Raw genomic sequence first — 115,343 nt, 5'->3', positions numbered from 1 at the left:
GCTCCGGCGGCAGATAGCCCTGCGACTGGTAGGCCACGGCCTGCTGGATCCGCATCATGATCGCGTCGCTGCCGCCGCGCAGCAGCATGATCGAAGCCAGCAGGATGTACATGACGCCGATCCGCTTGTGGTCGACGCTGGTGATCCACTCGTGCCAGAGATACGGCAGATGCCCCTTCACCACGACCCAGACCAGCACCGCGAGGATCGCGACCAGCACCACCGCGCCCGCGATCAGCGGAATGGGTTGATCAAATGGAATGGCCGACCAATCGAGCTTACCGAGCATCGTGGCCTCCACTGTGCGGCCGGCCCGCATCGGATAGCAGTTCCGGACCAGGCCCCGGCGGAATGTGCTGGGTCGCGATCAGGTCGAACAGGCGGGGATCTTCCAGGCGATAGGTCGGCCTGCCCCTCTCGATGCCCTGCTGCATCAGCTTCTTGTAGCTCTCCTCGTTCAGCACGGCATCGGACTTCGCCGTGCTCGCGACCCAATCCGGAAAGGCGAGCGGCGAGATCACGTTGACGTCGAACATCATGTCGGGAAAGCCGTCGCCGGAGAAATGCGCCGACAGTCCCTGAAGCTTGCCCTCGTTGTCGGCGCGCAGGTTCAGCTTCGTCACCATGCCGTTCATGGTGTAGATCATGCTGCCGAGCTGCGGGATGAAGAACACGTTCATCACACTCGACGAGGTGAGCTGAAAATTCAGCTCGGCGCCGGCCGGCACCGTCAGCGTGTTGACGGTGGCGATGCGCTGGTCGGGATAGATGAACAGCCATTTCCAGTCGAGCGAGACGGCCTGAATGCGCACCGGACTGCCGGTGCCCGGCACGGGCGCCGCGGGATCGAGTCGATGCGAGCCGATCCAGGCCACGCCGCCGAGCAGGATCACGGTGAGCGCCGGGATCGCCCACACCACCATCTCGACGCGCCCGGAATAGACGAAGTCCGGCTGGAAGCGCGCTTTGGTATTGGACGCGCGAAACCAGAACGCAAACGCCAGGATCACGATGATGGTCGGCACCACGATCGTAAGCATGATGAACACGGAATCGACCAGGATGGTGCTGTTGGCGGCAGCCACCGGCCCTTGTGGATCGAGCAGATTCATCGGCAAGCCACTGGCGATTGGGAAGCCCCGGGGGCAAGCCTAACGTGAAAAACGCCCCCGCCGCAAACGCAGTTGTGTGAAGATGGTTCCGCGCCGCGCCTGCTCAACCGCGGAGCGTCTCGCGCGGCGGCATGCAATTCCATGCGATGTCAATGACATCTACGCGGGACGGCCGGCCTTCTCACCTCCGCACTCCATTGCTAGTTTGCACGAAAATATCGGGATGAAACGGGATGCAGGGCCCTGAGGACGATGCCGGCCTCGCCGGCAAGGTGGCGCTCATCAGCGGCAGCGGCGCCGCGGGCGACGGCATCGGCAACGGCCGCGCTGCAGCAATTGTGCTGGCCCACGCCGGCGCCAAGGTGCAGGTGATCGATGGCGGCGTGACGCTGCAGGCCCCCGAACGCGAGTCGCAAGAACACTGACAGAAGGAATTCTGAGGATGGCCCGCTTGCCCTATCTCGAGGCCGACCAGGTCGCGCCTGAATATCGCGACATGCTCAAGCGCAACACCAATCTGCACAAGCTGCTGGTCAACTCGCCGGAGATGGCGCGCGCCTTCAACGGCATCGGCGGCTACATCCGCTTCAAGAGCAAGCTCGACCCGCGCCTGCGGGAGCTTGCGATCCTCCAGGTCGGCTGGATGGAGAAATCGGAATACGAGTTCACCCATCACGTGAAGATCGGCAAGGAGTTCGGCGTCACCGACGAGGACATCGCAGGCCTGATGGCGGAGACCGAGGGCAAGCCCTCGAAGCTCGAGCCGCTGGCCAGGGCGGTCCTGAAAGGCGCCCGCGAGATGGTACGCGAGCTCGCGATGTCGGACACGACCTTTGCCGAGATCAAGCAGCATGTTTCCGACGAGCACATGGTCGATCTCGTCCTCACCATTGCCTTCTATTGCGGCGTCGTGCGCGTGCTCGCGACCATGAAGATCGACAACGAGCCCACTTACAAAGAGGTACTCCAGCAGTACCCGATCCCCGGAGTGAACTGACATGCGCTTGAAGGACAAGGTTGCAATCGTCGTCGGCGCCGGCCAGAGCCCCGGCGAAGGCATGGGCAACGGCCGCGCCACCGCGCTGACCTTCGCGCGCGAGGGCGCCAAGGTATTGTGCGTCGATCATCATCTGGAATCGGCGCAGGAAACCGTCGCGATGATCGCCGTGACGAACGGCATCGCCGCAGCCTTCAAGGCCGACGTGACCAAAACCGCCGACATCAAGGCGATGGTCAAGGAGGCGCAGTCGCGCTGGGGCCGGATCGACGTGCTGCACAACAATGTCGGCGTCAGCCTGTCCGGCGGCGATGCCGAATTGCTAGAGATCACCGAAGAGGCGTTCGACCGCGTCGTCGCCATCAATCTGAAGAGCTGCATTCTCGCTGCGAAAGAAGTGATCCCGATTATGCGCGCGCAGAACAGCGGCGCGATCATCAACATCTCCTCGATGGCGGCGATCACCACCTACCCTTACGTCGCCTACAAGGCGACGAAGTCGGCGATGATCGCCTTTACCGAACAGCTCGCCTACCAGAACGCCGAATACGGCATCCGCGCCAACGTCATCCTGCCCGGCCTGATGAACACGCCGATGGCCGTCGATACCCGCGCCCGCGAATGGCACAAGACCCGCGCCGAAGTCGAAGCCGAGCGCGACAGCAAGGTGCCGCTGCGCAGGAAGATGGGCACGGGGTGGGACGTCGCGAACGCCGCGCTGTTCCTGGCGTCGGACGAAGCGAACTTCATCACCGGCGTGACGCTGCCGGTGGATGGCGGAGCGAGTGTGAGACGGGGGTAGGTCTTTCTTCCCCCTTTCCGTTCTTACCGGGAGAGAGTCGGGGTGAGGGGCCACCTCCGCGAAAACGGTGAGAGTTGGACTCGCGGAGAGCCTCACCCGCCGCGCTGCGCGCGTCGGCCTCTCCCCGCACGCGGGGAGAGGCGAAGAGAGCTCGCTCCGCGTCAATGCGTCACCCGCCAGATCGTGCCGTTGCCATCCTCCGACACCAGCAGCGATCCATCCTTCGCCACTGCTACTCCCACCGGCCTTCCCCACACCTCCATGTCGCTCACGACAAAGCCCGTGACGAAATCCTCGTACTCGCCGGTCGGCTTGCCGTCCTTGATCCGGATGCGGATCACCTTGTAGCCGGTGCGCTTCGAGCGGTTCCAGGAGCCGTGCTCGGCGGCGAAGGCATCGCCCTGGTAGTCGGACGGAAACTGCGTGCCCTCATAGAAGGTCATGCCGAGCGATGCCGAATGCGGCTGTATCAGCACGTCGGGGATCGTCACCCTGTCCTTGAGGTCCGGTCGCGCACCGGCATGACGCGGGTCTTCGTTGCCGCCGATATAGAACCACGGCCAGCCGTAGAAGGCGCCCTCCTTCACGCTGGTTACGTAGTCGGGCACGAGGTCGTCACCGAGGCCGTCGCGTTCGTTAGTCGAGCACCACGGCAGGCCAGTCTGCGACTGGATCGCGAGGCCGACGCAATTGCGGATGCCGGTGGCGTAGATCTTCCGCTCCTTGCCGTCGGGAGTGAACGCCAGCACGGTGGCGCGTTCGGTCTCGCTGGCCCAGGCCGCGCCGAGCGGCTGCGTTTTCGACCACGCATCCATCCCGCCCGGCGGCGTGCCCATGCCCTCCGCGACATTGCTGAGCGAGCCGACCGAGACCAGCATGCGCTTGTTGTCGGGCGTGAAGACGATGTCGCGGGTCGAATGGCCGCCGTCATGCGGCAGGCTCGCAACGATCTTCTCCGCCTTGCTGCGCGCCTTGAGGTCGCCGGCCCGATAGGGAAAGCGGACGACGCTGTCGGTATTGGCGATGTAGACCCATTGCGGATTGTCGCCGTTCGGAAAGAAGGCAATGCCGAATGGCTGCCGCAGACCGCTGGCAAAGACTTCGTTGGCCGCGACCTTGCCGCCCTCTCCTGCACGAAGCACGCGGATGGTGCCCGCCCGCGTCTCCGCGACGAAGACATCGCCGTTCGGCGCGACGCGTACGATGCGCGGCGCGCGCAAGCCTTCGGCGAACAGCTCGATCTTGAAACCCGGAGGCACCTGCGGCGAGGCATCCGACGGCCGCGACACCACGCGCGCGAAGCTCGCAACCGACCGCGTGGCACCAGGCTTGACCAGATCCTGCGGCCGGATCAACCTGACCGTGCCGGGCCTGTCGGACTGCCAGTCGCCATAGGCGTCCCTGCCCTGCATCACCGGCTCGGCCTGCGCAGATGTCGCGGCCGCGACCAGCAATCCCGCGGCCATCGCTGCGGACCATATCCTGTTTTTCACGTCGTCTTCCTCCCGGCGCGCATGTCTCAAGCGTCAACGCCGATCGATCCGGCGGGAAAAACGCCTGCCGCATCCCACATCAGCTCATGCCCGCACGATGTGCATCAGCCGCGGCCCATCGTACTGGAAAACATCACGGATAGGTGCAACACATTGCAAGGGAGCGGCCGCCGGTTGCGGCCATGAAAGCTGCGGCGTCCATGTCGCACCTGATGGGGTGATCATGTGGGGATCCATCATATCGGAATGGGCGAGCCTGCTGCTCCGCTGGCTGCACGTGGTGGCGGCGATCGCCTGGATCGGCAGTTCCTTCTATTTCATCGCCCTCGACCTCAGCCTCAAGCCCAAGAGCGATCTGCCCGGCGATCTGCCTGATGGCGTGCAGGGCGAAGCCTGGCAGGTCCATGGCGGCGGCTTCTACCGGATCATGAAATACCTGGTCGCGCCCACCCAGATGCCGGACGATCTGACCTGGTTCAAATGGGAGGCCTACACCACGTGGCTGTCCGGCTTCGCGCTGATGGTGGTGGTGTATTATCTCGAGGCCGACCTGTTCCTGGTCGACAAGTCGATCCTCGACCTCACGCCATTCCAGGCCGGGCTGTTCAGCTTCTTCAGCCTGGCTCTGGCATGGGCGCTCTACGAGGCTGCCTGCCGCAGCGGACTGGCGCAGCGCGAGCTGCCGTTCGCCATCGGCGGCTATCTGTTCCTGGTCGCGCTGACCTACGCCTTCACCCATGTGCTGAGCGGTCGCGGCGCGTTCAACCAGATCGCGGCGATCATCGGCACCATCATGGTCGCCAACGTCTTCACGCTGATCATCCCGAACCAGAAGAAGATCGTCGCAGCGCTGATCGCGGGACAGGCGCCGGATCCGAAGCTCGGCAAGACCAGCAAGGAGCGCTCGGTCCACAACAACTATCTGACCCTGCCGGTGGTCGTGCTGATGATCAGCAACCACTATCCCCTGCTCTACGCCACGCGCTTCAACTGGATCATCGTCGCGATCATCCTGGCGCTCGGCCCCGTGATCCGCCACTTCTTCAACGAGCGCCATGCCGGGCGCCAATCGCCGTGGTGGGTGTGGGGCGTGGCCGCCGTGGGCGTGATCGCGATCCTCTTCCTGTCCGCCGCCGGCCCGCGCGAGGTGAAGACCGGCGCGCTATCGGCACCGGTCACGGTCGCCAATGTCGAGGAGATCGTGATGTCCCGCTGCAGCATGTGCCACGCGGCCGAACCGGTCTGGGCCGGGATCGTCACCGCGCCGAAGGGCATCCTGCTCGACGCGCCCGAGCACATCCAGCGCAACATTCGCCTGATCGGCCGCGTCGCGGCCTGGTCCACCGCGATGCCGCCCGGCAACATCACCGAAATGACCGGCGAGGAGCGTGCCATCCTCGCCGCCTATATCGAGCAGGCGCGCTGACGCCATCGCGCGTCGATATCACGTTTCGCGGAATGAAATTTCCGCATGTCCCACTGAATTGAAAATGACTTGATCGTCTATCCGGCGTAGATAGGGACAGCGGCCGCTCGTGCCGTCCAAATTCAATCTGCATCTGCCGCGGGGAAATCACAGTGGCCCTCAAGAACGTCATCGGTATCGACCACGCCGTGGTCATGGTGAAGGACCTCGACAAGGCCGCCGAGAACTACCGGCAGCTCGGCTTCACGGTGTCGCCGCGCGGCACCCACAGCGCGCATATGGGCACCGGCAACTACACCATCATGTTCGACCCGGACTATATGGAGCTGCTCGGCGTGCTGGCCGCGACCGAGCAAAATGCGCCGGCCCGCGCCTTCCTCGACACACGCGGCGAAGGCATCGAGCGTATCGCCTTCACGGCGGTCGATAGCGCCGCCGGCGCAGAGGAAATCCGCGCGCGTGGCCTGACGCCGATCGGCCCGACCGATTTCGAGCGGCCGGTGACGCTGCCTGACGGCACGGTCTCGGCGGCGAAATTCCGCACCTTCATGTGGCCGACCGCGGAAGCACCGGGCGGCGTGCGCATCTTCGCCTGCCAGCACAAGACCCGCGAGACGGTGTGGATCCCCGAACTGATGAAGCATGCCAATGCGGCCAAGCGCATCAAACAGACGCTGATCGCAACGCCCGATCCCGCGAAGGACGCTGCGCACCTCGCGCGCCTGATCGACCGCGAACCGAAGACCGAGGCCGACGGCGCGGTCACCGTGCCCTCCGGCGGCGATCGTGCCGACTTCGTCTATTTGACGCTGGACCAGCTCGGAAAGCGCTATCCCGGCGTGCCGCTCGCGGGCCTCTCCGAGCGCGGCGGCGCGGCACTGGTGCTGGTCAGCGGCGATCTCGCGGCGACCGAGAAGGCGCTGGGCACGGCAGCGCTGCGCAGCGGGCCCGCGATCGTGGTGCCGCCGGCCAAGGCCAACGGCACCCTGCTCGCCTTCGTTGCCGGCTGATTTGAACTAATTCTTTAACAAGCGTTTACCGGGCGGCTCTAGGCTTCTGGCCTATATACGCCGCCCGGAACCAGACGCATGTTTAAAGAGGGATCGCCGATCGTCTATGACGCGCCGGCCGAACTGAAGAAGTGGCCATCACTGAAGGGCGAGAGGCAGAGGGACCGGGGTCCGCCCTATCTCGTCTACAACGGTACGCTCGCCGACTGCGTCCGCGTGCTGATGGGCAAGCCCATCAAGGGCATCTCGCTCTACGACATCATGACGAGGCCGCAGCCGGCCTTCGACCAGACCGTGCTGTCGCCCGGCGATGCCGCCGAGATCGCGATGCGCAAGGACTTTCCGAAGGACTAGCCTCCGTGCCACCACTCGCACGTCGCATTTGCTCGCGGTCCCCGTAGATCCGCGGGGCCGGCGGCGCATGTTCTGCGGCAGGCCCCCGTACTAACACCTGCCCTCGCGCGGAATCGCAGCTTCGCCGCAATTACGGTTAATGAAGTCCTCCTCACCGGCGCACGCGCTGGTCGTTCCCCCACAGTTCGAGGACTCTTACCGAGATGCGATTTGTCGTCGCGGCTTGCGCTGCGTTCCTGATTCTGATGTGCGACGTCGGCTCGTCGTCCTCCTGGCAGCCGTCAAGCATCGACCACGCTGCTCTCAAGACTAATCGCGGTCCTTCTCTGGTTCCCCTCGCCGAACTCTTCCTCGCAAGCGTGCAGGCCATTGAGCTGGCAAATGCGCGCGCGGCCTACGTCGAGACGATCGAGCCGGTCCCCACAGTCGAACCCGTCGCGCAGGCCCCGTTTTCACCGACCGAACAATTCTGCCACGCGCTTCGCGAAGCCGCCGAGGCCAGCGGCATTCCCGTGCCGTTCTTCGCGCGCCTGCTCTGGCAGGAGAGCCGCTTTCGTTCCAACGAGGTCAGCCCGGCCGGTGCGCAGGGCGTCGCGCAGTTCATGCCGGAGACGGCGGCCGAGGTCGGATTGGATGATCCCTTCGATCCCGTGAAGGCGCTGCCCGCATCGGCAAAATTCCTGCGCAAGCTGCGTGACGATTTCGGCAATCTCGGCCTCGCCGCGGCCGCCTATAACGCAGGTCCCGGCCGCATCCAGAAGTGGCTCGCCAGAGAGAGCGAGCTGCCGCGCGAGACGCGCGACTATGTCCGCATCATCACGGGCACCAGGGCCGAGGACTGGACCGAGCGCGCGGAGGCTCTCGCAATCCGGATCGACCTGCCGCGCGAAGCGCCTTGCGAAGGCGTTGGCAGCCTGTCCAAGATGAAGGACGTCGCCTGGGTTCCGGTGAACCTGACACCGTCGGTCGTCACCATCATGCGCAAGGCCGAGCAGCTGGCGGCGCGGCTCTCGGCGAGCCGCGCACGCAAGCGGTTCGCAACCTTGCTGCGCAGGAATGCCGGGGCCCACGGCAAGGCGCGGAGCATGATCGCAGCCCGCGCGTCCGGAAAGAGTGCAAGAGCTCGTGCGATCCGCTTTGCGGCGCGCGAACGCTCCTCGAGCTAGCTCACACCGGCTTGTCGCTGCTGAACGATTTGGGCTGCCGCAAGCAGATCCTGTGGCCGTGATGGCTACCGCGAAGGAGGTGCGCTCCCTCTCCCGCTTGCGGGAGAGGGTTGGGGAGCGGGTCTCTCCGCGGCGGGACAATCCCCCAGAGGAAAAAGCCCTCACCCAGCGCTGCGCGCCGACCTCTCCCGCAAGCGGGAGAGGTGCAGCGGAGCGAGCCGTACGATCATGCCTAAATCCAAGCGGCCACCTCACTCCGCCTTGATGTTTGCCGCCGCCACGACCTCGGCGAGTTCCTTGGTCTCCTTCGCGATCTTCGCGGCGTACTCGGCCGGGCTCAGCACGCTGACCACGCCCTGCGAGCCGAGCTTCTCCGCGACCGCCGGATCCTTGGCGGCGGCGACGATCTCCCGGTGCAGCGCCTCCAGGATCGGCGCGGGGGTCGCCTTCGGCATGAAGAAGCCGACCCAGAACGACAGGTCGAAGCCGGGATAGCCTGCCTCCGCAACCGTCGGCACATCGGGCAGCGACGGCAGCCGCTCGGCGGAGGACACCGCGAGCGCGCGCAGCTTGCCGGCCTTCACCAGCGGCACGGCCGACAGGGGATCGAACACCGCCAATACCTCCTGCGCGAGGATGCCGACCTCGGACGCGGCGCCGCCCCGATAGGGCACGTGGATCATCTTGATGCCGGCCTTCTGGCCGAGCAGCTCCATGGCGAGATGGGCGAGGTTGCCGTTGCCGCCCGAACCGTAGGCAAGCTCGCCGGGCCTCGCCTTCGCCGCGGCAACGAGATCGGCCACGGTCTTGATGTCGGCCGTCTTGGGATTCTCCGGATTGACCACCAGCACCAGCGGCGCCGACACCACTGTGGTCAACGGCGCGAAGTCCTTTTCCGGGTCGTAGCGGATGTCCTTGAACAGCGTCTTGTTAAGCGTGATGGTGGACGAGTTGCAGGCGAGCATGGTGTAGCCGTCCGCATCCGCACGGGCCACGCCTTCGGCGGCGATCATGCCGTTGGCGCCGGCGCGGTTCTCGACCACGAAGGGCTGCCCGAGCTTGTTGCCCAGCCGGTCGCCGATGATGCGCGCGACGACATCGACCGGCCCGCCCGCGCTGAAGCCGACCATGATCTTGACCGGCCGCGTTGGATATTTCTGCGCGAGGGCCTCTGTCGCCGGCGCACAGGCGCACAATCCGGCGATGACTGCCAGCAGGCGAGCCGTTCGTTGCATTCGTTCTCTCCCCAGACTTCGGCGCCGCTTGTGCATGCTTATTGGTGCGGCGCGCTCGGGGATCATGATGGGCGGGCGCACGGGATTGCGCAATCGCGTTTCCACACACGACGCGCCTCGCAATTCCGTCGCACGGCACGTAAGCGCCGCCTCAAAACAAAAAGCGCGAAAACAACCCCAAGCACAGTAGCCGGTGCTTGGAAGAACAAGGACTTGCGCGCTTCGCAACGCCGTTTGACTCGTCGGGCAAAACACCGGCAGAATGCCATCATCGCAGCCATCGTGAGCGTGACGGCCGGCCTGACCGGCGCCGCCCCGACGTGGTTGCGCATAAGCCCTTCATCGACATCCCGAAATTCGCATCCGCGCGCAGCAGCGAACGGTCGCTCGTGCGCGCCTGCGCAGGCAAAGGACACAGCACGTGACGACAGCACCGAACCGCCGCATCACCTCGCCGCTTGCAGCAAGCGATCGCGGCGGCCCCGCCGCGAGCCCGCGGATAAGACTGTACAAGCGGTGCATTGCGATCACCCATCCGGACCCGCAAGCCGGCGAGCGGCTGCTGGCCGAGGCACTCGGTGCCGTTGACCGCGACGCGCTGCACGGCATTCTCAGGCAATTGGTGAAAGCGAGCGCGGTCGGACAGAAGCCCGATGAGGCCAATCTCGCCTTCATGGTCTCGATGATCAGGAGCATCGCGCCGAAGGATTCCATCGAAGCCATGCTGGTGTCGCAGATGGTCTCCGTGCACATGGCGACGATGCGCTGCGCCTGTCGCCTCGCCTGCACCGACAACCTCCCGCAGCAGGAAAGCGTCACGCGCGCATTGACCCGGCTGACCCGCACCTTCGCCGCTCAGGTCGAGGCCCTGAGCCGCCACCGCAACAGCGACGAGCGCGCGATCACGGTGAAAAACCTGTCCGTTCAGGACGGAGGACACGCGATCGTGGGCAACGTCACGCAGCATGCGAACGTGCTTGTTGCGGAGGCGAGGCGGAGCGAGGCAATGCAAGGCGCCACCCCATGACCGGCGGCCACACCCGCAACACCATCCCGATGCGCACCAGCCCCCGCTGCGGCGCCCGAACCCGCGACGGCAGCCCGTGCCGCGCGCCAGCGGCGCACGGCAAGACACGCTGCCGCATGCACGGCGGCGCGCTAGGGTCCGGCGCGCCGAAGGGAAATCAGAATGCGCGCACGCACGGGCTATTCACGAGGGATGCGATCAGCGAGCGGCAGCAGCTGCAGGCATTGCTGGATGACGCACAAACTCTACTGCGGAAATTGACGCAGCCTAAGCAGGATGCCTTTTGACACCAGCACTGCTCATCTCCTCGGCGTTTGGAGATAGGCCGGCCAATCATCGCCCAAGTGCGGCCTACGCAACGGCGCAAACCGCATCAGATCGGCTGTCCGTCAATTTGCGCGCACCGGCCTTGCGGACCAGCCGAGCTGATCTCCCCATTCACCCGAAAGCCTGGCGGCATTGGATCCTCGCGACACTCGGGCGAGGTCGGATCCCAAGGCAGAGGAAGCACCACCGTTGCTGGAAACAAGACCTGCCTTTCAGCCGTCAATCAGATTACGGCTCCGGACTGCGCGAACAATGCCGACGCGACGCCCACCAAACAAATGGTACTCCACTTCACCAGCCACTCCTGTTCGTGACCAAGGCCGAAAGAATGATGCAGTCATCCGGATGAGCCAAACCGGCTTATTCCGCTTGAAGCGCCTCGGGAGAGCCGGATCATGAGGCTGCTCCGCTGAGAACGCGCGAAAGGAAACCGTTGCGCGACCTCAGTTCATCGTGTTTTCCGCTGTCCTCGACCCGCCCGTCTTGCACAACGATCAACGTGTCTCCCAACACCATCGCGCTCGGACGATGCGTGACGATCACAATCGTCTTCCCGTCAAAAGTTGTCAGACACTCTTCGAGCACCCGTTGCTCGGTGACGATATCCAGAGCCGCGGTGCCTTCGTCAATCACGACAACGTCAGGCTTCCGTAGAAACAGCCTGGCGAGGGCCAGTCTCTGCCTCTGCCCTCCCGAAAGGGTTGCACCACGATTACCGAGTATCGTGTCAAGACCGGCCGGCAAGCTGGGAACGAGATCGCCTAGCCCGGCCTTCTCGAGCGAGTGGAGTATTTCTTCATCCGATGCCTCTGCTCGCGCAATCTTCAGATTGAAGCGGAGCGTGTCCTTGAGAATGAACACCTCCTGTGAAACATATCCAACCCGGTCGCTCAGGGTCCGCACGTCTATCGTCGCGATATCCTGTCCAAATAGGCGGATTGATCCTGTGCCCGGCGAATACTGTCGGGTCAACGCCTTGATGATAGAAGTCTTGCCCGCGCCACTCGGACCCGTGATGACCACCTGCTGTCCCGGTGCGATGGAGAAGCTGATACCCCTGAGGGCCGGCACGGTTGCGCCTGGATAGATCAGCGATACATCGTCAAATTCGATCGCCGGCTGGAAAGATGACATCGGCACCACTTCGGCATGGCGCCTGGACGACGGGCGCACGGATTCCAGCTTGTCCATGAACACGCCGAACGTCCTTAGCGACTGAGTGATCTCGGTAAGCATGTTGCCGAGGCCTTCGATCGGGGCCAACAGCGTCAACGTGTACGCACCGACGAGCACCATACTCCCAACGGAGCGCTCTCCGTGAACCACCCCGTACAAAGCCACCCCGAATGACACTCCAAAAAAGCCGACAAACAGCAGCGCGTTGATGATCTGCATCTGAAGACTAACAGCCCAGTATCGACCTTGCGCGTGGCGATCTTCGTCCAGCACCGCGCGATACCGGGAAAGCAGAAAGTCGTACCCGTTGTACTGGCGCGCAACTGCGATATTGGAGATGGAATCGGAAAGTGTTGCATAAGACTTTCGCCCGGCCTCCATGAGGCCGTCCCTGAGCTGCATCAGCCTTCTGCCTTGTATGGCGTTATTGGTGAGAAACAGGACCGCATAAATCAAGATCGCTGCGGCAACTATGAGGTCTCGATTCAGGGCTAGAATAACGATTGCAATGCTGATCTGGACGATTGGGGAAATGATGGAGGATGAAAAGTTGCGAATGATGACGTACAGATCGTTCGACGCCTGTGTAACCTCCTGACTTAGCTCACCGGAATTCCTGCTCGTAAAGAAACTTTCCGGCTGTTCACACAGATAGTTGAAATAGCTCGACAGCAGCGAGCGATTGGCGTGAACACGAAGGCTGCTTTGTCGATGGAGGGCGACGGTCTGAAGTATCCTTGGCATCGCCACCGTCGCCAGATAAGCCCCGGCCAGTAGCACCAGCACATCATGCGACGCGCGGCCCTCCAGCAATCTGTCCGTTAGGACGCCGAGAATGTATGGAGTTATTGCCATGCATCCCGCGGCGATCAACATGCAGCCGACGACCACAACGAAGAGACCACGCTCCTTGGCTTGCAAGTGCCGCGACGCGGTCTCGAAGAGTTTGAACCAGCGTTTCATGATGACAACGTCTCTTTCGACTGCAGCTCGATCGAGCGTAGATGTGCATCGACGCATGCAGTTCCGCATATCGATAAGCCAGGGCTGGCGTCGACAAATTGGCGGCCTGCGCGTGCTCGGCCGACTCCGTGAGTGGCGAACCATGATCGTCGCGCCAGCGCGCCATAATCGGCACTGAATACACTTGAGTAGGCGCAAGGCAGCCGGGCAAATGCATCCGCTGCGTGTGCAAGATTCGGAGCCTGTCAAGATAGGCGAGACAATGCGACAGACCGGATCTGGAAGCACCGAGCAACTTGGCAAGTCGCGAGTGTGTGACAAGATTGTGTTGCTGCGCTTCCGTGATAACTGCAAGCAAGCCGATGGCCTTCAGCGCCCAGAACACAGAGTAAGATTCGTGCGCTCCGTCGAGCAAGACGTCGATCAGATAATGTGTCGACACATCGTGAGGTCGGAGTTCGGACGAATTGGTACGCATCGAGGTCGCGGATCGACTTCCGAAGAGCATGGCCTTCGCGATAGATAACGATGCAGGTAGTTGTTGTACAGAGATTCCCGCCGCAATTGTATCGCTTCTAAAACGCACAGACATCGATCTGGCTCACCATGCCAAGCAGCGACACTCCGATATGCAGATCAAGCTGACGACCGAGAACTGGATCATCATTGTCTAGTCGACCTGCACGTTCGGGAAAGGCGCGATGGCGGCCATCGTCGTCAGCCAGTGGCCGCGCGCCGGCGCCGCAACCCTCGACGAAATCGGAGATCCCGCGTACGGCGGCGCCGGCGCGGCGGAATCCGCAACGGCCGGTTCAAATGGCCGCCCTTATCCTCGCAGCGTGGAGCCTGCTGTCGCGCCTCGAACGGTTTCGAAGCTAGTTCGTTGCAACGCGGCTCGCCTCTCGGCAATGGCATTGCTCAAGAGGTCGAGCACCAGCCCAAAGGCGGCGAGTTCCTCTTCCTCGACAGCGCCGTCATCGTAGCACTCGAGGGTTTCAGCGATGATGGCGTCCGCCTCACGCTGCAGGGTCAGCAGTTCCTGGTTGGATTCCGCGGTACGCGCGCTCGCGACCATGGCCAGGATTCTCTTGCGATGGCTGGTGTTGTCCTCCCTTTCCTCGCGGTTCAAATAGCGGCGCAACCAGGCGCCGGCCGAGCCGATCCCGGAGAGAAGCAGGAGCCCGAACCAGAAGTAATCGCCGTACCGGTCGAGAAAAGTGCGTTCGTTGCCGTCGATGACGGCCGCCGCTCCCCGATGGACGGGCAGCTCGGTGTCCTTCTCGAGGTCCGGCTTGCTGATGTGAGCAGCGCCAGGTACCTGCCGCGCAATCGCCTGACGGACGGCAAAGAGCTGCCGGAAAAACGCGGCTACCGTGGTTTCGGACACGCTCTTTCTTGCCACGATGAGGTGGCTGACGCTGACCGTCTCGACCTTGTCACCCGGCCAAGCCGGATCCGCATTGAAGACGCTGGGCGGAATTTCCTCCGATTCATACCGGGGATGCCTCAAGGCGATCGCTTCCGATGTCTCGATGGCGAGAAACTTCGGTTCGCCGCGGGCCCGCGCCGTAGCAGCAACGGCGTCGGATGTGATCTTGCTGTCGAGTGGCCCGACTGCCATGAATGCATCGAGGGCGGGATCGCGCGCCAGCTCCCCGATCTGTTCAGTGCCAAAGTGCGTCACCGCGACTTTCTCAGCGTCCACGCCGGAGGCGCTCAGGATGACCCGCAGCAACGCGGCATTCACGGGGGTCCGCCCAATCACGCCGACACGGTGCCCCGCGAGATCGGCGACCTCCTTGATTTTCGGCGACCGCTTTCTCTTCGAGCCCTTGCCAGCAGGCTCGGAGGGCGCCCACAGCACGACGAAGTTTTTGCGCACGACGGCGACGGTCTGCGCCTCGGCGGGCATTTCCAGATCACCGCGGCCGACGGCAAGGTCCGCCTTGCCAGCCCCAAGCAGGGCGAGTGACTCCACCGCCCCGTCAGTCTTGACCGGGGACAGCCTGACGGTTCGACTTTCCCTCCTGAAGGCATCGGCCATTGCCTCGACGACTTTGTAATCGTCGCTGCCGGGCGGTCCAACGGCGATCCGCAGAACCTCCGGCCGCAATGCGTAATAGAGTGCACCCGCGGCTGCACCAAAGACCAGAAATCCAACGGCGAGAGCGAACAGTAAGGAATTGCTCCTCCTCCGCTCCCGGCGGGCCGCGTCACTGGTCGTCTTGGTTGCACTCTCGGTGGAAGACATTGCCGCCGCCAGCTGCAGATCCAGGTCCCCATGATACCACATCTTGCCGGGAACAACGTCCTGACGGCCGGCCTGGTTCATCGCCTCAGGCAGCGGCGTCAGACTCGTTCTGATGGACAACGTGCCTAGCGTCACGACCGCTTCCACGCAGTGGCCATGACAATTTATACGTGTTTGTGAATTGCCTCACACGCTTGATGTCGCCGGTGCCGCTAGCTTGCTCCGGTCAAGCCTACGCTCGGCCCGCCGACCAGAACTGACCCAGCGGAGACACTGAACAGGCCGCTTGGGCCGATCTCAGTGAAACAGGGGGAGAGGCGTCATGGGGGCATTGAACCTTTCACAGGTCCTTTGGGAGGAGCGGCGGGCGCTCGCGGGCGTCCCGCTGGAATTCGCACCAAAAGATCCCGACATCTCGCCGACACCAGCGCAGCCGGCATCCGGCGCTTCGCAGACACCAACCCAACCGCCGTCCGTGACATCGCCGCAACCTGCGCAGCAGCCCTCCCAAACACTGCCCAGACCATCGCCGACGGACCCGGTCCCGGGAAAACTCCTCGACGTCTACCAGGCGTTGAACGCGGACGACCGATGGGCCCTCTGCCTTTCCGGCGGAGGAATCCGCAGCGCGGCGTTTGCGCTCGGCATCCTGCAACGGCTTGCGGCCCTGGAGGTCACGTCGAAGCGCCAGAGCGGGAAGACCGGCTCGGCTCTGACGGAGTTCGAGTATTTGTCGACCGTGTCGGGCGGCGGTTATATCGGCAGTTGGCTATCAGCCTGGCTCCATCAGGAGCGCGAGCGGCGCTCCAGTCCAGGCACGGTGGTTTCGGCGCTCAATCGGCGAGACAGCGTCGGTCAACTCGGTGATCATGAAGAAGCCGAGCCGGTTTCCAACCTCCGGCGCAACTCGCACTTTCTCGCCCCCAGCTTTTCGCCGATTTCTCCCGACCTGTGGAGCGACGTTGCCGGTGTCCTGCGCAACCTGTTCCTGAACTGGGTCCTGCTCGTTCCTCCGATGATCCTTGCGGTGCTCATCACCAACGCACTCTACTTTGCGGTCATCGATGCCGACAGCATCAGACGCGAGAATACGTCGGCTTGGTTCCTGGTTGTCATGTTCATACCAACCCTCTGCTTTCTGGCGTCCTTGTCGTTCTCCGTCGCGAACCGTCCCGGCCGCGGATGCATCAATGTCTCGCAACCCCGGTTTCTCGTTTGCGATCTCATGCCCTTCCTTGTCGGTGCTGCATTGCTGGTTTTCGTGTTGCGAAGCCAATACGGTCTGTCGATGCTCACGGACGTGACCACGGCCGTCGGGTTCAAAGTCGACAAGCAGGTCGAAAAAGCTCAATTTTACCCCGTCGTGGTGCTTCGCGGCGCCATCCTTGGCGTTCTATTCTTTCTTGCCTCCTGGGTGCTGGCGCGCCTGTGGACCCTGGTCTTTGGAAAGTCGGCCCGCCCACCGCTCGCGGCTCGTCCCAAGCATCCATGGATCGATCTCTTCGCCTGGTGCGTCGCCGGCGCCGCTTTTGGCGTGCTGGGTGCCGCGGGACTGGTCTTGCTTTGGCATTACGGCCCATCGGGTTCCGTTGCCACGACGGCGGGTTTTGCCTGCGTCCTCGGCCTGCCCTGGATCGTCATGGCGCGGATCGTCGCCGACGTGATCTACATCTCGTTTGCCGAATTCCTGTCCGAGGTGGACGTCGGGCTCGAATTCCAGGCGCGGTCGAGCGGACTCTTCACGCTGGCCTATCTCGGCTGGCTGCTGTGGTTCGGGCTCGTGCTTGGCACGCCACCGGCCGCAAGATGGATCGAGAGTCAGCTTGGCAGCGCGTTCGTCCCCTCGCTTGCGACCGGGGGAGGTCTTTCAGGCCTGCTTTCCGTCATCCTGGGAGCGAGCTCGAAGACCAGGGCCGCCGCCGAGCAGGCGTCGGGCGTTCGCCAATATCTCGGGCTCAACACGATTGCGGCGATCGCGGCGGGAATTTTCGCGTCGGTCCTGGTCGCTCTACTGTCCATCGCCTGGGACAGGGCGTTCGCACTCGCGGCTGGCGCCGATCATCTGCCCTGGAAAGTCGTGCTCATAGCCGGCGTCGCGCTTGGAGCACTGATCTATGCAGCCTCGCATGTCCTCAGCATCAACCGCTACTCGCTCCACAGCCTCTACCGGAACCGACTGGTTCGTGCCTTTCTCGGTGCGTCGCGCAAAGAGAAGGACCGCGACAAGACCAAGAACGCCTTTACGGATTTCGACGGCCGCGACAGCCCGTATCTGCATGAGCTCTGGGAGCATGGCGTTGCACCGACGGGGGCCAATTGGAAGCCGTTCCACGTCATCGGCGCGGCACTCAACCTCGTGTCGTCGAGAAATCTGGCATGGCAAGAACGGATGGCGGCGCCCTTCACGTTCTCGCCGCTCCATTGCGGCAGCGGCAGCGCCGTATTTTCGGACGGTGCATACCGGACGACCTACGCGACGACCAAGCAGCCCCGGCCCTACGGCGGAATGCTCACCCTTGGGACCGCCATGGCGATTTCAGGCGCGGCCGTCAGTCCGAGCATGGGCTACAACTCGTCGCCGGGCGTCGCTTTCCTGATGGCGCTGTTCAACGTGCGCCTTGGCTGGTGGCTGGCCAACCCGCGCGGCGACAATGCCTACTACGCGGAGGTCAAGCCGACAGATGCGCTCCGGCCGTTCTTCATGGAGATGTTCGGCCTGACCAGCGAGACCGAGCGCTGGGTCTACCTGACTGACGGCGGGCACTTCGAGAATCTCGGCCTCTACGAGATGGTCCGCCGGCGCTGCCGCGTGATCGTTGTCAGCGACGCCGGCTGCGACCCCGATTATTCGTTCGAGGATCTCGGCAACGCGCTGCGCAAGATCTGGATCGATCTCGGCGTACGCATCGACCTGCGTGGCCTCGACCTGCTCAAGAAGCGCTTCACGGAACGTCCAAGCCCTGCAACGAAAGCGCCTTATTGGGCGGTCGGCGATATTCTCTATGGCGAGGCCGACGGCGGCACGTCGCAAAATGGGCTGCTGCTGTACTTCAAGTCGGGCCTGCACGGCACGGAGCCCATGGGCGTCCTGAGCTACGCGATATCCCACCCGACCTTTCCGCACGAGACGACGCTGAATCAATTCTTCACGGAGTCGCAATTCGAGAGCTACCGCATGCTCGGCTACGAGATCGCGGAAAGCGCATTCGAAGCCGGAGGCGGTCTTTCGACCGGCGCGTCCACCAAGGCGCCGCCGACTTTCGTCTCGATCATCAAGAACCTCTAGGACCGGATCGCAAGGTCACAATCCGGAATAAGGGGCCTGCCCTTCCCCAACCGCTGCTGCGGATGACTGAGTTCATATTCACTGACTATCGCTTGAGCACCCACGGAGCGTGTGATACATAGATCGCTCGGGACATTGACAACCGCCCGATGAGCTCCCGCAGCCAAGTGTTGTTTCGCTCCAATATGGAGGTGAAACATGTCTTGCGGCAGCACTACTTCCAATTCCGCTTACATCATCAACCCGCCCTCACTGCCTCTTCCCGACCTGCGATGGTGGAAGCTTCCACTTGTGTGGCTGGCTGGAATGGCGTGCGCGTGGGAACGACGGCGCCAGTACGGGGAACTTCTCGAACTCGATGATCGGCTGCTCGCCGACATGGGCCTATCGAGGAACACTGTTGAAGAGGTGCGCAGGTCTCCGTTGTATCTCGAAGCGTGGCACCACAGCCTATAAGGGGCCAAGGTCCCGAGGTGGCGTCACAAGCGCCTGACAGCGACGACTAAGCTCGTTGGATGGGCCGAGCTCTTCGCGAGACTCATCTTCGTTGCAAACGGGTTGAGGGGTTTCGTGTTGCTCGACCCACCCGACGAGCTGAAAGTTCGGACGCCACAATCGCGAATAGCCGGGCCTGCCCTTCCCCCATTGGCACCGTCCCCTCGATCATGTACCCCAGCCAAAACCTTCACGGGACGGGACACTCATGGGGACCGCAGCCACTGACGAGGCGGGAAGCGCCACCCGCGCGCTGATCTTCGCGCTGGTCGCGCTCGCCTGCGGTCATATGCTTTCGACCTTGCTGCGCACCATTCCGGCCATCAGCCTCGACCTGATGGCGGCGGACTTCAATATCGAGCCGCAGGCGCTGGCGAGCCTGACCTCGGTCTATCATTTTGCCTTTGCCGCCGCGCAGATTCCGGTCGGCGCGGCGATGGATCGCTTCGGCGTGCGGCCGGTGTCGCTCGCCCTGCTCGCGGGAACCGTGTTCGGCGCGGTCGCGTCGGGCTTTGCGACAGGCCCCGAGAGCTTTGCGGTCGGCCAGCTCATGCTCGGCGTCGCCACCTCGGGCATGCTGATGTGCCCGATGACGCTCGCGGCCAAGCAATTGTCGGCGGCGCGATTTGGACTGTGGTCGGGCGCGATCCTCTCGATCGGCAATATCGGCATGCTGCTGTCGTCGAGCCCGCTCGCCTTCGTGGTCGACACCTGGGGCTGGCGTGCCGGGTTCTGGGTCTCCGCAGCTGGCGGCGTCGTGGTGGCGCTCGCAGTGTTCGCGCTGGTGCCGAACCAGCCGGCCGAGCACAAGGACCATTCATCGCCGATGGCGCAGATGATCGAGGTGCTCAGGCTAGGCCTGTCGCGGCCGCTGCGCGGCCTGATCGCGCTGGCGCTGGTGTCGCTGGCGAGTTCGCTGGTGCTGCGCGGCCTGTGGGGCGGACCATGGCTGATGGAGATCAAGGGACTGACGCGGGTCGAGGCCGGCAACCAGCTCGGTGCTTTCACGCTCGCGATGATCGTGGGGCCGCTTCTCATCGGCATGATCGACCGCAGGATCGGCCGCCGCCGCGAGCTGGTGGCCGGCACTCACGCGTGCGCGGCGCTGCTGCTTGCGCTGATGGCGTTGGGAGCCCCGCACTTTGCCGTTGCATGGCTGTTCGGCGTGACCGTCATGCCGCCGCACTACGATCTGGCACTGTTCGTGCTCATCGGGCTCTTCACCTCCGCCCAGCCGCTGCTGTTCGGCATGTCCAGGCAACTCGTCGACGCGCAGGTCGCGGGAAAGGCACTCGCTGCCGTCAATCTCGCCTTCTTTCTCGGCACCGCGCTGATGCAGTCCGTCACCGGCGCGGTGGCGGCGCTCGCGGGGCTGCCGGCCGTACTGCTGTTCATGGCGGCGGCGCTGGCGTTCGGCGTGCTGATCTTTTTGACTTATACGTCGCCGCGTTCGTAGGATGGGTAGAGCGCTTCGCGAAACCCATCATCTTCGCACACGGGTCGATGGGTTTCGCTTCGCTCTACCCATCCTACGAGCCTGCGCCGCTACCTGCATCAAGGGAATTCCAGTCCATGCCTGTCGACACCAAAGCCGCCACCGATCGCCTCATGCGCTTCCTCTCCGTCGAGGGCGTCACCGGACAGGAGGCGGCGATCGGGCGGGAGCTCACCGCCGCGCTGAAGCAGAGCGGCGTGCCGGCGAAGGCGATCCGGCTCGACGACGCCAACACCCGCATTCCGGTGCCGACCGAGACCGGCAACCTCATCGTCGACCTGCCCGGCCGCGGCGCGCTGCACAACCAGCCGCGCATCATGTTCATGACCCACATGGACACCGTGCCGCTGTGCGCCGGCGCCAAGCCGAAGAAATCGGGGCGCAAGATCGTCAACGAGGCGAAGACCGCGCTCGGCGGCGACAATCGCTGCGGATGCGGCGTGCTGGTGACGCTGGCCGCCGAACTCGAAAAGCAGAAGCTCGATCATCCGCCGATCACGCTGCTGTTCTGCGTGCGCGAGGAGAGCGGGCTCTATGGCGCGCGCCACGTCAAGCTCGACGAGCTCGGCTCGCCGGTGATGGCGTTCAACTACGACGGCGGCTCGGCCTCCAACGTGATCATCGGCGCGGTCGGGGCCGACCGCTGGACCGTCGAGATCTTCGGCCGCGCCTCGCATGCCGGCGTCGCGCCCGAGCGCGGCATCTCCTCGACCATGATCATGGCGCTCGCCCTTGCGGACGTGAAGGCCGGCGGCTGGTTCGGCAAGGTGGTGAAGGGCAAGCAGCAAGGGACGAGCAATATCGGCCCCGTCACCGGCGGCGAAGGGCGCCCCGCGGGCGATGCCACCAACGTCGTCACCGACTACGTGCATGTGCGCGGCGAAAGCCGCAGCCACGACGGAAAATTCTTCAAGGAGATCACGAAGGCCTACAAGGCCGCGTTCGAGAAGGCGGCCAATAAGGTGACGAATGCGCAAGGCAAGTCCGGCAAGGTCAAGTTCAAGGCCGAGACCGACTATTACCCGTTCCGCATGAAGGACAACCTCCCCGTCGTCAAACGCGCGGTCGAGGCGGTGTCCGCGGTCGGCGGCACCCCGAATGTCCGCGCCGCCAATGGCGGCCTCGATGCCAACTGGATGGTCCGCCACGGCATTCCGACCGTGACCTTCGGCGCCGGCCAGAACGAGGCGCACACGGTCGACGAATGGATCAATCTCGACGAATACGACCGCGCCTGCGCGCTGGCCGTGCAGCTTGCGACGATGCGGTGAGCATGTGAGCCTGCAGGATGGGTCGAGCGCAGCGAAATCCATCCTACGAACCTCCGCCAACCGACACGAGAGATCCGTATCTTGACACCCGAACTGCACCAGAAACTGACCGCGTGGCGCCGCCATTTGCATGCCCATCCCGAACTGTCGCTCCAGGAGAAGGCGACCGCGGCCTTCGTGCAGGACAGGCTCGCCGAGCTCGGCATTCCCTTCGAGGCCGGCATCGGCGGCCACGGCGTCGTCGCGACCTTGACGCGCGGTCACGCGCAGGGCCGCGTCGGCCTGCGCGCCGACATGGACGCGCTGCCGATCACCGAGGATACCGGCCTGCCCTACGCCTCGAAGACATCAGGCGTGATGCATGCCTGCGGCCATGACGGGCACACCGCCTCGCTGCTCGGCGCCGCGGCGCTGCTCGCCGCCGACACCAGCTGGAGCGGCACGGTCGATTTCATCTTCCAGCCGGCCGAGGAGGGCTATGGCGGCTCGCGCGCGATGGTCGGTGCCGGGCTGTTCGAGCGCTTCCCGATGGACCGGGTGTTCGGCTTCCACAACTGGCCGGGCCTTGCCGCCGGCACCATCGCGGTCCATGACGGCGTCGTCATGGCCTCCGGGGGACGCGTCACCATCACCATCGAGGGCCATGCCGGGCATGCCGGCATGCCGCATCTGACGCGCGATCCGGTCATGGCGGCCGGCCATCTCATCGTGGCGCTGCAGTCGATCGTGGCGCGCAGTGTCGATCCGCTCGACACCGCCGTGCTCTCGCTGTGCACGATCGAAGGCGGCACCGCGCCGAACCAGATCGCGGGCAAGGTCGCGATCCGCGGCACGCTGCGGTTTCATCGCGAGGCGGTGAAGGACGTCCTCCTCGCGCGGATCGGCGAGATCTGCGCCGGCGTCGCCACGAGCTTCGGCGTCAAGGTCACGCCCGAGATCGTCATGGGCGTCGGCGTCGTGGTCAACACGCCTGATGAGGCGGGCCTTGCGCGCGCCGCCGCGGAGAAGGTGCGGGCCGAGGTCAGGCGCGACCTTGCGCCCAGCATGGCCGGCGAGGATTTCGCCTTCTACCTCAAGCAGCGGCCCGGCGCGTTCGTCTGGATCGGCAACGGCGACTTGCGCGACGGCGCCGAGCTGCACGGCCCGCGCTACGATTTCAACGACGCGATCCTCCCGGTCGCATCGGGCTGGATGGCCGAGGTGGCCAAGACGGCGCTGGCGTCGAACTAGCACGCGGAGGCGGCGGGCCCTGTGCACGCCGCCATCCGGCATGATCAGCAGCCGCGGCAGATGATCAGCTTGCGGTCGATTTCGGCATCGAGCCGTCGCAGCTCGACGTCGACGGGCGTCGCCTGCACCGGCTCGGACAAATCACCGGGCCGCGGCTGCCGGTGCCCGATGGGGGCTTGCCGGAAAAGGTCTGCGAATTTTGTCGGTGGAGGATTGCCGGGCGAGGCGATCCGCGTGGGGGCGCTCCCTCCTGCCCTGAGACTCGAAACCGGCCAGAACAACAACGCAGCTGCGACGGTGGTCACGCCAAGTCTGATTGACATCATCTGTCTCCTATCGCGGTGACGCCTGCGCATTCGCAACTTGCGAACACGCGCCTGCGAAGAATAGGAGATCCCGGCTACCCGTCCATTTCGCCGGCGGTGATATCGCGTTACCACTGCAACCGCAGGCCCTGTCGTCGCGAGCCGGCGGGCTAGGCAGCCCCGGCGGCTCGCCGCAATCTTCCGCTCGTGGCCGACGAGACGAGGCTCCGCGCCAGCGCGCTGGCGAGCTCCGCCGACGCCAGCGGGTGATGGACGAGCTCGGTGATGCCGGATGTCTTGAGCGACGGCATCGCCAGGTCGCGCGTCGAGGGCGCAGCGAGGATGATCGGCAGGGCCGGCGCCGCATCATGCAACGCTGCCGCGAGATCGAGCGAGGAGCCGCCCGGCAGATGACACACCAACGCCGCGTCGAACCGGGCGTGCGCGGCCCGGCAGGCGGCGATCGCCTCCGCGAGCCCAGTGAAGCCGACGGGTTCATAACCCAGCGCTGCGAGGATTTCCTCATAGCGCAACAGGCGGCGGCGGTCGGTGTCGATGACGAGCACGGTTTCGCCGGCCCCAAGGAACGCCGGATCCGAGCCGTGTTGAGCGGGCTGCGGCTCGACTGGCTCGCCCGATGGCAGCCAGATGTCGAAGCGCGTGCCGGCATCCGGCCTGCTCTGCACGGCGACGGCGCCGCCATGCTGCTCGACAATCTCGCGAACCGTCGCGAGCCCGAGGCCGTTACCGTCCGGGCGGGTGGTGAAGAACGGCTCGAAGATCCGCTCCAGCGTCGCCTCGTCCATGCCCGGCCCGGGATCGGCGACCGAAATGACGGTGAAGCGGCCGGGACCGACCTCGCTCCGCCCGATCGACAGCGGCTTGGCGAGATCGTGCACCTTGATGCGGAGCTCGATACGGCCGGGCTCCTTCATCGCCTGCGCCGCGTTGTTGCACAGGTTCAGGATGACCTGCTGCAATTGGGCCGGCTCGCCCGTCACGATGGCAATGTCGGCCGTCTCGTCCACTTCGAATGTGACGTGCGAAGGCAGCGATGCGGCCAGCAGCGATCTGGTTTCGTCGACCAGGGTCCTGAGGCAAACGCGCTCCCGCCTGCCCTCGCCGCGGCGCCCGAAGCCGAGAATCTGTTCGACCAGCTCACGCGCCCGCTCGCCGGCCCGGCGGATTTCGGCGAGACTTGCGGCCGGCCGGCTTCCCGGCGCGACCCGCGCATCGGCCATTTCGGCATGGCCGAGAATGGCGCCGACGATGTTGTTGAAGTTATGGGCGATGCCGCTGGCAAAGGTCCCGATGGTCTCCATGCGACGCGCCTGTTGCAGGCTCGCCTGGAGGCGCTCCTTCTCCCCTTCGAGGCGGGCGCGCCGGATCGCGTTGCCGATGGCGTCAAAGGCCATGCGAAACAGCGAGACTTCGGACCAATATGTGAGCGCACCTCCGCGCACCGCATCGAAGCCGAGAATTCCATCGCGGCTTCCGTGGGCCGCCATGATGCACAGCCAGCCGCTCACACCCGCCTCGGTGAGCATCGCGTCATGGGGATGCGAGGCGTTCATCCTGGGGATATAGACGATGCCGTCTTCGCCGCCGTCCAATCGCGGTGCGAGGCTCAGCACCCGCTCCGGCCAGCCGGGCTCGAATGCGATGCCGTCGCGCGACCACCGATAGGTGTGCATCGTGGTGCCGACCACGCGGGCAAAATAGGCCCTGTCAGCGCCGATGCATCCGGCTAGCTGGCGAAGCGCCATCTCGACATCCGCATCGATTCCGTCGTTGCTCGAATTGATGAACAGCATCGAGATATTGGCGATCACGTGTTCGAATGCGGCGCGGCGGCGCAGCGCCATGGCCCGTTTGCGCAACAGCATTCCGAAATAGATGATGCCGGAGAGCAGCAGCAGCGAGGTTATATATTGGAGCAACCGCGTCTTGCGCGCCGAGGCGCGCGCGGCAAGCTGACGCTTCAGGATCACAGCCAGCATCGCATCCTGCTCGCGGTTGTTGGATTCGGCGACGAGCGTCTTCAGGATCGTGTCGATGTCAGGCAGAAGGTCGTGCAGCATCTGTCCGTGGAGCAGCAGCGCGTGGACCGAATCCGTCTCCGCCGGCGGCGCTTGAAGTTGCGCCAGCTCTTCCAGTCGGTCCTCGACCTGACGCGCTGCGGCATCCGACGTATCGAGCGTCAGGCGGAGCATGGCTGCCGCCAGCGCGGAGGCGGCCGTCACCACCGGCCGGGACTCCGATGCGGCCAATCTGTCGCTGAACAGGCCGAAATAGGCAAAGGAGTTCTGCAGCAACGCGTTCCTGCTCTTGAACCGTTCGATCAGGCTCTCCTGCCGGTCGGCACGCGCCGACAGAACATCGATCACCCTGGTTTGCTCGGCGTCGAGGCCTGCCGTGTCGCGCAGCCGCGTCAGGGCATCGTCATAGGCATTTACCATATGCACCAGCGCATCATAGTTGCGCGACAGGCCGGCACGCGCGGTGAGGACCTCCCTGGTCATCCCGCGTTCGAACCGGGTGAAATCCCCGAGCGCCCGAAGCTGGCTGTCATAACGCGCCGAGTTGATGTTCAGCCCGTGCAACAGCAACCAGGTGAGAAGCCCGAGCACGAACGCGACGCTGATCACGGCGGGCGCGGATTTCACGGCGAGCCTCCGACGGGCGCACCGCGATAGGTCCCGGTCAAGCTGTTGAGAAAGGCGACGAGCGCCTTGACCTGCTGGTCTGTCAGCGTCGCGTTCAACTGGGCCAGCGCCATCTTGCGAACCGCGTCATCGAGCGTCGGCGCGCTGCCGTCATGAAAATACGGCGCGGTCGTCGCGACGTTGCGCAGGCTCGGCACGCGCAGGATCCTGGGCTCGGGCGACGCGAGGGGATGGAATATGCCGTGCCGCTCGAACAGATTGCCGCCGACGTTGACGCCCTGATGGCAGGCGGAGCAACCCAGCGATTTGAACAGGCGGTATCCGTCCAGCTCGCCGGCCAAAAGGGCTGCGTCGTCGCCCTTCAGCCAGCGATCGAACCTGCTGCCCGGCGTGACCAGCGTGCGTTGAAAGCTCGCCAGCGCGTCGACGACATCGGCGCCTTCCGGACGGCGGCCATAGGCCGCGACGAAACGATCGCGCATGTCGGGATCGGCATCGAGCTTTGCGGCAACCTCCGCCGCGCTGCTGCCCATGGTGTGCTGGCTTTGCAGCGATGCCTCGATATCGGCCTCGAGGGTACGGAATTTTCCTTCCCAGCCGAAACGAAAGCTGAGCGTCGAATTGAAGACGGTGAGCGTGTTGAGCGCAAGCTCCGCCCCGTTGAGGCCGACATCGTGCCGCTTCTGGCTCGCGCCGTTCGTCGCGATATCGTGACAAGATTGGCAGGCGCGGGAATTGTCATGCGAGACCCGGCGATCGCCAAACAGCTTCTCGCCAAGGGCGACCTTGAGCGGGTCGGCGGCAGGGGCCGCGGGAATTGGCGTGATCGGCTCCCCGCGGTCAAGTGCGTGCGCCGACGGCGGCTGCGACGGCGCGGGCGTGACTTCTACGCAGCACAGCAGCACCGCGCAAATGGCGATCAAGCCACCCCGATAGCCGGCGCCTGGTCCGGCTCCGCGAAATCCAGTCAATCGTCGCACCGTCAGTGATATGGGGGCGGAAGCGAAAGCAACCGCGTCTATTCAAGGGCTTTTGATCGAGGCTCGATGATTTCGTGAATGCGGCGATCGCCGGATCCGGAAACGGAGGCCGCACCAGATCATCGAACGAGGCACGGCGCGAAACAGGCCCAGTCCGGCGAAGGCAAGGTAGAGCGCCTCAGCAATCATGACAGTACCTCACCATCCCCTCGATCTCCGACCGGCCGTGGATTCCGAGATCGCGCAATGTCCGGTCGTCGAGCTCCTTGAGAGCGGCAACAGCTCGTCTGATCTCGCGTTCCCGGCGCGCGTGCGACAGCAAGACCGTCAACGTCTCACCGGCCGAACGCAGCGGACTCCAGCGACGCTCCGGTTGCACCTCGAATCGCCGGGAGCGACCGAGCTCGACGACATTGCCGCTGCTCCCGGCCCCGTCGCTGCCGCGGCTCTGCACAGGTTCCGCCGGCTCGCTGGCCTTGGGCTGCGACTCCCAATCCCTCCGTGCCGCCAGTATTGCGTGAACCGGCATGGCCGCGGTCGGATGCAACGCGGCACCATAAAGGGCAAACCCTTCCATGAAGAAGGTCAGGACCGCCCACCAGAATGTGCTGAGCTCCTGGCCCGGCTGCGCAGCCGGCGGCGCCGAATCCGAACCGATGTCGGCGAGGCCCTGCCGCGCGGTGCCGCCAGAACCGAGACGGGCCATCCCGCGGCCATCGGACCAGCCTTGCCCATCGGGCTCCGTGTCATCCGGCCGGACAATACGGATGACACCGTGAGAATGCGTCTTCATCGTAAATCTCCCACACGCTGTTCGTGGGAGACTATGTGCCGGCCGGCTGTTACGCCGAGATCACCGCCACAGACAAAGGGGTTACAATTGCAATCCGGCGGCCGCCACATTGTTCGAACATGATCTCCGCGCAGACGCGTTCCGCGTTTGTCGCGAGGGGAAGACCGCCGCACACTTCGCGCTAACGTGACCCTTCGGGTCCGGATCTTGCCCTAGAACGGATCTACGGGAACCGCGAAGACATAGCCGACGCCGCGCTCGGTCTGAATGACGCGCGGCGCGCTCGGATCGACCTCCAGCTTGCGCCGCAGCCGCAACACTTGAACATCGATGCTGCGATCGAAAATGTCTTCGTGGATGCGGGTGGCCTGAAGCAGATGCTCGCGGGTCAGGGGTCGCTGCGGCGCCTCGAGGAAGGCCAGCAACAAGGCATACTCTCCCTTGCTGAGCGGTACCGGCGCTTCGCTGGGATCGATGAGCTTTCGGCCGCGGCGTTCCAGCTTCCAGCCGTTGAAGCGATAGCCGCCGCGCTCGGGATCCCGGGCGCGCGCGGCACGGCCCATCTCCTGCCGCCGCAACACCGCCCGGACGCGCGCCAGCAGCTCTCTCAAGGAGAACGGCTTGATGATGTAGTCGTCAGCGCCGAGCTCGAGCCCGACGATGCGATCGATCTCGTCGGGGCGGTGGCCGGTCGTGATGATGACAGGCACGTCGGAATGCGACCGGATTTCCCGCAGCAGGTCCAGGCCGTCTTCCTGACCGAGGCGAAGGTCGAGGATGATCAGACTGGGCTGACCGGCCTCGAGATAGTGGTACAGTTCAGACCGGTTGGACGCCGCCCTGGTGGGGACATTGTGCTCCTCCAGATATCTGATCACCATCTGCCGCAAGGTGGGATCGTCATCGACAACAACGATGTGGCCAACATCTGCAAGCATACTTCACTCTCAAAATCCGTCGTCACCAACCGGGTCACGTTCAAGATTCGCAATCACTCGGAATAATATGGGGGACAGCAAAAGCGTCGCCATGCGACGACAACGTTCATGACCACTTGATGATGCCGTAACCCGGTATTTCTGCGGCCAACTCCGCCGGATGTCGCAGACGTGAATAATTGTGATCCTAGCAAATGCTACTTTTGAGCGATTCCAATGCGCCGGCGTGCGAGATCGTTCGTCGGCGACGAGGTGACTGTTCGGCAGTGACGACGACTGCAGTGACGACGACTGCGCGAGCGATGGCGAGAAGACTGCCAACATTTTCCTGCGCGCGCGACGTCGACTTCACCTGCGCGTGAGCTTTTGCCGTTGCGCGCATCCGGCGTGCTAACGACAGTGGTGCAGCCGGGAAAGGCCAGCCGCAACAGATCGTTTGTCAGGATATGTCAGGAGCGCGGGAGACCCGCCAGGTACAGGTAGATCGCAGCGAGCTCGTCGTCGTCCATCCGCCCGATCGGCCGCCACGGCATTTGGTCGTCGAGCCGATGTCCGTTCGGATCGACACCCGTGCGCATGGTCGTGATGAACTGCGCCTGGCTCCAGTCTTTGACGATACCGAGGTCGGGTCCGAGCGGAGGCAATTGGCCGGGCACGCCACCGGAGAGATCCTTGCCATGACACTCACGGCAATCCTGATAGGACAGCAAGTACCTGCCGTAGCGCGCCGTCGGCCCCTTCGGCGGCGCGATGATCACACCGGTGAAGACCGGCTTTGCATCCGGCAACAGTCCGGCGCCCAGCATCGCAAGGCCCAGCACGCTGAAGCGATCCGGTGGATCCGGGGTCTCCTCACCACTCGCGGGCAAGGCGCGGATGTAGGCGATCACGGCCTTGGTGTCGTCGTCGCTCAGCCGGCCGGCATTGGTAAAGGACATGATCGCGAGCCATCGCCCCCGCGCATCGACGCCATTGCGAATGGCGCGAAAGATCTCGCCGTCGGACCAATGCTTCAGGACCCCGGCGGGAGTCAAATTGGCGGGCACGAACGAGCCGATCGGAAGCGGAAGATCCTCGCCGACGTCGCCGCCACCCGACAGCACGCCGCTTTTCGAGTGACACCCGGCGCAAAAGCCGTCGGCGACCGCCCTGCCGCGGGCAATGCGTTCCGGTGTCGCCTCGACCTTGAGATCGGGGGCCGGCGCGGAGCGCGCGTGCTGCTTGACGATGCCCGCTGCGGTCAACGCGCTCACGCCGGATAGCGGGACGATAAGCGCCGCCGCCAGCACCACGCCACCCCACTTCACCAGCGGATTCTGTGCCCGCAGGGCGCAAGCACCCGACCAGACCAGGAGCACGATGAAAGCAACCATCGCAATCAGGGCGACAATATTCTGCATGACGTTTTCCTCAACGAATTCTGCGTGGTCAAGACCGCGCGCTATCTCGGTCGTCAATAATCGGCTTCGGCCAAAATCGCCGCCGAATGTCGCGGCGCGCCAAACGGCGCTCTGCCGGGTTACGAGCGCGGCATTACCGCTCCGTTTCACGGCCGGCCGCTCGCGTTACAACCGTAGTCCTCGCGCGACGGTACCATCTTCGCCGGCACGTCGGCCTTGGCCGCGCCACGGTGCGTTGCCGACGTAACCATTTGGTGGCCATCGGAAGCCTTGGTGTAACCGCGATCCCTTCAATTCCCTCTTGCTCACGAGAGCGGCCGCCCGGTGGCGACCGTACATCGATCATCAAGAGGTCATCTCCCATGAAGATTCTTATCGCTTCGACGCCTGCGACGGGTCATCTCAATCCGATGCTGGCAATCACGCAGATCCTGGTCGCCGAGGGTCATGAGATTGCTCTCATGACCGGCTCCGCCTTTCGCGCCCGCGTCGAGGCCAGCGGCGTCAAGTTCTTTCCCCTTCCCGAGGGCGCGGACTTCGATCCGAACGACGTCTTCTCGCGGGTCCCCGAACTCAAGACCATCCCGCCGGGGCTGGAGTGGTTCCGCGTGGCCTGCGAGCGCATCTTCGTCGACGCCATTCCGGCCCAGCACCAGGGGCTGCTGCAGGCGTTGCAGCAATTCCCGGCCGATATCATCGTCGGCGACGACATGCTGTTCGGCGTGCTCCCGATGCTGCTCGGACCGCGCTCGCAGCGGCCCCCCATCGCGCTCTGCGGCACCTCGTTCCTGCATTGGGCGCGTGAGGACGGTGCGCCGAACTTCCTCGGCTTGCCGCCGGCACGGACCGACGACGAACGCGATCATTATGCGGCCATGGCGCGGGACTTCGATGCGGCGGTCGATCAGCCGGTGTCACTGCGCCTGAACCGGACCCTGAAGGGCCTCGGCGTCGGACCGATAGCAATGCCGCTTTTCCATTCCGTGGTCGCTCTCGGCGACGCCTATCTGCAATTGTCGGTGCCGAGTTTCGAATTTCCGCGCGAGATCCCGTCCTCCGTGCATTTCGTCGGTACGCCTCCGATCATTGCCAACCAGGTCCCACCGCCGTCATGGGCCGAGGAGCTCGATGGTACACGCAAGATCGTTCTGGTGACGCAGGGAACGGTGGCCAACCACAATTTCAACCTGCTGGTCGCCCCGACACTGGCGGCGCTGGCCGACGAGCCCGACATCATGGTGATCGCGACCGCAGGCGGCCGCCCGGTGGACGCCATTCCCGGCAAGGTCCCGTCGAACGCACGCATCGCGAGCTACCTGCCATTCGAATGGCTGCTGCCGAACGTCGACGTGCTCGTCACCAATGGCGGCTATGGCAGCGTCAATCAGGCCCTGAGCTTCGGCATCCCGCTGGTCACCGCGGGACTGACCGAGGACAAGGCCGACGTCAACGCGCGGGTCGCATGGTCCGGCGTCGGCATCAACCTTGCGACCAACGAGCCGACTCCGCAGGCCTTGCGCGAGGCGGTGCGGACGGTGCTCGACCAACCGCGCTATCAATTCCGCGCAACGCAGATCGCGGACGAGTTCGCCGAGATCGACACGCGGACGGAAATTCTCCGGGTCATCGGCGAGCTCGTGACCGACGAGACGGAAGTGTCACGCCTGCGCGCAATCGCAGCGAGCCAGGGACGGCGCTCCGGCCGGCGCGCCTGATCGCACGTCTGAACGAAGCGATGGAGGGCGGAGCGACCGCGCTCTGTCGCTCCGTAGAAGTTCGTCACATATCACCGGATGCTCGCCCATGCGAATCGAACCAGACACCTTTGCTTTCACGCTGCTGCTCGGCCTTCTTGCGGCCGTGCCGTATTCCGGCATCGACATCAACCTGCCGGCACTGGCCGCCACCGGCGCCACCCTGGGCGTGAGCGCGTCGGATGTCGGGTTGACGATGAGCGCCTTCATGCTCAGCCTCGCCACCGCGCCGCTGATCTACGGACCCGTCTCGGACCGCCTTGGCCGCAAGCCTGTTCTGGGCTTCGGCCTCGCGCTGTTCGTCGCCGCCAGCATCAGTTGTGCGTTTGCCTCCTCGCTGCCGGTTCTGCTGCTGGGCCGTTTCGTTCAAGGCATCGGCGCCGCCGCGACCGCCACGACCTTTGCCATCATCCGCGATCTCTTCGACGGCGACGCCGCGCGAAGCAAGATCGGCAACATCATGGTCGCGGTCAACGTCGCGACCGTGATCGCGCCGACGGCGGGCGCGGCGCTGCTGGCGGTTGCCGGCTGGCGGTCGATCTATGCGGTCCAGGCCGCGATAGGTTTCATGCTGCTGGTGGTGGTGATGTTTCGCTTCGCCGAAACGGCGGCGATCGCGCCGTCCGGGCGCCTGGTGCCGTCCGCCGTGATCGACAGCTATCGCCGGGTGCTGACGCATCCGGTTTCGTTCGCCTACATCCTGGTCGGCGCCGCGGGCGGCGCGACGGTGTTTGCCTACGTCACCGGCGCCTCGCTGTTCTTCGTCGGCGCCGTCGGGCTCTCGCCCGAGCAATACGGCCTGATCTTCAGCGCCTGCTCGGCATCCGTGATGGGCGGTGCCTTGCTCGACGGGCAGCTCGGCCGGCGCGGGATATCCTCAAGCCACATGCTCGCAATCGGGCTGGCGCTGTCGGCGGCGGCGAGCGTCGTGCTGCTCGGGATGACACTGACCGGCTGGATGCCCACGGCGCTTGTCGTCGCGCTGCTGATGGCGGTGGCACTCGGCTTCGGGCTCAGCGTGCCGAACGTGATGAGCGCGACGATGCAGCACCTCCCCGAGATCGCCGGCGCCGTCAGCGCGGCTGCCGGGAGCATTCAACTGATCGCCGGCGCCATATCGAGCGGGCTGGTGGCGGTTCGCTTCGACGGACGGACTGCGCTCTCGATGACGGCGGTCATGGCAGCGTCGTCGCTCCTCGCCCTGGTCCTGTATTGTCTGGTCGCGCGTTCCGCCGACCGTCGTTTGCGATCGCAGGCGATCGATGCCGGCGAAGCGATCCGCAGCTCCACAAGCTCTTAAGGTTCGCGCGACGCCCCGCAGGGCGGCTTCATCGCCCAACAAATCTAGCGCGGATGGCTGAACAGGTCCGTCGTGGCGTCGTCGACGGCGATGTCGACCAGCGCGGGGCCGCTCGAGGCCAATGCTTCGGTGAGACAGCGGTCGAGATCGGCGACGCCGGTTATGCGCCCGCCCGGGCAACCGAGCCCCTTGGCGAGCGCAACGAAGTCAAGCCCGGGCAGGTCGATTCCAGGCGGGCGATGCGCCTGCATCAGCTGGCTGAAGGCCCGCATCGCCCCATAGCCGGAATTGTTCATGATCACGAAAGTGATCGGCAGGCGGCGCTGCGCCGCAGTCCAGATCGCCTGGATGCAGTACATCGCGGACCCATCGCCGATCAGGGCGACGATGCGACGGCCCGGCCGCGCCAGCGCCACGCCGATGGAGGCCGGCAGGCTGTAGCCGAGCCCGCCGCTCGCCATGGTGTAGAAGCTGTCCGCGCCCGGCCGCGGCAGGAACTGCTGGATGGCGGGACGATGCGACGGCGCCTCCTCGACCACGATCGCATCGCGCGGCATCAGCGCCGACAGCCGGCTCAGCGCATAGGCCGGAGGAATCGGATTTTGCGCGGCGGGAGCGGCAGGCCGGGTCCGCGCGGCCGGCCCCTCGCGCTTGGCGATGTCGGGCAGCGCCGAACGAAGCGCGACGAGCGCCTTCGGGAGCGTGCTGATGATGGTGTCACCGACCGCCGCGGCCGCGGCCTCGGCCGGATCGTCGGTGATCTGCCAGACCGGCGTTCCGTCGTCGAGCAATTCGCATTGTCCTTCGACGTGGAAGGTGAACACCGGCGCTCCGACCACGACGATCAGATCGACGCCGCGCAAGGCGCGCGCGAGCCCTCCGGGCGCTGCCGGAAGGAAGCCTGCGAATTGCGGATGCAATTCCGGAAAGCTCGAACGGCTCGACATCGGGCTTGCCCAAACCGCCGCCCTCGCCTGTTCGGCGACCGCGACCATGGCATCGACGCAGCCGTTGCGATCGATCTCGGGTCCGACGACAAAGGCAGGCTTGCTGGCCGCTGCGATGGCTGCGCCGAGCCGGACGATCGCCGCCGGATCGGGCGCAAACTCCGTTGCGATGTGGCGCACCGGCGGCGCGACGGCCGCCCGCGCCCAATCATCCGACGGCACCGACACGAATGTCGGGCCACGCGGATGCTGCATGGCGGTGAGGAAGGCCTGTGCAATGGCCGCGGGCACATCTTCCGCCCGCGCAGGTTCCGAACTCCACTTCACATAGGGCCTCGGAAACTGCTCGGCATCCTCCGCGAAGAGATAAGGCCGCATCCGCAGCAGGCTGCGCGCCTGCTGGCCCGCCGTGACGACCATCGGCGTCTTGTTGCGGAACGCGGTGAAGAGATTGCCGAGGGCGTGGCCGAGCCCGGCCGCCGAGTGCAGGTTGACGAAGGCCGGACGCCCGGTCGCCTGCGCATAGCCGTCGGCCATGCCGACGACGCAGCCTTCCTGCAGGCCGAGCACGTAATCGATGTCGTCGGGCCAGTCGCCGAGAAAGGCGAGCTCGGTCGAGCCCGGATTGCCGAACACACGATCGACACCGAAGGAACGAAGCACGCCGAGGGTTGCTTCCCGGACCGTCAGGACTTTTGAGTTCATGGGTTGATTTCCCGGCATGCTTCGCCGTGTGGTGACGCGATCAGAAGGGATAGTGCTGAGGCTGGGTCTCGATCGTGATCCAGCGCAGATCGGTGAATTCGGCGATCCCGGCCTGACCGCCGAAACGGCCGTAGCCCGATCCCTTCACACCGCCAAACGGCATCTGCGCCTCGTCGTGCACGGTCGGTCCGTTGACGTGGCAAATGCCGCTTTCGATGCGCTGGGCCACCGTCAGCGCCCGCGCGACGTCGCGGCCGAACACGGCGGCCGAAAGACCGTACTCGGTATCGTTGGCGAGGCGGACCGCATCATCCACGCCGCGCGCGCGGATCACCGACACGACGGGACCAAAACTCTCCTCGCTGTAGATGCGCATGCCCGGGACGACGCGGTCGAGCACGGTCGCGGGCACGACCGTTCCGGCCCGCTCTCCACCCGCAAGCTTGACGGCGCCCCTGCCGATCGCGTCATCGATCAGCGCAACGACATGCCTGGCCGGCGCCTCGTCGATCATCGAACCGATCACCACCGGCCCGGAGCGCGGGTCGCCGGCCGGAAGCGCGCCGGCCTTCTTGGCAAGCTTAGCGACGAACTGATCGGCCACGCTCTCATCCACGATCACGCGCTCGGTCGACATGCAGACCTGGCCCTGGTTGATGAAGGCCCCGAACGCCACGGCGGCGACCGCGGCATCGAGGTCGGCATCGTCGAGCATGACCAGTGGCGCCTTGCCGCCGAGCTCGAGCAGCACCGGCTTGAGGTGGCGGCCGGCGAGCTCGGCGATGACGCGGCCGACGCGAGTCGAGCCGGTGAAATTGATCCGCCGCACCGCCGGATTGGCAATGAGACGTTCCACCACCGCCGGCGCATCGGCCGGCGCATTGGTCAATACGTTCACGACGCCGGGCGGAAATCCCGCGTCCCTGAACACCTCCCCGATCAGCCGGTGCGTTCCCGGACAGATCTCGGAGGCCTTGAGCACCACCGTGTTGCCGCAGGCGAGCGGCGTCGCCACGGCGCGAACGCCGAGAATGATCGGAGCGTTCCAGGGCGCGATGCCGAGGCACACGCCGGCCGGCTGGCGGACGGCCATCGCCAGACATCCCGGCTTGTCGGACGGGATCACCTCGCCCGCGACCTGCGTGGTCAGCGACGCCGCCTCGCGCAGCATGCCGGTTGCGAGCTTGACGTTGAAGGCCGACCAGACTTCGGTGGTGCCGATCTCGGCCATCATGATCCGGATGAAGGCATCGCGCTTGGCCTCGAGCGCATCGGCGGCCTTCAAGAGCAGGGCGCGCCGCGCGTTCGGGCCGAGTGCCGACCACGCGGCGAGCGCGGCGGACGCCGCCGCCACCGCCGCGTCGGCGTCGGAAACCGTCGCGGCGGCCGCGCGGCTCGCGACCTCCTGCGAGAGCGGATTGCGCCGCTCGAATACCTTGCCGGTCGAAGCGGCCTGATCCCGCCCGCTGATGAGAAGATTGACGTCCATGAGAACCTCCCTGATGTTTGTGGCTGGGCTCAGCCGAGCAGCCGCGATTTGCTGGTTTCGTGCGCGAAGCCGAGCGCGATCATCGCTGCCAGCGCGAGCGCGACGTAGTATCCTGTGATCGCGTAGGTGGAGCTCGTCTGCGCGAACAGGCTGGTGGCGACGAGCGGCGCGATGCCGCCGCCGAGCACCGTGCCGAGCTGCTTTCCGATCGACACGCCGGTGAAGCGGATGCGGGTCGGAAACAGCTCCGGGAAATAGCTCCCTTCGGTGCCGAACATCAGGGGATGGATTACGCCTGCAGCCAATATCACCGCACAGGTCACCAGCAGCGTGTCACGGCTCGCGATCGCACCGTAGAATGCAAACATCGAGATGGTTGCGAGCGCGACGCCGGCAAGGAACAGGCGTTTGCGTCCGATCCGGTCGGACCAGGCCCCGATCAGGGGCATGGCCACGAGCCCGACGAGATTGGCGAACAGCACGGCCCGCGTGATCACGTCCTTCGGAACGCCGAGCTGGCGCGTCGCAAACGAGATGGTGAAGATGGCCGTCAGGTAGAAGTAGGACGTCTGCGCCATCTCGGCGAAGAACACGATGAGGATCGGCCGCCAATGTCCCTTCACCGCCTCGACGACGGGCACGGTTTCAGCCGGCCTCGCCTCGCGGAAGGTCGCGCTCTCCTCGATGCGCAGGCGCATGTAGACGCCGAGCGCGACCAGCACCGCGCTGATCAGGAACGGAACGCGCCAGCCCCAGGACAGCAGATCCGCCTCCGGCAGCCGCGAGATCGCCAGCGCCGCGAACGAGGCCAGCACGACGCCGACGGGTCCCGCGGCCTGGATCACCGCGGCAGAGAAGCCGCGCCGGTTGCCGGGCGCCGTCTCGATTGCCATGAGGATCGCCGCGGTCGATTCCCCGCCGAGCGCAAAGCCCTGGAGGAAGCGCAGCACGACGAGCGCGATCGTCGCGGCCACGCCCGCGCTGGCGTAGGTCGGCAACAGTCCGATCGACATGGTCGCAAGTCCCATCATCAGCAGCGTGCACAGCAGGACGGATTTGCGGCCCAGGCGATCGCCGAAATGTCCGAACACGATGCCGCCGAGCGGACGCGCCAGAAATCCGACGGCGAACGTCGCGAAGACAGCGATGGTCGCCGTGAGCTGATCGAATTTCGGGAAGAACAACTGATCGAACACCAGCGGCGCGATCAGTCCGTAGATGAAGAAGTCGTACCATTCGATCGCCGTGCCGATGGTGCCGGCGATCAGAATGCGCCTGCGGCCGCTCGCCGTCTGCGCGGTAGCGGCAGCGGTGGCGGCATGTTCGTCGTAGTCCTCGAATGCTCCTGTGGTCACGTTTTCCTCCTCCGTTGTCGTTGCTTGTTGTTATTGCGTTTGTTGTTATTGCCGTGCGGCCACGGGTTGGATGTGGCCGCGGGAACAGATCAGCTTGCCAGCCGCGCGCCATCGCCCGCGCCGTGCCCGAGCGCGCGGGCAAGAACGCGTCCGATCGTCCCGGCCTGCGATGCGCTGCCGCGCCAGGCCACGATCTGGTCCGGACGGATCAGAGCGAGGTCCGCCTCGTAGAGATCACGCAGCGACTTCGGCAGCGTGACGAGCTTGACGTCGACGCCGAGCGCGCGGGCGGTCTCGCCGAGCGGAGCATGGCCGAACGTGACGTCGCCGAACTGGAGCAGCGTCCACTCGAAGCCGAACAGGTCGTACAAGGACACGCCGTCCTCCAGCCACGCATGCGGTGCGCGGCCGCCGGGACAGGCGCTCGGAACGTAGACATTCGCGGCATCCGGCGGCGGCTGGCTGCCGTCGGAGACGATGATCGGCGAACCGTCGTAACGTCCGCCGAAGGTGATGCCGGGGATGTTGAACTCGGCGCGGGCGTGCTGCTCGAGATAGACGCCCGCGATCCGCCGCGCCTCGCCGCCGGCGTCAGTGGCGTCCTCGATCTCCGGCGCGGGCGCGAACAGGCCGAGGGAGTCGGCGAAGCGGCGCGCATAGTCGGTGTTGCGAAGCGCCACCGGACGCCGCTCGACCTCGTAGCTGTCGAGCAGCGCGGCCGGGCTCACGCCCTTGACGACGCTTGCGAGCTTCCAGCCGAGATTGACCGCATCCTCGATCGCGGTGTTGTAGCCGAGGCCTCCAGTCGGCGTGAACAGATGCGCCGCATCGCCGCCAAGGAACACCCTGCCCCGCTGCATCGCATTCGCGACGAGCGCGTGGCCGGCGGTCCAGGTCAGGAACGACAACACCTCGCATGCGATCGGCGCGCCGCAGGCGCGCTGGAACGCCGCCTTGGCCTCGTTGGCCGTGATCGAGCTCTCGTCTTCGCCCGGCCGGAGCTGGGTGTGGAACGCGAATTCGTCGCGCCCGTTCACGGAGGCCATGAAGGCGCGGCGATCGCCGTTGAAGCAATTGTACATCCACGCCCTGGCATAGGGGATGCCGGCGTAGAACTCGGGTGAACGGAGATAGACCGCCAGCATGCGGCCGCCCATGAAGTCGCGCTGCGTCCCGGTTTCACCGCCATAGACGATGCCGAGCGATTGCCGGACCTGCGAGCGCGGCCCGTCGGCCCCGACCAGGAAGTCGGCCCGAACCTGAAAGCGGCTGTTATCATCGAGACATTCAATCTCGCCGACGACGCCGTCGTCGCTCTCGGCGTAGCCGATGAGGCGATGACCGTAGTTGAGCTGGATTCCGGGAAGCCGTTCGGCGTGCCGGCGCAGCACCGCCTCGACATATTTCTGCGAGACGCGATGCGGCAGCTCCGCGGCGCTCCAGGAGCCGGACAGGCCCTTGACGAGTTCGCTCGCGCGCGAGGACGACGGCAATGCAAACCGCGCCAGTTCATAGCCGGTGTAGCGGGTGAAATACGCGACGTCGGTCGGATAATCGGCCGGCAGGCCTTCGCGCCTGATCTCGTCGGCAAAACCCAGCCGCCGATAATGCTCCATCGAGCGCGCCTGCGTCGCATTGGCTTGCGGATTGAACGCCGTACCCGGCTTTTCATCGACCAGGATCGCGGACACGCCGCGGCGGCCGAGTTCGTTGGCCAGCATCAGCCCGCATGGGCCCCCGCCTACGATGAGCACGGCGGCCGTCAGACGTGTTTCCAAGGCGCTTCTCCCTACCAGCATTATCTTGCATGGTAAGGTTGCCTGACGATATCGTCAAGTAGCCTGACTATTCGGCGTCGTCGAGCGTGTCGAACTGCGCGCCATAGACCGCCAGTCCCTTCAAGATCGCCTCCATCGTGGCCTTGCCGAGCTCGGCGCGCATCTCCTGCTCGGCGATGTCGACGGCATCGCGGAACGCATCGAGCCATTTGCGTCCGGCCGGCGTGAACATGACGATGCGCGCGCGCCGGTCGGTCGGATCGGCGATGCGGTCCACCAATCCGAGCTCGGCGCATTGATCGACCAGCTCGCCCATCGCCTGCTTGCTCATCGACGCGCGGCGGGCGAGCTCCGTGAGCCGCGTCCCCTCCACGTCGAGATTGCGGGTGAGACTGACATGGGCGATGCGCGTCTCGTCATGCCCCCGCTCGCTCATCAATTCGAGCACGCGGCCTTCGAAACGTCGCACCGCGTTGTTGAGCAGGCGGCCGATATTGGCATGCCGCCACGCCGTCCCGGATGTCCTGGATTTCAATGGATATGCCTTCTCGGAAACAGTCGGGATTTCAATGTCTGTCACTTACTTCGCCGCGTCCATCCATATCCCCGGCTCCGAATGCTCGCGGATGTGGGTGACGAGGAAGTCGGAAAAGGCCCTGATCTTGGCCGGCAGCCCGGCACGGTTCTGGTAGGCGATGTTCATGGTGAGCAGAGGCAGCTCCCAATCCAGCAGGACCGGGACGAGACGGCCCGCCGCGATATCGCTCTGGACGATGTAGAGCGGCTGGATGAGGATGCCGAGACCCGCCAGCGCCGCGCCGCGGATGACCTGGCCGTCATTGCTGTCGAGCGTCGGCGTGATGCGCACCGTCTGCGCGCCATTGCCTTTGCGCAGGCGCAGCGAATAGGGATCGTTCGCAAGGTTGTAGACGAGCATGTTGTGGCGCGCGAGATCGGCGGGCTGTTCCAGCTCGCCTGCGCTTGCGAGATAGGAGGGCGCGGCTGCCAGCACGCGACGCATCTGGCCGATGCGGCGGACGATGATGTTCGAATCCGGCTCCTGCTCGCGCGTCCGGATCGCCACGTCGATGCCCGCCTCGATGAAGTCAGGATAGCGGTTGGCGGTGGTGATCTGCATGTTGAGCTTCGGATAGCGCGCGCGGAAGGCCGGCAGCATCGGCGCCAGATAGATCACCGCAAAGGACAGCGAGCTCGTCACCCGCAGCATGCCCTGCGGCGACAGCGCGCGATCGCTGACGATGTCCTCGGCTTCCGCCAGTTCGCTCAGCACCCGGCTGGACCGCTCCAGCAGCTCCTGCCCCGCCTCCGTCAGCCACAGGCGGCGCGTGTTGCGCTCGATCAGGCGAACGGCGAGGCGCTCCTCGAGCGCGCTGAGATGGCGGCTCGCGGCCGCGTTCGACATGCGCAAGGCCTCGGCGGCTTTGGACAGGCTGCCGAGCTCGGCCGTCTTGGCGAACACCTCAAGTTGGAGCAGGCGATCCATTTTTCCACTTTTAGGAAAAGAGACTTACAAATATTGGCCTTTATTTCCGTATCCCGCAAGCCAAAATGGGTCCAACACAAGCAAGATGACAGGCGAGGAAACTGGGAAATGTCGGGCCGGATCAGGCACATCGTGATGTGGCGGCTGCGTGGGGAGACCCCCGAGGAGCGGTCCGCCGCCCGGGCCAAGGTCAAGACCCTGTTCGAGGGCCTGCGCGGCCGGATCGACGGCCTCACCCATATCGAAGTCGGCCTCGACGTCAGCGCTGTCGATTACGCCTGCGACGTCGTGCTGTTCTCCGAATTCACCGACCAGGCCGCGCTTGCGGCCTACGCCACCCACCCGGAGCACCTGCGCGTGCGCGAGGCGCTTGGCGACTTGCGGATCGGCCGCTTTCAGGTCGATTATCCCATCAAAGAGACCGGCGCATGATCGGTTCGTTCACCTTTGAAAACCTGCCCTGCCGCGTCGTGTTCGGCAGCGGAACGTTGGCTAGTGCCAAGGCCGAGGTGGAGCGACTCGGCGGCAAGCGCGCCCTGGTGCTGACGACGCCGCAGCAGGAGGCGCAGGGCAAGAGCTTAGGGACCGCGCTCGGCCCGCTTTATGCCGGCATCTTTCCGGGTGCGACCATGCATACGCCGGTTGACGTTACCGAACGGGCGCTCGCGGCGATGAAGGCGTGCGATGCGGATTGCGTGGTCTCGCTCGGCGGCGGATCCACGACGGGCCTCGGCAAGGCGCTCGCCTTGCGCACCGGCGTCAACCAGCTCTGCATCCCCACCACCTATGCCGGCTCGGAGATGACGCCGATCGTCGGCCAGACCGAGAACGGCCTGAAGACCACGGTACGCGATGCGGCCGTGCTGCCGGAGACCGTGATCTACGACGTCGATCTCACCTTGACGCTGCCGGCGAGCCTGGCTGCGACATCAGGCATCAACGCGATCGCGCATGCGGTCGAAGCGCTTTATGCGCGCGACACCAATCCCGTCACCTCGCTGATGGCGGAAGAAGGCATTCGCGCGCTCGCGCGTGCCCTGCCCGCCATTGCCGCCAGAAGCGACGATCGCGAGGCCCGCACCGAGGCGCTCTATGGCGCTTGGCTGTGCGGCGTCTGCCTCGGCACGGTCGGCATGGCGCTGCATCACAAGCTCTGCCACACGCTCGGCGGCACCTTCGATCTGCCGCACGCCGAGACGCACACCATCGTGCTGCCGCATGCGCTGGCCTACAACGCCCCCGCCGTGCCCGAGGCGATGGCGCGCGTCGCGCGCGCGATCGGCGCGGCCGATGCGTCGCAGGGACTCTACGAGCTCGCAAAGCGGCTGGGTGCAAAACTGGCGCTACGCGATGTCGGCATGCCCGAGAGCGGCATCGACAAGGCGGCCGATCTCGCCGTCACCAACGCCTACTGGAATCCGCGGCCGCTCGAGCGAGGCGCCATCCGCGACCTGATCGCGCGCGCCTGGGCCGGCGAGCCGCCTGTTACCACCAAAGCTGTGGCTTGAAGCGATGCGCCGCACGCTGATCAGATCCGCTACCATCATCAGCATGGATGATGCGATCGGCGACCTCCGCACCGGCGACGTGCTGGTCGAAGGCAGCCGCATCGTTGACGTGCGGCCGTCGATCGACCTCGGCAGCGGCGCGGCCGAGACCGAAATCGTCGACGGCAAGGGGCGCATCGTCATCCCCGGCCTCGTCAACGCGCATATGCACACCTGGCAGACGGGCTTACGCGGCTATGCCGCGAACTGGACGCTGCTCGAATATTTCCGGCGCATGCACGCCGGGCTCGCGACCGTGTTCCGGCCCGACGACATCTACATCGCCACGCTGGCCGGCGCGCTGAACCAGATCAATTGCGGCACCACCACGCTGGTTGACTGGTGCCACAACAATCCGACGCCCGATCACACCGATGCCGCCGTGCGCGGCCTGATCGAGAGCGGCATCCGCGCCGCGTTCTTCCACGGCTCGCCGAAACCGGAGCCGAAGCCCGGCGAGCCGCATTTCTCGGAAGTGCCGCATCCGCGCCGCGAGGTCGAGCGGCTGCTCGCCGGCCCCCTCGCCGACCGCGACGGTCTCGTCACGCTCGGGCTTGCGATCCTCGGTCCGCATTATTCGACGCTCGACGTCGCCATGCACGACTTCCGCCTGGCGCGGGAGCTGAAGCTGATCGCTTCGATGCACCAGGGCGGCGGTCCGGCCAAGACGCCTGATGGCTGGGAGAAGTTGATCGCGGCCGGCCTCGTCGGTGCCGGCGTCAATATCGTCCACGGCAACGATCTGCCCGACGATCTCCTCGACCGGATGGTCGATCTCGGCGTGTCGTTCTCGGTCACGCCCGAGAACGAGATGATCCAGGGCCACGGCTTCCCGATCACGGGACGCCTGCTGAAGCGCGGCGTCCGGCCGACGATCGGCATTGATCTGGAATCCGTGCTGGCCGGCGATCTCTTCTCCGCCGCGCGCGTCGCGCTGTCGATGCAGCGGGCACTCGACAATGCGGAGTCGCGCCGGGACAGCGGCACCATTCCTGCGACCACCACGATCCCCGTGCGCGAGGCGCTGCGCTGGATCACGATTGAAGGCGCGCGCATGCTCGGCCGGGAGAGCCAGATCGGCTCGCTGACGCCGGGCAAGCTCGCCGACCTCGTCATCATCAACGCATCCGATCTCAATCTCGTCCCGGTGCACGATCCCGTCGCGACCGTCACGATGCAGACGAGCCTCGCCAACATCGAGGCCGTCATGATCGGCGGCGCGTGGAAGAAGCGGAACGGCCGGCTTCTGGTCGAGGGACTGGAGGCGAAGAAGGAGCTGCTGGCGCAATCGGGCCGGCGGCTGGTGCAGGATATCGAACGACAGGGACGCGCCGCCTGAAGGCGCCAATGGACAACAACAATGACTGACGCTTCAAGGAATGTAGCCTTTATCGGAATCGGCAAGATGGGCCTGCCGATGTCGCAGCTCGTCGCCAAGGCCGGCTATGCCGTCACCGCGTTCGATCGGAGCGCGGCACGGACCAACGAGGCGCGAACACAGGGCATTTCGATCGCCGCCTCACCGGCCGAGGCCGTAAGCGGCAAGGAAGCGATCATCACGTCGCTGCCGGACGACGCAGCCTTGCGCGGCGCGTTGCTCGGTCCAACCGGCGTCATCGCCGCGATGGCCCCCGGAGCCGTTCTGATCGAGACCAGCACCGTGAGTGTCGAGGCCTCCACCGAAGTTGCGGCCACCGCGCAGGCGCGCGGCGTCCTCTATCTGCGCGCGCCGGTCTCCGGCAACGCCAGCATCGTCCACACCGGCGCGCTGACCTGCTTCGTCTCGGGCCCGAAGGACGCCTTCGAAAATTCAAAGCCGCTGTTCGCCGCCTTCACCCGCGCCCAGACCTATCTCGGGCCCGGCGAGGAAGCCCGTTACGCCAAGCTCGCGGTCAATCTGATGATCGCGGTGTCGGCCGCAATGATGGCGGAGAGCCTGGCGCTGGCGCGCAAGGGCGGCATCGCCTGGCAGGACATCCTGAAAGTGCTCGACGACAGCGCGGTGGCCTCGCCGATGGTGAAGTACAAGACCGCGCCGCTTCGAACGCGGGATTTCGAATCGACCTTCTCCTGCAAGCAGATGGCCAAGGACCTCGATCTCATTCTCGGCGCCGGCCACGCCGTCGGCGTGCCGCTGCAGCTCGCGGCGCAAGTGCGCGAGACCTATGGCTCGCTGGTCGCGCAGGGCGACGGCGAGGCCGACTTCATCGCGACCGTCAAGCATCTCGAGCGGCTGTCCGGCCTCGGCGAACCGAAGCTCTGATCAACGGAGACACCCATGCGTAACTTCAACGAGACCACGATCACGGAGGCGGTGCTGGAGCGGATCGCAGGCGCAACCGATCCGCGCATCAAGCAGGTCAGCGAGGCGCTGGTGCGCCACCTTCACGCCTTCGTCCGCGAGGTCCGCCCGACCCAGAAGGAATGGGAATACGGCATCGACTTCCTGACCCGAACCGGCCACATGTGCGACGACAAGCGCCAGGAGTTCATCCTGCTGTCGGACACGCTCGGCGTCTCCATGCTGGTCGACGCGATCAACCACCCGGTGCCGGAAGGTGCGACCGAGACCACGGTGCTCGGCCCGTTCTTCGTCCAGGCCGCGCCGGAGAAGGACATCGGCGCCGACATCTCCGGTCCCATGGAAGGCGATCCCATGCTGGTCACCGGCTCGGTCTCGACCGTCGACGGACGTCCGCTGGCGGGCGCCGTCGTTGACGTCTGGCATTCCGACGATGACGGCTATTACGACGTGCAGCAGCTCGACCAGATCGGCAATCTCGCGATGCGCGCGCGCTTCCACACCGACGCCAATGGCCGCTTCCATTTCTGGTCGATCAAGCCGGCCGCCTATCCGATCCCGCATGACGGCCCGGTCGGCGAGATGCTGGAGGTGCAGGGCCGCCATCCCTGGCGTCCGGCGCATGTGCATTTCATGATCTCGGCGCCCGGCTTCGAGCAGCTCGTGACCCATGTGTTCGTCGCCGGCGACAAATATCTCGACAGCGACGTGGTGTTCGGCGTCAAGGACAGCCTGATCCGCGAGTTCGTCCGCCACCCGGCCGGGCGTGCGCCGGATGGTCGCATGGTGGACACCGACTATTTCCATCTCAACTACGATTTCGGCCTGAAGCAGGTTGCGAGCAGCGCAAGAGCCGCCTAAGCCGAACCACAACGCAGCGGACCGGCAAGAGTCCGTCATCGGGGCAGACAGGGAGCAAGGATGGGACCGCGGGTCAGCACAGGAGCATTGGCCGATCGCCTCACCGGCATGATCGGCCCGCGCGCGAGCGTCGCGCGCGGCGTGCTCGATCAGCACGGCCAGAGCGAGTCGCATTATCGCAATTTGCCGCCCGACATCGTCGTCTTTCCTGAAACCACGCAGGAAGTGGTCGACATCGTGAAGCTGTGCGCAAGCGCGGGCATGCCGATCGTCCCGTTCGGCGCCGGCACCTCGCTCGAGGGCAATGCGGCTTCGGTCGCCGGCGGCGTCTGCTTCGACTTCGCGCGCATGAACAAGGTGCTGGCCGTGCACGACAGCGACATGGACGTCGTGGTGCAGCCCGGCATCACGCGAAAGCAGCTCAATGCGGAGCTGCGCGGCACCGGTCTTTTCTTCCCGATCGATCCGGGCGCCGATGCCTCGATCGGCGGCATGACATCGACGAGGGCCTCCGGCACCATGGCGGTGCGCTACGGTACCATGAAGGACAACGTCATGGCGCTGGAGGTGGTGCTGGCCGACGGGCGCGTGATCCGGACCGCCAGGCGCGCCCGCAAATCGGCCGCCGGTTACGACCTGACGCGCATGTTCGTCGGCGCCGAAGGCACCCTCGGGCTCATCACCGAGATCACGTTGAAGGTGCATCCCGTGCCGCAGGCGATCTCGGCCGCGGCTTGCAGCTTCGACACCCTGCACAATGCCGTGGACACCGCGATCTCCGTGATCCAGTCCGCGATCCCCGTGGCGCGCATCGAGCTGCTCGACGACGTCATGATGCGCGGCATCAATGCCTACGCAAAGCTCGGCTATCGCGAGGCCCCGACCCTATTCTTCGAATTCCACGGCTCCGAGGCCTCCGTCGCCGAGCAGGCCGAGGCCGCAGAGGCGATCGCCGCCGACCATGGCGGTCATGGCTTTGCCTGGGCCAAGGCGCAGGAAGACCGCAGCCGGCTCTGGCACGCCCGCGACAACACGCTCTATGCGGGCCTGGGCCTCCGGCCCGGCGCGCGCGCCGTGATCACCGATGTCTGCGTGCCGATCTCGCGGCTGGCGGAATGCCTGACCGAGACGCGACGCGACGCGGACGAGCACGGCTTCACCGCGCCGATCGTCGGCCATGTCGGCGACGGCAACTTCCACATGCTGATCCTGATCGATCCGGCAAAACCGGACGAAGCTGAGGGCGCCAAGGCGCTCCAGGCCCGCATGGTCGCCCGCGCCATTGCCATGGACGGCACCTGCACCGGCGAACACGGCATCGGGCTCGGCAAGATCGACTATCTCGCTGACGAGCTCGGCGAGGCCGTGGATGTGATGCGAGCGATCAAGACCGCGCTCGATCCTGATGGACTGATGAATCCCGGAAAGATCTTTGCGGGCGGAGCCAAGGCATGAGCGACGCGCTTCCGATCGAGGTCACCTCACCCACGCCGCTGCTCGAGCTGCGCGGCATCAGCAAGGAGTTTCCCGGCGTCAAGGCGCTGGATGACGTGTCCTTTGCCGTCTTCCCCGGCGAAGTCCATATGCTGCTGGGGGAGAACGGCGCCGGCAAGTCGAGCCTGATGAAGGTGCTGTGCGGCGCCTACCGCGCCGATGCCGGCGAGTTCTACTACAAGGGCGAGAAGGTCGCGATCGGCTCGGCCGCGGATGCACAGAAGCTCGGCATTGCCGTGATCTTCCAGGAGTTCTCGCTGGTCCCCCATCTCGACATCGCCCAGAACATCTTCCTCGGCCGCGAGCCGAAGGGCCGCATCCCCGGCACGATCGACCGGAGCAAGATCCTCGCCGACGCCAAACGCGTGCTCGGCACCATCGGCTTCGACATCGATCCCTCCACGATCGTGGACAAGCTCGGGGTGGCGCAGCAGCAGATGGTCGAGATCGCCAAGGCGATCAGCCAGAACGCACGCATCCTCGTCATGGACGAGCCGACCGCGGCGCTGTCCGACCGCGAGACCGAGCTCCTGTTCGCGCTGATCGCGCGGCTGAAAGCCGACGGCGTGTCGATCGTCTATATCTCGCACCGCATGGCGGAGGTGTTCGCGCTCGGCGATCGCATCACGGTGCTGCGCGACGGCCGCCGCATCGACGGCGTCCGCCCGGCCGACGTCACGCCGGACCAGCTCGTCCGCATGATGGTCGGACGCACCGTCGACATGACCTATCCGCGCAATTTCGCCGACAAGCCCGGCGAGGTACTGCTGCAGGTCAAGGGCCTGAGCTCCTCGACCGGGATCTCCGACATCAACATCGAGGTGCGCCGGGGCGAGATCGTCGGCCTGTGCGGCCTGGTCGGCTCCGGCCGCAGCGAAGTCGCGCGCGCCATCTTCGGCGCCGATCCCGTCAGCTCCGGCGAGATCATCTTCGACGGCAAGACCATCTCCGGCGAGCCTGATCTCGCCGCCCGCCGCGGCATCGCGCTGATCCCGGAGAGCCGCAAGAGCGAGGGCCTCGCTCTGCTGCGGTCGGTGAGCGACAATCTGGTGGTGTCGGCGCTGCGAAAACTGTTCCCGAGCGGACTGTTCGACCAGCGTTCGGCGCAGCGCACGGCCGACGGCCTGATCCGGCAGCTGAGGATCGCGACGCCCAGCGCGCGCCAGACCGTCGGCCTGCTCTCGGGCGGCAACCAGCAGAAGGTCGTGATCGGCAAGTGGCTGGCCGCCGGCTCGAAGCTCTTCATCTTCGACGAGCCGACGCGAGGCATCGACATCGGCGCCAAGTCCGAGATTTTTGCGCTGATCGACCGCCTGGTCGCGGAAGGCGCCGCCGCACTGATGATCTCGTCCGAGCAGGTCGAGATCTGCCATGTCTGCGACCGCGCCTATGTGATGCGCGAGGGCCGCATCGCGGGACACCTGACGCGCAACGAACTGACCGAGGAGAACATCGTGCGACTGGGGATGCATCATGCGTGAAGCTGCGGTCGTTTCCGAGCCCAATCCGCTGCAACGCATTCCCGGCGTTGCCATCGTGCTGGTGCTGCTGATCGCGCTGTTCAGCGCGATCGCACCCGGATTCCTGTCGGTCGCCAACCTCTCCAACGTGCTGGTGCAGTCGACCATCCTCACCATGCTCGCGCTGCCGATGACCCTGATCATCATGACCGAGGGGCTCGACCTGTCGATGGGTGCGGTGCTGACGCTGACCTCGCTCTGTGTCGCGATCGTATCGCTCGCAACCAAGTCGATGCTCTTGGGCTTAGGTGCCGGCCTGCTGGTCGGCGCCGCCTTCGGCACCGTCAACGGCTGGCTGGTCGCCATTCTCGGCATTCCGCCCTTCGTCGCGACGCTCGGCACGCTCGGCATGGCCCAGGGCCTGTCGCTGATCGTCAGCGACGGCCAGAGCGTGGTCGGCATTCCCCACAGCGTGCGCGACATCTACTCGGCGACGCTGCTCGGCGTGCCCGTGCCGATTGTGATGGCGCTGGTGACTTACGCCGCGTTTCACGGCCTGCTCTATCACACTCGCTTCGGCACCTACATCTTCGCGCTCGGCGGCAACCGCGAGGCGCTGCGCTATGCCGGCCTCTCGCCGAACAAGCTGCTGATCGCGGTCTATGCGCTCGGCGGCGCCATGGCCGGCATCGCGGGCCTGTTGATGACCGCGCGGATGAATTCAGGTCATCCGACCGCGGGCCTCGGCCTTGAATTCGATGCGATCGCAGCGGTCGCGGTCGGCGGCACCTCGTTCGAGCGCGGCAATGGCTGGCTGCTTGGCACGTTGCTCGGCGTGATCGCGGTCGGCGTGCTTCGCAATGGACTCAACCTGATCTCGATGCCTTCGTCGGTGCAGGTCGCAAGCGTCGGCGTCCTCGTCATCGTCGCTCTGTTCCTCGACGGCCTGCGGAGCCGCGCATGACCGACATCACCAAGGAGGCGATCGTGCCGCCCCGCTCCTTCCTGTCGCAGGACGCGATCCAGGTGTTCTATCGCCTGCTCGCGGCGCTGCTGATCTGCGCAGTGCTTGCCGTGCTCAGCGATTCCTTCCTGAGCCTCGGCAACATCCTCAATGTGCTGAGGCAAGCGAGCCTGACCTTCTTCATCGCCTCCGGCCTGACGCTCGTGGTGCTGACCGCGGGCCTCGATCTCTCCGTCGGCGCCAATGTCGCGCTGTCGGCCTGTATCGCCGGAACCGTGATCCACAAGACCGGCTCGCCGGCACTCGGCATCCTCACCGGCCTTGCCTGCGGCGGCATCGTCGGCCTTCTCAACGGTGTCATGGTCACCGCGCTGCGCATCCCCTCCTTCATCGCGACCTATGGCATGCTCTGGGTGCTGAACGGCCTCACCTACTGGTACATGGCGGGCGAGACCCTTCACGGTTTTCCGGCAGGCTTCCGCCAGATCGGCAGCGGCTATCTGTTCGGCCTGCCGATCCCGGTCTACCTGCTGCTGGTCTTCCTCGGCATCGGAACGCTGTTTGCCCAGCGCACGATCTGGGGCCAAGAGATCTACGCGATCGGCGCCAATCCGGTCGCGGCGCGGCTCTCCGGCATTCCGGTCGCGCGGCGCCTGCTGCTGGTCTATGCCGTCTCCGGCACCATGGCGGGGCTCGCCTCGATCATCTTCCTGTCGCGGCTCAATTCGGCCGAGGCCGACATCGGCGAGAGCCTGACGCTACCGGCAATCGCGGCCGTGCTGATCGGCGGCACCTCGCTGTTCGGCGGTGTCGGCACCGTGTTCGGCACCTTCATCGGCGCGTTGATCCTGACGCTGGTGCTGAACGGCATGAACCTGCTCTCGGTCAGCGCCAACTGGCAGCCGCTCGTCACCGGCGTCATCGTCATCCTCGCGGTCTGGCTCGACATGAAGACCCGCCGCCGCGCGCAATGAGTTCCTAGAGTTCCAACAAGCAAAATGAGGGATGGAGGCAACATGAGACTGAAACTGGGCTATCTGGCGCTGCCGCTGCTGATGGCGGCCGCGATCACCACCGAGGTGCGTGCCGACGGCGAGACCATCGCCGTCTTCACCAAAAACCAGACCAACCCGTTCTTCCAGACGGTGCGGGTCGGCGCCGACAACATGGCGAAAGCGCTGAACGCGAAGACGCTGCAGTACATCCCGACCAAGCCGGACTCGATCCCCGAGCAGCTCAGCCAGATCGAGGACGTCGTGGTGAAGAAGCCGAGCGCCATCGTCTTCACGCCGGTGGACTACAAGGCGATGGTGCCGGGGGTCGAGAAGATCAACGAAGCCAAGATCCCCGTCGTCAACATCACCGACCGCTCGGCCGGCGGAAAATTCCTGTCCTTCGTCGGCGCCGACGATTACAGCCTTGGGCTGGAAACCGCACGCTTCCTGCTCAAGACGCTGGGTGGCAAGGGCAACATCGTCATCATCGAGGGCGTCAAGGGCTCCCTGACCAATGTCGACCGCGTCCGCGGCTTCAACGACGCGCTGAAGGAAAGCGCGGGCGCCAAGCTGCTGGCCTCGCAGCCCGGCAACTACCAGCGGCTCCAGGCGCTCCAGGTGATGGAAAACCTGATGCAGTCGAATTCGCAGATCGACGGCGTGCTGGCCGCCAACGACGCCATGGCGGTCGGTGCGATCGAGGCGCTCGACGGCGCCAACCGCAAGGCGCAGGTGATCGGCATCAACGGCACCAAGGAGGCGATCGACGCGATCAAGTCCGGCAAGCTGCTCGCGAGCGGCGATTACAACGGATTTGCGCAAGGCTGCCTCGGCACCATGATGGCGATCCGCTCCTTGCGCAGTCAGCCCGTCATCGGCGAGATCGTGCTGAAGCCGACCGTCATCACCAAGGACAATTTCCAGCCGTTCGACGTGCCGCTGGAGCAGCGGACCTGCCCGACCTTCGAGGACGCCGGCAAGCTCGGCGCCAAGTAACCCAACCGATCATCACAAGCACGGACGGCCGCACCCGCGGCCGTCCCAAGAAGACCAAGACATAAACGGAGACACCATGCTGTTCGCCATTCATGCCATCGACCGCACCGGCGCGCTGCCGACCCGGCTCGCCAATTACGACGCCCACAAGACCTTCCTCAGCGACACCTCGCGCTTCGGCGTCAAGATCGTGATGTCGGGGCCGCTCGTCTCCGACGACGGCGCAACCATGATCGGCAGCCTGTTTCTGATCGAGGCGCCGGGCCGAGCGGAGGTCGAAGCCTTCAACCGCGCCGATCCCTTCGCCGCGGCCGGCATCTGGGACAAGGTCACGATCACGGGCTTTCTACGCCGCCAGGGTTGAGCGGCCTCGGCAACACTGCACCAGGCACGCGCAGTCGTCATATTGACATCTCTGATGTGCCTTGCTGCTCGTGCCGTTATTCGGTGAATAGATCAGATTTCGATCGTTTGCGCTGCCTAGCGACAGACCCATACTCCGTTCACCAGCACACGGGCGCATGCCGGCGCCACGACGGTGGCCGCAGCGCCTGCCGCTACCGCGCCGCCCACGACAGCGCGGCGCGTGGTCCGTCGCGCGACTCCGGCAACACTTGCGGGCGTCGCCGGCCGTCCCACCCTCGCCTGCGCGCTGTCGACCGAAAATGACAGACCACGCTCGTGCGACCATTGCACGGAACCGATCGCGGCGACGGCAATAATGGCAGCTCCAAAGCACCAGTTTCTGCAGGTATGTTTCATGGTCGACCTCCTTCTTCCGTTGTTGAATCGCTATTCGTTTCGAGTCTTGCGCCCAACAGCGACGGGCGCACCGATGGCGAAATTTGCCACCTGCCGTCTCTTACCGGCGAGAGCGCGGCGGTGGCGGGACGGGCCCCAAATCGCGCTGCCAGATGGTGCCATTGTCGAACTGAATGAGCATGCCATCCGGCGAATAGACCGCACTCTGGCTGAATGCGTCGATCCAGATCCGGGTTGCCGGCCAGTACCAGTCGGGCCACGCGCGGGACGGCTGCCCCGCTTCCGTCAGGAGATTAAGTTCAGTCCCGTTTTGGGTAATGTAAGCCGGCAAATTTCCCTGGCACATTCGGACACATTTGTAGATGCCGGTCAGGTTGATCGACTGGGCTGACACAGGAGTCGGCGCAAGCGCAGCTGTCATCACGGCGACAACGATCGGAAAATGTTTCATACAAATCACTCCTTCGTTCAAATGATCAGGAGAGCCCCTGTCGAATGGGCTTCCAATAAAAGCGAGTTGCGCTCCGCGAGCGAGCGCCGGATCACTGCGAATTTCGGTTCTTGCTCGCTCCTCTCAAACGCGGTGCCGTCGTGGGCGACTTCACCCACTCCGCCATTTGGATACAGGTGAGAAGATCGACATAGCTCGGACTTCCGCCGGCCGAGGCTTCCCCTTCGCAGCTATCGCGAAGGGGATTTGGCGCAGCGCTCCACACCGTGCTGAGCTGTTGCCGCGCAGCCAACTCATCGCGCATGCAGTCTGCGAAGCTCTGGGAAAGGGCAAGCCCCATTGCCTTGTCATCAGCCGTGGTCGCCTGGCACGTCGCCTCTACCTTCAATTCGGGGACGCGATCGGAGACGGGCATCACGAGCAGTTGGGTCCCGAGGAGCGCTGCGGATAATGCTGCCATCGTCATCTTGACCTCCTTCAAACTCTATCAAATGCCCCCCTGAACTGCCACCACGAGGCACCGCGCTAGAATTGCCCCGGTTGAGCCGGGGGACCGGGCCAATCGGATCGCAGGTTGCTCCGGTTGTTGCGATCGAAGAGGTCTTGCCTGCAGATGAAGCCGTTCCCGCAGCTAACCGCCGGAGGAGCAGGCCGGCGAACATCGGCGGCCGCCGCGATCTTTGCGTGCGGCGCCTTGGCGAGGGCGGCCGTGACCAGGACAACCTCAAGCCCGCAAAGGACGGTAAGCAAGCACGTCTTCTTCATGGGATCAGCGCTCCTTTGCTGGCCGGGCGCAGGCGGTAAACCGACCGCGCCGGTCAAACGGCCCGTCGTTCGGTAACAAGGCGGATGGGGATAGTCGCCGGAGCGAGTGCTGTGCCCGCGATTGCGACGGACGAAACACGGTGCGGGCACGTGATGCAGCAAGAGACATGTGAACTCTCCGGCACTCGGCGAACGTCGGGCATAACGGGGCACGACGTTACGGGACCGGCCTTGATCCAGATCAAGCTCACGTCGGCGTTCCCGCATTGCGCAGGGCGCGAGAGCTACGCCACTCCGTCGCGCGCTACGTGCGGCTCGTTCGAGGGGGAGTGGCGATTTCGTCGACCAGGGGGAGGCTCGTGGCTGACGTCGCTCAGCGCCGGAAACTCTCCGACCAGCCTTGCGAAATAAGCTCTCAACAGGCGATCGAAAGTCGACTTTGCTTCGCCGACGTCGCGGCCCTCAAGGCCGAGGTTTTCGGCAGTCCCACCCAGTACTTGTTGCGCCATGGCCTGCCTCCTCGAAGCAGTACACGCCCGGATGCCCTTTTTTCCTAGTTGTCAATAATCGATGAGCCGCGATCAATCGGTTTGATCCATCTCAAACGACTCGCGCTCTTGAATGGGAAGCAAAGGCCGACCGCCCATGGGCGTCAGCCTTGATGATGCGCGCAACAGGTGTTGCCGCTGGTCTCCAGAGAGATCGTCAGCGCGATGTGGGTACTACTTTGTAGTCATCCGCTTCGGTGGCGCGGTCGGCGCAGGCGCTGCCGGCGAGATGACAAACGTCACCCAGGCATTCCAGCCGTCGGGCCGGTTTTCCGCGGCAAATTCCTTGTTGGCCTTCAGGTTCAGATAGCCCTGCATGTCGCCAACCGGAAAGATGAACCCGACTTGCCGGCCGACGCTCGCGACCTGCGAGCGGAAGCAGCCGAGGCGATCGCCGGAGCCGCTATCGCAACCGAGCTGCTTATAGACGTAGCCCACCAGACCGACCTGGACTGGCTTGGTCAGGATTTGAGAGGCGCCCCAGTCGAAGTACATGCCGACGCCGCATTGATACTGCGTGTCAGTGTTCTTGAAATTGTAGGTGAAGCCGAGCACGCCAGAGAGTTCTTGGCCGGTCTGCGGATTGAAATCGGTGTAGCCACCGCCTGCATCGATCGTCCCATGTCCGAGCCCGATATTGGCGAGGCGCGCGGACTGGTACGCGCCGACCGGGATGTCACCCATGACGTAGGTCATATAGTTGTTGACGCCCGCATTCCAGCGCAGTGCGAACTGGGGGATCAGGTCGCCAAAGCCCGTCACTGAATCGCTGAGAGAATCGAAGCGCGATGACGAACGTAGGCCGCGTTTACTTCGTCACGATCCTTCGCGTCGGCGCGACCGTGCTGGTCGGCGCCATTGGCGACAGCGAGAAAGTCAGCCACGTATTCCAGCCAGCTGGCCGATTTTCTGCGGCAAACTCGCCGTACCCTTTCAGGTTCAAATATCCCTGCAGGTCACCGACCGGAAACAGGTATCCGATCTGAGGACCGACTCCCACCACGCGCGACCGAAAACCCCCAAGGATCGGGGGCTGACCAAAATCGTCCGTGACCTGTTGATAGTAGTAGCCGACCAGCCCGACGAAGAGCTGCTTCGAGAGAAACTGCGAAGCACCCCAATCGATGTGGAAATCGACGCCATTCCGATATTGCGTGTCAGGATTCTTGAAATTGTAGGTGAACCCGGCGACTGCGGAAAATTCGTGCCCCGCCTTCTCATTGAAATAGGTGTAGCCGCCGCCGCCGTCGATCGCGCCGTGTCCGATGCCGAGGTTAGCAAGACGGGTTGGAGAGTAGGCGCCAACAGGAATGTCGCCGGTCAAATAGGTCATGAAATTGTGGACGCCGGCGTTCCACTTCAGCGTTGCTTGCGGATACAGATCGCCCACCGAGGTGATTGAATCAGAGAGGGTCCCCGTGCGGGTCGTCACAAAGGGCCCGACCGCTGTTGTCAGCGTTCCGTCGAGGGTTGCGGCGGATCGGCCAAACAAGCCGGTGATGCCGATTGCCAATTGTCCGCCAAGTACCGGCGTGGCGAACGTGTAGGTCGGGTTGAGCAGGACAAGGTCCGCCTGCGCGTTTAAACGCAGATTCAAATCGACATTGACGTTAGCGGGGATCCGGCCGACGCGGATTTCTCTTGCCGCGGCTGCGTTACCGAAGGCCGACACGCTGGTGTGATAATAGACCTCGGCCATCGACCAGCCGGGGACCGCAGGGACTGCCGCGAGGCTGCTGAAGCGCCCCGGAAGCCAGTATGAAACGCCATCCTCGTCGGCATATGCTGGGTCGGACGAGACTCCGGCCAATGCCACAGCCAGACCGATCGTTGCGCGAATAAGCCGACAATGAGACTTTGGTTCGGATAGGTACCGCTTCATCCGCTCGTCCTCCCGCCGACGAATGACAGTGTATCGATCGGCGATTCAATGTCTTGCTCCAAGGTAACGACTTCGTCAGATTCGGCTCAACATGTTGCGCTAAAGGCACTCAGCATCGCCGCTGGCCCGTAGGATTACCGACAGCATCGTTGACCGGAGGTATCCATATCTAGGCAAGCAGCGCCCGTGTGTAGCAAGAAGACTGCAAGATAGTGCCCCTGCCAGAGGCGGCGGCCACATCGAACGCTCTTGGTTAAGTCGCTGTGACATTCGTCACGCACTCGTGCGGGATGATAAGCGAGCAAACCTCAGCCGTTTGTGTCGCTCATGTCTCCGGCATCGTTCGGGTGTCATCGAGTTGGGTCAGCGCTCGACAGCCGGATGCGATCCGAAGTAGAGTGTTCGCGCGTGTTCGGAGTATATTGCAATGGATACTCGCAAGATACTTATTGCGCTGATCGCTGCCTTCACCGTCACGCCTCCAGCATTTGCACCGCAAACATAACGCCACGAGCTGCTCAAAGCACCGCTCGCGCGCGATCCGTCTTGATCAGATTAAGACGGAAACTGCCCCGAGGTTCACGTAGGGGCTACGTACCGCCGACCAGGAGAGAAGATTTCGGCTTCCAGCCAAGTCAGATCAGTTCGGTTTTCGGGAGTTAGCCAATGATGAGCGCCTCGAACCTGCATCGCCGAATTAGTTCGCGCTTTCTGCTCGCTGCTCTCTTGCTGATGCCGTTGACAGCCCTCAACGCCAACGCCCAGCAAACCACTGGCACTCCCGGTTCGCCCGGGGCGACGACCACGATCGACGGCAGGTATCTGCCGAATCCGCCGCAGCCGTTCAGGGGCGAGATCAATCCCAACGCCGTGCAATCGAAGCCGTACTGGCCGGCGCGCATTGTCCCGCCAAAGGGCGCGCCCAATGTGCTGCTGATCATGACGGACGATGTCGGCTTTAGCGCGCCAAGCACCTTCGGCGGCGTGATCCCGACGCCGGCGCTGGACCGTATCGCCCAGACGGGTCTGCGCTACACGGCGTTCCACACCGTGGCGCTGTGCTCGCCAACGCGCGCTGCGCTCCTCACCGGCCGCAACCATCACTCCGTGGGCACTGGCGTCGTCGTCGATCAGGCGACCGGCTACCCCGGCTACAACAGCATCATCCCGCGCGACGCCGTCGCCATCGGCGAGATCCTCCGGCAGCACGGCTACGACACCTCGTGGTACGGCAAGGACCACAACCTGCCGCAGTGGGAGGCGAGCCAGGCTGGCCCCTTCCACAACTGGCCGACCGGACCCATCAAGGGCTTCGACTACTTTTACGGCTTCCCAGGCGATGACACGAGCCAATGGCAGCCGAACAATCTCTTCCGCAACACCACTCCGATCCAACCCTTCCAGGGAAATCCCGGCTGGAATCTGATCACCGCGATGGCCGATGAGGCGATCGGGCGCATCAAGATGCTGAACGACGTCCAGCCCGACCGTCCCTTCATGATCTACTACGCGCCCGGCGGCACGCACTCGCCGCACCATCCGACGCCCGAGTGGATCAAGAAGATCAGCGATTTGCATCTGTTCGACAAGGGTTGGAACGACCTGCGTGAACAGATCTTCGCTAACCAGAAACGACTGGGTGTGATTCCGCAGAACGCGCAGCTAACGGCCTGGCCGGACAGCATCCCGAAGTGGGATACGCTTTCGCCCGAGGCGAAGAAGCTCTACACCCGGCAAGCCGACGTCTATGCTGCGTATCTAGCTTACACCGACTACGAGATTGGTCGTGTCATCCAGGCCATCGCGGACACCGGCAAGCTCGACAACACGCTCGTCATCTACGTCAGCGGTGACAACGGCGCGAGCCCGGAGGGCACGCTCCATGGTCTTTACAACGAGTTCGCGGTTGCCAACGCCGTGCACCCGACGGTCGAAATGAACATGAAGTTCTATGACGCCTGGGGCTCCGACCAGACCTACCCCCACTACGCGGTGGGCTGGGCGTGGGCCTGGGATACGCCCTTCAAATGGACCAAGCAGATCGCGTCGTATTTCGGCGGCACCCGCAACGGCATGGCCATGGCCTGGCCGGCGCGAATCAAGGACGCTGGCGGCGTCCGTCACCAATTCCACCATGTAATCGACGTCGTGCCGACAATCCTCGAGGCGGTTGGCGTCCCCGAGCCGGTGACGGTCAACGGCATCGCCCAGAAGCCGATCGAAGGCGTGAGCATGGCCTACACCTGGGAAGGTGGCAGCGCGCCCAGCCGGAGGACGACGCAGTACTTCGAAATGTTCGGCAAGCGGGCCGTTTATCAGGATGGCTGGATGGCCTCGACGCCTCCGCTGAGCCCGCCTTGGGACCTCAGTTTGGCGGAGCCGCCCTCGGACGTCATGAACGCCTACCGTTGGGAGCTCTACAATATCAACGAAGACTGGACGCAGTCGAACGACCTCGCCGCCAAGATGCCGGACAAGCTGCGCGACATGCAGCAATTGTTTACGATGGAAGCTGCGAAGTACCAGGTGTTCCCGCTCGACGACACGCGTTTGACCAGGTTCATTTCGCACAAGCCGAGCTACGCTCCGGGCCGGACCCAGTTCACCTATTCGGGTGAGCTGAGCAACGTGCCGTTCCCGGAAACAGGCTCCGCGCCGAGCCTGCTGAACCGGTCGTACACGGTCACCGCCGAGGTCGACGTTCCCCAAGGCGGCGGCGAGGGCATGCTGATGACCGACGGCGGCCGGTTCGCCGGCTACGGCTTCTACCTGCTGAAGGGCCAGCCGGTGTTTACCTGGAATCTGGTCGCCCTGGAGCGCGTCAAGTGGCAGGCCAAGGAGACGCTCGCCCCGGGCAAGCACACGCTGGAGTTCGACTGGAAATATGACGGACCGGGCCTCGGCAAGGGCGGCACCGGCACCTTGAAGGTCGATGGCAAGGTGGTGGACAGCCATCCCATGCCGCGCAGTCTTCCCATAACCCTGATGTGGGATGAGACCTTCAACGTCGGCCTCGACACCGGCACGTCGGTGGATGACCAGGACTACCAGGTGCCATTCCGCTTCACCGGCAAGCTCAACAAGCTGACCGTGAAGCTCGGACCGAACGAGATGTCATCCGCGGAAAAGGAGACGGTCGCGAAGACAATGCGAGACAAGCAATAGGCGTCGAAGGCGAACGGAAGGTCCGGCCACATGATTCATGCCAAAGCTCGCGAAGGCAGGTCCCCGGTCACAGCAGGAGGGTAACGTTTACAGGACGCTTGGTGTACTGGTGCTGGCAAGCACGATGGGACTGACGACAGGGCCCGCCCAAACCGCTCAGGAAACGCCGCAGAGCATGCTCGCGGCGCAGATACGCATGCAAGGCTTTGCCTGTGACAAGCCACTCGGTGCAGTCAGGGATCGACAACGATCAAAGCCCGACCGCGCCGTGTGGGTGCTGAAGTGTGGCAACGCGACCTACAGGGTCAGCCGTGCGCCCGACATGGCTGCAAAGGTCGAGCCGCTGCGGTGAAGACCTCGCGCCTGGTCATGAGAAAAACCAAAGCAATCCCTGCCGCCGTTTTGGGAAGTGCCTTTTCGTCTCTCGTCTTTCCGGAGGCAGTTGCCAACCACATCCATAGGGCCACACGGCTTGCGCACAACCGAGCCCCGGGTCACGAGGATCGATTTGCTCGAGACGATCGCTCTTGATTGCAAGCCGGTGCTTCGCAGGAAGCTTCTGCCAGGACGCCAACGAAATTGCTGCAACCAAGGTGATCGCGAGCACGGCACCGGCGACGGGATGATTGAGCTTGTGGACGCGCATAGCGGGTCGCTGTCGATCCGGGGGGAAGGTCAAGAAAGCTTGCCCTTGGAAGTGTGCGACCCTGAAATTTCGTCCCGTTGATTTCGCTCAAGGTCCGTCGTTCGGCCGTCCGGTACACGATGGCGAGTGTGAGCGCGTTCTGCTCTCCAATGTGCTGGCGTGTTGCAGATGCTTGACCCGCGTGGCACCGGTAAACCCATGCAAAAGATGAGCGTGCCCTGCTGGTTAGGATAGCCGGGCGGCCGACGCTGCCCCTCGGCGTCGCCCCCGGTGGGTTGATCTGCATCAACGTCACTCTCTGCATGATCCTGAAGGATGACGACATCCGCGCGTTTGCGCGCCTCTCAGGAGGGCATGCAATGAATTTTCGTGCGATTGTTTCCATACTATTTTTGACATCGGCGATATCCGCCCCTGCATTTGCGCAGCAAGCGCAACCGACCACGCCGCCTCCGGGCTCCCCGGCCGCGACCATCACCATTCCCGGCAACCAGCTCCCGCCTCCCGATCCGAAGTTCGGCGGGGTCATCAAGGACAAGGCATCCGAGTCGACGCCATGGTGGCCGCCGCGCGTCGTGCCGCCCAAGGGCGCGCCGAACGTGCTAGTGATCATGACGGATGACCAGGGTTTTGGCGCACCGAGCACCTTCGGCGGCATCATCCCGACGCCCAGCATGGACCGGATCGCAAAGGCCGGCTTGCGCTACACGAACTTCCATTCGACGTCGCTATGCTCGCCGACCCGCGCAGCGTTGATCACCGGACGCAACCATCACTCGGTCGGCTATGGGGTGGTCGGCGAAATCGCAACGGGTTTCCCGGGTTACGACTCGATCATCCCGATCGAGAAAGGCACGATCGGCACCATTCTGAAGGCGAACGGCTACGCGACTTCGTGGTTCGGCAAGGATCACAACACGCCGTCCTATCAGTCGAGCCAGGCCGGGCCGTTCGACCAATGGCCGAACGGAATGGGCTTCGATTATTTCTACGGCTTCGTCGGCGGCGATGCGAGCCAGTGGCAGCCGAATCTCTTCCGCAACACGACGGCGATCTATCCCTTCCAGGGTAATCCCGGCTGGAATCTGGAGACTGCGATGGCCGACGAGGCCATTCAGCACATGAAGCAGCTCAAGGAGGTCGCGCCGGACAAGCCGTTCTTCATCTATTACGTCCCGGGCGCCACACATGCGCCGCATCACCCCACGCCCGAGTGGGTCAAGAAGATCAGCGACATGCACCTGTTCGACGAGGGCTGGAACAAGGTGCGCGAGAAGATCTTCGCCAACCAGAAGCGGCTCGGCATCATGCCCGAGAACGCCAAGCTCACCCCGTGGCCGAAGGACCTGCCGGAGTGGGACTCGCTGAGCTGGGACGAAAAGAAGCTCTTCATCAAGCAGGCGGATGTTTATGGCGCCTATCTCGCCTACGCCGACCATGAGATCGGACGGGTCATCCAGGCGGTCGAGGACTTAGGAGAGCTAAACAACACCCTGATCATCTACATCGGCGGCGACAACGGTGCGAGCGCCGAAGGCATGCTCAACGGCACACCGAACGAGTTCACCACCTTCAATGGCGTTCCCGTGCCGGTGAAGGATCAGTTGCTCTGGTATCCGTTCTGGGGATCGGAGCGGACATTCCCGCATTTCGCGGCCGGCTGGGCGTGGACGATGGATACACCCTTCAAGTGGGTGAAGCAGGTGCCATCACACTTCGGCGGGACGGCCCAGGGCGTGGTCATGTCCTGGCCGGGCCACATCACGGATGTCGGCGGCATCCGCCGCCAGTTCCACCACGTGATTGACATCGTGCCGACCATTCTCGAAGCGACCGGCATTTCGCAACCCGACACGATCAACGGGATCAAGCAGATTCCCATCGAAGGCGTCGGCATGACGTACACGTGGGACAAGGCGAACGCCAACACAGCGTCGCGCCACACCACGCAATATTTCGAGATGCTCGGCAATCGCGCCATCTATCAGGACGGGTGGGTGGCGGCCACGACGCCTGCGACGCTCCCCTGGGAGCTGAGCACCAAGACGCCGCCGGACGTGATCACCGGCTACAACTGGGAGCTCTACAACGTTCAGGAAGATCCCACGCAGTTCAACGATCTCGCTGCCAAGATGCCTGACAAGCTCAAGCAGATGCAGGATCTCTTCTACGCCGAGGCGAAGAAGTACAACGTGCTGCCGCTCGACAACTCGACGCTGGCGCGCTGGAACACGCCGCGCCCGAGTCTCACGGCCGGACGAACGGTCTTCACGTATTCGGGCGAACTGATCGGCACGCCCGCCAGTGCGGCGCCCGACATCCTGAACAAGAGCTACAGCATCACCGCTGAAGTGGACATTCCCGAAGGCGGAGCTGAGGGGATGATCGTCACCCATGGCGGCCGCTTCGGAGGCTACGGCCTGTTCCTGAGCAAAGGCGAGTTTGGCGTCGGCCGAGGCAAGGTGGTGTTCCTCTATAACCTGCTCGACCTCAAGCGCACGACGTGGGAGGGGCCCGAGCTAGGCGCCGGCAAGCACACCATCGCCTTCGACTTCAAGCCCGATGAACCGGGCCTGGGCAAAGGTGGCACGGGCGTGCTCTCGGTGGACGGCAAGGAAGTAGCCAGGAATTCCCTGGAGCACACCATACCTGTCACGTTCCCCGAGGATGAGACCTTCGATGTCGGCCGGGACACCCGCACGGGAGTGGCCCTCGTGGAGTATCGCTACGACACTCCGTTCAAGTTCACCGGCAAGATCAACAAACTGACCTTCAAGCTCGAACCTGAGCCGAAGTCACAGACGACAGGCAAGAACTAGCACTGCATTGAACCCGCGATTGAACTCAAGGCAGAGGAGATCGCCATGAACATCGCCAATCAGTGGATGAATTCGTTCAGGATCCACCGCCGTGATCTGGGTCTGGGCGCTCTGGCGCTGGGCGCGGCCGCCACGCTGCCAGGATCGAGCACCGCGCAGACTCGAGCGGAAGAACTAGGCCAATTTCTGAAGGGAGAGCTGGGAGACCTTAAGGACCTGAAAGATGATGTGAAAGAGGAGATCGCATACCTGCTTGGTATGGAGTGTTACGTCTATGGCTTCCCGCTGGTCATGATGGACGTGACAAATGGCGTGATCACGGCGACATCAAAGTCGGGAGAATACAAGGCACCCATCAACCAATTCGGTCGGATGAAGGGCTACGTCAGCCCGGATTTCAAGGATGTCGTGCGGATCAGCGTCAACTCGGTGTGGTCGTTCGCCGTTCTTGATCTCGACAAGGAGCCGCTTGTTGCCTCGCACCCCGACACGAAGGGGCGTTACATCGTCCTGCAGTTGATGAATATGTGGACCGACGATTTTGGCTCGATCGGCAGCCGCACCACCGGCACGGGCGCAGGCAAGTTCCTCGTCGCCGGGCCCAAGTGGAACGGCATCGCGCCGTCGGACGTCAAGGACATCTACCGATGCCCGACGCGCTTTGCATGGTTGCTCGTGCAGATGTCGGCCGCGGGCCCGCATGACTTTTCGGAAATCCATGCCCTGCAGGATCAGCTCCTAATCACGCCGCTCAGCGCATGGGGCAAGCCGTATATGCCGCCCAGCGACGTTCCGATCGATCCTGCCGTGGACCTCACCACAACTCCGTACGATCAGGTGCGATTGATGACGGGGGAGATGTTTTTCAAGCGTCTGGCGATGCTGTTGAAAGACAACCCGCCCTATCCGGCCGACACCAAGATGCTCGAGAAACTCAAGAAGCTCGGCATCGAACCTGGCAAGGAGTTCGACACCAGCAAGCTGGATCGCGCCATCATCAAGGGCCTGAACGGCGCACCGGGCGAGGTATGGCTGAAGTTTCAGGAGGGACCTTACGAAACGCCGTCTGTGAACGGCTGGATCAACATGCTGAATATCGGGAGATATGGCACCGACTACAACACCCGCGCCCTGATCGCCTGGCTCGGACTTGGTGCGTTGACCTCCGATGATGCCGTGTATCCCAGTGCATTCGTGGACGGCGATGGCAATGTTCTGGATGGTGCCGCCAGGCACGTTCTGCATTTCGGCAAGGATGACTTTCCGCCCTCGGCCAGCGGCGTCTGGTCCGTCTCGCCCTATCGCGAGAATTTTTACGTACGGAACTCAATTGACCGCTACGGGATTCTTTCCGGAATGCCACTCAAGTACAACGCGGACGGCTCGCTGGATATCTACATCCAGGCCACGACGCCCGGTGCCGACAAGGAAGCAAACTGGCTGCCCTGTCCGCCGAGTCTTCCGTTCAACTTGACCATCCGCGCGTACCAGCCGAGCAAGCCGTTGCTCGATGGCACCTACAAGATTCCACCAGTCAGACGCGTGGGATGAGTTCGGGTGTCAGCAGAGATCGGTATGTTGAAAGGCGTGGAGATCGCAAGATGGACCGTTCTCGCCGCGGCCATCGAGGCCGCGGCGACCGGTCTCGTCCTGTTCGCTCGACCGTCATGGTTCGCCCGGCTGGTATTCGGCAGTGAATTTTCGGATGCCGGCAGCGCGCTCGGCCGGCTGACGTCTATCGCTCTGCTCGGACTGACACTCGCCACCTGGCCTTCTGGCGCGGTGGGCCCACTGCCATCATCCGTTCGCGCGCTGATGACCTACAACGTCCTGGCAGCAATCTACCTCCTTTACCTCGCGATCGGCCACCAGTTAACTGGTATCCTCTTATGGCCGGCGATCGCGCTCCACGCGATCCTTGTGATCTTCCTCGGTCACGCCTGGTTAGCCAAGAGAGATCGCGAGAGCGCAGAAGACTTCTCGATATAGCGGCTGAAGCCGATCTTGAGGATGCCGTGGATTGATCTGCATCAACGTCGCTCTCTGCATGATCCTGAAGAATGACAGCATCCGCGCGTTTGAGCGCCTCTCAGGAGGGCTTGCAATGAATTTTCGTGCGATTGCTTCCGTACTATTTTTGGCATCGGCGATATCCCCGGCGTTTGCACAGCAAGCGCAACCAACCACGCCACCTCCGGGCTCCCCGGCTGCGACCATCACCATTCCCGGCGACCAGCTTCCACCGCCGCCGCAGAAGTTTGGGGGCAAGATCGAACAGGGGGCAACGAATTCGAAGCCGTACTGGCCGGCGCGTATCGTGCCACCCAAGAACGCACCGAACGTCCTTTTGATCATTACAGATGATGCCGGGTATGGCGTACCGAGCACGTTCGGCGGGGTCATCCCGACTCCGGCGCTCGACCGCATCGCCGCGAACGGTCTGCGCTATACCAATTTCCATTCGACCGCACTGTGCTCGCCAACCCGCGCCGCGCTGATCACCGGGCGCAATCATCATTCGGCCGGCTTCGGGGTGGTCGCAGAGCAAGCCACAGGCTTTCCCGGATATGACAGCATCATCACCAAAGATAAGGCCACGATCGGCCGCATCCTCACCGACAACGGCTACCACACCGCGTGGTTCGGCAAGAACCATAACACACCGGAATATCAGGCGAGCCAGGCCGGACCGTTCGATCAATGGCCGACCGGCATGGGCTTTGAGTATTTCTACGGATTCATGGGCGGCGACACGAGCCAGTGGCAGTCGGGCACGCTGGTCCGCAACACCACGCCGATCTATCCCTTTGTCGACAAGCCGGGCTGGAATCTGATGACGGCGATGGCGGACGAAGCCATCGACTACATGAACCGGATGAACGCGCTATCGCCCGATCAGCCGTTCCTCATCAAATTTGCGCCGGGCGCGACCCACGCGCCGCATCACCCGACCAAGGAATGGGTCGACAAGATCAGCGCCATGCATCTGTTCGACGATGGCTGGAACAAGCTGCGAGAGACCATCTTCGCCAACCAGAAGAAGCTCGGCGTGATCCCGCAGAACGCCAAGCTGACTCCGTGGCCGAAGGATCTGATCAAGGAATGGGATCAACTTGGCGCCGACGAAAAGAAGCTATTCGTCCGCCAGGCCGATGTGTTCGCCGCCTATGCCGCCTACGCCGACAACGAGATCGGTCGCGTGATCCAGGCAGTCGAGGACATGGGCAAGCTCGACAACACGTTGATCATATACATCGAGGGCGACAATGGCACCAGCGCCGAGGGTCAGCCCAACGGCACTCCGAACGAAATGGCGATGTTCAATGGCGCCAATCCATCGGTCGAGGACCAGCTAAAGTATTTCTACGACGTCTGGGGCACCGACCGCACCTACAACCACATGTCGATTGGCTGGGCCTGGGCATTCGATACGCCATTCTCCTGGACCAAGCAGATCGTGTCGCACTTCGGCGGGACCCGCCAGGGCATGGCGATCTCATGGCCGAAGGTGATCACGGATAAGGGCGGGATTCGTAACCAGTTCCACCACGTCATCGACATTGTTCCGACCATTCTCGAAGCGGCGAAGATCAAGCAGCCCGACATGGTGGATGGCATCAAGCAGAGCCCGATCGAAGGTGTCAGCATGATGTACACCTTCGACAAGAACAACGCGAATGCGCCCACGACGCACAAGACGCAGTATTTCGAGATGATGGCAGATCGAGCCATCTACGACGACGGCTGGATCGCCAGCACCACGGTGATACGGCCGCCCTGGGTGACAGTCGCGAAGACCGTCGATCCGGCCAACTTCCAATGGGAGCTTTACGACCTGCGCAATGACTGGACCCAGTCCGATGATCTCGCCGCAAAGAACCCGGCGAAGCTCAAGGAACTGCAGGAATTGTTCATCAAGGAGGCAACGAAGTATCAGGTGTTCCCGCTCGATTCGACGCTGGTCGCCAGAGCCCTCGCGCCGCGGCCGAGCCTGAGCGCAGGCCGCTCGCAGTTCGTCTGGACAAGGCCGATCACCGGCACTCCGAACGGCGACGCGCCGAGCGTCCTCAATACATCCTACAACTTCAAGGTCGAGATCGAGATACCTCAGGGCGGCAGCGACGGCATGCTGATCACCCAAGGCGGCCGGTTCGCGGGTTACGGCTTCTACGTGTTGAAGAACAAGCCGGTGTTCACCTGGAATTTGGTCGATCTCAAGCGCGTGCGCTGGGAAGGACCGGACCTCACGCCCGGCAAGCACATACTTGAATTCGATTTCAGGTATGATGGACTCGGTCCGGCGACGATGGCGTTCGGCGATTACAGCGGCGTCGGCAAGGGCGGCACCGGGGTGCTGAAGGTTGACGGCACCGAGGTCGCAACCCAAAAGATGGAGCATACGCTTCCCTTCATCCTGCAGTTCGACGAATCGCTCGACATCGGTTCCGATACCGGCACGCCGGTCGACGATAACGACTACAGCACGCCGTTCACCTTCACCGGCAAGCTGAACAAGATCACGCTGAACATCGACCGGCCAAAGCTGTCGCCCGAAGACATCAAGCGCCTGCAGGCTGCGGCGCGGGCCGCCGGAGACGGTCCGTCCGCCGATGCCGAGACGGCCCCGACCGGTGGCACCGCGCCACAGGTTTCGGGCGACATCGGACTCAATTTGGCTCAGAAGGTCGAGCTGCGCATCGACAAACTGGAAGGCTGCCGCAAGCAGGCGAAAGGCCTTGGGCTTGTGGAACGCGTGCAGTTCGTCCGGAAGTGCATGGAGTGATGGCTGCTGTCCAGCGTATGGCAGGGCGGCACCGACGTGTCGAAGCTCGACGGCGCTCCCGAACCGGGAGCGATTGCCCTTCGTCGCCGCGATTTCATCGCAACCGCAGTAGGTGCCGCGCTGCCTGCCCGCCAAACCTGTCCTTCAATCTCAGCGTTCGGATCTGCCAGACCAAGACTGCGCTGAAGGACGACACGCTCAATATCTCGTCCATCCGGCGCATTCGCGACACCTGAGGAAGCTGGAGAATCGAGCGAAGATGGAGAACGTGGTTCAGTTAATACCGGTAACGCCTTCGATCGACCAGCTGGCACGGATCATCGGCAACGTGGCGGCTCCGGCTTTCCTGCTGGGAGCCGTCGCGTCCTTCATCTCGGTCCTCGTTTCCCGTATCAACCGGGTGGTCGACCGGGCCCAATTTCTTCACGGCATCACCGATGGTGATGCCTCAAAGGCTTACCTCAAGACGGATATTCCCCGGCTGCGGCACCGGGCGTCGCTCTTGAACAGGTCGCTGTTCTGCTCCATCCTCTCTGCGATCCTCACCGCCCTCATCATCATCGTTGCCTTCATCAGTGCGCTGTTCAACGTGGCCCACGAATATGGCGTTGCGATGCTGTTCATGGCCGCGCTCCTGATGTTCTGCGCCTCGCTCATCGACCTCGCTCGCGAAACCCGAATTGCCCTTCACGACAACGACCTTCGCATGTAAATCTTCCTGCGCAGCACGCGATGGGTGATCGGACGTGACGAAGGGTTCTCGAAAGAGCCGCAGGCGTCAGCAGGCCCCCACGAAGGCCCGGCCTGAACAAGGCCGTTCGGCTCCTGCTCAACGCCCCGCGCCGACATTCCGCCTGCGAACTGCCGCGCTGCTGGCAATCGGGTCGGGTGCGCTGTTTTTTCTGCTCGCAAGCGGGCTTTCCTGGTTCAAGACGTCCGAAATCTCGTCTCCGCCGACCCGCGAGGCAGAACTGAGCTTTGTCGGCAGTCAGGCGTGCAGCGGCTGCCACCAGGCGGAGACGCGGCTGTGGCAAAGCTCGCAACATCGCCACGCCATGGATCACGCGACCGACACGTCGGTCCGCGGCGACTTCAACGACGCCGCGTTCGAATATGCCGGCACACGCTCGCGCTTCTTCCGCAAGGACCGGAAATTTCTGATCGAGACAGACGGGCCGGACGGCAAGCTTGCGACGTTCGAGGTGAAATACGCCTTCGGGGTCGATCCCCTGCAGCAATATCTGATCGAATTCCCCGATGGGCGCATCCAGGCTCTGTCGATTGCATGGGACACGCGCCCCAAAGATCAGGGCGGGCAGCGCTGGTTCCATCTCTATCCGGATGCTGCCGTCACCAGCAGCGATCCCCTGCACTGGACCAGGCTCAATCAGAACTGGAATTTCATGTGCGCCGAGTGCCACTCGACGAACGTGCACAAGAATTACGACGCCGCGAAGGACCGGTTCGCGACCAGCTTCTCCGAGATCAGCGTCGGCTGCGAGGCCTGTCATGGCGCAGGCTCGCGACATGTTGCATGGGCGCACCAGAAGCCTGCAGCGCGCAGCCCGGACAAGGGCCTGCTTGTCCGGTTCGACGAACGCTCGGGCATCACCTGGTCAGCCGATGCCGAAACCATGACTCCGAAGCGCAGCGCGCCTCCGGCAACGCTGCGCAAGGAAGTCGAGGCCTGCGGGCGCTGCCACGCGCGACGCGGACAGTTCTCCGAAGACTGGATGCCGGGCAAGTCCCTGTCGGAAACCCATCGGGTGTCGCTGCTCGACCGGCAACGCTTCCATGCCGACGGCCAGATGCGCGACGACGAGGAGACCTACAACTACGCCTCGTTCAAGCAGAGCAAGATGTTCGCCAAGGGCGTCACCTGCAGCGACTGCCATGATCCGCACAGTGCGGCACTCAAAGCACCCGGCGATGGCGTCTGTGCGCAATGCCATGCGCCGGCCAAGTATGAAGCTGCCGCCCACCGGCAGCATGCCAATGTATCGCCGCCGCCAGGTTGCGCCTCCTGCCACATGCCGGAACGTCGCTACATGGTTGTCGATCGCCGCCACGACCACGGCTTCCGCATCCCCCGCCCCGACTTGTCGGTGCGGCTTGGCACACCGAATGCCTGCAACGACTGCCATCGCGACAAGCCCGCCGCATGGGCGGCGCAACAGGTCGAAACCTGGTTCGGTCCGCAGCGCCTGGGTTTTCAGGCCTATGCGCGGGCATTTCATGCGGCATGGAGCGAAGCGGCCGACGCGCAGGCTCTCCTTTCGGCCGTTGTCGCGAATGACGCTCCCGGGATAGTCCGCGCCAGCGCGCTGGCCGAGTTGCCCGCTCCCGACGCCGATCTGATCCGTCGCGCTCTCTCCGATCCCGATCCACTCGTGAGATTGGGCGCGCTCGATGCGCTGGAGGGCATTCCGGCCGACCAGCTCTGGACGCTCGCATCTGCGCAATTGACCGATCCGGTGCGCGGCGTGCGCATCCGCGCCGCCGAGCTTCTTGCCTCCGTTCCGCCATCGCGCCAGCCGGCCGCCGATCGCAACAAGTTCACGCAAGCCGCTGCCGAATTCGTGGCGGCGCAGAAATTGAATGCGGATCGTCCGGACGCCCGGGCTGCGCTCGGCAACTTCCTTGCAAGACAGGCCGGTGCCGCCGAAGCCGAGGCCGAATATCGGGCGGCCCTCAGGCTTGATCCATCGTTCCCGCCTGCCGCCATCAATCTTTCCGATCTCTACCGGCAGCTTGGGCGCGACAGCGATGGCGAACGCATTCTTCGCGAGACCCTGACCAAGTCCGGGCAAAATGCCTCACTTCACCACGCGCTCGGCCTCGTGCTCGTGCGGGAAAAGCGCGCCGATGAGGCGCTCGGTGAATTGCGTCAAGCAGCGGAGCTGGACCCCGGTCAACCGCGCTATGCTTACGTCTATGCCGTGGGGCTACACTCCTCTGGCCGCCGCGATGACGCCCTTGCCGTTCTACGGACCAGCTTGCAAGTGCATCCCAACGATCGTGAATCAGTTTCTGCGGCCCTCGCGCTGAGCCGCGAAAAAGGGGATTCCGCATCTGCCTTGGGCTACGCTGAGCAACTCTCACGCTTGATGCCCGGCAATCGCGAGATTGAAGATCTGATCAAGCAGCTCAAGCAATAGAGGCTGGCGATGAGGATCAGCGGCTCGGCTAAGCCGTGCACTCATAACCAGGGCGTTTTCGACGTCGCCGGAAGTCGCGGAAGGGCCCAATAACAGACGTTGCAATGCCTCGGCGGCAGGAACGAAAACTAAACTGCTCGCTGCATCGGCGGCTGTTTCCACTTCCCTTCGAGCGCCTCAGCTTTCGGCCAGTAGAGACGCATAACGACAAAGAAGCCACCCTTGGGTGCGGGCAGCCAGTTGGGTTGCCTGTCTGCTGCCGGAGCCTCGTTTTGGATGTAGAAGGTAATTCCGCCGTCCGCATCGCGCTTGAACTGTGACAGCATCGGCGAGTTGAGCAAGTAGCGGTTAATTGGATTGGCCGAGAGCAGGCTCGACGGCAGTTCGTACATCGTAAGTGACCAGAAGGCATTTACCGGCGGCAACTGGCCCGGTGCAAAGCGCACGGTGTAACGGTTTGCCCCATCGAATTTCTGACCGTCCGCATCTACGAGATACAGCGGATACATCGCTTCTTGCTTGGAGTTACCGTAAATGCCCACCACGGCAGCCGCCATGCGGTAAAGGTAGTTGTTCTTCAAATATGCTCGGCTGCCGAAGGTGTCGGCGCTGGTTACTTCCCCAGCATCCATTCGCTTTTGCAGTTGGGCCAATGCCTGCCAAGCATCAGCCATACCCTGCTCAATGGCAGTTTTCAGTTCAGGCGTGAGATTGCTTGCGTTGAAGTTCTTGCCAGCCTCAACGCCAATCTTGGCGAACCGCGCCATCAGTTCCTTCTCGGAGGGGTTCGTGGGGCAGAACTGTAGGAGGAAGTTGACGATGTTGAAAAACTCAAGCGAGGTCTTTTCGGTGTCGGACGTAAGCGGTTTGATGAAATCGATCGCGGAGGCGGCCTTCGGCGCCGGCGCGCCAAGGAAAGCCGAAAGCGTCTGCACCTTGTAGCCGGCCTGCACCTTCTTCACGTTGTCGATGTCGCCAGGGTTGAAAAGTTGCGTGCGGTACGCAGCCAGCGCAAATTCGGTCTCGGCGCGTAAAACCTTCGTCACCCCCTTCGGGGTTGAGCCTTGCCAATTAGGTCCGGCGATGAGGAAGCTACCGCCATTGTTGCCGGTGCTACGACTCCCGATGTAGTCGAAGTTGAAAGTATAGGCGTCAATGAGCTGAATGCTGAAATACCGTTCCTCTTCGATCACCGGAACGGTGAGCACGATGGGTTCGGCCCGCAAGTCCATGCCGAGGAAAGAGTAGGGTGTGTCCGAGTTGGGCGTTTGCACCGCCTTGTCTTCCGGGGTGAAGACACGAGAGAAGTTACGGAGCTCGTTCCATGGCGCTTTATATTCGGGGTTCTTGGCATCCACGAAATAGGCATGCTGGATGCGATAGCTATCCACCATTGGGTAGCCGTAGACATAGGCTTCCTTGGCAATTGCGCGGGCTTCGGTGGGACTAACCGCGGCTTGTGCGCGCGCAAGCGCGGAACGGAAAGACGGGAGCAGAGCAATTCCGCAGGCAAAAGTTCTGGTGTTATGGATTTCATAATCGCAACCTTCCTGACAGACCGACCGCTAGGTTGGCAGGATATGTTGTGGAAGAGCACGACATTTTGATGCAGGTCAACGATCGCACCAGAACAATGTCCGCGCCCTTGCCGTTCTAAGTACCAACTTGCAAGCGCATCCGGATGATCGAGACACCCTATCTGCGGCACTCGCGCTGAGCCGCGAAAAAGGTGATTCCGCCTCTGCCTTGGGCTATGCCGAGCAACTCTCGCGCTTGATCCCAGGCAATCGCGAGATTGAAGATCTCATCAAGCAGCTCAAGCAATAGCCGACTAGCGAGACTCTGCCGCTCGGCTAGTTGCGCACCGCGTATAGTGGCGTCCTGAGCGTGAGCTGGTACGCCGGTTTCGGCAGCCACATGATCTCGGCGGTCAAGCCAAACAGTCGGTTGTCATTGTCGTCCATGCGGTCCAGATCGAGTCGCACGATGGGCTGGGTGAACGACTGGATCGGCGCGAGGTTCAGAAGCTGGGCGCCTTCGAACGACTGTACCCCGACGCGCCCCGTAAACTTCCAGTTATTCGGCCATTGATAATAGCCGCCGACATAACCGATCGTATTTGGATTAACTCTCACCGCTGCGCTGCCCACATCAACGCGTGTGTGCTGGATGCCTACGAGAAAGCCGCGAGTCTCGTCCTTGTCCAGAGCATAATCGAACTCGAGAATGTTGTTGAAAGACGTTGCGGTCAGTGAGCCGTTTGGAACGGATTGGGTGATCGTGGATTGCAGCGTCACGGTCGGGAAATTCCCGCCATTCTGCTGGTAGATGTCGGCCTGGAAACCGATATTCCAACTGGTGATGTCAAACGAAGACCATCCGCTGCCCGCAAACTGCGTGGAACTGCCGGACACGCCGGCGTAGAGCGAGACGCGATCGGTGACATCGATCGTAAACGGAAGATCGACGTTGAGTGATTTTGCTGCCGGCAATCCGGTCGACAATGCAGCGCCGTTCGATCCGGCGAGCGTTGGCACCGCATTGAAGAAGGAGGGATGACCAAAGCCAAACGCCAAGGATCCCTGTGGGATTTGCGCGTAATAGGTTCTGAGATCGAGGTACATCGTCGGCACGGCCGGCTTCTTGTCGCCGTCGCTGTCGTCATCGGCCTCAGCGGCCAACGCGCTTGCCGCCGGACAGATCAGGGCGAGCCCGAGAGCGGCCTTCAGAACGGACCGAAACCTCATCAACCGCTCCGAGTTCGACGCAAACCTTGCTTACCCGCAAGGCCCGCCAGATGCTGCAACATATCGTGCCACGAATTGCGTCGCTCTGTCTGCAACCTTCGGATCGCGATTTTCCCCTTAGACATACACCGCGTCCCGGCGAAAGGTGTGGAAAGCCATCTCGAACGACACCCCGTGCAGCAGCAATGTGTCGCAGAGCCGTGCAGCAGTTCCCCGGCCAGGCCGGCCTCGTGCGCGATTTCAGGCTGGTCGGAAGCGCTGGCTGGGGCGGGAGGGATCGAACCTCCGAATGGCGGAATCAAAATCCGCTGCCTTACCGCTTGGCTACGCCCCAACAGGCGACCCGGGGTCGGCGGAAGAACTGGCTACCGCAGATTCCCTTCGGTCGCAGCCGGTCTATAGGGTGCGGCGCGGCATTTCAACCGCCTGAAGGCGCAAAATACCACAGCTTCCGGGACCGGCCGCGCCACACTCTATTATACGCCCGGGACGAAGGCCCGTTCCGGGCCGGAGCCGTCCGGCGGCCGGCGTCCGGGCAGTTGAGACCTCCGGCGTTTCATGGGAAGACGGCGCCAACATCTGTCCACGGGAGTGAGCCATGACCTACCGCGCGCCAATCTCTGACATGCTGCTGTCGCTCAATCATGGCGCCGGCCTGAAGGCCGCCGTGGAAGCCGGCCATTACGGCGATTTCGACGCCGACATCGTGGCCGCCGTGCTGGAGGAAGCCGGCAAGTTCGCCACCGACGTGCTGGCGCCGCTCAACCGTGTCGGCGACGAGCACGGCATCAAGCTCGACGCCGGGAAAGTCACGACTGCGCCGGGCTGGCCCGATGCCTATAAGCGCTGGACCGAGGGCGGCTGGAACGCGGTGTCCGGGCCTGAAGCGTTCGGAGGCCAGGGCCTGCCCGTTGCGATCAACGCCGCCTGCACCGAGATCTGGAGCGCCTCCAACGTCGCCTTCGGCCTGTGCCCGCTGCTGACGGCCTCGGCGATCGAGGCGCTGGATGCGCATGGCAGCGACGAGCTGAAGGCGATCTACCTCGAGAAGCTCGTCTCGGGCGAATGGACCGGCACCATGCAGCTCACCGAGCCGCAGGCCGGCTCCGACGTCGGCGCGCTGCGCACCCGCGCCGAAAAGCAGGCCGACGGCACCTATCGCATCAAGGGGACGAAGATCTTCATCACCTATGGCGAGCACGACATGACCGACAACATCGTGCATTTCGTGCTGGCGCGTCTGCCGGACGCGCCCGCCGGCACCAAGGGGATTTCTCTCTTTCTTGTTCCCAAGTTCATGGTCAATGCCGACGGCTCGCTCGGCGCACGCAACGACATTTTTGCGAGCGGCGTGGAGCACAAGCTCGGCATGCATGCTTCGCCGACCTGCACCATGACCATGGGCGACCATGGCGGCGCCATTGGTTTCCTGATCGGCGAAGAGAACCAGGGCATGCGCTGCATGTTCACGATGATGAACCAGGCCCGCCTCGGCGTCGGCCTCGAAGGCGTCGGCGTTGCCGATCGCGCCTATCAGCAGGCATTGTCCTATGCGCAGGAGCGCAAGCAGGGCCGCGCCGTCGGCAAGAAGGGCGACGGTTCGGACGCGATCTTCGTTCACCCCGACGTCAAGCGCATGCTGATGCGGATGCGGGCGCAGACCGCGGCGGCGCGCACCATCTGCTACGCGACCGCCGTCGCAATCGACGTTTCGACCCGCGCCAGGGATCCAAAGGTCCGCGCTGACGCGGCCGCGCGCGCGGCGCTGCTGACGCCGATGGCCAAGGGCTATTCCACCGATATCGGCAACGAGGTCGCCTATCTCGGCGTGCAGGTGCATGGCGGCATGGGCTTCATCGAGGAGACCGGCGCCGCGCAGTACTATCGCGACGCCCGCATCACCGCGATCTACGAGGGCACCAACGGCATCCAGGCGATCGACCTCGTCACGCGCAAGCTCGCGGCCAATGGCGGCGCCGCGGTGTGGGCGCTGCTCGACGAGCTCTCGGCCGTCGTCAAGCAGGTCGAAGCCTCCAACGACCCCGCTTTCGGCACCACGGGCGCAAAGCTGCGCGAAGCGCTGGACGCGCTGACGCGCACCAGCAAGTGGCTGCTGGAGCGCGTCACGTCCGCGCCGAACGAGGCGCTTGCCGGCGCAACGCCGTATCTGCAGCAGTTCGGCGCCACGCTCGGCGGCTGCATGCTGGCGTCCGAGGCGCTCGCCGCGAAGAGCGACGGCCTTGCCGATGCACAGCGCTACGTCTCGCTCGCCCGCTTCTTCGCCGAGAACATCACGGTGCAGGCGGCGGGGCTGGAGCGCACCGTGACGGAAAGCGCGGAGTCGGTCGCGGCGGCGGATGCGGTGTTGCTGGGGTAAGGTCTACCCTCCTCCCCGCTGTCATTCCCCGCGAAGGCGGGGAATCCAGTACGCCGCGGCCTCTCGGTAAACTACGGATGTCTCGGAGTACTGGATCGCCAGATCAAGTCGGGCGATGACACCGAATGTTGGGGACGCAGTTGGCCCACAGTCGGTCATCCTGGAGCTTCGCTCCATCCAGGCTATGGAGCTGCGAGCTTCGCCCGCCTCCCCGGTCGCCACAGCACGATGCTCGCGGCGATGAGATCCAACGCGACGCACATCGCAAACGCCGTCGTGTAGTTGCCGGTCAGGCTGCGGACCAGGCCGACGATGCCCGGGCCGAAGGCGCTGACGACGCCGCTGATCGACGTGCCCAAGCCCATCGCGGCGGCAAAGGCGGCAGAGCCGATCTCGCGCTGGATGATCAAAGGTGGGAACGTGATCATGTTGCCGATCGAGAAGCCATAGACGGCACAGCACACCAGCAGCGCCGTCGGGCTCGTGCTCTGCAGGAGCACGAACAGCGCCGCCGCCTGGCTCGTCATCGACGCCGCGCATGCGAGCCGCGGATCGAGCCGGTCGACGAACAGGCCGAGCGACAGGCGCCCGACCACCGCCATCGCGGCCATGATGGTCACGGCAAGGCCGGCGCTGGCGCGCCCGATCAGCGGTTCGAGGAATGTCACCTGGTGGACGATGAAGCCCATCTGCGCCAGCAGCGCGATCGCGATCGGCAGCACCATGGTCCAGAACGCCGCGTTGGCGAGCAGCGCCTTGCGGGAATAGGCCGGCGCGGGCGTGCCGCCACCGGCGGGGCGTTCGCCCGATGCCAGCGGCAGCCCGGCCGGCCAGCCGATGAAGCCGACGACCACCGGCAGCACCAGCAGCACCATCACCGTCGTGGCCGCCAGCATCGCCGAGCGGAAGCCGATGCTGGCGGTCAGCGACAGCAACAGCGGAACGAGGACGATGCCGCCGCAGGTCGCGCCGTTGAAGGCGAGGCTGAGCGCGAGGCCGCGGCGACGATCGAACCAGGAGTTCAGCACCGTCGCGATCACCACGGTGCCCATGCCGGTCCAGCCGACCGCCATCAGCGCATAGGCAAGATAGAGCTGCCAGGGCGTCTGCATCAGCGCCAGCAGAACGGTCGATGCGCCGAGCGCCGAGAGGCCGCACAGGATCAGCGAACGCAGCCCGATACGGGCGAGCAGATCGTCGGTGAAGATGACGAGGACGGAGGTCAGCAGAAACGAGAAGGTGCTGGCCGCGGAGACCAGCGTGCCCGGCCAGCCATGGGCGCGCTGAAGCTCGGCGAGATAGACGCCCTGGCCGTAGAGGCCGAAGCCGAACATGAAGAAGGCCATCAGGAAACAGGCCAGCACAACGCGCCAGCCGCGATAATGCAGCGAGGATTCGTCGACACTCGTCGCGGCAATCATCAATCGAGCAATCGGCCAAATGGAACGGCACGATCGTGCACCACAACCACCGGTTTTTCAAATGAAACATTGTAGCCATTTGTTGCAATGCGCAATGGTCCATAAGCGATGCGCCGGTGCGATCCAGCCGATCATGGTTCCCTGGACGGAATACCGCCGCGACGGGCGGCGCCATGCGCCGGGATCAAGGGAATCGTCGTCGAAAAGGCCGAGCGGGCGGATTGGCACGTCTGCAAGATGATGTAGGCTGATGCTTGCGAGACTCGCCGGCGGCAAGCCGTCGCGGCGACCGCAGGGGGTCATCATGCCGAATGGCAATATCATCGTCGCCGAAGAGCGTGGAACGCGCGTGATCACCCTGCGCCGCCCGGGCAAGAAGAACGCGATCACGCAGGACATGTATCGGGAGATGAGCCGCGCGATCGACACCGCGCAGAACAACCCCGATATCCGCTGCATGATCATCACCGGCGGCTCCGGCGTGTTCACGGCCGGCGACGACATCGACGATTTTCTCAAGGCCGACACGGCACGCCCGGAGACGCTTTCGGACGGCGCCAAGTTTCTCTATTCGCTCGCCCTCAACGTCAAGCCGATCATCGCGGCCGTGGACGGCGCCTCGATCGGCATGGGCACCGTGATGCTGTTCCATTGCGACTACGTGCTCGCTTCGAACGCGGCGACCTTCTCCGCGCCCTATATCCATCTCGGGCTGGTGCCGGTCGGCGCCGCCAGCCTCTTGATGCCGAACACGATGGGTTACCAGCGCGCCTTCGCGATGCTGGTGATGGGACGAACCTTCACCGCCGCGGAGGCGCACGCCGCCGGCTTCGTCAACACCGTGGTCTCGCCGGGGCACACCGAGGTCGAGGCGCGCAAGGTGGCGCGCGATATCTGCCGGCTGCCCGCCGAGGCTGTCGCGACCTCGCGCAAGCTGCTGCGTGCCCCGCCGGAGCAACTCACCCGCCGCATCGACCAGGAGGCCCATCTGTTCGGCGAGCGCTTGAAGTCGGACGATGCCATCGCTGCGTTCAACGCGTTTGCGAGCAGGAAAAAGCGGTAGATCCCGTCATTCCGGGGCGCCACGAAGTGGCGAGCCCGGAATCCATTGGGCCGCAGAGTTGGTAGATGAATGGATTCCGGGCTCGCGCTACGCGCGCCCCGGAATGACAGCGAGAACCTTCGTGAAATCTTCGCGCGCAACGACTAATCTTATTCCATGCGACATCTTCTCCGCCTGACCATTTTCGCCCTTGCGCTCGCCGCCCTGCCCGCCTCTGCCCAGACCGCCGCGCCGGTCGAGCTGCGCATCCTTGCGATCAACGATTTCCACGGCAATCTGCGGCCGCCGCCCGGCGGCATCCGCATCAACGATCCCGAGGACGGAGCCAAGAAGGTCATGGTGGCGGCCGGCGGCGCCGAGTACATGGCGACGCTGGTGAAGCAATTGCGCGACGGGCACAAGAACACGATCTTCGTGGCCGCCGGCGACCTGATCGGTGCGAGCCCGTTCCTATCGGCGATGTTCCACGACGAGCCTTCGGTCGAAGCGCTCTCGATGATGGGGCTCGCGATCACCTCGGTCGGCAATCACGAGTTCGACGAGGGCAAGGTCGAGCTGCTCAGGATGCAGAACGGCGGCTGCCATCCGGTCGACGGCTGCCAGGGACCGCATCCCTTCACGGGCGCCAAATTTCACTATCTCGCCGCCTCCACCGTGGAGACGGCGACCGGTCAAAGCGTGCTGCCGCCGTATGAGATCCGTGAGTTCGACGGCATTCCCGTCGCCTTCATCGGGCTGACCTTGAAAGGCACCGCCGGCATCGTGTCGCCCTCGGGCATTGCCGGCCTCGAATTCCGTGACGAGGCCGAAACGGTGAATGCGCTGGTGCCGCAACTGAAGGCGCGCGGGGTGGAAGCGATCGTCGTGCTGATCCACGAAGGCGGCGAGCCTGCCGGCGACTACAATGAATGCCCGGGCATTTCGGGGCCGATCGTCGAGATCGTGAAAAAATTCGATCGCGCCGTCGACGTCGTCGTCAGCGGCCACACCCATCGCGCCTATGTCTGCAATATCGACGGGCGGCTGGTGACGAGCGGCGACAAGTACGGCACGCTGGTCACGGCGATCGATCTCAAGCTCGATCCGGCAACGCGCGACATCGTCGCCGCCAAGGCCGAGAACGTCATCGTCGCCAATGCCTCGCTGGCGAAGGACGCGGAGCAGACCGCGCTGATCGAGGCCTATGACAAGCTCGCCGCGCCGATCGCCAATCGCCCGGCCGGATCGGTGACGCAGACGCTGTCGCGCATTCCGAACGAAGCCGGTGAAAGCCCGCTCGGCGACGTCATCGCGGACGCGCAGCTCGCCGCGACCAAGGAGGCCATGAATGGCAGCGCTGTCATCGCGCTCACCAATCCCGGCGGCATCCGCACCGATATCGTTCCGAAGGAGAACGGCGCGGTGTCCTTCGGCGAGCTGTTCGCGAGCCAGCCGTTCCGCAACCGCCTCGTCACCATGACGCTGACAGGCAGCCAGCTCAAGGAGATGCTGGAGCAGCAATGGCTCGATCCGAAGCGGCCGCGAATCCTCCAGGTGTCGAACGGGTTCAGCTACGCCTGGGATGCGTCGAAGCCGTTCGGCGAACGCGTGATGGCCGAGAGGATGACGCTCAACGGCAGGCCGATGGAGCCCGGAAGCGGCTACCGCGTCACCCTCAACGATTACCTCGCCGTCGGCGGCGACGGCTTCACGGTCGCCAGACAGGGCACGGCGCCGCAATATGGCGGCTACGACGCCGACGCGTTGTTCGCGTTTTTCCAGGCGCACGGGCCGATCGGCCCGTTGCCGCTGAGTCGCATCCTGCGCGTGAATTGATCCGGATCAAACGGGCCGGAACGGGACAACCGTTTGCCATTCCCGGTGGAGCGCATAGATTGCGTTTTGCATTGCGTTTTGGCGCCGGATGCGCCAAGCGACGTCAAGAGCCCGTTCCCAGTGAGCCCGACCTGATGAGCACGCTTCTCCTCTCCCACAAGGCCTGCCTCGACCACGTCACGCCGCCGGGACATCCCGAAAGGCCGGACCGCTTGCGCGCCGTGGAGGAAGCGCTGTCGCACGAGCGCTTCCAGTTCCTGGTCCGCGACCAGGCGCCGGAGGGCGATCTCGATCTCGTCACGCTCTGCCACAACGAGCACTACGTCACCGAGCTGCGCCACATCGCGCCGTCCAGCGGGCTCGTCTATATCGACGGCGACACCTCGATGTCGCCGGGCACCTGGGAAGCGGTGATGCGCGGCGTCGGCGGCGCGGTCGCGGCGACCGAAGCGGTGATGGCGGGCGAGCACCGCAACGCCTTCGTCGCGGTGCGCCCGCCCGGCCATCACGCCGAGATCGGCAAGCCGATGGGCTTCTGCTTCTTCGACAATGTTGCGATCGCCGCGCGTCACGCGCAGCGCAAATACGGCATCACGCGCGCGGCCATCGTCGATTTCGACGTGCATCACGGCAACGGCACGCAGGACATCTTCTGGTCGGACCCCACGGTGATGTACTGCTCGACGCACCAGATGCCGCTGTTTCCGGGCACCGGCGCGAAGGGCGAACGCGGCGACCACGACACCATCGTCAACGCGCCGCTGGCGTCCGAGGACGGTGGCCCGGAATTCCGCAGCGCTTTCGAGAACCTGATTCTGCCGCAGCTCGAAAAATTCAGCCCCGAGCTCCTCATCATCTCTGCGGGCTTCGATGCACATTATCGCGATCCGCTGGCCTCGCTGAATCTGCGCGCGGAGGATTATGCCTGGGTGACGCGCAAGCTGATGGACCTTGCCGACAGGACCGCCGGGGGCCGCGTTGTTTCGGTGCTCGAGGGTGGCTATGACCTGCAAGGACTGAAAGAATCTGTTACGGCGCATGTCGGCGCCCTGATGGGCGCCTGACGACGCCCGCCACATTAAGCCCGCAAAACCCGCCTTCACTGCGAGGCAAGCGAATCGGGCAATCGGAAACGGATATGGCCGAAAATACCCAAGTCGACGTCTCCAGGCTCACCTTCGAGCGCGCGATCGAGGAACTCGAGACGATCGTGAAGCGGCTCGAGGACGGCAAGGTGCCGCTCGAGGAATCCGTGACGATCTACGAGCGCGGCGAAGCGCTGAAGCGCCGTTGCGAGGAACTGCTGCGCCAGGCCGAAGCCCGCGTCGACAAGATCACCACCGATGCGAGCGGCCAGGCCACCGGCACCGCACCGCTCGACGTCCAGTAAGGGACCCCGACCAAGCCTCTTTCGGCATCGGACGCCTGCAATTTTTTCATGATCGCACGCAGCTGTGTGTGCTCATGGGGCGGGCGGCCGGGCACCGAGATCGAAGAGTTCCCCGCCGGGGCCATTCGGCCCCGCGAATCGAGCGGAAAATAGCCCTCCTCTCGCCGAAAATCCTGCCGGGGAGCCGGGCAAGGCAGGAACCCCGCCGCGGGCGCCGCAGTTAACCACTCTGGCCCGGGGGTTGCAGGCGTATGCCCGTAATCGCCCCAGCGGGTTGGCTTTGGCCCAAGCTTTGGTGTAAAGCTGCGCGGAGTGTGGCTTTTTGTTAGCCTTGCGTAGGCATCGATTACCGACGACAAGTGCTTCAAATTGCTAATGAAATTGGCTGGGACGGACGAAGCCGATCTAAGTGACAGGGATCACAGAGACTGAACCGGAGCGCACTTAAGCTCACCTAAGCTTGAAGACGGGGCCTTGCCCCATGCAGGTGGCTCCGACGGTTTAAGGACTCGCGCTGCGCCGATATTGTGCAAACCCATCGCGCACCGGAACGACCTTCCGGCGCTGACAAATTGGAAATCGCCGTGAACGCATACAGTAAGACGCCGCTTCTCGACACCATCCGGACGCCGGACGACCTGCGCAAGCTCAAGATCGAGCAGGTTCGCCAGGTCGCCGACGAGCTGCGGCAGGAGACCATCGATGCCGTCTCGGTAACCGGCGGTCACTTCGGCGCGGGTCTCGGCGTGGTCGAGCTCACCACCGCGATCCATTACGTCTTCGACACGCCGCGCGACCGGCTGATCTGGGACGTCGGCCACCAGGCCTATCCGCACAAGATCCTCACCGGTCGGCGCGACCGCATCCGCACCCTGCGCACCGGCGGCGGCCTGTCCGGCTTCACCAAGCGCAGCGAGAGCGACTACGATCCGTTCGGCGCGGCACATTCCTCGACCTCGATCTCCGCCGGCCTCGGCATGGCCGTGGCACGCGACCTCTCCGGCGGCAAGAACAACGTTATCGCCGTCATCGGTGACGGGGCGATGTCGGCGGGCATGGCCTATGAGGCCATGAACAATGCCGGTGCGATGAACTCGCGCCTGATCGTCATCCTCAACGACAACGACATGTCGATCGCGCCGCCAGTCGGCGCCATGAGCGCCTATCTGTCGCGCCTGTATTCCGGCAAGACCTATCGCACGCTGCGCGAGGCGGCCAAGCAGATCAACAAGCGCCTGCCCAAGATCATCGCCAACCGCGCCAACCGCGTCGAGGAATATTCGCGCGGCTTCATGATGGACGGCGGCACGCTGTTCGAGGAGCTCGGCTTCTATTACGTCGGCCCGATCGACGGCCATAACCTCGACCACCTCCTGCCCGTGCTGAAGAACGTCCGCGACATGGAGGAAGGCCCGATCCTGGTCCACGTCGTGACGCAGAAGGGCAAGGGTTACGGCCCGGCGGAAGCTTCCGCCGACAAGTACCATGCCGTCGTCAAGTTCGACGTCGCGACCGGCACGCAAGCCAAGGCCAAGCCGAACGCGCCCGCCTACCAGAACGTGTTCGGCCAGAGCCTCGTCAAGGAAGCGCAGAAGGACGAGAAGATCGTCGCCATCACCGCGGCGATGCCGTCCGGCACCGGCGTCGACATCTTCAACAAGGCCTTCCCGGACCGCACCTTCGACGTCGGCATCGCCGAGCAGCACGCGGTGACCTTTGCCGCGGGTCTGGCGAGCGAAGGCTACAAGCCGTTCTGCGCGATCTACTCGACCTTCCTGCAACGCGGCTACGACCAGATCGTGCATGACGTCGCGATCCAGAACCTGCCCGTCCGCTTCGCCATCGACCGCGCCGGCCTCGTCGGCGCCGACGGCGCGACGCATGCCGGCTCGTTCGACAACGCCTATCTCGGCTGCCTGCCGAACATGGTGATCATGGCGGCGGCCGACGAGGCCGAGCTCGTGCACATGGTGGCAACCCAGGTCGCGATCGACGACCGTCCGAGCTCGTTGCGCTATCCGCGCGGCGAAGGCCGCGGCATCGAGATGCCCGAGGTCGGCATTCCGCTCGAGATCGGCAAGGGCCGCATGATCCGCCAGGGCAGCAAGATCGCCCTGCTCTCGTTCGGCACCCGCCTCGCCGAATGCGAGAAGGCAGCCGACGAGCTCGCCGCGCACGGCCTTTCGACCACCATTGCGGATGCGCGCTTCATGAAGCCGCTGGACACCGAGCTGGTGCTCAAGCTCGCCCGCGACCACGAGATCCTGATCACGATCGAGGAAGGCTCGGTCGGCGGCTTCGGCTCGCACGTCGCGCAGTTCCTGACAGACCAGGGCGCGCTCGACAGCGGCATGGTCAAGTTCCGCACGATGGTGCTGCCGGACGTGTTCCAGGACCACGACACGCCGGCCGCGATGTACGCCCGTGCCGGTCTCGACGCCAAGGGCATCGTCGCCAAGGTGTTCGAGGCGCTCGGCAAGGACGTGAAGACCGAGACGGTCAAGCTGGCTTGATTGGTTTCACCTCTCCCGCTTGCGGGAGAGGTCGGATCGCGAAAGCGATCCGGGTGAGGGCTTATTCCTCCAGGGGGCTCTCGATTGTCGAGACACCCTCTCCCCAACCCTCCCCCGCAGGCGGGGGAGGGAGCGCAGTTTTCGCCGCGGTTTGCAGCTCGCCTGATTTCTTCTGAAGCAGTCCCCCATGAAAATCTATCTGGCAGGCCCCGACGTGTTCCTGCCGGATGCGGTCGAGATCGGCCGGCGCAAGGCCGAGATCTGCGAGCGCTTCGGGCTCACCGGCCTTTATCCTCTCGACAACGAGATCGACCTCACCGCCCCCGACGCCTCGCGGCAGATCTTTTGCGGCAACGAGGCGATGATGGATGCGGCCGACGCCATCATCGCCAACCTGACGCCGTTCCGCGGTGCCGGCGCCGATCCCGGGACCGTCTACGAGCTTGGCTACATGGCCGGGCGCCGTAAATTGTGTCTCGCCTATTCCAACGATGGCGCCACCTATGCCGACCGCGTCGGCCGTTTCGTGGACGTCACGTCCGAGGACGGGCGGCTGGTCGATGCGCAGGGCCTGACGGTCGAGGATTTTGGCCTCGTCGACAACCTCATGATGATCCATGCGCTGGAACTGCACGGCTGCCCGCTGGTGACGCCGGCCACGATGCCGATCGACGTCTGGCACGATCTCGCCGCGTTCGAGGCTTGCGTCCGGATGGCGGCCGCGCGATTGATTGCACCATAAGCGCATCAATCGTCCCAAGAATCGTCTCAAGAATCGTCTCATGAGAGCGTGATGTCCCCTTCCCGCAAACGCGCGGATATTCTGCTGGTCGAGCGCGGCCTGTTCGAGAGCCGGGCACGGGCGCGCGCGGCCATCGAGGCCGGCCTCGTCACGGCCGACGACAAGCAGGTGACGAAACCGTCGGAGACCATCGCCGAGGACGCGGTGATCCAGGCCGAGCCCGCGCACCCCTACGTGTCGCGCGGCGGCGTCAAGCTCGCCGGCGCGCTGGAACGCTACCCGATCGAGATCGAGGACCATGTCTGCCTCGACGTCGGTGCCTCCACCGGCGGTTTCACCGAGGTGCTGCTGGCCAATGGCGCAAGCCTGGTGTTCGCCATCGACGTCGGCACCAGCCAGTTGCATCCCTCGCTGCGCGATCATCCCAAAATCGTGTCGATGGAGGAGACCGACATCCGCGCCTATGAAGGCAAACGCCTGCCGGCGCGGCCCGATGTCGTCGTGATCGACGTCAGCTTCATCTCGTTGAAGGCCGTCCTGCCCGTAGCGCTGTCGCTGGCGGCCGCACCGATGAGCCTGCTGGCGCTGATCAAGCCGCAATTCGAGGCCGAGCGGAAGCACAACAAGAAGGGCATCATCCGCGACGCCGCCGTGCATCAGCAGATCTGCGACGACATCGCGGCCTTCGCCGCCTCGCTCGGCTGCACCGACATCGAGGTGTTCCCCTCGCCGATCACCGGCGGCGACGGCAACATCGAATTCTTCCTGGGCGCGCGCCGTGGTTGAGCGCCTGAGGATCGATCACGTCGGCCATCGCGGCGACGGCGTCGCGCTCGGCGCCGGTGAAGCGATCTATGTGCCGTATGCGCTCGGCGGCGAGACCGTCGAGGTCGACCATGTCGCGGGCAACCATCCCGACCGCCGCAAGCTGCTGGCGGTCGACGTCGCAAGCCCCGAGCGCGTCGCGCCGTTCTGCCCGCATTTCGGCATCTGCGGCGGCTGCGCGATCCAGCACTGGGCGGCCGAGCCGTATCATGCCTGGAAGCGCAGCATCGTGGTCGAGACGCTGGCGCAGGCCGGCATCGATTGCGAGGTCGCGCCGCTGGTCGATGCCCATGGCGTGGGGCGCAGGCGCGTCACGCTGCATGGCCGGTTCGGCACGCATGACATCCTCAAGGTCGGATTCTCGGCAGCGAGCTCGCACGACGTCATCCCAATTCATCGCTGCCCGATCCTCGATCCCGCACTCGACGGCGCGCTCGATGCCGCCTGGGCGCTGGCCGAGCCGCTCACGTCCAAAATGCCGGTGACAAAGCCGCTCGACATCCAGGTCACGGCGACCGCGAACGGCCTCGATGTCGATGTGCGCGGCTCCGGCCCGCTGCCGACGCCGCTGGTCACGGCGCTGTCGCGCGTCGCCGAGCAGCATCGCCTGGCGCGGCTGACGCGGCATGGCGAGCTGGTGCTGCAGCGCCTGCCGCCGACGGTGAAGATGGGCCGCACTGAAGTGACGCTGCCGCCGGGCTCGTTCTTGCAGGCAACCGTCGCGGGCGAAGAGACGCTGGCATCTCTCGTGGCCGAGCGCGTCGGCAAGGCCAAGGAGGTTCTCGACCTCTTCTGCGGTGTCGGGCCGTTCGCGCTGCGGCTCGCCGAGAAGGCGCGCGTCACCGCTTACGATAGCGATGCCGGCGCAGTTGCCGCGCTGGCAAAGGCCGCGCGCACGCCCGGCCTGAAGCCGATCAGGTGCGAGCCGCGCGACCTGTTCCGCCGCCCCCTGGTGCCGCAGGAGCTGCGCGACTTCGACGCCGTCGTGTTCGATCCCCCGCGCCAGGGCGCACAGGCGCAGGCACTGAAGCTGGCCGCAAGCAAGGTGCCCGTCATCGTCGCGGTGTCCTGCAACGTCGCAACCTTCGCCCGCGACGCACGGCTGCTGATCGACGGCGGCTACAGGATCGAGACCGTCGTGCCAGTCGACCAATTCCGCCACACGCCGCATGTCGAGCTGGTGGCGCGTTTTGCGCGGTAGCTGCAAGCCTCGTGGGACGGCCCGCCGCGGGCGCCTCACCAGATTGATCCGCGGCCGATCCGAACCTTGATACCGGTCAACCGCCCGAGCTTCCGGGGACGCTAGAAGCGTCGTGGCGAAAGGGCCGTGGAGCGGATGATGGCGATCGACCGGCGACAACTCATGACCATCGCGCTCGGACTTTCCGCGGCGGCAATCACCGCCCGCCCCTCGGCTGCGGCGACGACGACCTATGAGGAAACGGTGCGGGCGTCGCGAGCGCCGCTGCAATCGGTGCCGCGGGACCGCGAGCTCGTGCGCTTTGCCACGCTCGCCGCCAACAGCCACAACACCCAGCCCTGGATCTTCTCCGCCCGCGGCAATGAAATCGTGATTGCGCCCGATTTCGCGCGCCGCTGTCCGGTAGTCGATCCGGACGATCACCACCTTTTCGTCAGCCTCGGCTGCGCCGCCGAGAACCTCGTTCTCGCGGCATCAGCGCTCGGCTGGCGCGCGAACCCGATTATCGACGGTGACAAGGTCCGGATCGCGCTGGAGCCAGCGCGCCCCGAAGCGTCGGCGCTCGTCAACGCGATTCCCCTCAGGCAATGCACCCGTGCAGCCTTCGACGGCAAGCCGGTGGCGCCCGACATTCTGCGCCAGCTCGAGAACGCCTGCCGGGAGCCGAACGTCTCGGCAATCCTGATGACCGAACGCGCCGCCATCGCAAAGATCACCGACTACGTGCTCGAAGGCAATGCCGCGCAAATGCGCGACAAGGCCTTCATGCGCGAGCTCGTGAACTGGATGCGCTTCAACGAGGCCGATGCGGTCGCGACCATGGACGGGTTGTTCTCGCGGGCCTCGGGAAGCCCGTCCCTGCCGGCATGGATCGCGCGACCGCTGCTCAGGTTCTTCTTCACCGAAAGCGGCGAGAGCGGGAAATACCGCGCCGAGCTCGACAGCTCCGCGGGTGTCGTCGTGCTTGCCGCCGATCGTAGCGACACGTCGCACTGGATTGCGGTCGGCCGTGCCTGCCAGCGGTTCGGCCTGCAGGCGACCGCGCTCGGGCTCAAATATTCCTTCGTCAACCAGCCGGTCGAGGTGGCGACACTAAGGCCGCAGTTCGCAGCGACGCTCGGACTCGGCGAGCGGCGTCCCGATATCGTGATGCGCTTCGGAGCCGGGCCGGATCTGCCGAAATCGCTCCGCCGCGCCCCGGAACTGGTGATGCGGCCGACGCAATAGTCTCCTAGCGTCGAAGGCCGCCGAGCGCCGGTGACTCGCCGGGCAGCATGTTCGATCTGATATCGCTGTCCATGCGTCCCGAGTCCTGCTGGGTGAACCCGGCTCCGAACGACAGGCTGAGGTTGGAGGTCGGCTTGAACTCGACACCCGCGAACGCGCCATAGCCGGGCCCGGCGCCGGAGGTGAGCGGCGCAAGCGAACTGCCAATGCCGTTGCCGTATTTCAGCGTGTCGAAGCCGGCAAAGAACGTGACGGGCATGCCGCCCGCCGTCTTGGTGTTGTAGCCGAACTGCGTGCTGTCATAGGAGAGCGCGCTGAAATTGCCGGCCTGTCCAGCCTGGCCGAGACCGCTCCAATTGAGGTTGCCACGCTGGCTACCGACGAAGAAGCCGTTCGCAAAGTTGGCGCGCCCGCCTGCGTCGCTGGCACTGAAGCCTGGAAAATTGCCGTAACTTTCGGAGCTCTGGCCATCGCTGCCGCCAAAGCCGAAAGGTCCGCCCGGTATCCAATACCTCAAGGGTGCAACTTGCGCATGAGCGGGCGCTCCGCCGAGGCAAAGCACGGCGAAGAGAGCTGCGAGACCGCAAGAACCTGCAAGGCTGGACATTCCGGCTACCGTCAAAATGCTCACAAATTATACCCTCGGTATATCGCGATGGCCAGCGAAGCAATGGCGGTCCCGCGGCCCCGGTTCCAGGGTCACGTATTCCTGACAAATTGAACCTCCCATCCGCCGGATTGACCCACATAGAGGACGCGCAAGCTCGAGCCGTCATCGCGATCGCCAGAGCCTCGTGCGATCCAGCAATGCGCAGTTTGCGCTGACCTTTGAAAATGCCCGACACAGCATGGAGGACGTCATGGAGGTCAATTCCGACAGGTTGAATGCCTTTATGGGCAAGATGATCACCGAGGTCGGGGCCGCGATGAACGCATCGCTGGTCCTGCTGGGCGACAAGCTCGGCCTCTATCGCGCCCTCGCCGCCAAGGGGCCCATGAACTCTGCCGAACTCGCAAGCGCCACCGGAACGAACGAACGCTACGTCCGCGAGTGGCTGTCGAGCCAGGCGGCTTCTGGTTACGTCGAATATGATACCGCTTCAGGAAAATTCTCGATGTTGCCGGAGCAGGCGATGGCGCTTGCCGACGAGGACAGCCCGGTGTTCCTCGGCGCAGTCGGCAATGTCATTGCCGCGGCGTTCCTCGACGAGCCGAAAATCACGGATGCATTCAAGTCCGGCAAGGGAGTCGGCTGGAACCGGCGGAGCGAGTGCCTGTTCTGCGGCACCGCCCGCTTCTTCCGCACCGGCTACATGCATCATCTGGTGCAGGAGTGGCTGCCCGCGCTCGACGGCGTGGTGGACAAGCTCAAGCGCGGCGCCAAGGTCGCCGATGTCGGTTGCGGGCATGGCGTTTCGACGCGGCTGATGGCGAACGCCTTCCCGAACTCCCGGTTCTACGGCTTCGACTATCACGAGGGCTCGATCGAGGCCGCGCGAAAGGCGGCCAATGAGGCCAAGCTGGGCGACCGGGTCAGCTTTGCTGTTCACTCGGCCAAGACCTATCCGGCCGAAGGCTATGATCTCGTCTGCTTCTTCGATTGCCTGCACGACATGGGCGATCCCGTCGGCGCCATCAGCCACGTACGCGAAGCCATGGACAAGGACGGCACCTGCATGCTGGTCGAGCCGTTCGCGGGCGACCGCCTCGAAGACAATCTCAATCCGGTCGGTCGCGTCTACTATGCGGCGTCGACCATGATCTGCACACCGGCCTCGCTCGACCAGGAGGTCGGCCTGGCGCTGGGCGCACAAGCGGGCGAAGCAAGGCTGCGCAAGGTCGCCCGCGAAGGCGGCCTGACGCGCTTCCGTCGCGCCGCCGAAACGCCCTTCAACCTGATCCTGGAGGCGCGGATCTGATCTCGATCGCGCCGGGCGCAGGGAGGCGGCATGCGGCCATGCCCGTACCGCAGCCTCGCCCGGTGCCGACATCCTTGCCTCACTCGCGCCGCAACGTAAGCTGGCGTCGAGCAGGCGGCGCGAGTCCGCCGCAATGGGAGGATGACGATGCGATATCTGGGTCTGGCGCTGGCTGTGCTGTTCACCATCGCGACCTCGGAAGCCGGCCGCGCGGCCGAGCCGACCCGCTTCGTGCCGCTGCAACCCGACGAACTTTCGTCGTCGCAGAAAGAATGGGCGGACGCGATCGCGGTGCCCCCGCGCAACGCGAAATTCACCAACCCGCCCTACCGCGCCTACATCCATAACCCGGAGCTGGCGCCAAAACTCTCTGCGATGTCGGACTATCTGCGCTGGAATTCGTCGCTGCCGGCGCGCCTCAGCGAATTCGCGATCCTGATCACCGCGCGGCAATGGACGGCGCAGTATGAATGGTTCGCGCATTATCCGCTCGCGATGAAGGCCGGGCTCGATCCTGATGTCGCCAAGGACGTCGCCAACGGCGTGCGGCCGAAGGCGATGAAGGACGACGAGGCCGCGCTCTACGACCTCGCGATAGCGCTCTATCGCGACAAGAAGGTGTCCGACGATGTCTACCGCGCGGCAAAGCAAAAATTCGGCGAGCGCGGCATCATGGATGTTATCGGCCTGATCGGCTATTACGACCTGGTCTCGATGACGCTGATCACGATGCAGGCGGAAGCGCCGAACGACAGCGTGCCCCCGCTGCCGCCGCTGGCTGCGAAATAGCCACGCAGCAACCGCGGTTTATACCGCACGATCCCAAGAAGCCTGGAGACCCCGGTGACATCTGACAGCCCCGTCGCCTACGAATGCGCGGGCAACATCGCCCGCATCACGCTCAACCGCCCGCCGGTCAATGCGCTGAGCCTCGAGGTCATCCGGGCGGTGGTCGCGGCACTGCGCCGCGCCGCCGACGATCCGGATGCGCGCGTGGTTGTGCTGGCGAGCGCGATCGCCAGGCGCTTTTCGGCAGGCCTCGACCTCGACATCCTGCTTGGCAAATCCGGCGCCCAGATCCGCGAATTCCTCCAGGCGCTCTATATCGACCTTTACGACGCCCAGTACGGGCTCGGAAAGCCGTCGATCGCCGCGGTCGGCGGCGCGGCCCGCGGCGGCGGCATGACCATGGCGGTGTCCTGCGACGTGGTGCTGGCATCCGAGAGCGCGACGTTCGGCTATCCCGAGATCGACGTCGGCGTCATTCCCGCGATCCACTACGCGCATCTGCCGCGCATCATCGGGCGCCACCGCGCTTTCGAGCTGCTGTTCACCGGCCGCGTCTTCAGCGCCGCCGAGGCACGCGAGCTCGGCGTGGTGAACCGCGTCGTGGGAGATACGGAGCTCGAGGCCGAGGTCGTGAGGCTCGCGGCGCAGTTCGCCGCGAAATCAGCCGCGGTGCTGCGGATGGGCCGGGCCGCCTTCATGCGCCAGATCGACCTCGACTATCGGCGCAGCATTGCCAGCGCCGTGGACGACTTCTGCAACGTCGCGACGTCGGACGAGGCGCAGGAGGGCCTGAGGGCGTTCGTAGAGAAACGGGCACCGAAATGGTGAGGACGGCCGGCCGCCGCGCGCGTCGGGAACGCGAAGCGTTCAGGCGGTCTTGTCGACCGAAGACGATGAATCGGCCGGTGGATATTTCGTCACCGGCACCATGAAGGACTTGGTGCCGACCTGGTAGATGACCTTGCCGTTCTTCCCGTCATCGGTCGCAATCTGCGCCTGCCCGAACATGATGACGTTCTTGTAGACGATGCCGGTGCCCTGGCGGGTGATGCCGTCGGTGGTGACGCTGACCTGCGCTTCGTTGCCGTTGACGGCGAGCACCTTGAAGCTCGCGCTCTTGCCGTTGTCGCTGGAATAGCCGCCCCAGCTTCCCATGAGACGGCTGTCGGAGGCCGGCGGCGCCTGCTTCTCGAGATTGGCGGTCTGCTTGCCGGCGCCGCCCGCAGAGAACAGCAGCACCATGTTCTTGCCGTCCTTGGTGCCGACGGTGACCCCGCCGAAGGTGATAAGCGAGCCCTGGACCTCGCCAAAGCCGCGCTCGGTGTGCCCGTTATGGGTGTATTCGACCTGCGCCCGCGCACCGCGGATGTTCACGACCTTGAAGCCGACCGGCTGGTTGTTGCCCACCCAATTGCCCTTCCAGTCACCGACCAGAGCGCTCTGGTGAAAGATCCGCTCGTTCGCGGGCGAAATCTGGCTGGTGCTCGATGTGACGATGGCCATTGGATTGCTCGGCGGACAGGTCTGGCGAATCCGCTGCCGTGTGCGCCGGACAGCAATGTCGGAACAGACCTGGAAGCAAACGGAAACAATCCGATTAGGGCCACGCGGCGGTTAACGGTCGGTTAAATTCAACCGCAAGGCGAGATGGGGCAAATGGTCTCATTTCAGGTAAGTCTCGCGTGTCAATGGCCGGGAGGCGGACAACCGGATCTGATCCCGAAAGAACTTTGTTAAGCGTCTTTCGTTGCGCAAACGGCACACGCCGCATGCATCTTTTGAGAAGCACGTTTCGATTGTTGTCTGATCGCTTCTGCTCGCCTAGCGTTGTGGTTGTACTTCGTGGACTACACGACAACGACAATCCGCACCCTCGAACGGTGTGGACGTAATTGGAATACTGCATGCGCGAATGCATCGGGGCTGCTGCGACGATCCGACGGCAATCAGATGACACGCTTCGCAGGAGTCCGAATCGGACTCGGCATTGTTCCGCCAGCACCCGCCGAACCCGAATGCTTCGCCTGCTCCTGGCGAGCTTGCTGGTTGTGGTGCTATCGGCGCTGTTCACGCGATCAGCCTCGGCCCAGGCGAATTGGACCGGTTTGACCAGCAACGATTGGATGGCCGGGAGCAACTGGACGACCGCAGCCCCTCCGATCCCGGGTCAAACCGTCAACATAGGTATCTTGGGCGCGCCGCCGCAAAGGGAGACGATCCTCGGCGTCGGCGGTCCGGTCAACGTCTCGGTGGGGACTATGTCCATTGGCAACAGCGGTGGAACGGCCGGCAATCTAACGATCCAGAACGGCAGCACGTTGACGAGTACCGGCTCATCGCGGCTCGGGATATCGGCTGGAGCCACCGGCATCGTGACCGTCACCGGTGCGGGGTCGCAATGGAACATCCCCGCTGCAACTTTTTATGTCGGCTTTCTAGGCGTCGGCACGCTTAACATTCAAAACGGCGGGGCTGTCGTTACGGGAGCCGGCACGGTCCTGGGTAACTTCGCCTCATCTTCCGGCACGCTCAACATCAGTGGCGGCGGCATACTGGAAACTCAATCCTTGCGGGGCGCGGCCGGGACGAGCCAGGCCAATTTCGACAATGGTATCCTGCGGGCGACTGCCAGCAACGCGACCTTCATCAACGGATTTACAGGAACCAAGCTCAACATCCTCGCGGGCGGGCTGACGATCGACACCGGAGCGTTCACGGTCGGCACCGATGCCACCTCCGCCTTCACGGGCGCCGGTGGATTGACCAAGATCGGCAACGGCACTCTGAACCTCGCCGCCAGCAGCCCTTATGCCGGCGAGACCGTGGTCCAAGCCGGCATCCTTGCCCTCACCGGCGCGGGCGCCATCAGCAATTCGAGCCGCGTCGTCGCCAGCGGGACGTTCGATATTTCCGGCATCGCCGCCAGCGGCACGATCATTCAGAGCCTCGCCGGCAGCGGCGGCGTCAGCCTCGGCACGAAGTCCCTGACGATCGCCAACGCGAACGACGCGTTCGCAGGCGTGATCGGCGGCACGGGCGGTCTGACCGTCACCGGTGGCACGCAGACGCTGTCGGGCGCCAACAACTATACCGGCGCGACAAATGTGAACGGCGGCACCCTGCGCGCCGGAGCCGCGAATACATTCAGCGCAGCGTCGGCCTTCAACGTGGCCGCCGGCGGCACACTCGACCTCGCCGGCTTTAATCAAACGCTCACCTCGCTCGGTAATGCCGGCACGGTCACTCTCGGCGGCGCCCCTGGAGCCACACTGACCGTGGTCGGCAATTACGTGGGCAATGGCGGCACCGTTCAACTCAACACCAGGCTCGGCGGCGACAGCTCGCCGACCGATCTGTTGCGGGTGCAAGGAAGCACATCGGGCTCGTCATCACTCCGGGTCACCAATGTCGGCGGCGCCGGCGCGCAGACCACCGAAGGCATCAAGGTGATAGACGTGGTCGGCGCGTCCAACGGCAGCTTTTCGCTTCTAGGCAGCTACGTCTTTCACGGCGAGCAGGCCGTGGTCGGCGGCGCCTATGCCTATACGTTGCAGAAGAATGGCATCGCCACACCCGGTGACGGCGATTGGTATCTGCGCTCGAGCCTGATCAATCCGCCGGTGACGGCACCGCCCGGCCCGCTGTATCAGCCGGGCGTTCCGCTCTACGAGAACTATGCGCAAGTGCTGCTTGGCATGAATGATCTGCCGACGCTGCAGCAACGCGTCGGCAACCGCTATTGGGGCGGCAGCGACGCCATGGCGCGCGCCGGTGCCGCGCCGTTGACAGCCGCGGCTTCGCCGGCGCCCACGGCGTTCTGGGGCCGCATCGAAGGTGGCCATTCCGACTTGCAGCCCGCCAACACCACCGGCTCGACCTACAAGGCCGACCAGTTGAAAGTGCAGACAGGACTCGATGGCCTTGTGCTGGAGAACGAACGGGGCCGGTTGTTCGTCGGCCTCACCGCCCAATATGGCCTGACGACCGCCAATGTCGCGTCGTTCTTCGGCAATGGACGTATTCGCGTCGAGGGAACGGGCGCCGGCAGCACGCTGACCTGGTATGGCGACAACGGCTTCTATGTCGACGGTCAGGCACAGTCGATGTTCTATCGCAGCGATCTGTCGTCCGTGCTGGCCGGCAGCCTGACCCACGGCAATGAAGGGTTCGGCTACGCCTTCAGCGCCGAAACCGGCAAGCGGATCGGCTTCGGCAACGGCTGGTCGCTGACGCCGCAGGCGCAGCTTTCCTATTCGAAGGTCGCCTTCGACAGCTTTGCCGATCGGTTCGGCGCGCCGGTGTCGTTGCGCGATGGTGACAGCCTGCTCGGCCGCGCCGGACTTGCGCTCAATCATCAGAGGATATGGAGCGACCGCACGGGCATCGTGCGATCCGATGTCTACGGCATCGCCAATCTGCGTTACGAGTTTCTCAACGGCACCAATGTCGATGTCGCAGGTACCGGTTTTGTCAATGCGCAGGATCGGCTGTGGGGCAGCATCGGCGGCGGCGGCACCTACAGCTGGGCGAACGGGCGCTACGCCCTCTTCGGCGAGATCTCCTACAATGCGAGCCTCAACGACAGCTCTGACAACCGCAACTACAAGGGCACTGGAGGCTTCCGCCTCACCTGGTAAATAACGCGCTCGCAGCCGAGGCGCGCCGGCAAGCTTGCCGTCAACTACTTGGCCTTCGTCCAGCTTGCGTCAATAAGGCCTTGGCTGCGCGTCAATGAGTCCGCGCCCTAGAAGGGGAGCCTGACCCCGCCGCGCCCGGTGACGTTCCAGGCCGCTTAGCGTCCCCAGCGGTCCGACCAGATCTTCTCGCCGATCAGGCAGCTGACGCGCGGCTCCTTGTCGGCGACCCGCATCACGGGACGCTCGGGCACGCGGCCTGCGACCTCCATCAGGAGCTTGGTGCGGATCGCTTCCTTGAATTTCTCGCGGTCCTTGATCGTGATGACGAAGGAGCCGGGACCGCCGATGACGCAATCCTCGTAGTAGTAGTCGAGATTGTCGATATCCATGGTCGAATAGGACGGCTCCTTGACCATGATCGGCAGGCCGTTGATGACGATGCCTTTCTCGAGCGCGGCGTCGCGCGCCACCGTGACCGGGCCGCCATTGTTGTTGGGGCCGTCGCCGGAGATGTCGATGACGCGACGCAAGCCCCGATAGGGATCCTCGTCGAACAGCGGCATCGCGAACGTGATCGCGCCGGAGATCGAGGTGCGCGAGGCGCGCCGGATCGGCGTCTTCATGATTTCGGTGGCGACCGCGTCCGCGGTCTCAGGTCCGTCGATCAGCCGCCAGGGAATGATGATCTTCTGGTCGGTGGAGGCGGCCCACTCGAAATAGGTCACCGCAATCCGGCCGTTCGGGCCCATCTTCAGCGCCTGGAGAAACTCTTTCGACTGGATCGCCTGCGCGTAGCCCTCGCGCTGGATCGCCAGCTCGTCCATGTCCATGGAGTAGGAGACATCGACCGCGAGGATCAGCTCGACATCGACCGTCTGCGCATCCTTGTCGGCCGCCAGCCGCTGAGTCCTGGGCGGCTCAAACTTCGGCCCTGGTGCCGCGATGCCCGCAACGTCCCCCCCGGCAAGCACGCCGGCCACCAGCACAGCCCCGATCGAGAACAGCAAGCGCATCGCAGTCTCCCGTCGTATGATGCGATGGTGACATGCAATCGCCTTGCCGCAAAGTGCGAAGATCGCCTGCGCTTCACATTCGAGTTAGGAATTACGCAAAGCTGCCGCCGTGTTGCCGCGCTAGCGTCATCGGAACACGTGCGACCACAGGCTCCGTCATTCCGGGGCGGCTCGAAGAGCCGACCCCGGAATGACAGTACCGGACACGCACCCCGCCCACTTGTCCGGCGCGATTTCCATGCTAGGCTGGCCGCACAGATGGGGATGGAGTCCCCCGACAACCGCCCGGCGGTCGGTGACCGTGATGGGCTGATGACTCCTGCTTGAGGTGGGGCAATTTTTGAGCCTCTGCCTTTGGCGGGAGCATGGACAAACCCGCCAATGGCGGGTTTTTTGTTGCCTGATGGCGGAGGCCGGGACGTGAAGGCCAAGGGGACGTTCGAGGGGAAGTCCAAGGCGTGACGACGACGACACCGAATGCTGCGCGCGCGGGGCTGCCCAGGGGGGTCTGGGTGCTCGGCTTCGTCTCGATGCTGATGGACGTCTCCTCCGAGATGATCCACGCGCTGCTGCCGGTCTATCTCGTCACCGTGCTCGGCGCCTCGACGCTCACGGTCGGCTTCATCGAGGGCATTGCGGAGGCGACGGCCTCGATCACCAAGATCTTCTCCGGCGCGCTGTCGGACTGGCTCGGCCGCCGCAAGCTGCTTGCCGCGCTCGGCTACGGGCTGGCCGCCGTCACCAAGCCGCTATTCCCGCTCGCGCCCAGCGTCGAATGGCTGGTGGCGGCGCGCTTCATCGACCGGGTCGGCAAGGGCATTCGCGGCGCGCCGCGCGATGCGCTGATCGCCGATATCGCACCCGTCGGCCTGCGCGGCGCGAGCTTTGGCCTGCGCCAATCGCTCGACACCATCGGCGCCTTCGTCGGACCGCTCGCGGCGATCGGCCTGATGTGGTGGACGGCTGACAATTTTACCGCCGTGTTCTGGGTTGCCGTGCTGCCGGCCTTTCTGTCCTTCGGCCTGATCGCCTTTGCCGTGAGCGAGCCGGAGCCGGACCCGAGCCGGGAATCTGCGAAAAATCCGCTCAATCTCGCCGCGATGCGGCAGCTCGGAGCGGTCTACTGGCGTGTCGTGGCGGTCGGAATCGTCTTCACGCTGGCGCGCTTCAGCGAAGCCTTCCTGATCCTGCGCGCGCAGAACATCGGCCTCAATGCGATGTGGGTGCCGGCGGTGCTGGTGCTGATGAACATCGTCTACGCGCTGTCGGCCTATCCGGCCGGCGTGCTGTCGGACCGCATCAACCGGACCAGCCTGCTCGCGCTCGGTCTCGTCTTCCTCGCCGGCGCCGATCTCGCGCTCGCGCTGCTGCCGAGCCTCGGCGGCCTCGCGCTCGGGGTCGTGCTGTGGGGGCTGCATATGGGATTGACGCAAGGCCTGCTCTCGGCCCTCGTCGCCGACGCCGCGCCGCCAAGCTTGCGCGGCACTGCATTCGGCTATTTCAACCTGTTCACCGGCCTGGCACTGCTGGCCGCGAGCGTGATCGCCGGTGCGCTGTGGGACGCCTATGGTCCGGCCGGCACGTTCCTGGCAGGGCTCGGCTTCGCGCTGGTGTCGCTCGTAGGGCTGCTCGCCGTCGGCAACGGGCTGGCAGCGGAGGGCAAATGAGGATGGGGAGTCGTTCGTCGTGCTGAGCGGAGTGATCGCAATCGTGGTCGGCAGCGTGCTCGGCGGCTGTGCGCGCTACTTCATCTCCGGCGCTGTCGCGCGGCGGCTGGGCGAGACCTTTCCGTGGGGCACCATGACCATCAACGTCACCGGCGCCTTCCTGATCGGCATTTTAGGCGCGCTGGCAACCCATCCGGGCTCGATGTTCGCCTCGCCCAATCCATGGCTGTTCGCGGTGACCGGTTTCCTCGGCTGCTACACCACGGTGTCCTCGTTCAGCCTGCAAACGCTGACGCTCGCCCGCAACGGCGAGCCGATGCATGCGCTCGGCAACGTCGCCTTCTCGGTTGGACTGTGCCTCGCCGCAGTGAGCTGCGGCTTCCTGCTCGCTGACGGTCTTGGAGGGTAGAGGCCGATGAACGTTCCCTCCTCCGCCGAGCGCTGGCGCAGCGCGATGCTCTATGCCTGGGTTTCCGCCGGCAGCGTCGTCGGCGGCCTGACGCGCTACCTGGTCGGGCTCGCGCTCGATACCGGTCCAGGCTTTCCCTTCGCGACACTGTTCATCAACGCCACCGGCTCGCTGATCATCGGATTCTATGCGACGCTGACCGGCCCGGACGGCCGGATGCTGGCACGGCCCGAGCACCGGCAGTTCGTCATGACCGGGTTCTGTGGCGGCTATACCACCTTCTCGGCCTTCAGCCTGGAAACATTCCGCCTGTTCCACGGCGGCATGAAATACACCGCGCTGGCCTATGTCGCATCCTCCGTCGTCTGCTGGCTGGTGTCGGTCTGGCTCGGCCATATCATGGCGAGCCGCTACAACCGCTTGAAAAGGAGCTGACCATGCAAATTCCCAATCAGGCTGTTTCGCTCCGCATCTTCATCGGCGAGAGCGACCATTTCGACGGCAAGCCGCTCTATGAAGCGATCGTGATGAAGGCGCGCGAGCTGCACCTCGCCGGCGCCACCGTGCTGCGCGGTCCGATGGGGTTTGGCAAGTCGAGCCGGCTGCATACCTCGAAAATCCTGCGGCTCTCTGAAGACCTGCCGCTGCTGATCGAGATCGTCGACAGCGAGGACAACATCAACGCATTCCTGCCCATCCTGGATGGCATGATGTCGAGCGGGCTGATCACCTTGGAGAAGGTGCAGGTCCTGCAATATGGTGAGAAAGCCGCGAGCTGATCGCTCCGGCAGGGAACCCGAGCCCGCCGTGTCCAGGAGGCGGAATGAACGACGCCGTCACCAAGCCGAAAACCAGAACCAAGACCAAGGTCGAGCGGCCCAAGCTGCACAAGGTCATCCTGATCAACGACGACTACACGCCGCGCGAATTCGTCACGATGATCCTCAAGGCCGAGTTCCGCATGACGGAAGATCAGGCCTACAAGGTGATGATCACGGCGCACAAGCTGGGCGCCTGCGTGGTCGCCGTGTTCACCAGGGACGTCGCCGAGACCAAGGCAACCCGCGCCACCGACGCCGGCCGCTCCAAGGGCTATCCGCTGCTGTTCACGACCGAGCCGGAGGAATAGGCCGCTAGCCTCGGCCGCGACGGGAGCGCACTGGCTTGCGCGCAATGCTCGGGCGCGGATGCTCCTGAACGTGTTTCCAGAACGCCTCCGCCGCAGGCGTCAGTCGCGATCTCGGACGAAACACGTGGATCTCGATTGGAATCTCCCATTCCGGCCCGCCCGCCTTCACCAGTTCGCCCGATGCGAGCTGATCGGCGATGAGGCTCTCCGGCAGCCAGGCCATGCCGCGGCCGGCCTGCACCATGGTGATGAGAAGTTTTTGCAAGATGCGATGAAGGTCGCTTATTGAGGGGGACGTCTGGCAGTGGCCGGTGATCACAGAAACATCGCGCCACTGCTTTTGACGACTGAGCCGGAGGAATAAGCCATCCGCGCTTTCCGACTTTGCATTCCCGCCGGGGATCGCCGACAATGCCGCAAAACCGGCGCACGCCGAACAATAAACAAAGCGGGAAACGACGGACGTGGGCATATCAATAAGAAGCTTCGTGACAAGAGGCCGACTGGTCCTGACGCTGGTGGCGATCGCCTTCTTCACCACCGGCATGGCGCAAGCGGGCGAAAGGGTCCGCATCGGGCTGTTGAAGCTCTCCTCGGCAGCCCCGTTGTTCCTCGCCAAGGAGCGCGGCTATTTCGAGCAGGAAGGGATCGAGGCTGATCTGAAATTCTTCGATGCCGCCGTGCCGATCGCGGTAGCCAGCGTGTCCGGCGATATCGACATCGGTTTCACCGGCTTCACGGCCGCTTTCTACAACCTCGCGGGCAAGGGCGGACTGAAGGTGGTTGCCGGCACGGCGCGCGAGGCACCCGGCTTCCAGAACACGGCCTACGTCGCCTCCAAGCGCGCTTATGATTCGGGCCTGAAGACGCTGAAGGACTTGCCCGGCCATTCCGTCGGCATCACGCAAGTCGGCTCCACTTTCCATTATTCGCTCGGCCTGATCGCCGACAAGCTGAAATTCGACGTGACCTCCGTCCGGGTCGTTCCGCTGCAGTCGCTGCCGAATGTCGCCGCGGCCATCAAGGGCGGCCAGCTCGACGCGGCGCTCACCGCCACGACCACGATCAGCCCGGTGGTCGCCTCCGGCGACGCGATCGTGCTCGGCTTCGTCGGCGACGAGACGCCCTGGATGCTCGGCTGCGTCGTGGCTTCGACCGCGACGATCGAGAAGAACCGCAAGCTGGTCGAGAAGGTGCTGGCCGTCTACCGCCGCGGCGCCGACGACTATGCGCGCGTGCTGTTGCAACGCGATGCGGACGGCAAATTCGTCCGCAGCGAGGAAGGTGACGCGATGCTTGCGATCATCTCCAAATACACCGAGCAGAAGGTCGAGCAGCTCCGCATCGGGCTGTCGGTCGTCGATCCCGCGCTCGACAGCGCCGACATCGCCCGTCAGATCGCTTGGTTCAAGCGCCAGAAGATGATCGAACCCGATATCGATGCCGAGAAGATCATCGACAAATCCTTCGTCCCGGACCGGCCGACGGCGTCGAAATGACTGACGACAACGACAACAAGAACACGGAGCTACCCATGAGCGCGAGCGAAGTCACCGCGGGCACCAAGATCGTCCGGCGTGCCGCGAACCAAAAGCCCTCGCGCGTCGTCGCCGACATCTGCGTGGTCGGCTCGGGTGCTGCCGGCATGTCGGCGGCGATCGAGGGCGCGCGTGCCGGACGCAAGGTGGTGCTGGTCGACAGCCTGCCCGCGCTCGGCGGCCAGGCGGTCAACTCCATCATCGGCACCTTCTGCGGCCTGTTCTCGAACGGCAGCGACGGTTACCAGTTCACCCACGGTATCGCCGACGATCTCCTTGGCGACCTCGGTGCGCAGGAGAACGCGCTGTTCTACCGCCGCGGGCCGCACACCACCGTCGTCTACTACGACGAGGTCGCGCTCGGACGCTGGGTCGAGAAGGCAATGCTTGCGGCCGGCGTCACCGTGATCGTCGGCGCCGTCATGCGCAACGTCCGCGTCGCCGGTCGGCGCGTGACCGGGATCGATCTCTCCACCCGCTACGGTGACGTCGAGGTCGAGGCGAACGGCTTCGTCGACGCCTCCGGCGACGCCGCGCTGGTGTGGCAGGCGGGCTTTGCCTGCCGCGAGCCGGACGACGGCCCGATCTACGGCACGCAAATGCTGATCGTCGAGAATATCGACGAGAGCAAGGTGCCGAGCCGGGAGGAATTGCCGGCGCGCATGCGAGAGAAGGCCGGCGACTACGGCCTGTTGCGGCGCGAGGGCCTGTCCTTCGTCATTCCCGGGCGCGGCGTTGCCGCCATGAACATGACCCATGTCGAGACGCCACTGGAGCCGCTAGAGGCGAGCCGCAAGGGCATCGAGGGCAAGGACCAGGCCGATCGCGCCTTCGCCTTCCTCAGGAACGAATTCCCCGCCTGCTTCGGCAAGGCGCGCATCCGCGCCTATGGCCTTCCCGGGATCCGCCAGACGCGCTGGATCGTCGGCCGCCAGCAATTGTCGGTCGACGACGTCCGCGCCGGCACCAAATTCGAAGACGCGATCGGCCGCACGGCGTGGCCGATCGAACTGCACGACCACGGCTCCGGCCATCACTGGCACATCTTCGACAAGGACCACGTCCACTATGTGCCGTTCGGCAGCCTGACGCCGCAGGAAGCCGACAACATCGTCGCCGCCGGCCGCTGCATCGATGCCGACAAGGCCGCACTCTCCAGCGTTCGGGTGATGGGCCCCTGCATGGCGATGGGCGCCGCCGCTGCGCACGCGCTCGACCTCGCCGGCAGCGGCAGCGTGCATCAGATCGACATCGATGCGCTGAAGTGGCGCGTGCGCGACAACCTGGAGCGGACGGACTGAGGCGCGCAGCGGCCAGGAGCGGTGGCCGCAGCTCTCTGCTCAGCCGACCGGCGCGATCGTCGGTCTGAACGCCCTTAGGCCATCACCACCGGCGTCTCTTCGGTCAGCCCATACACACGCTGCGCCTTCGAAAACCCCGCGATCGGAAATTCGCCGAGCGCGCGCCAGTCGTGGCGGCAGGCGTTCGCGAAAACCTCCGAGACCACGACGGTGCGGCCGAGCCGGCCGGCGATCTTCTCCAGCCGCGCCGCGAGATTGACGGCAGGGCCGATGCAGGTGAAGTCGAGCCGGTTGCCGCCGCCGATATTGCCGTAGAGGATGTGGCCGACATGCAGCGCGACGCCGAAGCGGAAGCGCTCGACGACGTCGCCGACCGGAAAGGCGAGCGCCTCGACGCTGGCGCGGGATTCGCGCGCGGCTTCCAGCACGCGCGAACAGACATGGGCGGCATCGCCGACATATTCGTCGATCGGAAACACCGCGAGCAGGCCGTCGCCCATGAACTTCAGCACCTCGCCGCCATGGCCCCGGATTGCGGTGACCTGGCAGTCGAAATACTGATTGAGGATCTCGACCACGGTCTCGGCCGGCAGCCGGTCCGACAACGCGGTGAAGCCGCGCAAGTCAGAGAGCCAGATGGCCGCCTGCATGGTGTCGTTGTGGCCACGGCGGATCTGGCCGCCGAGGATGCGCGCGCCGGCGCGGTTACCGACATAGGTGTCGAGCAGCATCTCGGCGGTACGGCGCAGGCTGACGATCTCGCTGACGCGCGCGAGCGGCGCCATCATGGCCCGGATCGCCGCGACGTCGTCGTCGCTGAATCCGCTGGGGTGACGCGTGGTCCAGCTCGTTGCGTGGATCGAGCCGTCGAGATACGGCATCGGCATCGCGAGGTAGTCGGTCACGCCTTCGGCGCGCATGTCGTCGAGGAACGGAAACCGCTTGCTGTCGGGGTCGTCCATCCGTCCCCGGACCTCCAGCCCCTCCTCGAACACGATCCGCAGCGGGCTGCGTGCGAATTCAGGCGTGTCCAGGATCTCGAAATCGACAGTGCCGATCTCGACCTCCTGGCCTTCCCGCCAGATGAAGTTGCGGCCGAAGATTTCGGGATGCAGCGTACGGATGAAGATGCCGAACCGCCACAGCGGCAGGCCAGCTGCGACCAGATGCTCGCAAACGTCGGCGATCATCTCGGCCGGGGTCCCGGACGACCTCGCGCCGTCGATCAGCCAGTTGGTGATGCGCTGGAGCTCGGAGTTTTGCATGTCCGCATTTGCGGACGAAGTTCTGGGGACGTCAAGCTGCGCGGTGGGCTGGTACCGCGACACTAACGCCTCACCCCGCTCTAGCGTCCCACCTGCCCGCGGTCTCGGATGAAGTGATCCGCCAGCACGCAGGCCATCATGGCTTCGCCGACGGGGACGGCACGGATGCCGACGCAGGGGTCGTGGCGGCCCTTGGTCATGATCTCGGTGTCGGCGCCCTGGCGATCGACGGTGAGGCGAGGCTGGAGGATCGACGAGGTCGGCTTCACCGCGAAGCGCACCACCACCGGCTGCCCCGTGGAGATGCCGCCCAGCACGCCGCCGGCGTGGTTGGACAGGAAGCGCGTGCCGTCATTGCCGGTGCGCATCTCGTCGGCGTTCTCTTCGCCGGTCAGCTCGGCCGCGCCGAACCCGGCGCCGATCTCGACGCCCTTCACCGCATTGATGGTCATCATCGCGCCCGCCAGATCGGAATCGAGCTTGGCGTAGATCGGCGCACCGAGGCCCGCCGGCACGCCTTCGGCGACGATCTCGAGCACCGCACCGATCGAGGAGCCGCTCTTGCGGATGCCGTCGAGATAGGTTTCGAAGAACGCAGCCTTGTCCTTGTCCGGACAGAAAAACGGATTCCTGGCGACCTCGTCCCAGTCCCACTTCTCGCGGTCGATCTTGTGCGGGCCCATCTGCACCAGGGCGCCGCGCACCTTGACGTCGGGCAGCACCTTTCGCGCGATGGCACCGGCGGCAACGCGCGTCGCGGTCTCGCGCGCCGAGGAGCGGCCGCCGCCGCGATAGTCGCGCAGGCCGTACTTGGCCTCATAGGTGAAGTCGGCATGACCGGGCCGGAACTTGTCCTTGATCTCGGAATAGTCCTTGGAGCGCTGGTCGGTGTTCTCGATCAGGAGCCCGATCGGCGTGCCCGTCGTCACCTGCACGCCGGTCTCCGGATGCGCCATCACGCCGGACAGGATCTTCACCTGATCCGGCTCCTGGCGCTGGGTGGTGAAGCGCGACTGGCCGGGCCGGCGGCGGTCGAGATCGCCCTGGATGTCCGCCTCGGTGAGCGGGATCATGGGCGGGCAGCCATCGACCACGCAGCCGATCGCCACCCCGTGGCTCTCGCCGAAGGTCGTGACGCGGAACATGTGGCCGAAGGTGTTGAAGGACATTGGTGCTCGCTCGGTTCCGGCGTGTGGTAACGCGCGGGGGGCCGGGGGTCAAACCCGCACACTCCCTGTCATTCCGGGATGGTCCGAAGGACCAGACCCGGAATCTCGAGATTCTCAGGTGCGCAAGGGCGCACCGGGTTCGGTGCTGCGCATCGCCCCGGAATGACGAAAACTTGGCTTAACTAAACTTCTCCAGCCGCCCGTCCCGGAACACGTAGACGGCGCCCTGCTCGATATAGAGCTCGGCGGCGCTGGCCGGCGTCTCCAGGCCAAGCGAAACCATCAGGGCCCGGCAGGTCCCGCCATGGGCGACCGCGACGGTGTCGGTCCGGAGCTGATCGTACCAGGCCCGCACGCGGACCTGTACATCGGCGTAGGTCTCCCCGCCTACGGGGCCCACCGTCCATTTGTCGGCAAGGCGCCTGGCATAGATTTCGGGATCGGTCGCCTCGCTCTCGGCCAGCGTCAGCCCTTCCCAGACGCCGTAGCCGATCTCGCGCAGGCGATCGTCGAGCGAATAGTCGGCCACGGGCAATTCGAGCATGCCGCGCGCAAGTTCCATGGTCATGCGCGCGCGGCCGAGCGGACTCGACACATAGGGCAGCGCCGCCTTGTCGCGGCCGTCGCGCTTGAACAGATCGGCGAGAATGCCGCCGGCCTGCACGGCCTGGCTGCGGCCGCGCGCGTTCAGCGGAACGTCCCTGGTGCCCTGGAGCCGCCCGAGCGCATTCCACTCGGTCTCGCCATGGCGAAGATAGTAGATCGTGGGCACGGGCATTCCAGCTAAAGGCTAGTCCTTGCCACCGAGCGAGATATCCGGCGCGTCCGGGCGCTTCATACCGAGCACGTGGTAACCGGAATCGACGTGATGCACCTCGCCGGTGACGCCGCGCGAGAGGTCGGAGAGGAAATACAGCGCGCTGCCGCCGACGTCCTCGGTGGAGACGTTGCGCCGCAACGGCGCGTTGTGCTCGTTCCACTTCAGGATATAGCGGAAGTCGCCGATGCCGGAGGCCGCGAGCGTCTTGATCGGCCCGGCCGAGATCGCGTTGACGCGGATGTTCTTCTCGCCGAGGTCGGCCGCGAGATAGCGCACGCTCGCCTCCAGCGCCGCCTTCGCGACGCCCATCACGTTGTAATGCGGCATCCACTTCTCCGCGCCGTAATAGGAGAGCGTGATGAGCGAACCGCCGTCGGTCATCAGCTTCTCGGCGCGCTGTGCCACGGCGGTGAACGAGTAGCAGGAAATCAGCATCGACTTGGAGAAGTTCTCCTGCGTGGTGTCGACGTAGCGGCCGTCGAGCTGCTCGCCATAGGCGATCGCGTGCACCAGGAAGTCGATCTTGCCCCACTTCTCCTTCAGCACCGCGAAGGCGGCGTCGATTGTCGCAGCGTCGGTGACGTCGCAATGGCCGAGCACGAGTCCGCCGATCTCGGCGGCGAGCGGCTCGACGCGCTTCTTCAGCGCATCGCCCTGATAGGTGAAGGCGAGCTCGGCGCCCGCTGCGTGGCATGCCTTGGCGATACCCCAGGCGATCGAGCGGTTGTTGGCAACGCCGAGGACCACCCCGCGCTTGCCTTGCATCAGACCTGAATTCTGCGCCATTTTTGAACGTCCCGTCGAGCTCTCGTTGAGGTTTGGAGGTACACCAGCCCTCCTTCGCGGTACAGTCCTAATACGCGGCGTTAACGCTGTTTCGAGCGCCGGAATAGCCGTTCCGTTCGGGTGTTATGATGAGTAAGGCGCTTGCGCCGAACACCAGGACGTCAAGGCGGCAATGAGCGCGTTTCGCCAAAGTGTGGAAGCCATGATCCCGGCGTTGCGACGCTACGCCCGCGCGCTCACGCGCGATGCGGATGCGGCCGACGATCTGGTGCAGGATACGTTGGTGCGCGCGCTGCGTTCGGAGCGCCTGTTTCTCGGAGGCGACGTCAGGAGCTGGCTCTATACGATCCTGACCAACCTCAACAAGAACCGGCGACGCTCGCTGGCAAGGCGGCCGCAATTCATGCAGCTGACGGAGAACAACCCGGACGCCAGCGGGACCGAAGCCGAGGGGCGCGACATCGAGAAGGCGCTGGCAACGCTGGTCGAGGAGCAGCGCTCGGTGCTGCTTTTGGTGATGCTGGAGGGCATGAGCTACCGCGAGGTCGCCGACATCCAGGGCGTGCCGATCGGCACCGTGATGTCGCGCCTGGCACGCGCCCGCGCCCACGTTAAAGCCTCGCTGGAGGGTGAGCGCCCGGCGCTCAGGCGGGTGAAATGATGGCAGGGTTGATGCAACGCGTTGGGTCCGTCCGCAGCCTACCGACAAAGCGAGCGAAGTTGAGTCACGAAGGATATTTTGGGCCGCAGAGCCAGAGACGATCGATATGAACGACCGCAATATTCCGATCACCGAAGACGAGTTGCACGCCTATGTCGATGGCGAGCTGCCGGCCGAGCGCCGCGCCGACGTCGAGGCCTGGCTTGCCGCCCATCCTGACGATGCCGAGCGGGTGCAGTCCTGGCGCGACATGGCCGAGATGCTGCACGCCCGCTACGATTCCGTCGCCCAGGAGCCGGTGCCGGTACGGCTGGAGCTCGAACGGCTGGAGCGCCGCCCCCGGCAATGGCTCTATGGCGCCGCCGCGGCTGTGCTGGTTGCCTTCGTCGCCGGCGGCACCGCCGGCTGGATCGCGCATGGCGCCGCCAACTCCCCCTCGACCTTCCAGAGTTTTACGGCCGACGCACTCGACGCCCACCGCCTCTATGTCGTCGAGGTCCGCCACCCCGTCGAGGTCGGCGGCAACGAGCGTGACCATCTCCAGGCCTGGCTGACCCGGCGCTGCGGCTGGACCGTGTTCGCGCCGAACCTGGAGGCGAGCGGGTTGAAGCTGGTCGGCGGCCGGCTCCTGCCAGGGCCGAACGGTCCGGCGTCGTTCCTGATGTATGAGGGCGCCTCGGGCGAGCGGTACACGATTTACACCGCCAAGACCGAGAATGGTGCAACGCAGATGCGGTACGCCAAGACGGACAAGGACGGCGCGCTGTTCTGGGCGGAGCGCGGGGTCGGCTACGTCGTCAGCGGCGGCGGCGATCGCGACCGGCTGACCAAGGTGGCGCAGGCCGTGTACGACCAGGCAGAGAAAAACGGCACCTAGACAACCGCGCAAGCGCGGTGCCTCGATTCCGTCATTGAAAATTTGGAATCAAGACATCGGCGCGTCTCATTATCGCACCGGATGATCACGCGAAAATGAGCAGCGTTCGATCCGCCGATCGACGCGGGCGGCCTCGATTGGGGTTTTTGGTACCGCGCTGGTCCCCCTCTCGAGGCCGCACCTTTTTATCGGCTGCCCCGCCGGACAGCCGACACGTCGAGCATATGAGCCGAGAAGCGCTATCGCGCCTCAGGCATATGACGAGCATCATCTGCAAGAGAGGATGCTGTAGACCTTAGGAAAACCCCTTCAGTTCCGACCGCGCCCTAACCAAGCCCGCTACGTGGATTGTAGGGGTGTTGGTCCCGCCACTTCTCCATCAATGCTTCAAGCTCGGCGTCGTTCCCGTCCGGTAGCATAATCCTGACAGTGACGAAGAGATCCCCGGTTCCGCCAGCTTTCGGCAGGCCCTTGCCCTTCAGCCGGAAGGTGCGGCCGCTGGAAGTGTTCTTCGGGACCGAGAGTTCGACCGCATTCCCAAGGGTCGGCACGCGGACCTTGCCGCCGAGCACCGCCTCGTAGAGCGTGACCGGCAGGTCGATCCTGAGATCCGCGCCCTCGACCTTGAAATACGGGTGCGGCGCGATGCCGATGGTGATCAGAAGATCGCCCGGCGGATGGCCCTGGGCGCTCTCGCCCTGCCCGCGCAGCCGGATCTGCTGCCCCTCGGTGACGCCGGCCGGAATCTTGACGTTGAGCTCCTTGCCCGTCGGCAGGCGGACGCGCTTCTCGCCGCCCTTGACCGACTCCTCCAGCGAGACGGACATGGCGACATTCACGTCGAGATCGAGCCCGATCCCACCGGTGTCGAATTCGAACTGCCCGGCGCCGCCGGCCCCCGGCCGCGCGCCGCGCACCCCGCCGCCGAACATGCTGTTGAGGATGTCCTCGAACGCGCCGCCGCCCTGACCCGGGCCGCCGCCGGAGCGGAACGTATAGCTCTCGAACCCGCCGGGACCCGCGCGGCCGCGCGGCCCGCCGCCGCCCGGAAAGCCCTGGAAGCGCGGCTTGCCGTCGGCGTCGATCTCGCCGCGGTCGAACTGCTTGCGCTTGTCCTCGTCGCCGAGGATCTCGTTGGCCGAATTGAGTTCGGCGAAACGCTCGGCGGCCTTCGGGTCGTCCTTGTTGCTGTCGGGATGGTGCTTCTTGGCAAGCTTGCGATAGGCGCTCTTGATCGCGGCAGCATTGGCGCTCCGCGGCACCCCCAAGACCTCATAGGGGTCGCGCATCCGTCACGTCTCCTTCAAAGAAATCGAATTGTTCAAAGGGCTCCCCGCCCCACCTGCGAACCATGTGGGGAGAGAGTGGCATTTTTGCAACTAGGATTGCCGGCCGAATCCTAGCTCCGCCACGGCTTTAGCGTATGAATCTCCCAACGGCCACGGCTGCTTTGGCAGCCGGCGCCCTGGAGCCAGCTTTCGGTATTGCCGTTGACGTAGCTGGCGAGGAAGTCGCGGCACCTGCGGCCATCCTCGGCGGCATAGGATTGCGCGATCGGCGTCACCGAGCCGCGCGCCCCGGTCACCGGATTCTCCCAGTGCTGGCTGGAATCCTTGTCGCCCTTGCTCAGCACGTCGGAGGCGGCGTTGCGGGCGAAGGCAAGATCGGTCTCGGTCGGTGCTGCGTCCTTCGCCGGCCGCGCGATCGAGCCGGTGAGGTCGCTGTCGTCGGCCTTGGCATAGGCGCTGGTGTCGTTGCGCGAAAAGCTGCAGCCGCCGGCGCCGAAGCCGATCAGGACCATCGTCATGACAAGGCCGGACGGCCGGATCGCCGATAGGCCAACGCGTCCCCATGCCCTATATAGGGCGGTAGCGGACAACAACGCGTTTTGGGCCGCGGAACGCAACTCGGACTCCAGACATGACCGACACGACCTCGATGAAACACCAGACACCCTTAACATCCGGTGATTTCACCGCCGCCGACGAGCCTTTTGCGCTGTTCGAGACCTGGCTGAACGAGGCGATCAAGAGCGAGCCGAACGATCCGAATGCCATGGCGCTCGCAACCGTCGACCCGGACGGCTTGCCTGACGTGCGCATGGTGCTGATGAAGGGCTTCGATACCGAGGGTTTTGTCTTCTACAGCCACATCGCGAGCCAGAAGGGCCGTGAACTCGCCGCAAATCCTAAGGCAGCGTTACTTTTTCACTGGAAGTCGCTGCGCCGTCAGGTCCGCATCCGCGGCAACGTGACGCCGGTGACTGACGCCGAGGCCGACGCCTATTTCGCCACCCGCCCCAAGCAGGCGCAGATCGGCGCCTGGGCGAGCAAGCAGTCCGAGGCGCTGGAGAGCCGCTTCGCCTTCGAACAGGCAATCGCAAAAGTCGCGGCCAAATACATCATCGGCGAGGTGCCACGGCCGCCGGGCTGGAGCGGCTGGCGCATCACACCGGTCCGCATCGAGTTCTGGCACGATCGCCCATTCCGTCTGCACGACCGCATCGAATTTCGTCGTGACGCCGCCGGCCAGAAGTGGTCCAAGACGCGGATGTACCCTTAGGCCCCGACCTGAAAGACCTTCATGCCGCATTCGTCAAACGCACCGCGACGCACGCTGCTCCTGACCGGAGCGAGCCGCGGTATCGGCCATGCCACCGTGATCCGCTTCTCCTCGGCGGGCTGGCGCGTCATCACCTGCTCGCGGCATCCCTTCCCGGAGGACTGCCCCTGGGATGCGGGCCCTGAGGACCACATCCAGGTCGACCTCGCCGACCCCAAGGACACGACCCGCGCGATTTCCGAAATCCGCAACCGCCTCGAGGGCGGCATGCTTCATGCGCTGGTCAACAACGCCGCGATCTCGCCGAAGGGCCCGGGCGGCTCCCGGCTCGGTTCGGTCGACACCGACCTCGATACCTGGACGCATGTCTTCCACGTCAACTTCTTCGCGCCGATCATGATGGCGCGCGGACTGATCGAGGAGCTGAAGGCGGCCAGAGGCTCGGTCGTGAACGTCACCTCGATCGCGGGCTCGCGCGTGCATCCCTTCGCAGGCGCAGCCTACGCCACCTCCAAGGCCGCGCTTGCATCCCTGACGCGCGAGATGGCCTCGGACTTCGGCCGCGTCGGCGTCCGCGTCAACGCGATCGCACCGGGCGAGATCGACACCTCGATCCTGTCGCCCGGCACCGAGAAGATCGTGGAGCAGCAGATCCCGATGCACCGGCTCGGCACGCCCGACGAGGTCGCCAAGATCGTCTATGTCCTGTGCACGGACACCTCGTCCTACGTCAACGGCGCCGAGATCCACATCAACGGCGGCCAGCACGTCTAGACCATCCTTTAGCGGTCGTCATTGCGAGCGCAGCGAAGCAATCCAGGCCACCTCCACGGAGACGGTCTGGATTGCTTCGTCGCTTCGCTTCTCGCAATGACGGAATTGGAAACAGTGCCTAGGGAAGCAGGCGATCCAGACAAAGCCGCCGCAAGACCTGGATCGCCCTTACCTTCCGTTGCTCAATCGAGTCGAATCCGACGTGACCTCTCGCGCGGCCTTGGCGTGGCCGTGCTGAATGCAGTCGAGCAGTCGTCGTCGTTCTCACCATCGAGCAGCGGAGCACCACAGTGCCGGCACATGCGTGCCGACATCGACGACGCCTTGCCGTTCGCCAGGGCCTGACGATAGTTCGCCAGATCGATGACGTTCCGGGGCGACGTTATGTGTTTTTCAACCATGGCTGTTCCTCGCGGCTACGCACTACTTATCGCAGACAAGTTTCGCGCAAACGTTCAGCTCACCGCTCAAATTTTACCGGAGGAATTGGGGCGGCAGCCACGCATCACCGCGACGCCGCAATCCCGCTCTATTCTGCGACACCAACCACCGTGTCTCGACTAACGGCGTAAGGTCTCGGTAGGTATCAGAGCCACTTCTTGAGCTTGAAGATCCAGTACGGGACGATGGCCGCGATCAGCATCAGCACCAGTGCCATCGGGTAGCCGTGCGCCCATTCGAGTTCCGGCATCGACTTGAAGTTCATGCCGTAGATCGAGGCGATCAGCGTCGGCGGCATCAGGACAACAGCCATGACCGAAAACAGCTTGATGATGTTGTTCTGCTCGAGATTGACGACGCCGAGCATGGCGTCGAGCACGAAGGTAATCTTGCTGGAGAGATAGGAGGCGTGGTCGGTCAGCGAGGAGACGTCGCGCTGCATGGTCTTGAGCTGCTCGCGCATGTCCTTGGACCATTTCACGCCCTCAACCACCGCCGAGAGGAAGGCGACGACGCGGCCGATCGAGACCAGGCTCTCGCGAACCTTGGAGGTCAGATCGCCCTTGCGGCCGATCGAGATCAGGATCTGGGAATATTGCTTGGCGTGGCCATGGCGCTCGCTCTCGGGCTCGAAGATGTCGTGCGAAACCTGGTCGATCTCGGCGCCGCAGCGCTCCAGAATGTCGGCGCAGCGGTCGATCACGGCGTCCAGCAGTTCCATCAGCACCATCTCGCCGGTGATCGCCGGCGTGCACGAGCGGCCCAGCTTGGCCTCGACCAGGGCGAACGGCTTCGGCAGGTCGTAGCGCACCGTCACCAGGCGGTGGTCGCCGAGGATGAAGGTCACCGCCGTGGTCCGGGGCATGTCGGTATCGGAGTGGCACATCAGCGTCGCGGTCATGTAGCGCGCGCCGTTCTCGATATAGAGGCGGCTGGAGATCTCGATCTCCTGCATGTCTTCCCGGGTCGGGATGGCGATGCCCGCAAGCCGCTCCACCGCCTTGTCCTCGGCCGCACTCGGACTGAAGAGGTCGATCCAGACCGCATTCTCCGGCAGCGCCGTGAGATCCTCGATGACGGCCTTCTTGAGGGAGGACTCGGAGGGAACAAACACCGAAAACATGAACAACTCCAGAGAACCTGCGACAGAATGACAGCCTTTAGCGCGATTCTGACAAGTTCATCATGACAAGCACATTAACGGAGCGTTTGCATTTGTGGCGACGCCGTGGCCCAACCGTGACACAGAATCGACAATCCGGCACGCTTTGCCCCAAAACCCGCGTAAACCTGAAAAACTTGCGGCAAAAAAGCCACAGCTGAGGTCTCGCAGCGCGGGAAAAGGCCTTGAGTGCTGGAATTGTGGCAGATTTCAACGATAATGGGATTAACGGAGTCGAGGAAGTTGGGCGCTAAGCTCAGGCTTTCCCGCGCGGTATTGTTTTGATTGGAACCAAATCATGTCGTCGCTGAAAGTTAAGTTAGGGATTTTGGCCGCTGGCCTGATGCTGTCGGGCTGCATGCAGGCCACGCATTTCGAAGCGACCGACACCAAGGCCTTCAAGCCGAAGGACAAGGAACTGCTCGCCAAGGTCCGGTACGAAAACACCCCGGTCGCAGAGCCGTTCCGCCGCGCCATCGTCGAATATCACCGCAAAGAATCGCCCGGCTCGATCGTGGTCGATTCCGACAACCACTACCTCTATTACGTGCTGGATGGCGGCAAGGCGATCCGTTACGGCATCACCGTCGGCGAAGAAGCCATGGCCTGGTCGGGCATCGCCAAGGTCGGCAGCATGACCGAGTGGCCGGCCTGGCATCCGACCCCGGGCGAGATTTCGCGCCTGGGCGTGCCGACCTATGTTGCGCCCGGTCCGGACAATCCGATGGGCTCCCGCGCGATGTATCTCTACTCGGGCGGCAAGGACACGCTGTTCCGCATCCACGGCACCAACCAGCCGGAATATATCGGCGCCTCGATCTCGTCGGGCTGCATCCGTCTGACCAACGAGGACGCGATCGACCTCTATGGCCGCGTCAAGGTCGGCACCATCGTGGTGGTGCTCGAGCCGAAGCACGGCGACTCGCCCTACAATTCGCGCCTGGCGCTCGGCGCCGGCGGAACTGGCCAGGCGGGCAGCTACTGATCGCCTCTCCCGATCTCCGACATTCAAAAGCGCCGGTTTTACCGGCGCTTTTTTGTTGCCGGCTTGGACGGCTGGACCTTGTCGGCCGCCGGCTTGTCCGCAGGCGCGGGGGATTTCTCCGCCGCCTCGTCACCAGCCCCATCCTTTGCCTCAGGCTTGGACGCGACCTCGCGCGGCGGCGCCTCCTCGGGCCGTTCCGCCGGCAGCAGCGGCGCGATCTGCGGCAGGGGATCCCAGACGTTCCACTGGCAGATCCGATAGTCGTTGCGCCGCTGCGCCAGGTCGAGATGGATATGGTCCTCGTGGTACCAGTCCGAGCCAGGGCCGAGCACGGTGGAAAAGCGCGCGCACACCGAATGCAGCACACGCTCGCGCACGTCACGCGACATGGTGCGATCGGTGAGGCCAATCGACTGCCCGTTGGCGAGCTTGACGGCGCGGACGTCGAGGGCGTTGGCCTTGCCGTGCTCGGACAGCAACGCTCCAACGATGCGATTGCGGCCGCGGCACTCGAAGCTATCGAAATTGTCGAGATCGCTGATGGTCGAGCCGAGACTGGTAGCGAGCGGCACCATGTCCTTGCGCACCCAGTCGGCTATCGCAGACGCCATGGTGCAGCGAAGGATCGCCGCCGGCTTGACCGCCACCTTGCGCTTGTCCGGCAGCACGATGGCCTCCAGCCGCACCAGATCCTCGCCACCGCAGCCGCCGGGGCCGCGGATATCGGGGATGGAGGGTGCAATTGCGATCTCCTCGGTCAGCGCGAGCCGGCAGGCCGAGACCTGCTTCTCGGGCAGCGGCGGCGCCTCGGCCGGCTTGTCGGGGGAAGGCTTGTCCGGGGAAGGCTTGCCGTCGGCCTCCGGTGCGGCCCCGTCCGGTGCTTTGGGGGCCTCCGCGGGGCGAGGTTTCGGTAGCGGGATCTTGGCGGAATGAACCTTCGCGCGCGGCCGTGGTGTACCAAAGCCAAAGATATCGAGCGGCGCAGCATATTTTCGCGCCTCCGCCCGATCCGCGAGCCCAAGCGTCAGCCCCAGCGCGACGGTAACCATTGCCGCGCCGGCGGACATATAGCCGCGACAAGACCATTTGCGGCGAAAGTCCGGCAGGCTAAAACTCATGACAATTCTTTGGCCCAACGCTGAGAGCGATAACGCGTCCAGCGACTTCTCGGAGGAACGTCGGAATGCTTGGTTTGATGCAAGACTGGCCCCTGCTCTGCCACCGGATCATCGAACACGCCGCCAGGATTCATGGCAAGCAGGAGGTCGTCACGCGATCGATCGAGGGACCGATCCATCGCACCACCTACGCCGAGATCCACAAGCGGGCGCTCAAGGTCTCGCAGATGCTGGAGCGCGACGGCATCAAGCTCGGCGACCGCGTCGCAACGATCGCCTGGAACACCTGGCGCCATCTCGAAGCGTGGTACGGCATCATGGGGATCGGCGCCATCTGCCATACCGTCAATCCCCGCCTTTTCCCCGAGCAGA

The 115,343-nt window shown here is 64.4% G+C and carries 99 protein-coding genes, 1 tRNA gene, 1 pseudogene and 1 riboswitch (2 of these 102 cut by a window edge); of the genes and pseudogenes, 61 read left to right on the top strand and 40 right to left on the bottom strand.

Annotated features, from left to right (window positions below):
* Both cyoB and AAFG50_RS12340 read right to left on the bottom strand, forming a co-directional pair.
* A protein-coding gene (cyoB, locus tag AAFG50_RS12345; RefSeq protein WP_011085500.1) for a cytochrome o ubiquinol oxidase subunit I crosses the window boundary here: on the bottom strand, positions 1-289 show its 5' portion. Its footprint begins 1,712 nt before the window's first position; only the first 289 of its 2,001 coding nucleotides appear in the window; it begins with the start codon at positions 287-289; the stop codon falls past the left edge of the window.
* Positions 279-1,112: a ubiquinol oxidase polypeptide II gene (locus AAFG50_RS12340; protein WP_011085499.1), complete on the bottom strand. Its 834-nt coding sequence runs from the start codon at positions 1,110-1,112 to the stop codon at positions 279-281. The genes cyoB and AAFG50_RS12340 overlap by 11 nt, the downstream gene beginning before the upstream one ends.
* Positions 1,113-1,345: 233 nt before the next feature.
* Between AAFG50_RS12340 and AAFG50_RS12335 the strand changes: the two genes are divergently transcribed.
* The 3 genes from AAFG50_RS12335 to AAFG50_RS12325 are packed head-to-tail and all read left to right on the top strand — an operon-like array spanning position 1,346 to position 2,911.
* Positions 1,346-1,537, top strand: coding sequence for a hypothetical protein (locus AAFG50_RS12335; RefSeq protein WP_028174719.1), 192 nt, complete (start codon positions 1,346-1,348; stop codon positions 1,535-1,537).
* Between the two features lie 17 nt (positions 1,538-1,554).
* Positions 1,555-2,109 (top strand): carboxymuconolactone decarboxylase family protein, encoded by a 555-nt coding sequence (locus tag AAFG50_RS12330; RefSeq protein ID WP_028174718.1) that lies wholly within the window; start codon positions 1,555-1,557, stop codon positions 2,107-2,109.
* Between the two features lies 1 nt (position 2,110).
* Positions 2,111-2,911, top strand: a complete 801-nt coding sequence (locus tag AAFG50_RS12325) for an SDR family NAD(P)-dependent oxidoreductase (protein WP_161535974.1) — start codon at positions 2,111-2,113, stop codon at positions 2,909-2,911.
* 161 nt (positions 2,912-3,072) lie between these two features.
* On the opposite strand, the gene AAFG50_RS12320 is transcribed toward AAFG50_RS12325, so the two are convergent.
* On the bottom strand, positions 3,073-4,404 hold the full coding sequence (locus tag AAFG50_RS12320) for a sorbosone dehydrogenase family protein (protein WP_028175533.1): 1,332 nt from the start codon (positions 4,402-4,404) through the stop codon (positions 3,073-3,075).
* Positions 4,405-4,627: 223 nt separating this feature from the next.
* Between AAFG50_RS12320 and AAFG50_RS12315 the strand changes: the two genes are divergently transcribed.
* The 4 genes from AAFG50_RS12315 (at position 4,628) to AAFG50_RS12300 (ending at position 8,360) form a co-directional block, all read left to right on the top strand.
* Positions 4,628-5,830, top strand: coding sequence for a urate hydroxylase PuuD (locus tag AAFG50_RS12315; RefSeq protein ID WP_028175534.1), 1,203 nt, complete (start codon positions 4,628-4,630; stop codon positions 5,828-5,830).
* A gap of 152 nt (positions 5,831-5,982) precedes the next feature.
* Positions 5,983-6,840 (top strand): VOC family protein, encoded by an 858-nt coding sequence (locus tag AAFG50_RS12310; RefSeq protein ID WP_028175535.1) that lies wholly within the window; start codon positions 5,983-5,985, stop codon positions 6,838-6,840.
* A 78-nt stretch (positions 6,841-6,918) separates the two neighbouring features.
* Positions 6,919-7,194: a hypothetical protein gene (locus AAFG50_RS12305; RefSeq protein WP_028175536.1), complete on the top strand. Its 276-nt coding sequence runs from the start codon at positions 6,919-6,921 to the stop codon at positions 7,192-7,194.
* A gap of 203 nt (positions 7,195-7,397) precedes the next feature.
* A complete protein-coding gene (locus AAFG50_RS12300; protein ID WP_028175537.1) occupies positions 7,398-8,360 on the top strand; it encodes a lytic transglycosylase domain-containing protein in 963 nt (320 codons plus the stop codon).
* Positions 8,361-8,611: 251 nt separating this feature from the next.
* On the opposite strand, the gene AAFG50_RS12295 is transcribed toward AAFG50_RS12300, so the two are convergent.
* Complete coding sequence (locus AAFG50_RS12295; protein WP_028175538.1) at positions 8,612-9,595, bottom strand: tripartite tricarboxylate transporter substrate binding protein; 984 nt, start codon at positions 9,593-9,595, stop codon at positions 8,612-8,614.
* A gap of 421 nt (positions 9,596-10,016) precedes the next feature.
* Between AAFG50_RS12295 and AAFG50_RS12290 the strand changes: the two genes are divergently transcribed.
* Both AAFG50_RS12290 and AAFG50_RS12285 read left to right on the top strand, forming a co-directional pair.
* Complete coding sequence (locus AAFG50_RS12290; RefSeq protein ID WP_028175539.1) at positions 10,017-10,622, top strand: hypothetical protein; 606 nt, start codon at positions 10,017-10,019, stop codon at positions 10,620-10,622.
* Positions 10,619-10,909 (top strand): HGGxSTG domain-containing protein, encoded by a 291-nt coding sequence (locus AAFG50_RS12285; protein ID WP_028175540.1) that lies wholly within the window; start codon positions 10,619-10,621, stop codon positions 10,907-10,909. The genes AAFG50_RS12290 and AAFG50_RS12285 overlap by 4 nt, the downstream gene beginning before the upstream one ends.
* Before the next feature lie 433 nt (positions 10,910-11,342).
* On the opposite strand, the gene AAFG50_RS12280 is transcribed toward AAFG50_RS12285, so the two are convergent.
* Both AAFG50_RS12280 and AAFG50_RS12275 read right to left on the bottom strand, forming a co-directional pair.
* Positions 11,343-13,088 (bottom strand): ABC transporter ATP-binding protein, encoded by a 1,746-nt coding sequence (locus AAFG50_RS12280; RefSeq protein ID WP_028175541.1) that lies wholly within the window; start codon positions 13,086-13,088, stop codon positions 11,343-11,345.
* 826 nt (positions 13,089-13,914) lie between these two features.
* Entirely contained in the window at positions 13,915-15,339 is a 1,425-nt protein-coding gene (locus tag AAFG50_RS12275) for a TAXI family TRAP transporter solute-binding subunit (protein ID WP_028175543.1), read from the bottom strand.
* A gap of 322 nt (positions 15,340-15,661) precedes the next feature.
* On the opposite strand from AAFG50_RS12275, the gene AAFG50_RS12270 reads away from it, so the two are divergent.
* The 5 genes from AAFG50_RS12270 (at position 15,662) to AAFG50_RS12250 (ending at position 23,116) form a co-directional block, all read left to right on the top strand.
* Complete coding sequence (locus AAFG50_RS12270) at positions 15,662-18,625, top strand: patatin-like phospholipase family protein (protein ID WP_080668255.1); 2,964 nt, start codon at positions 15,662-15,664, stop codon at positions 18,623-18,625.
* Positions 18,626-18,823: 198 nt separating this feature from the next.
* Entirely contained in the window at positions 18,824-19,081 is a 258-nt protein-coding gene (locus AAFG50_RS12265) for a DUF1127 domain-containing protein (RefSeq protein ID WP_049832579.1), read from the top strand.
* Positions 19,082-19,328: 247 nt separating this feature from the next.
* Positions 19,329-20,576, top strand: coding sequence for an MFS transporter (locus AAFG50_RS12260; RefSeq protein WP_028175545.1), 1,248 nt, complete (start codon positions 19,329-19,331; stop codon positions 20,574-20,576).
* Positions 20,577-20,692: 116 nt separating this feature from the next.
* Entirely contained in the window at positions 20,693-21,886 is a 1,194-nt protein-coding gene (locus AAFG50_RS12255) for a M20/M25/M40 family metallo-hydrolase (protein ID WP_028175546.1), read from the top strand.
* Between the two features lie 81 nt (positions 21,887-21,967).
* Entirely contained in the window at positions 21,968-23,116 is a 1,149-nt protein-coding gene (locus tag AAFG50_RS12250) for an amidohydrolase (protein ID WP_028175547.1), read from the top strand.
* Between the two features lie 44 nt (positions 23,117-23,160).
* Here AAFG50_RS12250 and AAFG50_RS12245 read toward each other — a convergent pair whose 3' ends face one another.
* The 6 genes from AAFG50_RS12245 to AAFG50_RS12220 form a co-directional block, all read right to left on the bottom strand.
* Complete coding sequence (locus AAFG50_RS12245) at positions 23,161-23,439, bottom strand: hypothetical protein (protein ID WP_131234235.1); 279 nt, start codon at positions 23,437-23,439, stop codon at positions 23,161-23,163.
* A gap of 152 nt (positions 23,440-23,591) precedes the next feature.
* A complete protein-coding gene (locus AAFG50_RS12240; RefSeq protein ID WP_028175548.1) occupies positions 23,592-26,087 on the bottom strand; it encodes a two-component system VirA-like sensor kinase in 2,496 nt (831 codons plus the stop codon).
* Positions 26,084-27,010 carry a cytochrome c peroxidase gene (locus AAFG50_RS12235; protein WP_039184016.1) on the bottom strand — a complete coding sequence of 309 codons (927 nt, stop codon included), beginning with the start codon at positions 27,008-27,010 and terminating at the stop codon, positions 26,084-26,086. Before AAFG50_RS12235 ends, AAFG50_RS12240 begins: the two co-directional genes overlap by 4 nt.
* A gap of 235 nt (positions 27,011-27,245) precedes the next feature.
* Positions 27,246-27,860 carry a DUF1127 domain-containing protein gene (locus AAFG50_RS12230; RefSeq protein WP_028175550.1) on the bottom strand — a complete coding sequence of 205 codons (615 nt, stop codon included), beginning with the start codon at positions 27,858-27,860 and terminating at the stop codon, positions 27,246-27,248.
* A 212-nt stretch (positions 27,861-28,072) separates the two neighbouring features.
* Positions 28,073-28,798, bottom strand: a complete 726-nt coding sequence (locus tag AAFG50_RS12225; protein WP_011085479.1) for a response regulator — start codon at positions 28,796-28,798, stop codon at positions 28,073-28,075.
* A 449-nt stretch (positions 28,799-29,247) separates the two neighbouring features.
* Entirely contained in the window at positions 29,248-30,198 is a 951-nt protein-coding gene (locus AAFG50_RS12220) for a c-type cytochrome (protein WP_028175551.1), read from the bottom strand.
* A gap of 362 nt (positions 30,199-30,560) precedes the next feature.
* On the opposite strand from AAFG50_RS12220, the gene AAFG50_RS12215 reads away from it, so the two are divergent.
* Positions 30,561-31,913 carry a nucleotide disphospho-sugar-binding domain-containing protein gene (locus tag AAFG50_RS12215; RefSeq protein ID WP_028175552.1) on the top strand — a complete coding sequence of 451 codons (1,353 nt, stop codon included), beginning with the start codon at positions 30,561-30,563 and terminating at the stop codon, positions 31,911-31,913.
* Between the two features lie 88 nt (positions 31,914-32,001).
* The gene (locus AAFG50_RS12210; RefSeq protein WP_028175553.1) at positions 32,002-33,252 is read left to right on the top strand and encodes a multidrug effflux MFS transporter; all 1,251 of its coding nucleotides are present in this window, start codon (positions 32,002-32,004) and stop codon (positions 33,250-33,252) included.
* A 44-nt stretch (positions 33,253-33,296) separates the two neighbouring features.
* Here the strand turns inward: AAFG50_RS12210 and mdlC are convergent, their stop codons facing one another.
* The 6 genes from mdlC to AAFG50_RS12180 all read right to left on the bottom strand — a co-directional run bounded on the left by mdlC (position 33,297) and on the right by AAFG50_RS12180 (position 41,030).
* On the bottom strand, positions 33,297-34,904 hold the full coding sequence (gene mdlC / locus AAFG50_RS12205) for a benzoylformate decarboxylase (protein WP_080668256.1): 1,608 nt from the start codon (positions 34,902-34,904) through the stop codon (positions 33,297-33,299).
* Positions 34,905-34,944: 40 nt separating this feature from the next.
* On the bottom strand, positions 34,945-36,393 hold the full coding sequence (locus AAFG50_RS12200) for an aldehyde dehydrogenase (RefSeq protein WP_028175555.1): 1,449 nt from the start codon (positions 36,391-36,393) through the stop codon (positions 34,945-34,947).
* 29 nt (positions 36,394-36,422) lie between these two features.
* Positions 36,423-37,748, bottom strand: a complete 1,326-nt coding sequence (locus AAFG50_RS12195) for an MFS transporter (protein ID WP_011085472.1) — start codon at positions 37,746-37,748, stop codon at positions 36,423-36,425.
* 89 nt (positions 37,749-37,837) lie between these two features.
* Positions 37,838-39,547 carry an FAD-dependent oxidoreductase gene (locus AAFG50_RS12190; protein WP_028175556.1) on the bottom strand — a complete coding sequence of 570 codons (1,710 nt, stop codon included), beginning with the start codon at positions 39,545-39,547 and terminating at the stop codon, positions 37,838-37,840.
* Positions 39,548-39,593: 46 nt separating this feature from the next.
* A complete protein-coding gene (locus AAFG50_RS12185; protein WP_028175557.1) occupies positions 39,594-40,061 on the bottom strand; it encodes a MarR family transcriptional regulator in 468 nt (155 codons plus the stop codon).
* A gap of 45 nt (positions 40,062-40,106) precedes the next feature.
* On the bottom strand, positions 40,107-41,030 hold the full coding sequence (locus AAFG50_RS12180) for a LysR family transcriptional regulator (RefSeq protein WP_028175558.1): 924 nt from the start codon (positions 41,028-41,030) through the stop codon (positions 40,107-40,109).
* Positions 41,031-41,138: 108 nt separating this feature from the next.
* Here AAFG50_RS12180 and AAFG50_RS12175 point away from each other — a divergent pair, with 108 nt between their 5' ends.
* From AAFG50_RS12175 to AAFG50_RS12125, 11 genes are all read left to right on the top strand, one after another.
* Positions 41,139-41,462 (top strand): Dabb family protein, encoded by a 324-nt coding sequence (locus tag AAFG50_RS12175; protein ID WP_028175559.1) that lies wholly within the window; start codon positions 41,139-41,141, stop codon positions 41,460-41,462.
* Positions 41,459-42,538 (top strand): maleylacetate reductase, encoded by a 1,080-nt coding sequence (locus tag AAFG50_RS12170; protein WP_028175560.1) that lies wholly within the window; start codon positions 41,459-41,461, stop codon positions 42,536-42,538. The genes AAFG50_RS12175 and AAFG50_RS12170 overlap by 4 nt, the downstream gene beginning before the upstream one ends.
* Before the next feature lie 4 nt (positions 42,539-42,542).
* A complete protein-coding gene (locus tag AAFG50_RS12165; RefSeq protein WP_028175561.1) occupies positions 42,543-43,916 on the top strand; it encodes an amidohydrolase family protein in 1,374 nt (457 codons plus the stop codon).
* Between the two features lie 21 nt (positions 43,917-43,937).
* On the top strand, positions 43,938-44,840 hold the full coding sequence (locus AAFG50_RS12160; protein WP_028175562.1) for an NAD(P)-dependent oxidoreductase: 903 nt from the start codon (positions 43,938-43,940) through the stop codon (positions 44,838-44,840).
* Between the two features lie 15 nt (positions 44,841-44,855).
* Positions 44,856-45,740: an intradiol ring-cleavage dioxygenase gene (locus AAFG50_RS12155; protein WP_028175563.1), complete on the top strand. Its 885-nt coding sequence runs from the start codon at positions 44,856-44,858 to the stop codon at positions 45,738-45,740.
* Between the two features lie 60 nt (positions 45,741-45,800).
* Positions 45,801-47,195, top strand: coding sequence for an FAD-linked oxidase C-terminal domain-containing protein (locus AAFG50_RS12150; RefSeq protein ID WP_028175564.1), 1,395 nt, complete (start codon positions 45,801-45,803; stop codon positions 47,193-47,195).
* Positions 47,192-48,715 (top strand): sugar ABC transporter ATP-binding protein, encoded by a 1,524-nt coding sequence (locus AAFG50_RS12145; RefSeq protein WP_028175565.1) that lies wholly within the window; start codon positions 47,192-47,194, stop codon positions 48,713-48,715. The genes AAFG50_RS12150 and AAFG50_RS12145 overlap by 4 nt, the downstream gene beginning before the upstream one ends.
* Positions 48,708-49,658 (top strand): ABC transporter permease, encoded by a 951-nt coding sequence (locus AAFG50_RS12140; protein ID WP_011085461.1) that lies wholly within the window; start codon positions 48,708-48,710, stop codon positions 49,656-49,658. The genes AAFG50_RS12145 and AAFG50_RS12140 overlap by 8 nt, the downstream gene beginning before the upstream one ends.
* On the top strand, positions 49,655-50,632 hold the full coding sequence (locus AAFG50_RS12135; RefSeq protein WP_011085460.1) for an ABC transporter permease: 978 nt from the start codon (positions 49,655-49,657) through the stop codon (positions 50,630-50,632). Before AAFG50_RS12140 ends, AAFG50_RS12135 begins: the two co-directional genes overlap by 4 nt.
* Positions 50,633-50,674: 42 nt before the next feature.
* A complete protein-coding gene (locus tag AAFG50_RS12130) occupies positions 50,675-51,649 on the top strand; it encodes a sugar ABC transporter substrate-binding protein (protein ID WP_028175566.1) in 975 nt (324 codons plus the stop codon).
* A gap of 76 nt (positions 51,650-51,725) precedes the next feature.
* Positions 51,726-52,013 (top strand): YciI family protein, encoded by a 288-nt coding sequence (locus AAFG50_RS12125; RefSeq protein ID WP_011085458.1) that lies wholly within the window; start codon positions 51,726-51,728, stop codon positions 52,011-52,013.
* 498 nt (positions 52,014-52,511) lie between these two features.
* Here AAFG50_RS12125 and AAFG50_RS12120 read toward each other — a convergent pair whose 3' ends face one another.
* The 5 genes and pseudogenes from AAFG50_RS12120 to AAFG50_RS12100 form a co-directional block, all read right to left on the bottom strand.
* Positions 52,512-52,862 (bottom strand): hypothetical protein, encoded by a 351-nt coding sequence (locus AAFG50_RS12120; RefSeq protein WP_162185823.1) that lies wholly within the window; start codon positions 52,860-52,862, stop codon positions 52,512-52,514.
* 91 nt (positions 52,863-52,953) lie between these two features.
* Positions 52,954-53,328, bottom strand: a complete 375-nt coding sequence (locus tag AAFG50_RS12115) for a hypothetical protein (RefSeq protein ID WP_028175569.1) — start codon at positions 53,326-53,328, stop codon at positions 52,954-52,956.
* Between the two features lie 583 nt (positions 53,329-53,911).
* Positions 53,912-54,136, bottom strand: a complete 225-nt coding sequence (locus AAFG50_RS12110; RefSeq protein ID WP_131234236.1) for a hypothetical protein — start codon at positions 54,134-54,136, stop codon at positions 53,912-53,914.
* 213 nt (positions 54,137-54,349) lie between these two features.
* A pseudogene (locus AAFG50_RS12105) lies at positions 54,350-54,964 on the bottom strand (transporter); the annotation flags it as partial.
* Positions 54,965-54,983: 19 nt separating this feature from the next.
* Complete coding sequence (locus tag AAFG50_RS12100; RefSeq protein ID WP_011085453.1) at positions 54,984-56,057, bottom strand: transporter; 1,074 nt, start codon at positions 56,055-56,057, stop codon at positions 54,984-54,986.
* Positions 56,058-56,723: 666 nt separating this feature from the next.
* On the opposite strand from AAFG50_RS12100, the gene AAFG50_RS12095 reads away from it, so the two are divergent.
* The 7 genes from AAFG50_RS12095 to AAFG50_RS12065 all read left to right on the top strand — a co-directional run bounded on the left by AAFG50_RS12095 (position 56,724) and on the right by AAFG50_RS12065 (position 70,628).
* Entirely contained in the window at positions 56,724-59,222 is a 2,499-nt protein-coding gene (locus tag AAFG50_RS12095) for an arylsulfatase (protein WP_028175571.1), read from the top strand.
* A gap of 1,005 nt (positions 59,223-60,227) precedes the next feature.
* Positions 60,228-62,687 (top strand): arylsulfatase, encoded by a 2,460-nt coding sequence (locus AAFG50_RS12090; protein ID WP_039184995.1) that lies wholly within the window; start codon positions 60,228-60,230, stop codon positions 62,685-62,687.
* Between the two features lie 45 nt (positions 62,688-62,732).
* Positions 62,733-64,238, top strand: a complete 1,506-nt coding sequence (locus tag AAFG50_RS12085) for a DUF1254 domain-containing protein (protein ID WP_028175573.1) — start codon at positions 62,733-62,735, stop codon at positions 64,236-64,238.
* A 6-nt stretch (positions 64,239-64,244) separates the two neighbouring features.
* The gene (locus AAFG50_RS12080) at positions 64,245-64,676 is read left to right on the top strand and encodes a hypothetical protein (RefSeq protein ID WP_231166662.1); all 432 of its coding nucleotides are present in this window, start codon (positions 64,245-64,247) and stop codon (positions 64,674-64,676) included.
* A 115-nt stretch (positions 64,677-64,791) separates the two neighbouring features.
* A complete protein-coding gene (locus AAFG50_RS12075) occupies positions 64,792-67,470 on the top strand; it encodes an arylsulfatase (RefSeq protein ID WP_039184991.1) in 2,679 nt (892 codons plus the stop codon).
* Positions 67,471-67,729: 259 nt separating this feature from the next.
* Entirely contained in the window at positions 67,730-68,182 is a 453-nt protein-coding gene (locus AAFG50_RS12070) for a DUF2721 domain-containing protein (protein WP_049832581.1), read from the top strand.
* A gap of 34 nt (positions 68,183-68,216) precedes the next feature.
* Positions 68,217-70,628 carry a tetratricopeptide repeat protein gene (locus tag AAFG50_RS12065; protein ID WP_028175576.1) on the top strand — a complete coding sequence of 804 codons (2,412 nt, stop codon included), beginning with the start codon at positions 68,217-68,219 and terminating at the stop codon, positions 70,626-70,628.
* Between the two features lie 128 nt (positions 70,629-70,756).
* Here AAFG50_RS12065 and AAFG50_RS12060 read toward each other — a convergent pair whose 3' ends face one another.
* From AAFG50_RS12060 to AAFG50_RS12050, 3 genes are all read right to left on the bottom strand, one after another.
* Positions 70,757-72,124 carry a DUF1254 domain-containing protein gene (locus AAFG50_RS12060; protein ID WP_231166722.1) on the bottom strand — a complete coding sequence of 456 codons (1,368 nt, stop codon included), beginning with the start codon at positions 72,122-72,124 and terminating at the stop codon, positions 70,757-70,759.
* 357 nt (positions 72,125-72,481) lie between these two features.
* Entirely contained in the window at positions 72,482-73,375 is an 894-nt protein-coding gene (locus AAFG50_RS12055) for a hypothetical protein (RefSeq protein ID WP_028175577.1), read from the bottom strand.
* Between the two features lie 259 nt (positions 73,376-73,634).
* A tRNA-Gln gene (locus AAFG50_RS12050) sits at positions 73,635-73,709 on the bottom strand.
* 264 nt (positions 73,710-73,973) lie between these two features.
* Here AAFG50_RS12050 and AAFG50_RS12045 point away from each other — a divergent pair.
* On the top strand, positions 73,974-75,752 hold the full coding sequence (locus AAFG50_RS12045; protein ID WP_011085442.1) for an acyl-CoA dehydrogenase: 1,779 nt from the start codon (positions 73,974-73,976) through the stop codon (positions 75,750-75,752).
* A 182-nt stretch (positions 75,753-75,934) separates the two neighbouring features.
* Here the strand turns inward: AAFG50_RS12045 and AAFG50_RS12040 are convergent, their stop codons facing one another.
* A complete protein-coding gene (locus tag AAFG50_RS12040; RefSeq protein ID WP_028175333.1) occupies positions 75,935-77,173 on the bottom strand; it encodes an MFS transporter in 1,239 nt (412 codons plus the stop codon).
* Between the two features lie 304 nt (positions 77,174-77,477).
* Here AAFG50_RS12040 and AAFG50_RS12035 point away from each other — a divergent pair, with 304 nt between their 5' ends.
* From AAFG50_RS12035 to AAFG50_RS11995, 9 genes are all read left to right on the top strand, one after another.
* Positions 77,478-78,236 carry an enoyl-CoA hydratase-related protein gene (locus AAFG50_RS12035; RefSeq protein ID WP_011085440.1) on the top strand — a complete coding sequence of 253 codons (759 nt, stop codon included), beginning with the start codon at positions 77,478-77,480 and terminating at the stop codon, positions 78,234-78,236.
* 156 nt (positions 78,237-78,392) lie between these two features.
* Positions 78,393-80,051 (top strand): bifunctional metallophosphatase/5'-nucleotidase, encoded by a 1,659-nt coding sequence (locus tag AAFG50_RS12030; protein WP_028175334.1) that lies wholly within the window; start codon positions 78,393-78,395, stop codon positions 80,049-80,051.
* A 134-nt stretch (positions 80,052-80,185) separates the two neighbouring features.
* On the top strand, positions 80,186-81,115 hold the full coding sequence (locus tag AAFG50_RS12025; RefSeq protein ID WP_011085438.1) for a histone deacetylase family protein: 930 nt from the start codon (positions 80,186-80,188) through the stop codon (positions 81,113-81,115).
* A gap of 74 nt (positions 81,116-81,189) precedes the next feature.
* On the top strand, positions 81,190-81,441 hold the full coding sequence (locus AAFG50_RS12020; protein WP_008132970.1) for an exodeoxyribonuclease VII small subunit: 252 nt from the start codon (positions 81,190-81,192) through the stop codon (positions 81,439-81,441).
* 584 nt (positions 81,442-82,025) lie between these two features.
* Positions 82,026-83,954, top strand: a complete 1,929-nt coding sequence (dxs, locus tag AAFG50_RS12015; RefSeq protein WP_028175335.1) for a 1-deoxy-D-xylulose-5-phosphate synthase — start codon at positions 82,026-82,028, stop codon at positions 83,952-83,954.
* Between the two features lie 187 nt (positions 83,955-84,141).
* Positions 84,142-84,696, top strand: a complete 555-nt coding sequence (locus tag AAFG50_RS12010; RefSeq protein WP_028175336.1) for a nucleoside 2-deoxyribosyltransferase — start codon at positions 84,142-84,144, stop codon at positions 84,694-84,696.
* 51 nt (positions 84,697-84,747) lie between these two features.
* Complete coding sequence (locus AAFG50_RS12005; protein ID WP_028175337.1) at positions 84,748-85,482, top strand: TlyA family RNA methyltransferase; 735 nt, start codon at positions 84,748-84,750, stop codon at positions 85,480-85,482.
* The gene (locus AAFG50_RS12000; RefSeq protein ID WP_028175338.1) at positions 85,475-86,722 is read left to right on the top strand and encodes a methyltransferase; all 1,248 of its coding nucleotides are present in this window, start codon (positions 85,475-85,477) and stop codon (positions 86,720-86,722) included. Before AAFG50_RS12005 ends, AAFG50_RS12000 begins: the two co-directional genes overlap by 8 nt.
* A gap of 162 nt (positions 86,723-86,884) precedes the next feature.
* Positions 86,885-87,949 (top strand): Tat pathway signal protein, encoded by a 1,065-nt coding sequence (locus tag AAFG50_RS11995; protein WP_232675250.1) that lies wholly within the window; start codon positions 86,885-86,887, stop codon positions 87,947-87,949.
* A 4-nt stretch (positions 87,950-87,953) separates the two neighbouring features.
* Here the strand turns inward: AAFG50_RS11995 and AAFG50_RS11990 are convergent, their stop codons facing one another.
* The gene (locus tag AAFG50_RS11990) at positions 87,954-88,556 is read right to left on the bottom strand and encodes a hypothetical protein (protein ID WP_028175340.1); all 603 of its coding nucleotides are present in this window, start codon (positions 88,554-88,556) and stop codon (positions 87,954-87,956) included.
* Positions 88,557-88,809: 253 nt separating this feature from the next.
* Here AAFG50_RS11990 and AAFG50_RS11985 point away from each other — a divergent pair, with 253 nt between their 5' ends.
* The 3 genes from AAFG50_RS11985 (at position 88,810) to AAFG50_RS11975 (ending at position 91,485) form a co-directional block, all read left to right on the top strand.
* Positions 88,810-89,868: a class I SAM-dependent methyltransferase gene (locus tag AAFG50_RS11985; RefSeq protein WP_028175341.1), complete on the top strand. Its 1,059-nt coding sequence runs from the start codon at positions 88,810-88,812 to the stop codon at positions 89,866-89,868.
* Positions 89,869-90,015: 147 nt separating this feature from the next.
* Positions 90,016-90,657 carry a carboxymuconolactone decarboxylase gene (locus AAFG50_RS11980; protein WP_231166660.1) on the top strand — a complete coding sequence of 214 codons (642 nt, stop codon included), beginning with the start codon at positions 90,016-90,018 and terminating at the stop codon, positions 90,655-90,657.
* A 54-nt stretch (positions 90,658-90,711) separates the two neighbouring features.
* On the top strand, positions 90,712-91,485 hold the full coding sequence (locus AAFG50_RS11975; protein WP_028175343.1) for an enoyl-CoA hydratase/isomerase family protein: 774 nt from the start codon (positions 90,712-90,714) through the stop codon (positions 91,483-91,485).
* Between the two features lie 39 nt (positions 91,486-91,524).
* On the opposite strand, the gene AAFG50_RS11970 is transcribed toward AAFG50_RS11975, so the two are convergent.
* Positions 91,525-92,160, bottom strand: coding sequence for a hypothetical protein (locus tag AAFG50_RS11970; protein WP_028175344.1), 636 nt, complete (start codon positions 92,158-92,160; stop codon positions 91,525-91,527).
* 755 nt (positions 92,161-92,915) lie between these two features.
* Between AAFG50_RS11970 and AAFG50_RS11965 the strand changes: the two genes are divergently transcribed.
* Positions 92,916-95,294, top strand: a complete 2,379-nt coding sequence (locus AAFG50_RS11965) for an autotransporter outer membrane beta-barrel domain-containing protein (RefSeq protein WP_074077741.1) — start codon at positions 92,916-92,918, stop codon at positions 95,292-95,294.
* A 155-nt stretch (positions 95,295-95,449) separates the two neighbouring features.
* Here AAFG50_RS11965 and AAFG50_RS11960 read toward each other — a convergent pair whose 3' ends face one another.
* Positions 95,450-96,307 carry a DUF1194 domain-containing protein gene (locus AAFG50_RS11960; RefSeq protein ID WP_011085427.1) on the bottom strand — a complete coding sequence of 286 codons (858 nt, stop codon included), beginning with the start codon at positions 96,305-96,307 and terminating at the stop codon, positions 95,450-95,452.
* A 251-nt stretch (positions 96,308-96,558) separates the two neighbouring features.
* A riboswitch (Fluoride riboswitch) is annotated at positions 96,559-96,636 on the top strand.
* 129 nt (positions 96,637-96,765) lie between these two features.
* On the opposite strand from AAFG50_RS11960, the gene AAFG50_RS11955 reads away from it, so the two are divergent.
* Genes AAFG50_RS11955 through clpS form a run of 5 tightly spaced genes read left to right on the top strand, consistent with a single transcriptional unit; the run spans position 96,766 to position 99,512 of the window.
* A complete protein-coding gene (locus AAFG50_RS11955) occupies positions 96,766-97,974 on the top strand; it encodes an MFS transporter (protein ID WP_028175345.1) in 1,209 nt (402 codons plus the stop codon).
* Positions 97,975-97,993: 19 nt separating this feature from the next.
* Positions 97,994-98,383, top strand: coding sequence for a fluoride efflux transporter CrcB (gene crcB, locus AAFG50_RS11950; RefSeq protein WP_028175346.1), 390 nt, complete (start codon positions 97,994-97,996; stop codon positions 98,381-98,383).
* Positions 98,384-98,389: 6 nt separating this feature from the next.
* Positions 98,390-98,818, top strand: a complete 429-nt coding sequence (crcB, locus tag AAFG50_RS11945; protein ID WP_028175347.1) for a fluoride efflux transporter CrcB — start codon at positions 98,390-98,392, stop codon at positions 98,816-98,818.
* A gap of 2 nt (positions 98,819-98,820) precedes the next feature.
* On the top strand, positions 98,821-99,162 hold the full coding sequence (locus tag AAFG50_RS11940; RefSeq protein WP_011085423.1) for a DUF190 domain-containing protein: 342 nt from the start codon (positions 98,821-98,823) through the stop codon (positions 99,160-99,162).
* 44 nt (positions 99,163-99,206) lie between these two features.
* Positions 99,207-99,512 carry an ATP-dependent Clp protease adapter ClpS gene (gene clpS, locus AAFG50_RS11935; protein ID WP_028175348.1) on the top strand — a complete coding sequence of 102 codons (306 nt, stop codon included), beginning with the start codon at positions 99,207-99,209 and terminating at the stop codon, positions 99,510-99,512.
* 4 nt (positions 99,513-99,516) lie between these two features.
* Here clpS and AAFG50_RS11930 read toward each other — a convergent pair whose 3' ends face one another.
* Complete coding sequence (locus AAFG50_RS11930) at positions 99,517-99,984, bottom strand: substrate-binding domain-containing protein (RefSeq protein ID WP_231166659.1); 468 nt, start codon at positions 99,982-99,984, stop codon at positions 99,517-99,519.
* Between the two features lie 16 nt (positions 99,985-100,000).
* Between AAFG50_RS11930 and AAFG50_RS11925 the strand changes: the two genes are divergently transcribed.
* Together AAFG50_RS11925 and AAFG50_RS11920 are read left to right on the top strand one after the other, a co-directional pair.
* A complete protein-coding gene (locus tag AAFG50_RS11925; protein WP_028175350.1) occupies positions 100,001-101,011 on the top strand; it encodes an ABC transporter substrate-binding protein in 1,011 nt (336 codons plus the stop codon).
* A gap of 35 nt (positions 101,012-101,046) precedes the next feature.
* Positions 101,047-102,351, top strand: a complete 1,305-nt coding sequence (locus AAFG50_RS11920; RefSeq protein ID WP_028175351.1) for an FAD-dependent oxidoreductase — start codon at positions 101,047-101,049, stop codon at positions 102,349-102,351.
* A gap of 74 nt (positions 102,352-102,425) precedes the next feature.
* Here the strand turns inward: AAFG50_RS11920 and AAFG50_RS11915 are convergent, their stop codons facing one another.
* From AAFG50_RS11915 to fabI, 4 genes are all read right to left on the bottom strand, one after another.
* Positions 102,426-103,616 (bottom strand): adenylate/guanylate cyclase domain-containing protein, encoded by a 1,191-nt coding sequence (locus AAFG50_RS11915; protein WP_028175352.1) that lies wholly within the window; start codon positions 103,614-103,616, stop codon positions 102,426-102,428.
* Between the two features lie 80 nt (positions 103,617-103,696).
* Positions 103,697-104,785: a chorismate synthase gene (gene aroC, locus AAFG50_RS11910; RefSeq protein WP_011085417.1), complete on the bottom strand. Its 1,089-nt coding sequence runs from the start codon at positions 104,783-104,785 to the stop codon at positions 103,697-103,699.
* Between the two features lie 178 nt (positions 104,786-104,963).
* Positions 104,964-105,563, bottom strand: a complete 600-nt coding sequence (locus AAFG50_RS11905; protein ID WP_011085416.1) for a histidine phosphatase family protein — start codon at positions 105,561-105,563, stop codon at positions 104,964-104,966.
* 12 nt (positions 105,564-105,575) lie between these two features.
* Positions 105,576-106,391, bottom strand: a complete 816-nt coding sequence (gene fabI / locus AAFG50_RS11900) for an enoyl-ACP reductase FabI (RefSeq protein WP_011085415.1) — start codon at positions 106,389-106,391, stop codon at positions 105,576-105,578.
* Positions 106,392-106,563: 172 nt separating this feature from the next.
* Between fabI and AAFG50_RS11895 the strand changes: the two genes are divergently transcribed.
* Together AAFG50_RS11895 and AAFG50_RS11890 are read left to right on the top strand one after the other, a co-directional pair.
* A complete protein-coding gene (locus AAFG50_RS11895) occupies positions 106,564-107,052 on the top strand; it encodes a sigma-70 family RNA polymerase sigma factor (RefSeq protein ID WP_011085414.1) in 489 nt (162 codons plus the stop codon).
* A 106-nt stretch (positions 107,053-107,158) separates the two neighbouring features.
* The gene (locus tag AAFG50_RS11890; RefSeq protein WP_011085413.1) at positions 107,159-107,929 is read left to right on the top strand and encodes an anti-sigma factor; all 771 of its coding nucleotides are present in this window, start codon (positions 107,159-107,161) and stop codon (positions 107,927-107,929) included.
* A 326-nt stretch (positions 107,930-108,255) separates the two neighbouring features.
* Here AAFG50_RS11890 and AAFG50_RS11885 read toward each other — a convergent pair whose 3' ends face one another.
* Both AAFG50_RS11885 and AAFG50_RS11880 read right to left on the bottom strand, forming a co-directional pair.
* Positions 108,256-109,218 carry a J domain-containing protein gene (locus AAFG50_RS11885; RefSeq protein WP_011085412.1) on the bottom strand — a complete coding sequence of 321 codons (963 nt, stop codon included), beginning with the start codon at positions 109,216-109,218 and terminating at the stop codon, positions 108,256-108,258.
* Between the two features lie 110 nt (positions 109,219-109,328).
* Positions 109,329-109,736 carry an RT0821/Lpp0805 family surface protein gene (locus AAFG50_RS11880; protein ID WP_028175353.1) on the bottom strand — a complete coding sequence of 136 codons (408 nt, stop codon included), beginning with the start codon at positions 109,734-109,736 and terminating at the stop codon, positions 109,329-109,331.
* Between the two features lie 113 nt (positions 109,737-109,849).
* Between AAFG50_RS11880 and pdxH the strand changes: the two genes are divergently transcribed.
* Together pdxH and AAFG50_RS11870 are read left to right on the top strand one after the other, a co-directional pair.
* Complete coding sequence (pdxH, locus tag AAFG50_RS11875) at positions 109,850-110,491, top strand: pyridoxamine 5'-phosphate oxidase (protein ID WP_011085410.1); 642 nt, start codon at positions 109,850-109,852, stop codon at positions 110,489-110,491.
* A gap of 21 nt (positions 110,492-110,512) precedes the next feature.
* A complete protein-coding gene (locus AAFG50_RS11870; RefSeq protein ID WP_011085409.1) occupies positions 110,513-111,265 on the top strand; it encodes an SDR family oxidoreductase in 753 nt (250 codons plus the stop codon).
* A 182-nt stretch (positions 111,266-111,447) separates the two neighbouring features.
* Here AAFG50_RS11870 and AAFG50_RS11865 read toward each other — a convergent pair whose 3' ends face one another.
* Both AAFG50_RS11865 and AAFG50_RS11860 read right to left on the bottom strand, forming a co-directional pair.
* On the bottom strand, positions 111,448-111,666 hold the full coding sequence (locus AAFG50_RS11865) for a hypothetical protein (RefSeq protein WP_074077209.1): 219 nt from the start codon (positions 111,664-111,666) through the stop codon (positions 111,448-111,450).
* A gap of 185 nt (positions 111,667-111,851) precedes the next feature.
* Positions 111,852-112,829, bottom strand: coding sequence for a magnesium transporter CorA family protein (locus tag AAFG50_RS11860; RefSeq protein WP_011085408.1), 978 nt, complete (start codon positions 112,827-112,829; stop codon positions 111,852-111,854).
* Between the two features lie 337 nt (positions 112,830-113,166).
* On the opposite strand from AAFG50_RS11860, the gene AAFG50_RS11855 reads away from it, so the two are divergent.
* Positions 113,167-113,853, top strand: coding sequence for a L,D-transpeptidase (locus AAFG50_RS11855; RefSeq protein ID WP_011085407.1), 687 nt, complete (start codon positions 113,167-113,169; stop codon positions 113,851-113,853).
* 38 nt (positions 113,854-113,891) lie between these two features.
* Here AAFG50_RS11855 and AAFG50_RS11850 read toward each other — a convergent pair whose 3' ends face one another.
* Entirely contained in the window at positions 113,892-114,971 is a 1,080-nt protein-coding gene (locus AAFG50_RS11850) for an extensin family protein (RefSeq protein WP_011085406.1), read from the bottom strand.
* Positions 114,972-115,036: 65 nt separating this feature from the next.
* On the opposite strand from AAFG50_RS11850, the gene AAFG50_RS11845 reads away from it, so the two are divergent.
* Positions 115,037-115,343, top strand: partial view of a fatty-acid--CoA ligase gene (locus AAFG50_RS11845; protein WP_011085405.1) — the 5' portion only. Its footprint extends 1,322 nt past the window's final position; only the first 307 of its 1,629 coding nucleotides appear in the window; the start codon lies at positions 115,037-115,039; its stop codon lies off the right edge, out of view.

The sequence above is a fragment of the Bradyrhizobium sp. B039 genome (genome assembly GCF_038965675.1).
Taxonomy (GTDB): domain Bacteria; phylum Pseudomonadota; class Alphaproteobacteria; order Rhizobiales; family Xanthobacteraceae; genus Bradyrhizobium; species Bradyrhizobium diazoefficiens.
This window is presented reverse-complemented; position numbering and strand designations above follow the sequence as displayed.

What these genes read in the sequence shown, in the direction of transcription:
- AAFG50_RS12340 (WP_011085499.1), bottom strand. Translation starts at nt 1,112, where the DNA reads ATGAATCTGCTCGATCCACAAGGGCCGGTGGCTGCCGCCAACAGCACC.
- AAFG50_RS12335 (WP_028174719.1), top strand. Translation starts at nt 1,346, where the DNA reads ATGCAGGGCCCTGAGGACGATGCCGGCCTCGCCGGCAAGGTGGCGCTC.
- AAFG50_RS12330 (WP_028174718.1), top strand. Translation starts at nt 1,555, where the DNA reads ATGGCCCGCTTGCCCTATCTCGAGGCCGACCAGGTCGCGCCTGAATAT.
- AAFG50_RS12325 (WP_161535974.1), top strand. Translation starts at nt 2,111, where the DNA reads ATGCGCTTGAAGGACAAGGTTGCAATCGTCGTCGGCGCCGGCCAGAGC.
- AAFG50_RS12315 (WP_028175534.1), top strand. Translation starts at nt 4,628, where the DNA reads ATGTGGGGATCCATCATATCGGAATGGGCGAGCCTGCTGCTCCGCTGG.
- AAFG50_RS12305 (WP_028175536.1), top strand. Translation starts at nt 6,919, where the DNA reads ATGTTTAAAGAGGGATCGCCGATCGTCTATGACGCGCCGGCCGAACTG.
- AAFG50_RS12300 (WP_028175537.1), top strand. Translation starts at nt 7,398, where the DNA reads ATGCGATTTGTCGTCGCGGCTTGCGCTGCGTTCCTGATTCTGATGTGC.
- AAFG50_RS12295 (WP_028175538.1), bottom strand. Translation starts at nt 9,595, where the DNA reads ATGCAACGAACGGCTCGCCTGCTGGCAGTCATCGCCGGATTGTGCGCC.
- AAFG50_RS12285 (WP_028175540.1), top strand. Translation starts at nt 10,619, where the DNA reads ATGACCGGCGGCCACACCCGCAACACCATCCCGATGCGCACCAGCCCC.
- AAFG50_RS12280 (WP_028175541.1), bottom strand. Translation starts at nt 13,088, where the DNA reads ATGAAACGCTGGTTCAAACTCTTCGAGACCGCGTCGCGGCACTTGCAA.
- AAFG50_RS12275 (WP_028175543.1), bottom strand. Translation starts at nt 15,339, where the DNA reads ATGTCTTCCACCGAGAGTGCAACCAAGACGACCAGTGACGCGGCCCGC.
- AAFG50_RS12270 (WP_080668255.1), top strand. Translation starts at nt 15,662, where the DNA reads ATGGGGGCATTGAACCTTTCACAGGTCCTTTGGGAGGAGCGGCGGGCG.
- AAFG50_RS12265 (WP_049832579.1), top strand. Translation starts at nt 18,824, where the DNA reads ATGTCTTGCGGCAGCACTACTTCCAATTCCGCTTACATCATCAACCCG.
- AAFG50_RS12260 (WP_028175545.1), top strand. Translation starts at nt 19,329, where the DNA reads ATGGGGACCGCAGCCACTGACGAGGCGGGAAGCGCCACCCGCGCGCTG.
- AAFG50_RS12255 (WP_028175546.1), top strand. Translation starts at nt 20,693, where the DNA reads ATGCCTGTCGACACCAAAGCCGCCACCGATCGCCTCATGCGCTTCCTC.
- AAFG50_RS12245 (WP_131234235.1), bottom strand. Translation starts at nt 23,439, where the DNA reads ATGTCAATCAGACTTGGCGTGACCACCGTCGCAGCTGCGTTGTTGTTC.
- AAFG50_RS12230 (WP_028175550.1), bottom strand. Translation starts at nt 27,860, where the DNA reads ATGAAGACGCATTCTCACGGTGTCATCCGTATTGTCCGGCCGGATGAC.
- AAFG50_RS12225 (WP_011085479.1), bottom strand. Translation starts at nt 28,798, where the DNA reads ATGCTTGCAGATGTTGGCCACATCGTTGTTGTCGATGACGATCCCACC.
- AAFG50_RS12220 (WP_028175551.1), bottom strand. Translation starts at nt 30,198, where the DNA reads ATGCAGAATATTGTCGCCCTGATTGCGATGGTTGCTTTCATCGTGCTC.
- AAFG50_RS12215 (WP_028175552.1), top strand. Translation starts at nt 30,561, where the DNA reads ATGAAGATTCTTATCGCTTCGACGCCTGCGACGGGTCATCTCAATCCG.
- AAFG50_RS12210 (WP_028175553.1), top strand. Translation starts at nt 32,002, where the DNA reads ATGCGAATCGAACCAGACACCTTTGCTTTCACGCTGCTGCTCGGCCTT.
- mdlC (WP_080668256.1), bottom strand. Translation starts at nt 34,904, where the DNA reads ATGAACTCAAAAGTCCTGACGGTCCGGGAAGCAACCCTCGGCGTGCTT.
- AAFG50_RS12200 (WP_028175555.1), bottom strand. Translation starts at nt 36,393, where the DNA reads ATGGACGTCAATCTTCTCATCAGCGGGCGGGATCAGGCCGCTTCGACC.
- AAFG50_RS12190 (WP_028175556.1), bottom strand. Translation starts at nt 39,547, where the DNA reads ATGCTGGTAGGGAGAAGCGCCTTGGAAACACGTCTGACGGCCGCCGTG.
- AAFG50_RS12180 (WP_028175558.1), bottom strand. Translation starts at nt 41,030, where the DNA reads ATGGATCGCCTGCTCCAACTTGAGGTGTTCGCCAAGACGGCCGAGCTC.
- AAFG50_RS12175 (WP_028175559.1), top strand. Translation starts at nt 41,139, where the DNA reads ATGTCGGGCCGGATCAGGCACATCGTGATGTGGCGGCTGCGTGGGGAG.
- AAFG50_RS12170 (WP_028175560.1), top strand. Translation starts at nt 41,459, where the DNA reads ATGATCGGTTCGTTCACCTTTGAAAACCTGCCCTGCCGCGTCGTGTTC.
- AAFG50_RS12165 (WP_028175561.1), top strand. Translation starts at nt 42,543, where the DNA reads ATGCGCCGCACGCTGATCAGATCCGCTACCATCATCAGCATGGATGAT.
- AAFG50_RS12160 (WP_028175562.1), top strand. Translation starts at nt 43,938, where the DNA reads ATGACTGACGCTTCAAGGAATGTAGCCTTTATCGGAATCGGCAAGATG.
- AAFG50_RS12155 (WP_028175563.1), top strand. Translation starts at nt 44,856, where the DNA reads ATGCGTAACTTCAACGAGACCACGATCACGGAGGCGGTGCTGGAGCGG.
- AAFG50_RS12150 (WP_028175564.1), top strand. Translation starts at nt 45,801, where the DNA reads ATGGGACCGCGGGTCAGCACAGGAGCATTGGCCGATCGCCTCACCGGC.
- AAFG50_RS12145 (WP_028175565.1), top strand. Translation starts at nt 47,192, where the DNA reads ATGAGCGACGCGCTTCCGATCGAGGTCACCTCACCCACGCCGCTGCTC.
- AAFG50_RS12140 (WP_011085461.1), top strand. Translation starts at nt 48,708, where the DNA reads ATGCGTGAAGCTGCGGTCGTTTCCGAGCCCAATCCGCTGCAACGCATT.
- AAFG50_RS12135 (WP_011085460.1), top strand. Translation starts at nt 49,655, where the DNA reads ATGACCGACATCACCAAGGAGGCGATCGTGCCGCCCCGCTCCTTCCTG.
- AAFG50_RS12130 (WP_028175566.1), top strand. Translation starts at nt 50,675, where the DNA reads ATGAGACTGAAACTGGGCTATCTGGCGCTGCCGCTGCTGATGGCGGCC.
- AAFG50_RS12125 (WP_011085458.1), top strand. Translation starts at nt 51,726, where the DNA reads ATGCTGTTCGCCATTCATGCCATCGACCGCACCGGCGCGCTGCCGACC.
- AAFG50_RS12120 (WP_162185823.1), bottom strand. Translation starts at nt 52,862, where the DNA reads ATGAAACATTTTCCGATCGTTGTCGCCGTGATGACAGCTGCGCTTGCG.
- AAFG50_RS12115 (WP_028175569.1), bottom strand. Translation starts at nt 53,328, where the DNA reads ATGACGATGGCAGCATTATCCGCAGCGCTCCTCGGGACCCAACTGCTC.
- AAFG50_RS12110 (WP_131234236.1), bottom strand. Translation starts at nt 54,136, where the DNA reads ATGGCGCAACAAGTACTGGGTGGGACTGCCGAAAACCTCGGCCTTGAG.
- AAFG50_RS12100 (WP_011085453.1), bottom strand. Translation starts at nt 56,057, where the DNA reads ATGAAGCGGTACCTATCCGAACCAAAGTCTCATTGTCGGCTTATTCGC.
- AAFG50_RS12095 (WP_028175571.1), top strand. Translation starts at nt 56,724, where the DNA reads ATGATGAGCGCCTCGAACCTGCATCGCCGAATTAGTTCGCGCTTTCTG.
- AAFG50_RS12090 (WP_039184995.1), top strand. Translation starts at nt 60,228, where the DNA reads ATGAATTTTCGTGCGATTGTTTCCATACTATTTTTGACATCGGCGATA.
- AAFG50_RS12085 (WP_028175573.1), top strand. Translation starts at nt 62,733, where the DNA reads ATGAACATCGCCAATCAGTGGATGAATTCGTTCAGGATCCACCGCCGT.
- AAFG50_RS12075 (WP_039184991.1), top strand. Translation starts at nt 64,792, where the DNA reads ATGAATTTTCGTGCGATTGCTTCCGTACTATTTTTGGCATCGGCGATA.
- AAFG50_RS12070 (WP_049832581.1), top strand. Translation starts at nt 67,730, where the DNA reads ATGGAGAACGTGGTTCAGTTAATACCGGTAACGCCTTCGATCGACCAG.
- AAFG50_RS12055 (WP_028175577.1), bottom strand. Translation starts at nt 73,375, where the DNA reads ATGAGGTTTCGGTCCGTTCTGAAGGCCGCTCTCGGGCTCGCCCTGATC.
- AAFG50_RS12045 (WP_011085442.1), top strand. Translation starts at nt 73,974, where the DNA reads ATGACCTACCGCGCGCCAATCTCTGACATGCTGCTGTCGCTCAATCAT.
- AAFG50_RS12040 (WP_028175333.1), bottom strand. Translation starts at nt 77,173, where the DNA reads ATGATTGCCGCGACGAGTGTCGACGAATCCTCGCTGCATTATCGCGGC.
- AAFG50_RS12035 (WP_011085440.1), top strand. Translation starts at nt 77,478, where the DNA reads ATGCCGAATGGCAATATCATCGTCGCCGAAGAGCGTGGAACGCGCGTG.
- AAFG50_RS12030 (WP_028175334.1), top strand. Translation starts at nt 78,393, where the DNA reads ATGCGACATCTTCTCCGCCTGACCATTTTCGCCCTTGCGCTCGCCGCC.
- AAFG50_RS12025 (WP_011085438.1), top strand. Translation starts at nt 80,186, where the DNA reads ATGAGCACGCTTCTCCTCTCCCACAAGGCCTGCCTCGACCACGTCACG.
- AAFG50_RS12020 (WP_008132970.1), top strand. Translation starts at nt 81,190, where the DNA reads ATGGCCGAAAATACCCAAGTCGACGTCTCCAGGCTCACCTTCGAGCGC.
- AAFG50_RS12010 (WP_028175336.1), top strand. Translation starts at nt 84,142, where the DNA reads ATGAAAATCTATCTGGCAGGCCCCGACGTGTTCCTGCCGGATGCGGTC.
- AAFG50_RS12005 (WP_028175337.1), top strand. Translation starts at nt 84,748, where the DNA reads ATGTCCCCTTCCCGCAAACGCGCGGATATTCTGCTGGTCGAGCGCGGC.
- AAFG50_RS11995 (WP_232675250.1), top strand. Translation starts at nt 86,885, where the DNA reads ATGACCATCGCGCTCGGACTTTCCGCGGCGGCAATCACCGCCCGCCCC.
- AAFG50_RS11990 (WP_028175340.1), bottom strand. Translation starts at nt 88,556, where the DNA reads ATGTCCAGCCTTGCAGGTTCTTGCGGTCTCGCAGCTCTCTTCGCCGTG.
- AAFG50_RS11985 (WP_028175341.1), top strand. Translation starts at nt 88,810, where the DNA reads ATGGAGGTCAATTCCGACAGGTTGAATGCCTTTATGGGCAAGATGATC.
- AAFG50_RS11980 (WP_231166660.1), top strand. Translation starts at nt 90,016, where the DNA reads ATGCGATATCTGGGTCTGGCGCTGGCTGTGCTGTTCACCATCGCGACC.
- AAFG50_RS11970 (WP_028175344.1), bottom strand. Translation starts at nt 92,160, where the DNA reads ATGGCCATCGTCACATCGAGCACCAGCCAGATTTCGCCCGCGAACGAG.
- AAFG50_RS11965 (WP_074077741.1), top strand. Translation starts at nt 92,916, where the DNA reads ATGTCCATTGGCAACAGCGGTGGAACGGCCGGCAATCTAACGATCCAG.
- AAFG50_RS11960 (WP_011085427.1), bottom strand. Translation starts at nt 96,307, where the DNA reads ATGCGCTTGCTGTTCTCGATCGGGGCTGTGCTGGTGGCCGGCGTGCTT.
- crcB (WP_028175347.1), top strand. Translation starts at nt 98,390, where the DNA reads ATGAACGTTCCCTCCTCCGCCGAGCGCTGGCGCAGCGCGATGCTCTAT.
- AAFG50_RS11940 (WP_011085423.1), top strand. Translation starts at nt 98,821, where the DNA reads ATGCAAATTCCCAATCAGGCTGTTTCGCTCCGCATCTTCATCGGCGAG.
- clpS (WP_028175348.1), top strand. Translation starts at nt 99,207, where the DNA reads ATGAACGACGCCGTCACCAAGCCGAAAACCAGAACCAAGACCAAGGTC.
- AAFG50_RS11930 (WP_231166659.1), bottom strand. Translation starts at nt 99,984, where the DNA reads ATGCCCACGTCCGTCGTTTCCCGCTTTGTTTATTGTTCGGCGTGCGCC.
- AAFG50_RS11920 (WP_028175351.1), top strand. Translation starts at nt 101,047, where the DNA reads ATGAGCGCGAGCGAAGTCACCGCGGGCACCAAGATCGTCCGGCGTGCC.
- AAFG50_RS11915 (WP_028175352.1), bottom strand. Translation starts at nt 103,616, where the DNA reads ATGCAAAACTCCGAGCTCCAGCGCATCACCAACTGGCTGATCGACGGC.
- aroC (WP_011085417.1), bottom strand. Translation starts at nt 104,785, where the DNA reads ATGTCCTTCAACACCTTCGGCCACATGTTCCGCGTCACGACCTTCGGC.
- AAFG50_RS11905 (WP_011085416.1), bottom strand. Translation starts at nt 105,563, where the DNA reads ATGCCCGTGCCCACGATCTACTATCTTCGCCATGGCGAGACCGAGTGG.
- fabI (WP_011085415.1), bottom strand. Translation starts at nt 106,391, where the DNA reads ATGGCGCAGAATTCAGGTCTGATGCAAGGCAAGCGCGGGGTGGTCCTC.
- AAFG50_RS11895 (WP_011085414.1), top strand. Translation starts at nt 106,564, where the DNA reads ATGAGCGCGTTTCGCCAAAGTGTGGAAGCCATGATCCCGGCGTTGCGA.
- AAFG50_RS11890 (WP_011085413.1), top strand. Translation starts at nt 107,159, where the DNA reads ATGAACGACCGCAATATTCCGATCACCGAAGACGAGTTGCACGCCTAT.
- AAFG50_RS11885 (WP_011085412.1), bottom strand. Translation starts at nt 109,218, where the DNA reads ATGCGCGACCCCTATGAGGTCTTGGGGGTGCCGCGGAGCGCCAATGCT.
- AAFG50_RS11880 (WP_028175353.1), bottom strand. Translation starts at nt 109,736, where the DNA reads ATGACGATGGTCCTGATCGGCTTCGGCGCCGGCGGCTGCAGCTTTTCG.
- pdxH (WP_011085410.1), top strand. Translation starts at nt 109,850, where the DNA reads ATGACCGACACGACCTCGATGAAACACCAGACACCCTTAACATCCGGT.
- AAFG50_RS11870 (WP_011085409.1), top strand. Translation starts at nt 110,513, where the DNA reads ATGCCGCATTCGTCAAACGCACCGCGACGCACGCTGCTCCTGACCGGA.
- AAFG50_RS11865 (WP_074077209.1), bottom strand. Translation starts at nt 111,666, where the DNA reads ATGGTTGAAAAACACATAACGTCGCCCCGGAACGTCATCGATCTGGCG.
- AAFG50_RS11860 (WP_011085408.1), bottom strand. Translation starts at nt 112,829, where the DNA reads ATGTTTTCGGTGTTTGTTCCCTCCGAGTCCTCCCTCAAGAAGGCCGTC.
- AAFG50_RS11855 (WP_011085407.1), top strand. Translation starts at nt 113,167, where the DNA reads ATGTCGTCGCTGAAAGTTAAGTTAGGGATTTTGGCCGCTGGCCTGATG.
- AAFG50_RS11850 (WP_011085406.1), bottom strand. Translation starts at nt 114,971, where the DNA reads ATGAGTTTTAGCCTGCCGGACTTTCGCCGCAAATGGTCTTGTCGCGGC.